Below are 93,682 nucleotides of genomic sequence, written 5' to 3' on the forward strand. Positions count from 1 at the left end.
CGCGGCCGGGTCCCAGCAGGTGCGCGACCTGCTGCCGAGCGGCGTGCGATGCGCCGCCGTCGTCACCAGCCGCACGACCATGGCGGAGCTGGGCTGCCGGCGGCTCCCCCTGGACGTGCTGGACTCCGCGAACGGGCTCGCCCTGCTGCGCGAGATGCTGGGCCCGGAACGGGCCGATGCGGAACCCGACTCGGCCCGCTCCATCGTGGAGACCTGCGGCGGTCTTCCGCTCGCGGTGTGGGTGGCCGGCGCGCGACTGGCCGCACGACCGTACTGGCCCCTGGCCCACGTGGCCCGCGCCCTCGCCGACGAGGAGCGCAAGCTCGACGAGCTGGCCGTCGGCCACATCGCCGTACGAGCCAGCCTCGAACTCACCTACCAGCAGATGGCCGCGCCGACCCAGCACGCGCTGCGCATGCTCGCCCTGCTGCCCGGCCCCGACTTCGCCGCCTGGGCGCTGGCCGCGCTGCTGGACGTGGACCTGTCCGAGGCCGAAGCCGTTCTCGATGATCTGGTCGAGGTGCACCTGGTGCAGACCGGATCGGTCGGCGCCACCGGAATCCGCTATCAACTACACGACTTGGTACGGCTGTTCGGCCGGGAGCGTGTGGAGCGCGCCGTCCAGCACCGGGACCGCTCGGCCGCACTCAACCGCTTGCTCGGGGCCAGCCTCCACCTTGCCGACCTCGCCGCGGACACCCTCAGCGTCGACTTCCAGGGCATCTCGCAGGCGGAGTTGTCCTCGTGGCGGGTTTCCCCGGCGGACACCGGTCATCTGCTCGCCGACCCGCTGGCCTGGTTCACCGACGAGCGTCAGTTCCTCATCGACGTGGCGGAGCAGGCGCTCGACAGGACAAAAGCCGCACCTGCCGCCGGGCTGGCCACCGCTCTCACGACCCTGTTCCAGGTCGGCGGCCACTTCGACGACTGGGAGCGGCTGCAGAACCGGGCGCTCAAAGTGGCGTTGAGCAGCGGCGACCGGCACAGCGCCGCGAAGCTCCACCGCTGCCTCGGCGAACTCACCACCATCCTCGACCGGTATCCGGAGGCGTTGAACCACTTCGAGCAGGCGCTGCTGCTCACCGAGGGACAGGGACCGGCCTACCGGGCGGGGGCGACCGCCGGGTTGGCGTATGTGCACCGGCTCCTCGGCCAGTACTCCTCGGCCGTGTTCCACTTCGAGAAGGCCGCCGAGCTGGCCAGGCAGGCGGGCAACGTCAACTGTCTCGTCTACGCCACCAACGGCCTCGGCGTCATCGACCTCGAGCAAGGCCGTGTCGAGGCCGCCGTGGAACGATTCATGGAGTGCCTGCGGGCCAGTCGGGGCGCGGGCTACCGGCCCGGGGAGGCCCAGGCCCTGCGCTGCCTGGGCCAGAGCCACCGCGCGCTCGGTGCCTACCCGGCCGCCGCCGACGCCTACCGGCAGGCGGTCGCGATCAGTACGGACCTCGGCGACCGTCTCACCGCCACTCACGCCGCCTGCTGGCTCGGGGACATCCTGGTCCGCCAGGGCGAGCATCGGGAAGGGCGCCGTCTGCTTGCCCAGAGTCTGTGGACGTACCGGGAGTTCGGCAACCTCTGGGGAGAAGCGGCCACGCTGTACGCACTCGCGGAGGCACAACTCGCGGCAGACCGCCCGGCACTCGCCCGCAGACGCGCCGAAGCCGCAGTCAGGCTCTGGCGGCAGATAGGCTCCCACACTTGGCTCGCCATAGCCCTCGACTCCCTGGCCACCGCGCACACCCAGGCCGGCGACCACCCGGCCGCGACCCGGGCCCGCGACGAGGCCGCGGAGCTGCGGAGGACCTGAGCGCGCCTCGGAAGTCCAGGAAGCGGGCCAGTCCGGCTGCAGTCTCCCGGCTTCATGTCAGCAGACCTCACCACGACGCGGTGCCCCTTGTACGACGGCGACATGCCCTCCACGGACGACCCCTCCACCGTGATCAGACTCTGCTGCGCAAGGCCCGCGCGTACCGCGAGATCCACGCCGAGCTGCGCCGCCTCGACCAAGGAATGCGCGGCGATGTGCCACCCAAACGGAAGGACCTGGAACGGAAGCCGAGCGACCTGCACGACTGGCCTGCCAGTACGGGCGGCGGCATCCCGATCGGCCCCGACCGTCTTCCAGAGAGAGTTTCCGTGGTCGACGCTGCCCTCGCTCTGGGGCCCTGTGACCACTGGTGGGCAAACGGTATGCGTGGCGCCCGGTTCGCGACAGTGCCTGGCCTGCCAGCGAGCATCATCGCCACCTGGGTATGGGGGATCCGCGGGGAAGTGTGGCAGTTCACCGTCTCAGACTTCTTCGGCATCCCCAACCTCGTGATGACCTTCCTCTACTGGATAGCGACGTGGAGTGCGGCGGGCTTTGTCCTCGGTGTGTTGTGGCGTCGACTCCCCGGCCGCCGCGGCTCAGCCAAGGCCTTGCCCGTCGCGCTGGCCTTCGCACTGCCTGCTGGGCTCAATGCTGTGGTGAACCGCTTCACCAATGAGAGCAACGCCAATCTGGCTCTCTACGTCTCAGCCATGCTGTTCGTGCTCACCGTCACCGGCATCGCGCTTGACCTTGACACCTTCCGCAGCGAGCGCAGGTACTGGCAGAGCCGTCTGGGACTGCTTCTGTCCATCTACCAGATGCGTTACTGCTCATTGCAGATGGCGTACCTCATCGCGCAGATCGTTTCCGTGATCACGATTTGGCAGTTCTTTGCGGAATGGATGTGTCCCCACCAAAGGAACCCAACAGCGCACGGTAGGTGCGAGATGTGGGTCACGGGCCATGATGGTCCGTCAGCATCCCGTCGGGATCACACATTGCCGGCGCCCTGACGTCGAGGCTACCGCAGTGGCCGGGGCCTGGACCGTGCAGTCGTCCAGGCTCTCGCTGCGGCGGTCTCAGGCGACGGTAATACCGCTGCGGGGGTGTATGGGGGCGTTGAGTGAGGGGTCGACCAGTACCGGTGCCTTGGCCCGGGACCTTGCCAGGACCTGCGGATCGAGATAGGCGATGGCCAGACCGGGGTCGGCAGTGCCTCGCGTTGACGAGCAAGGTGCCGTCCGGGTTCCAGACGGCACTGCCGCCACATCCGTGGTACGGGCCGCTGGGCCCGCTGTGGTTGGCGAGGGGGACGTAACTGGTGTTGTCCAGGGCCCGTGCCGGGAAGACCGTGGCACGCTGGTGGGCACCGGCGCCCCGGCCGAACATCGCGCCGACCGGATACGTGTGGCAGCCGTCGAGGGCGGCGACGCGGGCGTGCTCGGGGTAGCCAGAATCCCAGCAGATGCCGAGTCCAAGACGCCAGCCATCGACGGTGAGAGTGCACCCGCTGGTGCCGGGGCTGAAGCCGGCGGCGCGCTCGCTTGGCGTGGGGTGCTGCTTGTCGTAGTGGGCGGCGAATCGACCATTGCGGCCCAGGACCAGGACACGGGTCGGGGCTCCGGCCACCACAGCGGGACGGGTATCGGCGCAGGCCCAAGCCTGGTCGCCGAGTAGGGGCCTGCTCCATGTTGTCGTCCAAGCACGGTTCGGCGTCTGACTGGGTGAGCTGGCTACGGTGAGTGACCTTCTTCAGGGTCTGTGGCCGAGTCCGAACCGGCTTGAGCGTACTTTTCTCGATTCCTCACCCAGCACGAGAATCTCCGGTGCTGGTTCGGTGCTGACTTCGGCGGGTCAGTGGCGGGAAAACAGCAGGTCGCAGCTCTGATCGGATGAGTTGTCGTACCACTCGATGGTGGTGCCGATGAGACTTGCGGCGACGATGCGCTTGAGGTTCGAGGGCGCCGGCAGGGAGGTTGCAGGGGCGGCCATGGGTACCACTTCCGGACGGTGGGCGGGGACGGTTCCGTGTCGCCACACCGTAGGAAGGGGGCCGATCGCCGCACCGGACACGGGCAGCACGCGCGCGGCCGTGCGGCGCACCCCTGACGCACCGGCAGAGCGCCTGCTCAGACGGGGTACGCGTGGGTCTGCGTCGCCTTCACCGTCGCCCAGACCTCCGCACCCGGGTGCAGATCCAGCTCGGCGGCGGCGACCGTGGTGAGATCGGCGGCGAGAGGGAGGACGCCAGTGAGGGCGGCGCGGACCTGGTCGCCGTGGGTCTCCAGCCCGGCGACCTCGCAGCGCCAGACGTTGCGGGCGCTGGAACCGGTGGGGCGGCTGCGGTGGAGGGTGACGGCGCTCGGGGGGAACGCCACGAACACCGGTCCGGACAGGACCTCCGCGGTGGTGATGGCGGGGCCGGTGTCCAGGCGGACGGTGTGGCCTTCCGCGTGTCCTCGGTGGAGGTTGAGGCCGACGAGTTGCGCGATGTAGTCCGTACGGGGGTGGCGGGCGATGTCGGACGGGGTGCCCTCCTGGACGACCTCGCCGTGCTCGACGACGACCAGACGGTCGGCGAGGACCATTGCGTCCAGCGGGTCGTGCGTGACGAGTACGGCCACTGCCTCGAACTCGGCCAGGTGACGCCGGAGTTGGGTCCGTACCTCCAGGCGGGTACGGGCGTCCAGTGCGGCGAGGGGCTCGTCGAGGAGGAGCAGCCGGGGGCGGGTGGCGAGGGCGCGGGCGAGCGCGACGCGCTGCGCCTGGCCGCCGGAGAGCCGCCGAGGCTTGGCGCCGGAGTGATCCGCGAGACCCAGGCGGTCGAGCCACTGCGCGGCCTGCGCCCGTGCCTCCGCCTTGGCCGCCCCCTGACAGCGGGGTCCGAACGCCACATTGTCCAGGGCGGTCAGGTGGGGGAAGAGAAGGTAGTCCTGGAAGACGACACCGACGGGGCGGGACTCCGGCGGCGTACGCTCCAGTGCCGCGCCGTCCAGCCTCAAGTGGCCGCCGGTGAGCGGTGTCAGGCCTGCGAGCGCGCGCAGGGCCGTGGTCTTGCCGGCGCCGTTCGGACCGAGCAGGGCGACCACCTCGCCGGGCGCGACGGTCAGCGTCACGTCGAGGCGGAAGGCTCCGCGGTCCACCACGAGTCGGGCATCGAGCCCGTCCGGGGCAGTGCGGGCAGCGAGGCCGTGGGTCTCGGTCATGCGGCGGTCGTCCAGCTGTCGTGGGCCCCGGTCATCCGGCGGTCATCCAACGGTCGCGCAGCCCGGCCAGCACCGCGACGGACACGGCCAGCAGCACCAGGCTGAGGGCGATGGCAGCCTCCGGATCGCTCTGCAGGGCGAGGTAGACGGCGAGCGGCATGGTCTGCGTACGGCCGGGGAAGTTGCCGGCGAAGGTGATGGTCGCGCCGAACTCGCCGAGCGCGCGGGCCCACGCCAGCACCGCACCGGCCGCGATGCCCGGTGCGATCAGCGGGAGCGTGACCCGGCGGAACGCGGTGAAGCGGGACGCGCCCAGGGTGGTCGCCGCCTCCTCGTACCGCGGGTCGGCGGCCCGCAGGGTGCCCTCGACGCTGATGACGAGGAACGGCATCGCCACGAAGGCCTCCGCTACCACCACCCCAGCCGTCGTGAACGGCAAGGTGATGCCGAACCAGGAGTCCAGCCACTGCCCGACGATGCCGTTGCGGCCCAGCGCCGTCAGCAGCGCCACACCGCCCACGACCGGCGGCAGGACGAGCGGGAGCGTGACGAGCGCGCGCACGATGCCGCGTCCGCGGAACTCGACCCGGGCCAGCAGCCAGGCCAGCGGCACCCCGATGACCAGGCTCACGGCGGTGGCGGCAGTGGCGCAGATCAGGGACAGCCGGAGCGCCTGCCACACCTCCGCGCCGGTCAGCTGCTCGGGCATGCTGCGCCACGGGGCCCGTACGAGCAGGGCGATCAGCGGCACGACCAGGAACGCCAGGCCGATCAGGGCGGGTACGAGCAGCGGCAGCGGTGCGCCGCGGCCGCCACCCTCCCGGACACGCCGACGCCGCGGCCCACCCCGGAGGGTGCCGGACGCGGCGTCGGACTTCGCGGTCGTGGTCAAGGCTTCAGGAACCCGGCCCCGGTCAGGACCTTCTGGCCCTCGGCGGACTGCACCAGCGCGATGAACGCCTTGGAGGCGTCCGCGTTGGGGGCGTCCTTGAGCAGGGCGATCGGATAGTCGTTGACGGCCTTCGCCGATTCGGGGAACTCCACACCCTCCACCTTGTCACCGGCCGCCTTCACATCGGTCCTGTACACGACCGCCGCGTCGGCCTCCTTCAGCTCGACCTTGGTCAGGGCGCCCTTGACGTCCTGCTCGTACGAGATCGGGGTGAGCCCGAGACCGACGGCGTCCAGGGCCTTCTGCGTGGCGGCGCCGCAGGGCACCTCCTTGTCGCAGAGCACGACCTTCAGGCCCGGCCCGGTGAGGTCCTCGAGGGAGGAGATCTTGTCGGGGTTGCCCGGCAGCGTGGCGATCTCCAGCTGGTTGCGCACGAAGGTGGCGGGTGTGCCGGAGGCGTCGCCCGCATCGGTGACGATCTTCATCGTCCTGGGGCTGGCCGCGGCGAACACATCGGCCGGCGCGCCACCGGTGATGCTCGCGGCGAGGGAGTCGCTGCCGCCGAAGCTGAAGGTCACCTTCGTACCCGGGTGCTGCTTCTCGAACTCCTTGCCCAGAGTCGTGAAGCTCTCCTTCAACGAGGCCGCGGCGAACACGGTCACCGTGCCGGACAGCTTGTCCGACGAGGAGCCCGGGGCGGAGGAACCCGACTTCACCGACGAGGAGTCGTCGGACGCGGAACAGGCGCTCAGGGTCAGCAGCGCGGCGGTGCCTGCACCGGCCACCTGCAGGGTCCGGCGGTTCCGGCGCGCGGTACGGGTTGTCACGGGTCCACTCCCTCTGGTCCTGACGGACACATGTGCATGCGCTGATGATACTGCCGCAGATGCAAGCTGAAAGTCCTCTGTTGCTTTGCATGAGCCGGACCACTGATCATTCGGGATTGCATGTGCGTTTCTACGGGACAGGTGCCCGGGTGGGATCCTCGGGGAGGTGGTGACCCGTGAGCCGGTCCCCGCGGCGGCGGACGAGCCCATGCGACACGCCCCCGCCGGTGATCTGTCCCGTCCGGTCCGCCCGACCGTGTCCGATCTGCTCATCCGGCCGGAGCACGAGGCCGACGTCAGCTTCGAGTGCGCCACCAGCGGCTTTCAGTGCCACCGCTTCACCGGGCCGCTCCTGCAACGCGATTCGCGTGGACGGCGGTTACACCTTCGGGGCGCGAGGAGCCCGGCCACGCCCGCCGACCCGTGGCCGCGGCCCCCGCGCCGTCGGGCCCGTTGCCGATGGCGATGCGGATGGCTGCGGTCGGCGCCGCGGCGGATGGCGAATCCACATGCGCCGCACGGCTGTTGGACGTCCAGGCGAAGGCGCGCCGGCCCGCTCAGCGGCTCAGAAGCGGTCGATGTGCACGTTCGTCGACTTCACCCGGGCGGTGGCCTCCATCCCGACCTCCAGCCCCAGCTCCTCCACGGCCTCCCGCGTCAGCAGTGACACCAGCCGGTGCGGGCCGGCCTGGATTTCCACCTGGGCGGCGACGTCACCGAGCTTCACCGCGGTGACGATCCCGGGGAAGGCGTTGCGGACCGAGGTGTACGAGGTGTCCTCCTCGCCGCCACCGCCCTTGGCCAGTTCCACGGAGAACTCGGCGAGGTCCTTCCCCTCGATGAGCCGCCGCCCGCCCTCGTCCCGATGGGTGGCCACCCGGCCCGCGTCGGCCCAGCGACGCGCGGTGTCGGGGCTCACACCGAGGAGCCGGGCGGCCTGGCCGATTGTGTAGAACTGCATACCAGCCAAGATAGGCCCATCCATGGATGCCCATGCCCATGCCCATGCCCACCGCACCACCGGCGCCAGTGCTGCCACCAGCATCACCGGCACCATTGGCGCCACCTCATCGCCGTCGGCCTGCCGGATACAATCCGACAATGTTCACACTTCGCGCCCGCACACTGGTTTTTGACATCGACGGCACGCTCTGCTTCGACGGACGAACGATCGATGACCGTATTTTCGCCGCGATCGGCGAGTGCGAGCGCGCCGGCCACCATGTGGTCTTCGCCTCCGCCCGGCCTGTCCGAGACCTGTTGCCCGTCCTCGACGGTGCCTTCCCGGCCGCCACGTTGATCGGCGGGAACGGGAGCCTCGTCTCGGTCGACAGCCAGGTCCGGGCCCGGGCCGCTTTCGATTCCGCCGGGCTCGGCGCGCTGATGGACGCGGTCGGGCAGTACGAGGCGACGTATCTCGCCGACGGGCTCTGGGACTACGCCTATACCGGACCTGCGGGCCATCCGATCCGGGGCCGCGTCGACCAGGGCGGTCTCGCGAAAATGGTGGACATCGCCGAGCTTCCCGAGGTCGTGAAGTTCCTTGTCGTCGGTGCGTCGGACATGGCGGCACTCGCCGACATCGGCCGCCGGCTGGGGCTGACGGTCAACCACCACCTCGACGAGGCGATCGTCGACTTCGCACCGGGCTCGACGACGAAGTGGGAAGCCCTGAGCTCGCTGGGGGTCGGCGAGTACGTCGCATTCGGCAACGACATCAACGACTTCGATCTCCTGCGGAACGCCGAGCGGGCGGTGCGCGTCGGCTCGCACCCGGGTCTGCACGACGTCGCCCAGGTCACCGTCGCCGCCGACCCGGAAGCAGTCGCGGCCGAGATCTCACTGCTGGCCGAGGCGGCCCGGGCCGTCGTCCGGGTGGTGTGAAGCCCTCGCCGGTCGCCGAACGGAGGATCGTCGAGTGGGCGCGGCTGCCGGCCGCGGGCAGCAGTGTGGCCGAGCACCTCCTGCGCAGCAGATGTCGCGACGACCTCCGGCGTGCGCAGGTCCGGTCCTGCAGGGACAGAACTTCTACGGCCCGGCCTTCGAGCGTCAAGGCGCGTGTCCGACGAGCAGGGACCGGGGACATCGCCCGCGAGGTGGCCCGCCAGTTCCACGCGGCCGGCGCCAACCTGGTCCTCGGTGACCTGAACGCCGGGGCGCTGGAGGAGTTCGCCGCGACGCTCGACCCCACGGGCGCGACCGTGACCACCCGCACCCTGGACGCGGCCTCGCCGGAGAGCAACAACGCGTTCGTCGCCGCGGCGGTCGAGACGTACGGCTCGGTCGACTTCCTCGTCCCGGCCGCCGGGATCTACCCGGAGCAGGCCGTCGCCGAGATGACCGACGAGCAGTGGAACACCGTCATCTCGGTCAACCTCAACGGTGTCTTCTACCTCACCCGCGCCGTCCTGCCCCACCTCAACGAGGGCGGCAGCATCGTCAACCTGACCTCCATGGCCGGTCACCGCGGCAGCATCCGGCACGCGCACTACGCTGCGACGAAGGGGGCGCTGCTCGCCTTCTCCCGCAGCCTCGCCTGGGAGCTCGGCTCCAGGGCGCGGATCAACATGGTCTCGCCCGGCATCATCGAGACCTCCATGACCCGCGACTACGTCGCCGCCCGCGGCGACACCGCGCTCGCCACGACGCCCCTCGGCCGCCTGGGCAGGCCGGAGGAGGTGGCCTCCGTCGTCACCTTCCTGTGCTCGCCCGCGGCGAGTTTCGTGCAGGGCGAGGTCATCCATGTGAACGGCGGAATGCACATGATCTGAGCAGGACCGAGAACACCGGTGGGAAGAGCGGCAGTGTGCGAGCGGGAACGGAACGGAACATGACGACGGAAGCGGCGATCTACCCCGACCTCGGCGGCAGGTCCGTATGCGTCACCGGCGCCGCGCGCGGCCTGGGGCTGGCGATGGCCGACGCGTACGTACGTGCCGGGTGCCATGTGCTGCTGCTCGACATCGACGGCGAGGAACTGGACCGGGTGCGGCCCGCACTGGCAGCGGGCCGCACCGGCCAGGTGATCGCGACGGCCACCGCCCCGGTCGGCGACCAGGACGCGGTGACGGCGGCGCTCACCTCGTTCACCGCCGCAACGGGAGAGCTCTCCGTCATGGTCGCCAATGCCGGTGTGTCCGCCAACGCGCCCTCCCTCGATCTCGAACTGGACCGCTGGAACACTGCGTTGGACGTCAATCTCACCGGAGCCTTCGTCTGCGCACGCGCCGCCGCCCGCATCATGCGCGAGGGCGACGGAGGCGTTGTCCTCACCACCTCGTCGATGTACGGAGTGACCGCCGGGCCCGAACGCGCGGCGTACTGCGCGACGAAGGCCGCCGTCGCCGCCCTCACCAAGGTCCTGGCCGTCGAGTGGGCCCCCTTCGGAATCCGGGTCAACGCGCTCGCGCCCGGGTACGTCGAGACCGACCTGCTGACCCGGCTCTCCGACGCCGGGCGGCTCGACACCCGGGCGCTGCGCCGCCGGACCCCGCGCGGCCGTCTGGGCAGCCCGCAGGACATCGCGCATCTCGCCCTCTTCCTGTCCTCCGGGGTGTCCGCGAACATCACGGGCCAGGTGATGGTCAGCGACGGCGGCTGGACGGCCGACGGTTACGCGGTGGCGCCTGCAGACCCGAGGCCGTAGAAGGGCGGCGCCGCCCCGACGGGTCCGGCTGATCTAGAGTTCTCAGGCCCGATCCCAGACCGCGGACCTGAGAAGGAATCACGGATTATGCCCACTGAGACGTTCGAGTTTCAGGTGGAAGCGCGACAGCTTCTGCAGATGATGATCCACTCGATCTACTCGAACAAGGACGTGTTCCTGCGCGAACTCGTCTCCAACGCCTCCGACGCGCTCGACAAGCTGCGGCTCGAAGCACTGCGCGACGACTCGCTCGACGCGGACGTGTCCGACCTCCACATCGACATCGAGACCGACCGGCAGACCCGCACACTGACTGTGCGGGACAACGGCATCGGAATGTCTCATGACGAAGTGGTCCAGCTCATCGGGACCATCGCCAACTCGGGCACCGCGAAGTTCCTGCGGGAACTCAAGGAGGCCGAGGGAACCACCGCGGCCGAAGGGCTGATCGGTCAGTTCGGCGTCGGTTTCTACTCCAGCTTCATGGTGGCCGACGAAGTCACGCTGCTGACCCGCCGCGCGGGCGAGAGCCAGGGCACCCGGTGGACGTCCTCCGGCGAGGGCACGTACACGATCGAGACCGTCGACAGCGCTCCCCAGGGGACCGCGGTCACGCTCCGGCTCAAGCCGGAGGACGTCGACGACCAGCTCCACGACTACGTCTCCCCGTGGAAGATCAGGGAGATCGTCAAGCGATACTCGGACTTCATCACCTGGCCCGTCCGGATGGTCCCCGAGGCAGCCGACGGTGCCGAAGGGGCCGACGACGCCCCGCGCGAGCCCGAGACGCTCAACTCGATGAAGGCCCTTTGGGCGCGTTCGCGCGACGAGGTCACCGACGACGAGTACCACGAGCTGTACAAGCACATCAGCCACGACTGGAGTGCCCCGCTGGAGACCATCCGCCTCCAGGCGGAAGGCACCTTCGAGTACCAGGCGCTGCTCTTCATCCCGTCGCACGCGCCTCAGGACCTGTTCATGCAGGGGTACCAGCGCGGTGTCCAGCTCTATGTGAAGCGCGTCTTCATCATGGACGACTGCGAAGCGCTGATGCCGCCGTACCTGCGCTTCGTCAAGGGCGTCGTCGACGCGCAGGACCTGTCGCTCAACGTGTCGCGCGAGATCCTCCAGCAGGACCGCCAGATCCAGCTGATGCACCGGCGGCTGGCGAAGAAGGTGCTGTCGACGGTCAAGGACATGATGTCCGCCGAACCGGAGCGGTACGCCACGTTCTGGCGGGAGTTCGGCCGTGTTCTCAAGGAAGGGCTGCTGAGCGACTTCGAGAACCGTGAGGCGATCCTCGGTGTGTCGTCCTTCGCCACGACCCATGACAAGGACGAACCGACCACGCTGCGGCAGTACGTGGAGCGGATGAAGGACGGCCAGGAGCACATCTTCTACCTGACGGGCGAGTCCCGGCAGGCCATCGAGAACTCCCCGCACATGGAGGCGTTCCGCGCCAAGGGCGTCGAGGTGCTGCTGCTCACCGACCCCGTCGACGAGGTGTGGGTCGAGGCGGAACCCGCCTTCGACGGCAAGCAACTGCGGTCCGTCGCCAAGGGCGAGGTCGACTTCGGCACCGAGGAGGAGAAGAAGGAGGCCGCGACCGAGCGCGAGGGCCGGCAGCAGGAGTACGCGGGTCTGCTCGGCTGGATGACGGAGCGGCTGAGCGGGACCGTCAAGGAGGTGCGGCTCTCCTCGCGCCTCACCGTCTCGCCCGCCTGCATCGTCTCGGACACGCACGACGTGACGCCGGCCCTGCAGAACATGTACCGCGCCATGGGCCAGGACATTCCCCAGGTCAAGCGCATCCTCGAACTCAATCCGGAGCACTCGCTGGTCAGCGGCCTCAACCGGGCGCACGCCGAGCGCGGTGAGGAGGACGGCGCCGGTCTCCAGGAGACGGCCGAGCTCCTCCACGATCTGGCGCTGCTCGCCGAGGGCGGCGAACTGGGCGACCCCTCGCGCTTCGTCAGGCTGATGGCCGACCGCCTCGAACGCACCCTGTGAACGCGACCGCTCCCGCACGCCCCGGAGCGGCGCACCGGAGTTGACGGCTCCGATCGCTGTCGGCGCAAGGGCGCCGGCAGCGGCAGGCCGGCGCCCTTGCCGGCCGGGCGTCACGGGGGCGAGCCGGAGCCCGGTGATCGCGTCCGCCGGCCCGGTGCCGTACGCGGGCCGGCCGAAGTGAGTGGCTGCCCGGACGCGGTACCTCCGCCCCTGCTGAGGCCCGGCCCGCGCCGGAGGCAGCCCCCCGCCTCCGGAACCGCCGGGAGCTGATCCGGCGCCGGCACGGTCCCGCCGTCACACGGTGCGGCGGGACCGTGCCGGCGGTGGCGCCGGGCCGATCAGGATGCGAACCGCGCGGTCCGGAGCGAGGATCGAGGTACGGGCAGTGGCCCGGCTGCGCCCCGACTCCCTGAGGGTCGGCCCCTTCCCCGGCGCTCCGGTCCGCTTCCCGGCCGGCCGGGCCCGACAGCCGCACGGCGCACAGACACCAGAAACGCGCCGTAATCAGGCGGAAAGCGGCCCTACAGGCAGAGGGCGGAGATCTCTAGGCTCGGCCCATGCGTGTACTTTTCGCCTCGACCCGCGGCGCGGGCCACTTCCACCCACTCGTTCCTCTCATCGACGCGTGCACGGCGCGGGGCGACGACGTCCTCGTCGTCGCCCCACCGGCACTCGAAGCGTTACTGGCGTCCCGGAAACAGCCGTACCGCATCGGCGGGGAGCCGCCCAAGGAGGAAATCGCGCGGGTCATGGCGCCCGTGCTGGAGCTGCCCCCGGACGACGGCGCCTCCATGATGGTCAAGGAAGTGTTCGGCCGGCTCGGCACCGCCGCGATGCTTCCCGCACTGGAGGAGGCCTGTCGCGACTGGCGCCCCGACCTCGTCCTGCACGAGACGTTCGAGTTCGCTTCGGTGGTGGCCGCCGAGCGCCACGGAATCCCGCATGCCCGGGTCGCGGTCTCCGCCGCGCAGTTCACCGCCGCCACCGACCCGCTTCTGGGCCCCGTGCTCGACGCGTACGGTCCCGGCATCGCCGAGCGGCTCCTCGCCGCCCCGTATCTGACCCGGCTGCCGGCCTCCCTGGACCCGTCTCCGTACGCCGCGACCCACCGCTACCACGAAGACCTCCGGCAGGACGTGCTGCCGGACTGGTGGGGCGGGGCGCGGGATCCGCTGGTCCATGTCACCCTCGGTACCGAGGCGGGCGCCCTGCCGACCGCGATCGGCCTGTACCGAGCGGTTCTGGCGGCGGTGAGCGCGCTGCCGGTGCGCGTACTGCTCACGACCGGGCACCACGTCGACGCGACGGACCTCGGACCGCTCCCGCCCCATGTCCACGTGGAGCAGTGGGTCCCGCAGGCGGACGTCCTGCGCAGTGCTTCGCTCGTGGTCTGCCACGGCGGCTCGGGGACGGTCTTCGGCGCCCTCGCGGTCGGTGTCCCCGTGGTCTGCGTCCCCCTCTTCGCCGACCAGCCGGAGAACGCCCGGCTGGTGGCCGAGGCAGGGGCGGGGAAGGTCGTCACCCCGGCCGGCGCCCCGGCGAACGAGCCGCCGGTGCTGGGCCCCGACGACGTACGGAGCATCCGCGCCGCCGCCGAACTGCTCCTCGAGGAGCCGTCGTACGGTGCGCGGGCCCGGTCCCTGGCCGACGAGGTGCGGACCACCGCCACGGCGGCGGAACTGCTCGCCACCCTCGCACCGTGACCCCGGGCCGCGGCCCGGCCGCCGGCCCGCACGGCCGTACGGTGGGTGTCGCCGTGCCGAGGTGCTTCCATGGAGCGCGGGCGGGCATGGGAAGAAGATGGCCCGAGTATCCGCACCCGTGATCGAGCTCGTCCGGCGTACGACCGAGCCCGCCGGAGCGCAGACCCTGCGCTCCACGGCGGCCGCGGTCATCGCCTACGTCGTGGCGGTGTGGACCCTGCCGCATCCCGCACCGCTCACGGCCCCTCTCACCGCGCTCCTCGTCGTACAGGTCACCCTGTACGCGACCCTCACCACCGGCATCCGCCGGGTGAACTCGGTCGTGGTCGGGGTGCTCATCGCCACCGTGTTCAGCGCGCTGGTGGGCCTCAACTGGTGGAGCCTCGGGCTGACGATCTTCGCCTCGCTGATCATCGGGCGGCTGGTGCGCGTCGGGGAGTTCGTACCCGAGGTGGCGATCAGCGCGATGCTCGTCCTGGGCGTCTCGCAGGTCGCGTCCACCGCCTGGGACCGGGTGCTGGAGACCCTGATCGGCGCCGGAGTGGGGCTGCTGTTCAACCTCCTTCTCGCCCCTCCCGTGTGGGTGCAGCCCGCGGGTGCTTCCATCGACGGCCTGGCCCGCGAGATGGGACGGATGCTCCGCGCGATGGGCCAGGATGTCAGCGGTCACATCACCGTCGAGCAGGCGGCCGGCCGGCTCCACGCCGCCCGTCGCCTCGACCACGACATCGTGGAGGTCGACGCCTCGCTGCGGCAGGCCGAGGACAGCCTCACACTCAATCCGCGCGTCCGGCAGGGCCTGCTGTACCGGGTCGTGCTGCGCACCGGTCTGGACACCCTGGAGATCTGCGCCGTGGTGCTGCGGGTGCTCTCGCGCACCCTGACCGACCTGGCCAAGGCCCGTACCGACGAGACGCTGTTCCCACCGGACGTGGCCGAGTCGCTGATGGAGCTCTTCGGGCAGATGGCCGGTGCCGTCGAGAGCTTCTCGGAACTGATCACCACCCCGCTCGCGGAGAACGCCGAGGAGGCGGAGGACCGCCTGGCACAGGCACTCGCCGTCAGCCGCGCGGCCAGGGACCGGGTAGCCGATCTGCTCCTCGAGGACATCCAGGAACACCCCGGGCAGTGGCAGTTGCACGGCGCGCTGCTCGCCGAGGTCGACCGGATCCTGGACGAGCTCGACATCGACAAGCGCACAGAACGCCTGGGCAAGGAGCTGGACCGGCGCTCCGCGCAACTCCACGAACGCCATCCCTGGCTGCGCGCCGCGTCACGCCGGCTCGGCACCGAGCAGAGCTGACGACGGGGCAGGGGCAGAGCCGGCGAAGGCGCGGGCTTCAGCCGGAGTCCGGCAGGCGCTCGACGGCGACCGCTACGGCATCGTCCCCAGGCCGCCGGCGCCCGTATCCGTAGCGCGGACGCAGCCGGCCGCGTGCTGCCCGCGGCCGACTGCGATCGGTGTCCTACGGAACCAGCAGGGAATCCGACAGGCGGGGCGACGGCGGCTCGGCGCCGTCCAGAGTCGCGGAGTGCAGTGCGGCGTGCGCCTCGCGGGAGACGACCGACCGGCCGCCGCACACCGTGAGCCGGTTCCCCCGCGGGGTCGTCCACCGCACCTCGGCGCGGTCGCCGGCCACGTTCACCTCCACGTCCGGTGCGGGCCGCGCACCCTGCTCCGTACCGGACGGCACGAGGGACAGGGTCCCCGCGGCAAAGGTGTCGCCGAGCTCCGCCCAGTCCAGCTCGGCCGGGGTCGCGCTCTCGAAGAGCACCACTTCGATCCGCACCCCGTCGGCGTGCGGCACCAGCCGGGCGGTCGGTGTACGGCCGCCGAACGCACCGCCGGCCAGGTGGAAGTCCAGCCGCGCCGTCCCCAGGTCGACTTCGATGCCGCCGTCGACCGCGGATGCCTCCGCCACGGGCGGCGCACCGATCAGGTCCACCACCAGACGCAGCGACCGTGCCCGGAACCGGTCGCCCGGCTCGATCATGTCGAGGTGATGGTGCCGGTCGCCCGCCGGGCAGGCGAAGCCCGTCAGCCAGGCCACGTGCGGACCGCTCTGCACCGTGGAGAGCACACCCGAGGCGAAGTCGAAGTCCTCCGCCCCGTCGTCCTTCATCAGATGGACGTGCAGATGTCCGGAGGTCCCGTCCGGGCGTACCCAGTGGCCGAACAGAGCCCGACGCTGGAGCCAGGTGTCCTGGTGGTTCACGCTGCCCAGGGTGGTGACCGGATCCAGCCAGGTGGTGCCGGTCTCCGGGGCCGGGCTCCCGGTGAACAGCTCCCGGTGCTCGTGCGCGCCCTCCAGCTCCAGCAGCCGGGGACGGACCCAGTCGGGCATCCGGTAGTCCACGCAGGATTCCACCCCGGTCGCCATCTCGCCCCGGACCGGGCGGGGTTCCGGCGCGCCGAGCAGCCCCCCGACCGCTTTCGCCAGGAACGGCGGCACACCCAGGTCGTTGCTGTAGCAGCGGGCCATCGGGCCGGAGAGCTGGTGGGTCGGCGGGTGCCAGCGGGCCAGGAAGTGCAGCCAGAGCCGGTCGTGGAGCCGGTCGTTGAGCTCCAGTGTGTCCTCGTCGGTGACGTGCTGCCTGATCAGGGTCAGGGTCTGGAGCACGACGCCCCAGTAGGACGGGCTGTTGAACTCGGTGAAGCTGCCGGTGCTGTCGATGGCCTGCGAGAGCCGCACCATGCGGTCCTTGCCGTACGCGAACAGCTCCTCGTCGTCGAGGAGTTTTCCGGCGGCGAGCGTCACGAACGTGCCCATGACGGCGACGTTCGTGTACGTCAGGTGCACATTCCTGCGGACGATCGACGCGGCCGCGTGCCGCAGCGACTCCCGCAGTTCGTGCCGCACGCCGGCCGGCAGACGGTCGCCGTGGCGGGCGTCCACCAGCAGCAGGGCGATGCCGAGGAAGTCCGCCCAGTTCCAGTCGGCCGGCTCCATCTCCGCCGCCGGTTCCTCGGCGTAGTAGCCCCAGATTCCGTAGGTGGCGTTCTCCGGCGACCGGTCCTGGAGCCCGGCGATCCGCCGGATCACGGCGTGGGCGCGCTCGGCATCGCCCTCGCCGCCGCGTTCGAGCAGCAGAAGGGCGTAGTGCAGGGAGTTGCGCGTGGGGTGTGCGAGACCGCCCTTGATGCGGGTGTGGATGGGGTTGTACGGGGCTTCGACCTGCAACAGGTTCGCCTCGGCGTCCCAGCAGCGATCGCCCTCGGCGAGGGCCGCTCGCAGCAGGGTTCGGTCGTACTCGGCGGCCGACCAGGCAGGGTGCACGGGATGTCCTCCAGCTCGCGATCGTCGGGCCGACGATCTCCGGAAAGCGCTTGGGAAACGTTTTCCAGAGGCTAAGCCGACGTGTGCGCTGCGGCAAGGGGCATTCGTTGGGCTCCGGGGCAGATGCCCGCACCGAACCCATTGACGCGGCGATATCGGGCGGTGCAAGGTGACCCCGGCTGGAAAACGCTTTCCAGCCAGTTCCCGGTCTGCCCTTGAATGGAGTCCCCGATGAGACCCTCCCTGCGCATCGCCCTGACGGGCGTCACCGCGGGTGCGCTCGTCTGCGTGCTTGCCTCGTGTTCCGGTTCCGGCAGTGATGCCGCCGGGGACGGTACGGTGACCATCACGGTCTCCGGGCGCCCGCCGGCGACCAACGCGGCAGCGCTCAAGGTCTTCAACGCGCGGGTGGCGGAGTTCGAGAAGGCCAATCCCAAGATCAAGGTCAAGACGAACGAGTACCAGTACGACCAGCAGAGCTTCCAGACCAAGGTGGGCGGCGGCAGCCTGGAGACGGTCGTACGGGTGCCGCTGACCGAGATGTCGGGCCTGATCAAGCGCAGGCAGATCGCCGACCTCACCTCGGACTTCAAGTCGCTGAAGCACAGCGAGGACTTCAACGAGGTCGCGCTCGGGGCAGCGAAGGGCGTGGACGGCAAGCTCTACGGCATCCCCACCGAGGAGTACGCCCTCGGCCTGGTCTACAACCGCGACCTGTTCGAGAAGGCCGGACTCGACCCGGACAAGCCGCCGGCCACCTGGTCCGAGGTCCGTTCGGCGGCCAAGGCGATCTCCGAGAAGACCGAGGCCACCGGATACGCGCAGATGACCAAGGAGAACACGGGCGGCTGGATGCTGACCGCGATGGCGTACTCCTTCGGCGACAGCATGCAGGAGGAGTCCGGAGGCAAGTGGGCCAACACCTTCGACCGGGCCGGCAGCGGCGCGGAGAAGTCCCTGAAGGTGCTCAAGGACATGCGCTGGTCCGACGACTCGATGGGCAAGAACCAGCTGCGCAACATCACCGACATGGAGAAGGACTTCTCCGCCGGGAAGATCGGCATGACCATCGCCGGCCCGAGCATGGTCGGCCACTACGTCCAGCAGTACAAGGGCGACCCGAAGACCATCGGCCTCGGCGCCATGCCCGTCGGCGGCGGCAGCAAGCGGACCCTGGCCGGCGGCACCATCGCGGTGATCAGCCCCAGGGCCACCGCGCAGCAGCGCGAGGCCGCGACGAAGTTCATCGACTTCTACTACCTCTCCACCAAGTACGACGCAGCGCTCGCCGAGAAGGACGCGGTGTCCAAGAAGAAGGACGGCGCCGTCATCGGCGTGCCGAGCGTCCCGTTCTACAAGCCGACCATCGCGGGCCCGGTCGATGCCGCGGTCAACAAGCAGGCCAATGTGCCGGTCGGGAACTTCGCCCCGTACAGCGGCACGCTCGGCGACTACGAACTGGCCATCGAGCCGCCCGTCGAGGCGCAGAACGTCTACAAGGCCCTCGACAGCGCCGTGCAGGCCGTACTGACCCGCCAGGACGCCGACCCCGCTGAGCAGCTGAAGAAGGCCGCCGCACAGGTCGAGTCCCAGGTGGAGCGGGCGCAGAACTAGGGCGTGTCCGGTGCCGGGGCCCGCGAGCCCCGGCGCGGTCCGGACGAAAGAGCCCAGGACCCTTCCGGCAGGCCGGAGCGTCCGGCACATCAGGCAGTGAGCACAGCACGAGGAGAGGCGAGGAGACGTCGATGAGCAGGTCGCAAGCGCCTGCGGCGCCCGGCGGGAACCGCACCCGGAAGGACCGGACGAGGAAACCACGTTCCGCCGACCCGTCCGCGGCCCGGCCGCGTACCCCCGACGGGCCGCCGCACAACGCCTCCCCGCATCGCGGCGGCGGCCCGGCGGAACGCCTCGTCCGCTGGGTCAGGCGAGGAGGTGTCACCACCATCCTGTTCGGCCTGCCGATGGTGCTGTGCTTCGCCTACTTCTCGTGGTGGCCGATCGTCCAGAGCGTGCAGCTCAGCTTCCAGCAGACCAATCTGGTGGACCCCGCCACCTGGGTGGGCCTGGACAACTTCCGCCATGTGCTGGACGACCCGCTGCTGTGGAAGGCCGTCAAGAACACCGCGCTGTTCGCCGTGCTCGCCCTGGCGATCGGCTTTCCGGTGCCGCTCTTCCTCGCGGTGCTCATCGCCGAACTGCGGCGCGGCGGAACGCTGTTCCGTATCCTCGCCTACCTCCCGGTGGCGATCCCGCCGGTCGTCTCCGTCCTGTTGTGGAAGGTGTTCTACGACCCGGACGCCGGCCTGTTCAACCAGCTGCTGGCCCATGTGGGCCTCGGCCCCTACCCCTGGTTGCAGTCCACCGACACCGCGATGCTGTCGATCGTTCTGGAAGCCACCTGGGCCGGCTTCGGATCCACCGTGATCATCTACCTGGCGGCGCTCGGCTCCGTACCGGGCGAGCTGTACGAGGCCGCCGAGATCGACGCCGCGGGCATCTGGCGCCGGGTCTGGCACATCACTCTGCCGTCACTGCGCGGGGTCGTCCTGATCATGCTGCTGCTCCAGATCATCGGCACCCTGCAGGTCTTCACCGAACCCTTCGTGATGACGGACGGCGGCCCGGAGGACTCCACACTCACCGTCCTGATGCTGATCTACAACTACGCCTTCCAGAACGGCGACTTCGGAGCCGCGACAGCACTCAGCGTCATGCTGGCCCTCGTGCTCGGCGTGCTCTCGGCGATCTATCTGAGGGCGACGAGGAGCTGGAGCAACTGATGGCCGTACAGACCCCCCTTCGCAGCCGCAGGAACCGCCCCGAGCAGAGCGGACGCGGTCTCATATCCAGCGCCGACCGGCGACGCACCTCCGTACGCCTCTCGCTCCGTTCCGTGCAGACCCTCTCGCTCCTGCTGCTGCTCGCCTTCGGAGCGGCGCCCCTCTACTGGACCTTCAAGGGCGCCGTCTCACCGACCCAGGAGCTGCTGCGCGACCCGCTGGCGCTCTGGCCCGGTCACGCGCAGTGGGACAACCTCTCCCGTGCCTGGAGCGAACTCCAGGTCGGCCAGTACCTCTGGAACACCGTGGTCCTGGTCACCGGCTCGGTCGTCGCCCACCTCGTGGTCGCCACCACCGGCGGCTACGTCCTGTCCGTGCTGCGCCCCAAGTGGGCGGCGCCCGTGCGGTGGATGGTGCTCGCCACCCTCTTCATCCCCGGCTCCATCTCCCTGGTGGCGCTCTACCTCACCGTGCTCGACCTGCCCGGCCTCGGCATCTCGCTCGCCAACAGCCCGTGGGGCGTCTGGCTGCCGCACGCGGCCAGCGCCTTCACCGTACTGATCGTGATGAAGTTCTTCGACGGCATTCCGCGCGAACTCTTCGAGGCCGCCAAGGTCGACGGCGCGGGTCCGTTCGTCATCTTCCGCCGGATCGTGCTGCCCATGTCACGGCCGATCCTCGCGGTGGTGACCCTGCTGACGGTCATGAACTCCTGGAAGGACTTCCTCTGGCCACTGATCGTCATCCCGGACACCGAGAAGCAGCCCATCTCCGCCGCACTGCCGCGCCTCGCGGAAACGGCGGAACAGTCGCTGCTCATCGCCGGGATGCTGCTCGCCATCCTGCCCCCGGTCGTGCTGTTCCTGATCTTCCAGCGGCAGATCGTGCGCGGCGGGGGAGGCTTCACCGGCCTCAAGGGATGAGGACCACCCGGGCAGCGGCGCGGAACCCCCGTCCGCGCCGGCCGACGGCGGCAGCGGTGCGCGCCGACGGCACACGGGCCGGTGTGCTCCGCCGGGGTACAGCCGACGGAGCACACCCCCACCCGGGAACCACCGAAACGCACCGCGCCGATCCGATCGAGAGGAAGCCTCGATGGAACAGAACGGCAAGATCCGGCCAGGTCCTCTGGCTCCGGCCAGAGTAATGGGTCGCCCGGGACGGTCCGCCGCATGGGGCGGCGCGGCCGCCCTGCTCGGCTGCCTGCTGGTGGCGGCGCCGTTGCCCGGCACGGCCCCGGCCGCCCACGCGGCCGGCACCCTCACCGTCACCTCGCCCGACCTGATCTTCGTCAAGGGCCAGGCGAAGGTCACCCTCACCTCCGACCAGGCCTCGGTGGCCTGGAAGGCCGTGGACGACCAGGGCCTGACCGTCGCATCGGGCACCGCCCCGGTCTCGGGCGGCACGGCCACCGTCGACGCCACCGGGCTCGGCAGCGGCTACTACACGCTCACGGCGACCGCCGGCACCACCACCCGTAGCGTCAACTTCGGCGTACTGACCGCGCTGACCGGCAAGGAACAGCAGGACACGCGCTTCGGCACCGGCATCCACTACGGATGGAACGGCGGCGACGACCAGAAGCTGCTGCGCTCGGTCAAGCTGATGGGCATGCACGGGATCCGCTCCGACATCAACTGGGGCGCCATCGAGAAGACTGCCGGCGAGTACACCTGGAGCAACTACTCCACCGACCAGCACATCCCGTACGCCAAGTCGCAGGGGCTGACCGCCCTGCCCATCTCCGGGTACCGGAACCCCCTGTACGACAGCAACCGGACCCCGGCCTCCGACGAGGCACTGGAGGCGTACGGGAAGTTCACCGCCGCCGCCGTGGAGAAGTACCAGCGGTCCTCGAAGGAAATCGAGATCTACAACGAGTACAACTCGACCGGCTTCAACAACGGCACCTGCGGCATCAGTGCCGACTGCTACCTCAAGCTGCTCAAGGCGAGCTACGGCAAGGTGCATGCCAAGGTCCCGGACGCCACCGTCGTCGGCGGCGGCCTGGCCGGCCTGCAGACGGACTGGCTGAAGCGGCTGTACGCGATCGGTGGCCTGAACTACATGAACGCGCTCAGCGTTCACCACTACGGCTACCCTCTCCCGCCCGAGACCGCGCTGGAGAAGCTGCCGCAGGTACGCGCCGACCTCGACGCGGCCGGCGGCAAGAACTTCCCGCTCTGGATCACCGAGAACGGCTACCCGACCCACAGCGACGGCGTCACCCCCGCCCAGCAGGCCGCGTACGTGCCGCGCGCCCAGATCTTCTCCTTCGCCTCGGGCGTCAACCGCTACTACTGGTACGACCTCACCAACGACGGCACCGACGCCACCAACAAGGAACACAACTTCGGCGCCTTCAAGCGTCCCACCGCCGAGGTCAAGGCCTGGCAGCCCAAGCCGTCCGTGGTCACCGAGGGCGTGCTGATCCGGCAGCTCGCGGGCCGCGTCTACGCGGGCCGTGACGACGCGGGTTCCGCCGACGTCCGCTCATACCGCTTCGGCACCGGGACCGACACCGTCCGGGCGCTGTACACCACGGCCGCGACACCGGGAACGGCGGAGCTGTCGGCGACCGGCCCGGTCACCGTCACCGACCAGATGGGCCACGACAAGACCTACCTCCCGGTCGGCGGCAAGGTGCAGCTCGGCATCGACGGCAAGGTGCTGTACGTCAAGGGCGCGGTGACCGCGGTCAAGACCGTGAGCGGCCCCGTGTTCTCCCTGCGGCTGCCCCAGCACTCCAACACCGAGGAGACCGTCGACGCGGTGCTCCAGGTGGACGGCACCAAGGGCCGGACGCTGCCGCTGCGCTACGACTTCCGGATCGCCGGCGAGAAGTACCGGGTGACCGCGCAGCCCGGCAAGGTCGTCCGGCAGAACGTGGAACTGCCCACCTCGGCCCTCACCGGCCCGCGCACGGTCAGCGGCACGGTCGGACTCGGGCCGGTGAACCTCGCCCGCCTCACCACCGACACCGAGGTGGTGCCCCCGACCGAGGTCACCTTCGACCCCGTGGTGAAAAAGGCGGCGCCGTTCGCGGCCGGGCTCAAGGTCACCGTCACCAACAACCGCGTCCGCGGCCCGCTCGAACTCACCAGGCTGGACTGGCAGGTGAACGAGGGCACCAGCTACCTGGACCGGGGCACCATCGACGGACCGATCGAGGTCGGCGCCGGTTCCAGCGCCTCGTACACGGTGGACGCGCGCAACATCAAGCAGTGGAAGCGTTACTGGACGGCCGCCTACATCAACACCCCCGACGGAACCAGGACCGCCGTGGGCGCCTGGAACGGCTGGGGTTCCGTCCAGCCGGCCGGCACCGACACCACCACCCCCATCGACGTCATCGCCGACGGCTCCGTCAGCTACAAGGGCGGCTACAACGGCGCCGCCGACCTGTCCGGCGCCGTCCGGCCCCAGTACACCGACGCCGGACTCGTGCTGAAGGGCGAGATCACCGACAACGTCCTGGCCCAGCCCGCCACCACCGCCGAGAACATGTGGCAGGGCGACAGCATCCAGTTCGCCGTCACCCCCGAGCTGCCCGGCCGCAGCCGGCAGTACGTCGAGGTCGGCGCCTCGCTGGTGGGCGGCAAGCCGCAGGTCCACACCTGGCGGGCACCGGCCGGCCAGAGCGCCGGGCCGACCCCGGGGGCCACCGCCCGGATCACCCGGGACGGCACCACCACCAGCTACACGGTGACGGTGCCCTGGGCGTCGCTCGGCCTCAGCGGCAAGCCGACCGCGTCCATCGGACTCGGCATCGCCGTCAATGACATCGACAACGACGGCCGGGCGCGCGGCTGGTCCGAGTGGGGTTCGGGCATCACCAACAACTCCAAGAGCTCCACCGGACTGCGGGCCGTCCAGCTGACCGACTGAACCACCCCCCGACAGGCGGGGCCGGGTGCACCTGACAGCAACCGGCCCCGCCGCTCCATGCCGTACCACCGCACGGCAGACTGTCCGGAATACCACCGTGAGGAGACCAGCTCCATGGCCCTGTTCGACATGCCGCTGCCCGAACTCCGCGCCTACCGGCCGAAGATCGACGAACCGGACGACTTCGACGCCTTCTGGGCGAAGACCCTCGCCGAGACCCGCGCCCACGACCCCGCGGTCTCCTTCGAACCCGTCGAGACCGGGCTGACCGGCCTGCGCACCTGGGACGTCACGTTCGCCGGCTTCGGCGGCCACCCGATCAAGGGCTGGTTCAGTGCACCCGCCCATGCCGAGGGCCCGCTCCCGCTCGTCGTCCAGTTCCACGGCTACAACGGCGGCCGCAGCCTCCCGCACTGCTGGGGCATGTGGCCGCTGGCCGGCTTCGCCCACTTCATCATGGACGTACGCGGCCAGGGCAGCGGCGGCAACGTCGGTGACACCCCCGACCCGGTCGGCTCCGGCCCCTCCCACGCGGGCTTCATGACCCGGGGCATCGACGACCCGGAGAGCTACTACTACCGCCGGGTCCACGCCGATGCCGTACGAGCCGTCGAAGCCGCCCGGTCCCATCCGCTCGCCGACCCCGCCCGCACCGTCGCCCTCGGCGGCAGCCAGGGCGGCGGCATCGCCCTCGCGGTCGGCGCACTCGTCCCCGACCTGGCCGCGATCGCCGCCGACGTCCCGTTCCTCTGCCACTTCGGACGGGCCGTCACGCTCACCGACTCCAACCCGTACGCGGAGATAGCCGGCTACCTCAAGATGCACCGTGGCAAGGAGGAGACCGTCCTGCGCACCCTGTCGTACTTCGACGGGGTGTCCTTCGCCGCCCGGGGAAGTGCCCCCGCGCTCTTCTCCGTCGCGCTGATGGACCAGGTCTGCCCGCCGTCCACGGTCTTCGCCGCCCACAACGCGTACCCGGGCGAGAAGGAGATCGAGGTCTACCCGTTCAACGGACACGAGGGCGGAGCCATGTTCCAGGAGGCCGCCCAGCTCCGCTGGGTACCCAAGGCGCTGAACAGCGTCGTCTGAGCCCTGCCGTGCCGCGGGCGGCGTGGGCTGGGTCACGGACAAGGTGTGGACAGCACGTATATCGTCCACCGGGGCACGTCGATGCCCCGTCACATGGCAAGGACTAGGGCGGACAGTGCGGCAGAAAGCCTATGCGCAGGCGATGCGTGCCATCGCCTGCGCGCTGATGGTGTGGCAGGTCTGGATGATGTGGTACATCGCCAGCCACGAGGCGGTGGGGGTGAAATGGTCCTGCGACCTGGCCGGGGGCTGTGCCAGTGACCAACTCGCGTCGACGTCCCCGATGCTCGGAATCGCCTTCGCCGTCGTCCTCGGCCTGCTCTGTGCCCGGTACCTGCACCGGGCGGCACCGGGCGCGGTGATCGCACTCTCCGCCGTCGCGGCCGCGGCCGGCTGGTACGACGCGCTGGCGGAGGGCCAGGTCGAGCGGAACACCGTCACCAGCTTCCACATCCTCCTTCCGCTCGGAGACTTCTCCGTCTCCCAGTGGCTCACCTTCCTGTGGTCCGTCGCAGGCGTGGGCTGCCTCGCCGCATGGTGGGGCGCGGCGGTCAGCATGCGGCGCGCCGGGGGGCTGCGCAGGCTCAACCGCCGCTACACCACGGCCGACGCCGTGATCGAGGGCTGGCGGTCGGTGGGCCGCAGGTACGGCGAGGTCACCGTGGTGTTCGACGACACGGCCGGGGTGCGCCACGAGGTCCCGGCCGTCGTGGAACGCATCGCCCTCAAGCGGGACCTCCTCGCCCTCTACGACGCCGACCGCCCCGACGACCCGGCACACACCAGGGTCGTCATCCCCCGCCGGAAGGTGCTGCGCCTCTCATGACCGCATCGACCCCCTCCGCGTCCTCCCTGCGCGGCTTCGTCAGGCTGCTCACCGTGGTGTCCGCGCTCGGCACGGGCCTCGCGCTGGCCGCGCTGGTCCAGGGCGCCACGGACGGCCCCCGCTGGCTGCTGGTGCTCGCGCTCCCCGTGACGGCCCTGGCACTGACGGCGTACGGCAAGGCGGCCGAGGACATGAAGTCGGGCGTCGCCGCCCCCGGGCTCCGCTCCGGCGGCCCGCGCGCCTTCGCACCCGCCGTGGTCAACGGGGTGAAGGCGGTGAACAAGGAGAACGGCCGGACGTCCGTTGACGGGCAGGCCGTGAAGTCCGTGTTCGCCTTCGACCTGACCGTGGTGACCGACGAACTGCCCCCTTACCGGATCGAAGTCCGTCACCCCCTCGACCTGCAGGGGCTGCTGCACCGGTCCAGGGCGGTCGTCGAGTACGACCCCGAGCAGCCCTGGCGGGTCGTCGTCCCCGCCAGCCCGCCGCGCGAGTGGCTGGCCCGCGCGGAGCGCCTCGTCCCGCCGGCGGGCGAGGTGAAGCGCCGGGCCGGCGGTGTTCCGGCCGGGTTCCACTCGCTGGTGTCGGGTGTGGTGATCGCGGCCGTGCTGCTGGTGCTGGTACGGGTGCTGGGCTGAGAGGCTGCCGGGCGACCGCTCAGCCGTTGCGTGGGTACTTCTTGAGCACCTTGCCGTTGATGTCGGCCCGGAGGTAGGCGCCGCCGTACTCGTCCGAGACGTAGACGCTGAGCGTCGGCTGGTAGCCGTCGAACGGGGAAGCCGGGTCGATGTCCACGTAGTGGCTGGTGGGCTCGGCGACACCGAGCTCCTTGTCCGCCCGGCGGATCAGCCCCGGCAGGGCGTCCCAGTCGAACTTCTCCAGGTCCACGGACTTGGCGTCCGACATGAGGGTGCCGCCCGCCCGGTCCCGGGCGGCCTTGCCGTCCCGGTAGCTGAAGACGTCGTACAGGCTCTTGTTCTTCGCGACCGGGGCCTCGGCGCTCGCGTGCACGTCGTACAGCGTGAACGATGTGACCCTGGTGCCGCCCATCACCGGCTTGAGCGCCGCGATGACGGACCGTGCGGCGGAGGGCGTCAGCAGATCCCCGGTCGGCGCCGCGGCCTGCTGCGAACTGTCCTTCTTCTTTTTCTGTGCGGGCGAGGGAGCGCCCGGAGTCCGGTCCGGGGCGGACGAGGCGCTGCCGGAGTCCTTCGCCTCCGAGTCGGGCACCAGCGACCAGACCAGGGCGCCGGTCAGGGCGGTCCCGGCGAGCGCGGTGGTGATCGCGACGGCACGGCCCCGCCGGACCCGGCGACGGGCCTCCTGGGTGCCCAGCGTCACGGGCGGGTGGGGCGGGGGAGCGGTGACGGGCGGCCGACCGGGCCCGTACGAGACGGACGGGTGCCGCACGGGGGCGGTGGGCAGGGCGGTGGTCGGGCCGGCCTGGCCGTAGCCGGGCGGCACCACGTCCTGCCGGGTGGGCGGGTCCTGGCGAGGAGGTACGGCGTCCCGCGGCTCCGCCCGGCCCGGTCCGGGCGTCGAGGCCGGCTCGCCCACCGACGCCAGCATCCGATCGAGCTCCTCGGGACCGGGCCGCGCGGCCGTGTCCCGGGTCAGCAGGGCGTTCAGCACCCCGGTCAGCGGACCGGCCTGCCGGGGCGGCGGTATCTCCTCGTCCAGCACGGCCGCCAGCGTCGCCAGCGTGGTGGCCTTGCGCAGCGGATGCCGGCCCTCCACGGCTACGTACAGCATCATGCCGAGCGACCACAGGTCCGAGGAGGGGTCGCCCTCCTCGCCGCGGATGCGCTCGGGCGCCATGTAGTCCGGGGAGCCGATGATCGAGCCGGTCGCCGTCAGACTGGTGGACTCGCGGATCGCCGCGATGCCGAAGTCGGTGAGCACCGGGCTTCCGTCGGCCCGCAGCAGTACGTTGGCGGGCTTGACGTCGCGATGCAGGATTCCGGCGGCATGGGCGGCGCGCAGCGCGGACAGCACCCCGCGGCCCAGCCCGGCGGCCTCGACCGGGGTGAGCGTCCCCTCCGCCAGGCGCTCCGCGAGGGAGGCGCCGGGCACCAGCTCCATCACGATCCACGGGTACGTACCCTCGCCGCCGTCCACGATGTGATGGACCGTGACGACACCCGGGTGGTCGAGCCGGGCCAGCGCACGGGCCTCACGCAGCACCCGCTCGCGCAGCAGCCTGGCCGACTCCGGGTCGTTCTCGGCGAGCGCCGGATCCGGGGGCCGGACCTCCTTGAGCGCCACATCGCGGTGCAGGGCCAGGTCGTGGGCCCGCCACACCATGCCCATACCGCCACTGCCGAGCCTGTTCACCAGCTCGAAACGGTCGTCGATCACACGGCGCACAGGCCCCCCAGCGGTCATGGAAAAAGAGAGTACGGGGCAGGTCCGCGGCAGTGCGCACCCACCCCGTACGCCTCACACGTCGTTGTTCGGTATGAGCCTGAGCGTCACGATCTGGAAGGGCCGCAGCACCAGCCGCACCGCATCGCCGTCCACCTCGGCGCTCCCTTCGGCGAGTGGACGCTCCAGCAGATCGGTGACGCTCGCCCCGGCCAGCGCGAAGCCCGCCGTCAGACGCGCCGAGACCCGCCCGCCGTGCGCCTCGTGGAGCCGGACCACCACGTCGCCGCTGCCGTCGTCGGCGAGCTTCACGGCGGTCACCACCACCGCGTCGTCGTCCACCGAGACCAGCGGCGCCACCGCGGCAATGCCCGGCACCCGGCGCTCGGGAAGACTGAAGCGCCAGCCCTCGCGCACCGCGTCAGCGATCGTCGCCCCGGGCAGCAGCGCGTACCGCAGCCGGTGCACCCCTTGGTCGGTCGCCGGGTCGGGATAGCGGGGCGCCCGCAGCAGCGACAGCCGCACCGTGGTCGTGGTCGAGCCGTCCTCGCGGACCGTACGGGTCACGTCGTGCCCGTACGTCGAATCGTTGATCAGCGCCGCACCCCAGTCCGGCTCGCCGACATGCAGGAAGCGGTGGGCACAGATCTCGAACTTGGCCGCCTCCCAGCTGGTGTTGGTGTGTGTCGGGCGCTGGACGTGCCCGAACTGGGTCTCCGCCGTGGAGTGATCGGCGCGCACATCGATCGGGAACGCCGCCTTGAGGAACTTCTCCTGCTCGTGCCAGTCGACCTCGGTGTCGATGTCCAGGCGCCGGGCACCGGGCCGCAGCGTCAGCAGCTGGGTGACGCGGGACGAACCGAAGGTACGCACCACCTCGACGCCGTCACCGCTGCGGCGCACGACGTCCGCCTCGGTCAGATCGGTCACCGTGTTGCGGTAGAAGGCATCGACGTCCCACGCGTCCCAGCGGTTGGGCAGATCCGGGTGGACCTGGAGCAGATTCGCCGTGCAGCCCGGGGCGACGGTCTCGCGCCCCGCCACCAGGTCGAGGACGGAGACCACGAGCCCCCGCGCGTCCACGGTCACCCGCAGCACACCGTTGTCCAGCCGGAAGCCGGAGCCGAGCTCCTCGACCTCCACCGCCGGCTGCGCATCCCGCGGCGCGAGCGCGGCGCCGCCCGCAGCGATGCCGGCCCGGTCGTGCGGAGCGGCGTTGAACACCACCGCGCAGTCCCCTTCCGGAGAGCCGGCCAGCGCCCGCTGCGCCGCCCCGATCACCGCTTCGAGCTCCGCGGCGATCCGGGCGTACGTCGCCTCCGCCTCCCGGTGCACCCACGCGATCGACGAGCCCGGCAGGATGTCGTGGAACTGGTGCAGCAGCACGCTCTTCCAGATCCGGTCCAACTCCTCGTACGGATAAGGGAATCCGGTCCGCACCGCGGCGGTCGCCGCCCACAGCTCCGCCTCCCGCAGCAGATGCTCGCTGCGCCGGTTGCCCTGCTTGGTCCGCGCCTGCGAGGTGTACGTCCCGCGGTGCAGCTCCAGATACAGCTCGCCCAGCCACACCGGCGGCCGGTCGTACTCCGCCTCGGCGGCGGCGAAGAACTCCGCGGGCCGCTCGATCGTCACCCTGGGCGAACCCTCCAGATCCGCGAGCCGCTCGGCGCGCGCCAGCATCTCGCGGGTGGGGCCGCCACCGCCGTCGCCCCAGCCGAACGGCACCAGTGAGCGGGTGGCATGGCCCTTGTCCCGGAAGTTCGCCTCGGCGTGTGCGAGCTCCGCACCGGACAGCTCGGCCACATAGGTGTCCACCGGCGGGAAGTGCGTGAACACCCGGGTGCCGTCCAGCCCCTCCCACAGGAACGAATGGTGCGGAAACGGGTTCGTCGTGTTCCACGAGATCTTCTGAGTGAGGAACCAGCGAGAACCGGAGAGCTTCACCAGCTGCGGCAGCGCCGCCGAGTAGCCGAAGGAGTCGGGCAGCCAGACCTCCTCGGTCTCGACCCCGAACTCCTCCAGGAAGAACCGCTTGCCGTACACGAACTGCCGGGCCAGTGCCTCCGACCCGGGCATGTTGGTGTCCGACTCCACCCACATCCCGCCCACCGGCACGAACTGCCCGGCGGCGGCCTTCTCCTTCACCCGGGCGTACAGCGCGGGCTGGTGCTCGCGCAGCCAGTCCAGCTGCTGCGCCTGCGACATCGCGAAGACGAACTCCGGGCAGTCGTCCATCAGCGCCACCACGTTGGAGGTGGTGCGGGCGACCTTGCGTACCGTCTCCCGCAACGGCCACAGCCACGCCGAGTCGATGTGCGCGTGACCCACGGCCGAAAGCCGGTGGGCGGAGGCGTGCGCGGGGGAGGAGAGCACGGCGCGCAGCCGCTCCCGGGCGGCGGGCGCGCTCGCCCCCACTGCGTCCAGGTCCAGGGCGTCCAGGCAGCGTTCGACCGCGCGCAGGATCTCCCAGCGTCGTGCCGAGCCGAGCGGCAGCTGCCGCATCAGCTGGTCGAGCACCTCCAGGTCCTGGACCAGCTCCCACACCTGCCGGTCGAAGACCGCGAGGTCCATTCGCTCGACGCGGTACATCGGCTCGCTGCCCGCGGTCTCCCGGTCGCCCAGCGCACTGACACCGTCCAGGATCTCCGGATTGGCGGCGGCCTCCAGGAGGTACGTGAACTCCTCGCCGCCCCCCACCGGTTCGCCCACCCGCAGCCAGGTGTTGCGCGGGTTGAGCGCCTTGACGACGCTGCCGTCCGGCCGGTGGGCCAGCGCCTCCGCGGAGAACCCGGGCCGGTCCTTGGCGAAACCGAGGTCGATCACCGCTTCGACGGTCTCACCGGCCCACTCCGTCGGGACGCGGCCGGTCACCCGGAACCAGCTGGTGCCCCAGGCCGGCCCCCAGTCGTCCCCGACGGCACCGGGCTTGAAGGGCGCGGCCACCGCCTCGGCGAAGGGCACCGGTTCGCCGGGAGCGTGCCAGACCTCGAATTCCAGGGGCGCCGTCCGTGGATGGACGGCGGGGCGGATGCGCTCGCGCAGGGCGCGGTCAAGGCGCTCCTCGGTCAGTGTGCGGTCGTCATGCATGGGTGAAGGGCCCCTCTGAATGAAGTGTGTGCGAAGCGGTGGTGGTTCACGAGAGCTCGTCGAAGCCCACGCAGGGCAGTGACATCCCGTCGGCCACGGCCAGCAGCTTCTCCAGCCGGGCCGGGGTCACGTGGTTGGCCTCGTGGGCGTCGGCGACGCAGTGGGCGTAGAGCGTGGTGGCACCGCCGTGCTCGGCGGTCCGGCGCAGCGCCGCCTCGACGCCGGTCAGATCGTCCCCGTACGCGACGGTCCCGCGCCCGGAGTCCACCGAGCAGCCCAGCAGGACCCGTCGGGAGGAGATGTCGCAGGCCGGGACGTGCAGTTCGGCTGCGAGAGCCGGATCGGCCCGGCGGTCGGCGGGCACTCCGCCGCGCAGCCGCTCGAAGAGCGTGAGGAGCAGCCGGTCGGTGCCCTCGTCGCGGGCGCTGCACGGATACGCGAAGCTGCGCGACGGAAAGCCGTGGCGGCGCAGCCCGTCGAGGGCGGGCACCACCTCACGGTCGAGATAGGCACCCGCGCCGTGCGCGGCGACGAAGTCGGTCGCGCGCTCGTGCCGCAGGCCGTGGCAGCCGATGGTGTGGCCGTCGTCCGCGAGCCGGCGCAGCAAGCGCACCTCGTCCCGGTCGAGCCGGTCCGGCTCGCAGACGAAGAACGTGACACGCGCGCCGTACGAGGTGAACAGCGGTGCGGCCGCGGCCCATTCGCGCACATGCCGGTCGTCGAAGGTGAGCAGCAGGGCACGGTCGGCACCCTTGTCCGGGCTGGCCCCGGGGCGGTCGGTCATCGCCCGGACTCCTGTGGCGCCCAGCCGGGGACGGAGCCGTGCAGTGCCGTGTAGAAGGGGTCGCCCGGGACGATCTCGCCGGCCCCGACCGGGAGGCCGGTGAGCGCTGCCTTGTACATCGCGGTGATCAGTTCCAGGGAGCGGCGGCCGTCCCCGGCGCTCGCCCTGGGCCGCCGGCCCGCCCGCATGTCGGCCAGCAGGGAGCGGAGCTGGGCGCTGTGCGAGCTCGGGACGTCCTCGGCCGGGGAGTTCCAGCCGTCTGCCCGGCCGGGGTCGACACCGGGTGCCGGGGTGTAGGTCCAGTCGCCGTTGCCGTATCCGTAGAGATGGTTCAGCTCGATCGTGGCGTCCCGCAGATCGATCCGCAGATGGCTCAGCTGGCGCGGCGAGAGGGCGCTGTTGACCACGGTGGCCAGCGCGCCCGAGGCGAAGCGCACGGTGGCGGTGGTGACGTCGTCGGTCTCGACGTCACGGGCCAGCCGGCCCGCCATGGCCCTGATCTCCGTCCAGTCACCGAGCAGTTCGAGCAACAGGTCGATCTGGTGGATGCCGAGCCCCATGGCGGGGCCCGCACCCTCGGTGGCCCACCTCCCGCGCCAGGGAACCGCGTAGTAGGCGTCGTCGCGGTACCAGGTGGTCTGGCAGTGGGCGACCAGCGGCGCCCCCAGCTCACCGGAGGCGATGAGCGCCCTGGCGTGCTCGGCCCCCGAGCCGAACCGGTGCTGGAAGACGATCGGGGCGTACGGGCCGTGCTCGCCCTCGGCGGCGGTCATGGCGTCGTACTCCGCCAGACTGAGCGCGGGCGGCTTCTCGCACCACACCCAGGCCCCCGCCGCGAGCGCCGCGACGACCTGTTCCCGGTGGGCGACGGGCGGCGAGGCGATGACGACGAGATCGGGACGGACCTCGCCCAGTGAGGCGGCGAGATCGGTGGAGTGGTGGGGGAGCGCGAAGTCGGTGGCGAAGGAGCGGGCGACTGCGGGATCGGCATCGACGGCGCCCACCACGGTGAAGTCCGCGGGCAGTTCGAGGAACGCCGGCATATGGACGGCGCGGGCGATGTTGCCCGCGCCGACGAGCAGTACACGATAAGGAATCACAGTCACAGGGGGCCGTCCAGGCTGAGGGCGTGAGCGCCGGTATTGGTAAGCGTTTTCCAGCAGGTCGGAAAGGTGCCCTCCCGAAGGGAGGGCAAGGGGTGGGTCAGAGGGTGGCGTACAGCGCCCCGGCACTGGTCACGGGTCCGGTGCGGAGCCGGTCCGGCCAGTCGAGGGTGAGGCCCAGAGAGGTGCTCAACCGGTCCTGGAAGGAGGCGAGCCGGTACTCGCTCCCGCGGACCGCACGCGGCGGCAGCCGGTGTTCCAGGCAGTACGAGACCAGCGCGCCGACGGCCTCACCGATGCTCCACTGGCCCGCGTGCCCGCCGAGCGCGGGTGCGCTGAGATGTGTGGCACCGATGTTCCGCCCGGCCGGGAGCAGATTCTCCACCCGCACGGGCAGCAGCGCGCCCAACGGCAGCTGGAACGGCAGGCACTCCAGATCCAGCCCCGCCCCACCGCGCGTCCCGGGGTGCAGGGTGATCCGGGACCGCAGGGTGCCCACACTGTCGGTGAAGGTCTCGGCACCCGGCGCCCCGCCCCGTGCCGCGACGGTCAGATGGTGCTCCAGCAGGGTGAACTCGGCCCGGATGCGCCGTGATTCGCGTACGTGAGCCGCCTTGGCGAAGCCGTCGTCCGTGCCCGTGACATCGGGCCGCAGCCGCAGCTCCGGATAGCCCTGGCCGCCGTCGTGCCGGGGCGCGCTCGTCTGCATCCAGTACAGGAACGACAGGGCCTGCTCGCGTGCCTCCCGCTCGGCCCCGGCACGTACCTCCTCGCCGCAACCGGTGAGCGGCAGCCGCGCGTAGGCGGTCTGCTCCCAGTCGACCAGGGTGATGTCGCTGTCGAACGTACCGGGCAGACAGCGGCTCCGGGCGAGCGCACGCAGCTGGTGCCAGCGGTCGTTGGGCGGTGCGGCCCAGTGCGGGGCGTCGTCCGGCTCGTGCAGGAACAGCGGCACGGAGCGGGCGGGGCCGCCGCCCGGTTCCGCGGTGTCCCAGGAGAAACCCCCGGACCACCGGGCATAGCCGGTCGGCCGGTCGATGGTGTGGTCCTCGCCGGGGCGGTGGTCCAGGGCGAAGACCCAGGAGACCGGCTGCTGGTCCAGCGGATCGGCGACGGCGGGCGCATGCGGCTCGCCGGTCTCCTCACGGGACTCGGCGCCGATGACGTGCTCGACGCCCGCGAGGTCGAGCAGTTCGCCCAGATCCGTCGCGTCGACGACGTAGGAGGCGCTGACCGTCAGCGGCTCGCCGTCCGCCGCCTCCAGGGCGACCGAGGTCACCCGGTCGCCGTCCGTCCCGGCCGCGACCGGGCGGTGGCCGAGCAGCAGGGTGAGCCTGCCGGAGGCGAGGTGCGGGGTGAGGAGTTCCTGGACGACCGCGAGCGCGGCGCGCGGCTCGTGGCTGAGATGGCCGGTGGTACTGAGGCCGGGGTCGAGCAGCGCATCGGCGAACGGCTCGGGGCACAGCGGGTAGTTGCGTCGGTAGAAGTCACGTATCCGCTCACGCAGATCGCGGTAGCCGGGGGAGACGGGGTCCAGTTCGATCCGGTGGCCGTCGGCGAGCGGTACGGCCTGCGCGGTGAACAGGCCACCGGGCCAGTCGGCCGCCTCGGTGAGCACGACGCGGTGTCCGAACCGGACGGCGGTCAGCGCGGTGGCGAGACCACCGAGACCGGCACCGACCACCAGCACATCGGTCCCGAGTTCGCGGGTACGGGGGGTGGGGGCGGCGAACACAGGAGTCTCCTCCCTCAGGGCCGGCGGGCGGCGACGGTACGGAGCCTGACCGGCACGGACTCGCTCGTCCGGATCCGGACGGGAAGCACGATCTGCTCGGCGCTGCGGTACGGGTCCTCGCCCGCCGCGCGCTCCGCGATCCGGGTGACCAGCTGCTCGACCGCCCGGCCGCCGATCTCCCTGGCGGGCAGCCGGGCGGCGAAGCTGGTGAGCGGCAGCAGATCGTAGGGGCCGGCGTCGTCCATGCCGGCCAGCACGATCTCATCGGGTACGGCGATGCCGAGCGAGGCCAGATCGGCGGCGGCGGTGGCGACCGCGAAACCGTGCGCGCACAGCAGGGCGGTCGGCGGCTCGGTCGAGCCGAGCAGCTCGGTCAGCAGCTGCTTGCGCTCGTCCTCGGGCAGTGCGGTGTACGAGCGCAGCGCGGTCAACTGGGGGAGCAGGGGCCGGTCATGGGCGCGCAGCGCCTGCTTGTGCCCGGTCATCCGGTCGTGGACGCTGGTGCACCGCGTCTCGCCCCAGAGCGTCGCGATCCGCTCGTGGCCGTCGGCCAGCAGATGCTCGGTGAGGCGGTAGCCGACGTCGTAGTTGTCGGCGGTGACCGAGTCGATGGCGTGGTCCGGGAAATACCGGTCGACCAGGACCATCGGGATGCGCAGGCGCCGGATCTCGTCGAGGAGGCCGGCGTCGGGTGCGCTCTCGACGGGGTACAGGATGATGCCCTCGACCCGGTCCTCGACGGCCTGGCGCAGCGCCTGGTCCTGGCGGGCCAGCGACGCGCCGTGATCGGCGTGCCCGGTGTCGGTCATGTGGACGGCGGAGTCCGAGAAGAACAGCCGCAGCCCGCGCTCCGAGCAGCCGGACTCGATCCCGCGCAGCACCTGGGACTGGTACGGTCCCTGACCGCTGATGATGCAGGCGATCACACCGGACCGGTGAGTCGCGACCGGCTCGGCGGTCCGGTCCCCGTGGTCGGCGACAAAGGTCCCCCGGCCCCGGCGGCGTACCAACAGCCCTTCGGTGACAAGGTCGTTGAGGGCCCGGACGGCAGTGGTGGAGCTGACCCCGAACCGCTCGCGCAGCTGGTTCTGCGTGATGAACGGGGCGCCGGCCTCGTACTCGTCACGCGCCACCTCGGCCCGCAACTCGTCCTTGATGCGCTGGTACTTGGGCTCGGACGTACCCATCCAGCCACCACCCTCTCGGATTTGACGCGTCAATCGGCGTTGATCTCAGTGTGGTGGTGGTTAACGCGTTATTTCAAGGGGGTTGCAGCGAAAAGACTCCGTGAATTGGCGCGTCAAGCCAGGGTCGTGTCGCTTTAACGCGTCAATTCGGTGCGCCGGGCGGCCTTCCCGGCCCGGCCGGAACTCAGCCGGTCACGCGGGGTGGCGGTGTCGTGCTGGCCCGGACCACCAGGCGCGAAGGCACGTCGAGGGTGCGCGGCGAAGCCGTGGCGTCACCGAGGGCCAGCAGCAGCGCCCGGCGGCCGATCTCCTCCAGCGGCAGCCGTACGGTGGTCAGTGCGGGCGTGACGTCGCAGGCCACCGGCAGATCGTCGAAACCTACGACGGAGACGTCGGAGGGGACGCCCCTGCCGAGGTCGTCCCGGAGCGCCGCGAGGGCACCCAGCGCCATGGCGTCGTTGAGCGCGAACAGCGCGGTGATCCCCGGCGACCTGCGGAACAGCCGCACCGCTGCGGCCCGCCCGCCGTCCCGGGTGAAGTCGGCCTCGACCCGGTGGTGTTCCGTCACCACGACCCCCAGCTCGGCGGCCCGCTCCAGGAAGCCGTGCAGCCGGTCCTGTACGGAGACCAGTGCCAGCGGTCCGCAGATGACGCCGATCTCGGTGTGCCCCAGCCCGGCCAGGTGCTCGGCGACGGCCCGGCCGCCTTCGCGGTTGCCCGGCACGATGGTGTCCACGGCGAGGCCCTGGTGCGCGACCGCGGCGACCCGGCCGCCCTGTGCCGTGAAGGCATCGAGCTCCTGGGTGAGCGCGGGGCTCCCGCCGGTGAAACCCGATCCCGCGAGGATCACGGCGCGGGCCCGCTGCGCCCGAAGCCGGGCCACGTACTCCACCTGGAGCCCGGGTTCGTGGAAGGTTCCGGCCAGCATCACCAGAAGCTTGTGGTCGCGGGCCACCTCCATGACACCGGCCGCGATGGCGGAGTAGTAGGCGTCGTTCACATCGTGCACGACCAGGCCGACGATCGAGGTCGTGGACTGCACGAGCGCGCGGGCCGGCGCGTTGGACACGTAGCGGAGCCGGGCGGCCGCCTCCAGGACACGTTCCTGGAGCTCCTGGGTGACGTTGCGGTCGCTGTCGCTGAGGACGCGCGAAGCCGTGGCGAGAGAGACCCCGGCGTCCTGCGCGACCTGCTGGAGCGTCACGGCGGACGACGGGCGGGGACGGGCGGAACGTCGATTGACCTGGCTCTGCATAGGGCTACGATAGCCGCACTGAAAGCGTTTTCCCATTGCGCAAGCCATTAGGAAACCAGCCACCGGCACCCGCCCGTCCATGAGATCAGCCCGTGCGCCACCGGCCCGGGACGGCCGGCGGCATCGGGGTCGCACAGCGGTAGACGGCGTCGTCCCGGAAGGCGTACCGACGCTCGGTCTCCGCAGTGAGCCGGATGCCGAGCCCCGGGGCCTGCGGGGGGAGCAGCCGTCCTTCCGCCAGGCGGAACGGCTCGACCAGCAGCTCCGACCGCAGCGGATAGCAGGGCATCGGCCACTCGGCCAGGCGGCCGCCGCCGGCGAAGGCGGCGTGGTAGTTGGCCGCCTGGCACACGGCGCTGCCCCAGCAGTGCACCACCGCGTCGACCCCGTGCTCCGCGGCGCCCGCGAAGACGGCCAGTGTCTGGTGCAGACCTCCGACGACCGTGGCGTCCGGCTGCACCAGGTCGTAGTACCCCGACGCCATGCGCTCCAGCAGCTCCTGTGCGGTGGTGACGGTCTCCCCGCCCGCCACCGGACAGCCAGCCGCCCGTCGCAGGGCGGGGTACTCGGCGGTCCGGGCAGGCCCCAGCGGCTCTTCGAGAAAGCGCACCGGCCACCGGGTAGCGGCCCCGACCGCGCCGAGGAACGCCAGCGTGTCCGCTGCCGACTGGCCCGGATCCGCCAGATTCTGCGCCATGTCGACGGCGATGCCGATGCCCTGCGCAGCCGCGTGCTCCAGCGTCCACGCCGCCTTGTCCGCCTCGTGTCCCCGCGCCCTGATCTTGAAGGTGCCGATGCCGAGGGCCGCCACGTCTGCGATCTCGGCGGCCATCGCCGAGGGGGAGGTCGAGTCGCCCCCGCTGGCGTAGAGCCGGATCGCGTCCGTGCGACGGCCGCCCAGCACCTCGTACGCGGGCACGCCGGCCCGCTTTCCGAGGGCGTCGACCAGGGCCGTCTCCACGGCGGAGACGACATGGCGGGCCGCTCCCCGGAGACTCCAGTAACCCGTCACGAGCACCATGTCCCGGTACCGCTCCGCCAGGTCCCCGGCGGAGCGGCCGACCAGGTAGGGAGCGATCAGATCGACCGTCGACACGAAGACCTGCGGCGCGAAGACGGCGAGATAGCCCTCGCCGAGACCGGTCGTGCCGTCCTCCAGGGTGACCTCGACCAGACCGGTCGTGCGCCACCCCGTGGGCAGCGCCAGGCGCACCTCCAGATTCTCCGGATCCGCGTAGGGGGCGCTGAGCAGCACCGGCCGGATCGCCGCGATGCGCACTCCGTCGCCGGTCGGCGCATCGTTGTGCGGGGAAGGGGGTTCGGACATGATGTCTCGTCCTCAGAATCCTCTGGACCACTGCACGGGGTTGCGCAGCGGTGAACCGTCATGGAAGCGACGCCAGTTGTCAGCGAAGAGGTCGACGACCCGGGCGCTCTCGCCGGTGGAACCACCCGCGGTGTGCTGGGTGAGGACGACACCGGGGCAGGTCCACAGCGGGTGACCGGCGGGCAGCGGTTCCTCCCCGGTGACGTCCAGCACCGCTCCGCCGAGCCGCCCGGAGGCCAGCTCGGACACCAGGGCCTTCTCGTCCACCAGCGATCCCCGCCCGGCGTTCACCACAACGGCCCCCGGCCGAAGCAGGCGCAGACGCCGTGCGTCGAGCAGTCCGCTCGTCTCGGGCGTCCCGGGCAGCAGCCCCACCACCACGTCGAATCGGGGGAGTCGCTCATCGAGCTCGGCCAGGGTACGGATGTCGCCGGATCCGCGTGCGAAGTGCACGACGGGGCAGCCGAACGGGCCGAGCAGCTCGGCGAACCGCCGCGCGATGGACCCCCGGCCCAGCACGAGCACCCGGGCCCCGGTCAGCAGACGAAGCCGGGGCCGCACGGCGGACTTCGCCCAACTGCCTTCGGCGCGCAGCCCGGAGAGCCGGTCGATGCCGCGATGGAGCGCCAGGATTCCCGCCAGGCAGGACTGCGCCACCGGGTCGGCGAAGACATCACCCAGGTTGGTCACGGTCAGCCGGCGGCCGAGGACGGGCCAGTCGAGCCCGAGATATTCGTCGATCCCGACCGAGGCGAGCTGCAGCCACCTCAGCCGGGACGCTCTCGCCACCCAGTCCGCGCGGGGATTGCCCAGCGCCGTACCGGCCTGGGCGAGGGCGCGGGCATCCGTCTGCGAAGCGGTTCCCGGTTCGGCGAACCACACGGGCCCGGGGCCGAGTTCATTCAGCCGGTCGCGCTCGGCATCGGCGAGCGGCAGCTCCACGTACAGGCCGTCACTGTCCTTGTCCGGGGTCACCACGGGTGCTCCGCGAGGTACTCGGTGATCCGCTCCCGGTCCCACTCCCCGTCCGCGACGGTGACCCGGTAGCGGCGGGCGAGGGTGTCGCCCGGGGCGAGCTCCAGCTCCTCGTGGAACGCGTAGGAGGGGGCGACCGCGGCGAAGGGTTCGTTGCGGACGAACCAGTGCGCCGGGTGGGTGCCGCCCGCTCCCGTGTGATCGTTCTCCGGTGCGTGCCGGAAGATCAGTGTGGCGTGCCCGTCGGCGCCGTCGTGCTCGCCGCTGTAGGCCAGCCAGGGTGACTGCGTTCCCATCAGCTCCGGGCCTTCCCCGTCCGGGCCGAGGATCCGGCCACCGCGGAAGGCGCGCGGCCCGCGCCAGAAGAGGCCGGTATAGCCGGCCGCCTCCCGGCCGTGGGTCGTCGGGCTGCCGAAGAGCAGCGGTTCTCCGCGCCGGTTGGTGATCGCGCTGGACCAGGTCAGCGTCCAGCTGCCGCCGTTGTCCGTGCCTGTGGCGGCGGGGCCGGTTCCGGTGTGCTCGACGTCGTGCAGCTCGACGCGGCGCAGCTCGTCCGCCCAGTGCGTGCCGTCGTGGTGGCGCCAGCTCAGCCGCTCCGCGATGACCGCGCGCCCGGCGTCCGCCGCGACCTCGTCGAATGCGATGTGCGCCATCGAGCCGACCCGCTCGGGCAACGGCTGGTAGTCCTGGCCGTGCACATAGGTGTTGCCTCCCCACAGGTTCTGCCCGGAGAGGTGGGAGGCCGTCATCTGGAGTCCCTTGTGCCAGCGGTGATCATTGGGCCGATAGTCTGTGACAACGTTGTCGGTGAGGGTGCGCATGGGGTGGATGTACGGCTTGGGGGCTTCCCAGGCCGCTTCCGGGCGGTAGACGTAGCTGATCAGGTCGATGCCGCCGCGCTCCTCCGTGACCGTGATCCGGTCCCCGTGGGCGTGCGTGATGCGCAGTGGGCTGCTCATGTCCCGAGTCTCCTGAGTGGGGCTGGAAAGCGCTTACCGCAACCTAGGGCCTTCGCCGGAGCCGAGTCAACAAGGACTCTCGGGCGTCCGCGGGGCCGGTGGGTGCGTGCGCCGGAATCAACCGGTGGTCAGGCCGAAGACCGTGATGATCGCCAGGTAGCACACCGCCACGACAGCGGCCCCGGCCACATGGACACGGACGGACCGCGCGCGGCCGGGCAGCAGCCAGAATGCGAGTGCCCGATTGACCAGCGGCATCAGCAGCCAGGTCAGGATGCTGACACTCAGTACGTTGCTGAGGAACAGTGCGATGTATCCCGGCACCCCGAGATCCTTGAACCAGTCGCCGGCCGTCAGCTCCAGAATCATCACCGTCGGATACAGCGCCAGCACCACGGACATGGCCTGTTTCCAGTTGGGCGGCACGCCCTCCTGCGGGCCCGCACCGAAGCGGAACCAGCCGCCGAACGCCGAGCCGATCTTGCGTACGTCGTAGGAGTCGAAATGGCCGCGCCCCTCCTCGATGAGCCGTCGGCGGGCATCGGAGTCGAGCCATTCGTCCAGGTGTTGCCGGGTGTCGAAGCGGAAGGCCACCACCCAGCGGTCCTGGATGCCCTTCACCGGCCTGAACAGCTCGGACCCCATGAAGCCCGGCTGCTTCTCCTGCTCCTTGAGAATCTTGTCCTGCCAGTGCAGGAAGTCCCGCTCGTGCCCCGGCCGTACATCGTGCGAAACGACTGCCGTGACGACGTCGTCGGCCGGCGTCCCGCCGGAAAGCACTTCCTGCGTGGCGGGCCCGTCGAACAACGGACCGCCCTCTTCGAGGAGTTGCCGACGTTCCGCCGATTCCAGCCAGTGCCTGAGTTGCTCGACACGGGAGAAACGGAAGATGACGACCCACTCGTTCTCGGCGCCGGAGGCCGGTGAGTGCATCTCCGTCCCCTGGAACCCCTCGAAGTCCCGCACGACTTCGTTGGTCTTCTCCTGCCAACGTCTGTAGTCGTCGTTCCGGCCGGCCCGGACTCTCTGGGAGATGACGACGGTGGCGCTGCCACCGGGGTCGGGGCTTGCACGGGTACTCATACGGAGTAGTCTAGTTCTAAAGGGAGTTATCGGACAAACAGGGACATTTTTGTCACTGAAAGGTGGTTGTGCCAGGAGGGCGAGCGCCGGACGAAGAAGGGGTTCTGCGATGGGGCACAAGGAATTCATGGCCGAAGCCGTGCGGCTGGCCACCGAGTCCGTCGAGGAGGGCTGGGGCGGGCCGTTCGGCGCGGTGATCACCAAGGAAAACGAGATCGTCGCTCGCGGGCAGAATCGTGTGCTTCTCACCGCCGATCCGACCGCTCACGGCGAGGTCGAAGCCATCCGCAAGGCCGTTCAGCTCTTCAACCCCGAGGCGCCCAGCATCTCCGAAGCGTACCGTGACTGGTACACGCTCAAACTGGTGCCGCGCCCCGAGGGCTCGCACGATGTCGAGCCGGAGCGTGCCCGGATGCTGCAGGGATGCACGATCTACACGAGCGGGGCCCCGTGCCCGATGTGCATGAGCGCCATCTACTGGGCCCGCATCGGCACCGTCTACTACAGCTGTGACTGGAAGGCGACTCAGGAGATCGGTTTCGACGACGCCTTCCAGTACGAGGACTTCGCCAGGCCGCCGGACCGGCGCAGCATCACGCTCGAACAGATCCATCCCGAGCTGGGCACCACGTCCTACCGGGCCTGGGCGGACAGGGCGAACAAGCACCCCTACTGAAGCAGTGACCGAGGACCGGGGGCCGGGGGCCGGGGGTGCGGGGTCGGCTGGGGAGCCGGCCCCGCACGGCGGCCGACGGCTTGCCGCACACTCATGGAAGAGCGGCAAGACGTCGGCCGTCGGCGTGAGCCGGGGTGCTACTTGGGCGGGCGGATGTTTCCGCCGCCCGTGGTGCCCATCTGGTCGCACTGCTCCTGAAGCTTCCGGGCCTTCTCCTGGAGCCGCTGGCGCTGCTCAGGGTCGGTGGTTCGCTCGGCGGCCTCGGTCATGTGCCGGGCCTTGTCGCGCAGCTGCTGCGCACGGTCACCGGATTCACGTGCAACGCTCATCATCGCTCCTTGTGCGGTTGGGAAGAGCGGGCCCCATCAGAGAACCAGCGCCGTCGGGCCGCCGCACCTCGAATCGTCACTCAGAGTAATGGCCTCCAGGGAGGTGCTGCGACGCTGGCATGATCGGGGGCATGAACGAAAGCATCATCGCCGCGTGTGACGGGGCATCCAAGGGCAATCCGGGACCTGCGGCCTGGGCATGGGTCGTGGCCGACGCGCAGGGGCGGCCCGAGCGCTGGGAGGCGGGACCGCTGGGGACCGCCACCAACAATGTCGCCGAACTCACCGCGCTGCGTGAGCTGTTGGAGTCAACGGACCCGTCCGTTCCGATCGAGGTGCGGATGGACTCGCAGTACGCGATGAACGCGGTCACCAAGTGGCTGCCGGGGTGGAAGCGCAACGGCTGGAAGACCTCGGCCGGAAAGCCGGTGGCCAACCGCGAGCTCGTGGTCGACATCGATGCCCGGCTGACCGGCCGGAGCGTGCGCTTCACCTACGTTCCCGCCCACCAGGTGGACGGCGACCCGCTCAACGCGCTCGCCGACCAGGCGGCCAGCGAGGCCGCGGTGGCCCAGCGTCCGGCCGGAACCGTGCACGGTGCCACGCAGTTGCCGACGCCCGCGCCGGCCCGCGCGACCGAGGGCCGGCGGGCCGGCGCGGTGACGAAGAAGGCCGGTGGCACGGCGACGCAGAAATCCGGGGGCGCGTCACGCCCCGCCCGCTCCGGTGGGACCATCCGGGCCAGGTTCGCCGGCCGCTGCCACTGCGGAAAGCCCTATGCGGCCCAGGACATGATCGCCAAGAACCCCAACGGCTGGGGCCACCCGGAGTGCCGCACCGCACCCGCCTGATACGCACCGTCACGGCCGTCGCCGTCGCGATCGCCCTCGCCGACCGGAGCGGCCGAGTGGCCGCGCGGGACCGGGCCCGCGTGCCATGATGCGGCTCCGACGGCAACGGCGGCACGCTGGGGGGCGGATGGGAAGCAGGGGCACGGTTCTGCGTGAGCTGCGCGACGCGCAGAAGACGGCCAAGGGGGTGTCGCTGTACTCGCGGTACGTGAACCGGCCGGCGGGCCGGGTGTTCGCGGCCGGTGCGCACCGGATCGGGCTGACGCCCAATCAAGTAACCTTGATCAGCGCAGCGTTCACCTTTGCTGCCATCGCCTCGGTGGCCCTCGTCCGGCCGTCCTCCGGGCTCGCGGTCGCGGTGTACGCCGGTCTCGCCATCGGCTTCGCCCTCGACTCGGCCGACGGGCAGCTGGCGCGGCTCACCGGCCGCGGCGGTCCGGACGGGGAGTGGCTGGACCATGTCGTGGACTGCGCCAAGATGATCCTCGTGCACACGGCCGTGCTGATCTCGTTCCGGCGGTTCTCCGCACTGCCCGGCGAGGGCTGGCTGCTCCTGCCGCTGGGCTTCCTGTTCACGGCCGTGCTGACCTTCTGCGCGGGGCTGCTGCGCGAACAGCTGGGAAGGGCGGCCGCCCGTACCGCGACGGACACCGGCGCCGCCGCCCCGGTCTCGCGGCTGCGGGCCCTCGCCCTGCTGCCCGCCGATTACGGAGTGTTCTGCCTGGTGTTCCTGCTCCTCGGCGACCGCACCGCGTTCCGCACCGGCTACGCGGCGCTCGCGCTGGTGCACGCGGTGTTCCTGGTGATGTTTCTCGCCAAATGGTTCAGGGAGCTCCGAGCGCTCCGGACCGCGGAGTGACGAGTGTCTCCAGCGCCCGGCGGAGCTGGGTGCTGGACGTGTGCACGGTGTACGGGAAGTAGACGACTTCCACGCCGACCTCGGCGAAGTCGCGTTCCAGCCGTTTTCCCCGCTCCGTGTCCCGCCAGTCGTCCCCCTTGAAGATCACGTCGAACCGGACCTGCTGCCAGGTCTCGACCTTGTCGGGCACCGTCTCGACGAACGCCGCGTCCACGTAGCGCACGCTGCGCACGATCTCCAGCCGCTCCGGCAGCGGAATCACCGGCCGGTGGCCCTTGGCGAGCGCGGCCATCTCGTCCGAGACAACCCCGGCGACGAGGTAGTCGCACTGACTGCGGGCATGCCGCAGGATGTTGAGGTGCCCCACATGGAACAGGTCGTAGACCCCCGGCGCGTAGCCGACCCTGTGTGCCATCCGTTCTCTCCCCCACGGTGAACGCGATGCCGGTCTCCCATGGAAGTTGTCCGGACATGGCATCCGGTGCGGTGGGATATCGGTATCGGTACTGATGGTGCAACGACCTTACTGTGAAGGCCACTTGCGCATCACGTGAACGGATAAGCTCGCTTTTGGGGCTGCTCCTTGGGGGAGGCAGATTGTTCCGGGGGAAGGCGAGCGTCCATGTCCGATGCCGAGTGTCACAAGCCGTTCGAGGACCGCACCCTGCTGCTGGTCTCGACGAACTACGCACCGGAGCTGACGGGCATCGGCCCGTACGCGGCGCAGCTCGCCGAGCACTGGGCCGCGGCCGGGGCCGATACGCACGTACTGACCGGAATGCCGCACTACCCCTCCTGGCGGACGGACCCGGAGTACCGGGGGGTGTGGCGGGTCACCGAGAAGCGGGCCGGGGTCACCGTGCACCGCCGAAGACACTATGTGCCGCCCCGTCAGACCGCCCTGCGCAGAGCCGCGTTCGAGGCGACGGTGCTCGCGCATGGTCTGCTGTCGCCGCCCGCCTCGCGCCCGGACACGGTGGTCTCCCAGATTCCCAGCCTCGCCGGTGGTGTCATCGGTGCCAGGCTCGCCGCCCGCCACCGTGCCCCGTACATACCGGTGGTGCAGGACCTGATGGGTGCTGCCGCCGCGCAGAGCGGCATCCGGGGCGGAGGCAGGGCGGCGGCCGCAGCGTCGGCCGCCGAACGGTACGCGCTGCGTTCCGCGGCCCTCGTCGGTGTCATCCACGAGAGCTTCGTGCCCCGCGTCATCGCGTACGGAGTGGACCCGGCACGCATTCGCACCGTGCCCAACTGGTCGCATGTGCGGGCGCCTTCCGCCGACCGGGCCGGTACCCGAGCGCGCATGGGCTGGAGCGAGGGCACCCCGGTCGTCCTGCACTCCGGGAACATGGGACTCAAGCAGGGGCTGGAGGTCCTCGTCGACGCGGCCCGGCTCGCTCCGGACGTACGCGTGGTGCTCATGGGGGACGGGAATCAGCGCGAGGCGCTGCTGGGGCGCGCCGCGGGCCTGCGCAACCTCGACATCCTGCCGCCGGCCGACGCGGGCGAGTTCACGGACATCCTCGCCGCCGCCGACGTACTCGCGGTGACACAGCGGGCGTCCGTCCTCGACATGAGCGTCCCGTCCAAGCTCACGTCCTACTTCGTCTCGGGCCGGCCCGTCGTCGCCTCGGTCGCCGGTGCGGGAGGCACCGCACAGGAGGTCCAGCGGTCCGGTGCCGGGCTGCTCGTCGCCCCGGAGGACCCCGCGGCCCTGCTGTCGGCCGTACGCAAGCTCATCGAGGCACCGGCCGAAGCGGACGCGCTCGGGGCCAACGGGCCGCAGTACGCCGCACGTCACCTGAGCCGCGAGGCGGGCCTGGCCCGCTTCGACGCCCTGCTCACCGAGGTCCTCGCGGACACACAAGGGAGACCACGTCGATGAACCAGCCGATCCGCGCCCTGGAGGACCAGGACGAACCCGCGCTGCTGAGGGACCAGTTCCGTCAGCTCCTGCGCTACCGGGCCCTGCTCGCCTCCGGCGTGGTCGTCGGGCTCCTCGGCGGCGGCTGGCTCGCCCTGAGCGGCGAGGAGAGCTACACCTCGACGGGCGAGGTCGTCGTACGCTCCGCCGCCTCGGACCCCTTCGCCGCAGGCGCCTCCGCAGACAAGGGCATCAACATCGGCTCGGAGCGGCAGACCGCCGTCAGCGACTCCGTGGGCACCGTGGCCGTCGCCACCCTGGCCAGGCAGGGGGACCGGGTGGAGGTCGGACCGCTGCTGTCCGGTCTCCAGGTCACCAACCCGCCCAACACCCTTGTGCTCCGCTTCTCCTACACCGGCCGCACCCCCGTCCTCGCGAAGGAGCGGGCCCAGGCGCTGGCCGACGCCTATTTGGAGATACGCAAACAGCGCACCGAGAACAGCATCGCCAACATGGTCGAGGGCTACCGAGCCCAGCTGAGCCCGCTCACCGCACAGCGCGACCAGCTGACCGAGCAGGCCACCGGCAGCGACGACGTGGCCGGAGCACGGGCCAACCTCGTGGTCGCGATCTCCGAACTCAGCCGGAAGATCTCCGAGTTGCGCGCCCTGGACACCACGCCCGGATACCTGACGAAGAAACCCGCCGAACCGACCGGGCCCACCGGCGCCGGGCTGCCCCTGCTGCTGGGGCTCGGCGGCGGCATCGGCCTCGCCCTGGGGCTGCTCCTGTCGTGGGTACGCCTGGTCTTCGACCCGGCCGTGCGCTCGACCCGGGAACTGGTCCGTTCGCTCGGCGCACCCCTGCTCGGCACCCTGCCCAGGGAACGGGCGTCCGCCGGAACGCTGCTGGCCATCGGGCGCAGCGGCAGCCGGCTGGCCGAGGAGTACCGCGCGGTGGCCTTCCGGCTCGCCTACGATCCCTCGTTCGCCCAGCGCCGCCGGCTACTGGTCACGGCCCCGCGCGGGGACGGCACGGGGGCGGCTGCCGCCGCGGCCAACCTGGCGGCGGCCTTCGCCGAGATGGGACGTGACGTCATCCTGGTCGAGGCCGATCTGCGGACCCCCGCCCTGGCCAGGGACCTGGGCCCGGCGGTGCAGGCTGCCCCGCCCCGCTGGGTGAACCGGGGTGAACTGGCCTGGCCGTCGGAGAGCCGGAAGAATGTCGACGTACCCGGATCGGGTGCCTTCACCCTGATCGCGGGCCGGCGTACGGACAATGTGGCGCGCGCCCTGACCTCGGCACCCGTCGGGGTGATCCTCGCCGCGGGCGACCGGCCCGGTGCCGTCGTCATCGTGCTCGCCCCGCCCGTGCTGTCGTACGCCGACGCCGTCGCGCTGTTCGACCGGGTGGAGGACGTCGTGGTGGTCTGCGACCCGCGCGAGGTCCACCGCAGTGACCTGGAGCGGATCCGGGAGATCATCCAGGCGGCGGGTGGCTCCGTGCTCGGCGCTCTTCTGCACCCCGGCCGCAGCCGTCACGAGCGCCGCGCCCTCAAGAAGGCGGCCAAGCGCCGCACGGGCGGTGGACGGCCGCGCCGGGGGAGTGCGGACGGAGGTTTGGAGTACGCCGATGACCCCGCCGAGACGCTGGGGCTGCGCCCCTTCGACTCCGCCGCCGGACACAGATGAGGGCACGGACCGCGATCGTCTGCTCGGTCGCGGACCAGGGCGTGGCCGCGCTCACCAACATCCTGGTGCTGGTGACGGCCGCCAGGCTCTCCACGGTGGCCGGCTTCGCCCGTTTCTCCGCGGTCTACCTCGTCTTCACCGTGCTGCTGGGCGTGTCCGGCGCCTACACCGGGCAGCCGCTCGTGCTGCGGCGCGGCGGGAGCGAGGAGGTACGCGGCGCCTGCCGGTCGGCGGTCGCCTTCACCCTGCTCGCGGCGACGGTGCTCGGAGCCCTGCTGGCCGGAGTCTGTCTCATGCTGCCGGGAGGTACCGCGCAGGCCCTGATGGCGCTGGGACTCGTCCTTCCGGTCGTCCTGGGCCAGGACACCATGCGGTACGCCTTCTCCACACTGCACCTGCCACACCTGGCGCTGGCAGGCGACACGCTGCGACTGGTCTGCGTGCTGGGCGCGCTGGCCGCGCAGCCGCACGGTGCCCCGGCCGCCCGGCTGGTCACCGTCTGGGGGCTGTCCGCACTGCCGGCCCTGCTGCTCTCGGCCGCCCTGCTGCACCGACGGGCCGCCGGTACGCCCCTGAGACCGAAGGAGTTGCTGCGGCGAGGCCATCTGGGGCGGCGCTTCGTGGTGGAGTTCGCGGTGGGCAATGCCACCGGCCAGCTCTCCGTGCTCGGACTCGGCGCGGTCGCGGGCCCCTTGGTGGTCGGCGCCCTGCGCGGCGCGACCACCCTCTTCGGACCGCTGAACGTGCTGTTCACCTCGGCCACCGGCTTCGGCCCGCCTCTGCTGGGAAGACTCGACGGCGAACGGCGCAGGGTACGGACCGCCGCGACGCTCGCCGCCGTCCTGGCAGCCACCGCGGCCGCCTGGGCCACCGTACTGGCCCTGCTGCCCGGCCCGGTCGGACGCCATCTGCTCGGCGACACCTGGCCCACGGCGGCCGCCCTGCTCCCGGCGACCGGCAGTCAGTACGCGGCGATGGCCGTCGGCACCTGCGGACTGCTGGCCCTGCGCATCCTCGACCCGCGGACCACCCTCGGCATCCAGGTGGTCTTCTCGTTCGCAGCCGTCGCCTTCCTGACCGGCGGCTACCTGCTCGGAGGGATTCCGGGCGCCGCCTGGGGCCTGTGCCTGGGATCCGTGTGCAAGGCGGTGGCCACCTGGACCAGGGTGGCCGGACTGTTGCGCCGCCCCGCCGCCGAACGTCCGGCGTTCAGCGCGGACGCCGCCCGGCCTGGACCCGGAAGCTTGTGACCAGCAGCAGGCAGAGCGCCGCGACGGCCGGCTTCCCCGCCGCCTGCAAAAGCGGCCCACGAAGCAGAATGAAGGTGTACCCGGCGATCAGCGGCACGGTGACGGCCAGCACACTGCCGGGGCCCGGCCCCTCCCGCGAGACGGCCCGTGCGTACCGCCGGTCGGTACGGGCAGCCACGTACCCGATCAGCGCGAAGGCACCGGCCATGCCCGGCGCGCCGAAGTCCACCCAGAGCTCCGTCCACAACGGCGCCGACAGGTTGGTCATGCTCATCCCCATCCACTGGCCGACGCGCACCCCGGTGTCCTCCGGCTTGCCGTTCCACACCGCCCGGGGCACGAAGAAGAGTGCGGAGCCCGCCAGTTGACGGCCGTAGGTGTGACCGCGGGTGTCGACCCAGGTGATGGTGTTGGCGAACATCACCGTCTGGTCGTAGTCCTTGGTGGCCAGCGGCTCGAACACCGAGGAGGACTCCACCGGCCGGTACCCGGAGCTGTCGTAGCGGAACCGGTCCGCGTACGGGAACAGCACCAGCGCCCCGACCACCCCCGCGGCCAGTACCGAGCGGTACATCGCCGCGCTGCTCGGGAACGCGGTGAACAGCAGCGAGACCAGTACCGTCAGGAACCAGTAACGGGCATTGGAGACGGGGTTGTTGACGATCGCGTTGAGGCCGGCCAGCCCGAGCCAGACCAGCACCGTCGACGGGGAACGCCGGGCCCTGCGCGAGGTCACGAGACGGCGGGTGTACAGGAGTAGCGCGAGCAGCGCGGGCACCGTCCCGAAGCCCTTGAGGAAGGCCGAACCCACCTGGGACCCGCCCGAACCCACCCCGCTGGCCGCGACCGAGGCGCTGATCTCCTGACGGCTGGTGAAGAAGACGGCGGGCCCCCCGAGCTTCAGGATGTAGTAGCCGCTCGCCGCGAAGGCCAGCAGCACCAGCAGCCTGAGCCGTACCCGGTGGGCCACGGCCGGACCGGCCCCGGAGCGCACGGCGGTCCGCCGCCGCAGCGGCCGCCGGGACGCCAGCAGAGCCCCCAGGTCGAACGCGGCACAGCCCACCAGGATCAGCACGACGGCCGTCACCAGATCCGACCGCGGCCCGACCAGCGGCGTGGGTGTCTGCCCGATCACGGCCTGGGCGAACGGCGCCACTCCCATCGCGATGTACACGAACATCCAGAAGACGCCCTGGAGCAGCCGCCGTCGGGTGGAGAGGATCACGGTCGCCAGCCGGGTCCCCGCATAACAGGTCAGCACCAGCTGGAGCCAGTGGGCGGTGTCCCGGACGCCGGTCCCCGGCTGCGCGGCGATCACCGCGGGCAGGAAGCAGACCAGGGCGAGGATCAGGGGTACGGCCAGGGCGCGCGAGAGCATCGCCCACGACATGGGCTTCGCCGGCGGCGCCGCCTCGCGCACGGACGTCATGTGCTCCCCGTTCCCGTGGACCGGTGAACACTCTAACGAATCAGCCCACTTGGGGGGTTTGGATGACTAGATGATCGATTCCAAGGATCGCCTGCGCGTACGAGCGCTCGTCGTTGCCGCAACGCAGCACCAGGCCGCGGCCGGCGAAGCAATTTGGCGTTACAGGCCTCCGGGTGGCCGGTCAAGATGCGTCGCTGGAGATGCCTGGCCGCAGGATCGACCGTCCGGCCGCCAACGCCGCACGGATCGCCGCGAAGTTGGCGCCGTCGTGGTCGAGAAGGTCGGTGGCCAAGACGTCTTCGAGCTCCAGCTCGTCGTCGATATCGCTCGCGAAGTTCTGGCGGTTCGGATGACCCATGACGAACGCCTGGGGATCTTCGGCGAACACCATGTTGAAGCCGGAGGTGTTGATGACTATGCGGGCGGTGGTGCGTCCGCAGACGACCAGGATGCCGTAGTTGTCGTGACCAAAGACGCCGTTCGACGCGGTCAGGTCACCGCGCACCACCACGTTCGGCTCTCCGGCGACGAAGATATTACGTGCCCGCAGGTCTCCAGTCACCAGCAGAAAGCAGCCGCCACCATAGGACGACCACGACAGGTCCCCACCGACGGTCAGGTCCCCCGCCACGATCACGTTGCAGGGATTCCAGTCACCGGGTGGTTGTGAGACAAGGTCGCCGTCAACGGTCAGACCGGTAGCGTACAGGCGAATCTCCTGCTCGCGAGCGAAATCCCGGTACGGATACCCGACGTCGGCCGATACCGCGAACATCCTTTCGGCCTGTTCAGCGTCGAGGATTCGATGTTGTGGCAACAGACTCGCGGACATGCTGCCCAATGTAGGTGATCAATCCCGAGGGGCGCCTGCGGAGACGAGAACGAGGGCGTCCAAAATTGCTTTGTGACGAACAACCTGGACACCCTCGCGACGGCACTCTATGCGACGGCCGACGACCTGCTGAAGGAGCATCCGGACTTGGCACCGTGGCGACCACCGGTCGGCATCGCACCGCGCCTGAGCGATGCCGAACTGGTCACCCTCGCCACGATGCAGGCCATAATCGGCTACACCTCCGAGGCCAAATGGCTCCGCCATGCCCGTGCCCACCTGCGCCACCTCTTCCCCTACCTGCCCCAGCAGCCCGGCTACAACAAGCGGCTGCGCAAGGCCGCCGGTCTGATGCGAAGCGTCAACCGGATCCTGGCCACCACCACCTCGGTGTGGAGGGACGACGTATGGGTCGTGGACTCCACCCCGGTGGAATGCGGCCGCTCCCGCGAGGACCTGGCAGGTTGGGCCGAATACGGCTACTGCGCCAGCCACAGCCGCTTCTTCTGGGGCCTGCGCCTGCACCTGGTCTGCACCCTTCAGGGCCTGCCCATCGCCTTCGCCCTGACCGGGGCCAAGGCCGACGAACGCGAGACCCTCCTTGACCTCCTGGCCGCCGAATGCGAGCTTCTGCGAGAGCGCCCCCGACAGACTCTCATCAGCGACAAGAACTACTTCGGCCGTGGTTTCGAACGCGAACTGTCCGAGCATGGAGTCCAGTTGCTGCGGCCTGCCCGTAAAGGTGAACGGGAACGGCCTGGCGCAGCCTTGTTCAAGCCGCTGCGACAGGTCATCGAATCGATCAACGAGACCTTCAAGGGACAGCTTGACCTCGAACAGCACCGAGGGCGCACACCCGGAGGTGTCATAGCCCGCGTCATGCAACGCATCCTCGCGCTGACCGCCGCGATCTGGCACAACGACGCCACCGGACAAACCGTCCTACGCTCACTGATCGCCTACGATCACTGACCCCTTGGAATAGATCATCTAGTCTGCACAAGGCCGGCCGAGTTCGAGGGGAACCCTGGTGAAGATCCTGCACATCGTCACACTGCACACCCCGGACCATGCGTTCGGCGGCCCCACCAGGGTGGCGCTCAATCTGTCGAAGATCCAGCGGGCCGCCGGCGACGACGCCAGGATCATGGCGCTCGGCGACGGCTTCGAGGGCCTCCTCCCGCGCGAGGTGGAGGGAGTGCCGGCGCATCTCTTCCGGGCACGCCATCTCCTCCCCGCGTTCGAGGTCAGCGGAATCACCTCCGGCGCGCTCCTGCACGCCGCGCGCCGCATGATGCGCGGCGCCGACATCGTCCACATCCACCTGATGCGCGACCTGGTGACACTCCCCGCCGCGCTGCTCGCACTGGCCTGCGGCACACCTCTGGTCGTCCAGACCCACGGCATGGTGGACCCCACCGAGAACCGGGTCGCCCGGCTGACCGACCTGCTGGGGGTACGCAAGGTGCTGCGCGGGGCCGACGCCGTACTGCACCTCACCGAGGCCGAGCGCCTCGATGTGAACGCGGTCGCCGCGCCGGTCCCGCTGACCCGCACCGTACGGCTCGTCAACGGCGTACGCCCGCAGGAGTTCAAGCCCGCCCGGTCCCCGGGGCGGCCGCCGACGGTCCTCTTCCTCGCCCGGATCCAGGAGCGCAAGCGCCCGCAGGACTTCGTCGCCGCGATGCCGACGGTCCTGGCCGAGCACCCGGACGCCCGCTTCGTGCTGGCCGGCCCCGACACCGGTGCCCTGCCCGCGACGCTCGAACTCGCCCGCGAGCTGGGGGTGACGGGCTCGCTCGACCATGTCGGCCCGCTCGGGCACGAAGAGGTCCTGGCGGCGGGGCGGCAGGCCGATGTGTACGTACTGCCGTCGATCGAGGAGCCCCTGGGCGTGTCCGTCCTCGAAGCGATGTCGGTCGGCACCCCCGTGGTCATCACCCGTACCTGCGGACTCGGCCCCGATGTGGCGCGCGCGGGCGCGGGCCGGGTGATCGACAGCCGCGTCGGTGAGGACGGGAAGAACGCGCACAAGGTCGCCACGGCAGTTCTGGAACTTCTCGAACCGGACGCCAACTCCAGGGCAGGCAGGGCTGCTTGGGGCCTGGTCAATGATGACTTCACCATCGAGGCCGTGACCGCGGCCCTCCGGCGGACCTACGAGGACGTGGTCCGCCGCAGAGCCCGCCGGTTCACCTCGTCCTGCCCTCACGGGACTTGAGCGCGATCTGCCAGCGGTAGAAGCTCATCGCCAGCGCGAAGTCGAATCCGGCCCGCCCGTCGAGGAACCCCCGCCGGTACACATACATGTAGGCGAACGACACCAGCGGCTTGAACGGTGCTTTGTGGAACAGCTGCCCCTGGCGCGACTTCACCCTCCGCACCTGCTCCTTGACCTCGGGGTGGTGCTCCAGCCACGCCTCCCAGTCCGAGTAGCGGTTGTGCCGATCGAACCAGGCGGCGACCGGGTCGAGATCCTGGTGCTCGATCGGATTGCGGAGGGAGCGGACCGAATCGGCGACCGGCTGATAGTGGCCCTCGACCTCACCGATTCCCGGCGCGTCGAGATCCCCCACCTCCGGGTACCGGCAGCGGGTCCGGTCGGTCAGCGAACGCTTGCGGATGGTGTACCCGTGCCGCAGCCGCTTCCCGGAGAACCAGTAGCCGAGCGGAATGTCGTACGCGGCGGGTTTCGGTGCGGCGGGGTCGGCGAAGACCTGCCGCAGCTCGGCCAGCAGACCGGGGCCGATCCGCTCGTCCCCGTCGAGCAGCAGGATCCAGTCCAGGTCCGTGCGGACGTGGTCCAGACACCACTGCTTCTTGCGCGGATGACCGCCGTCCCAGGTGTACGTGATCACCTCGGCCCCGCAGTCCTCGGCGATCTTCGCCGTGTCGTCCGTGCTGTGCGAGTCGACGACGACGACCGCCTCGAAGTGGCCGCGTACCGACTTCACCGCCTCGGCGATGTTGAGCCCCTCGTTCTTCGTGGGGATCACCACGGCTATCGGCAGCTTGCTCATCCGAGGTCTCCTTCGGGCAGCCAGGCGTAGCAGCCTGTGGAGGTGAAGGCGCGGGCCTTCCGGGGGACGGTGACCGAGTCCCGCTTCCCGGCGGTGACGGAGCCGGAGGCCAGGGACCTGCCGTCCGCCCCGGTGATCCGCCAGGCGCAGTTTCCGGTGGGGGAGACGACGCGGTAACGGCCCGGCCGGAGCCGCTCGCCCCGGTACGTGCCGTCCGCGTAGCCCCGGCCGGCCTCCCGCAGCAGGTCCCGGTGCTGGGTGCAGAGGTGCTCGACGGCGGGTTCCGCATCGGCGATCTCGCCGGTCACGATCGCGCCGACCGCCACGTCCCGGTCGGCCTTCACCAGGAATCCCAGCCGGTCGCAGGTCTCCTGACCGGTCTGGAGGACAGCCGCCGGGTCCATGCCCCTGGGCACCCGGTCGACCAGGTAGTCCTTCTGCTTCCGGGTGAACGATCCGGTGGCCGGGGTGAGTTGGTCGGAGGGGAGCTTCGGCGGCTCGCTCGTGTGCGGAGTCGGGGAGCCATCGGGCGTGGCGGTGCCGGGCCCGGCCGACGGGGCGGTGAGCGGCGTTCGCGCCGCCGACGGTCCGGCGCTGCCCGCCCCCTTGTCCCCGTCGGAGGGCGAGCCGCAGGCGGCCAGCGCCGCCGTCAGTGCGACGACGGCGGCACCGGCCCGGAACGGATGCCTCATCCGGCTGTCCTCAGCGCGTAGTGGGCACTGACCTGCGAACTGCTCAGCGCGGTCGGGTAGACGGCGGTCTCGTCGATCTGCCCGGCGAAGAAGTTGCTCGTCGGCTTGTTCGGCCAGCCATTCAGGTTGTCCCCGCCCACCCGCCAGTAGCCGTCGTACTTCTCGTTGCCGGTGTACAGGGCGGTCGAGGCGCTGAGCTTCCCGTCGACGTACAGCGCCATGCCACCGGGGCCCTGTGTGGCCACGACGTGATGCCAGGCACCGTTGTTGTAGGCGGTGGGTGTGGTGATGGTCCGGGTGCTGCCGCTCTTCACCCCGAAGACCAGTCGGCCGTCGTCGCGCATGTACACGTGCTTGTCGTACTGGGTGCTGTTCTGCATGGTCAGACTGCCGAAGCCGACGATCTTCCCTCCCTTGGCGGTCGTCGTCCTGATCCAGGTCTCCACCGAGAACCTGGTCGGCTGCGGATGGCGCTTGTTGCTGTAGACGTACTGGTTCGAGCCGTTGAGCCCGATCGCGGTCGACGGACCCGCCACGGCGGCCGGAGTCAGCAGCCGGGTGGGGGAGTTGCGCACGAAGCCGTTGTCCCGCCCGCCGCCGGTGTCACCCGCGAAGGTCGAGGTGTCGTCGTAGCGCCAGTAGAGAGAGGCGCCGTCCGCGAGCACCTTGGCGGGATACTTCTCGGCCGCGGATGCCACGGTCGCGGAGACGGCGGGCGACTTGGCGCTGGTGTTGGTGCCGTCGCTCGCACTGATCCGGTACGAGTGGGTCTCGCCCGCGGCCACGTCCGTGTCGGTCCACCTCAGCTGCGGCCGGTCCCAGAACACTGAGCGGCCTGTCGTGGTGTGTACCGGGGTGCTCGCGCCGTCCCGGTAGATTCGGTAGGTGAGTTCGCCGTCGTCGGTGTCGAAGCTCGCCTGCCAGTTGACCTCCACCTTGCCCGCGGCGACCGTGGACAGGCTGACGTTGGGAACCCACGGAGCCCCGGTGTCGGGGCCGTCGGCGAACCGGGTCAGGCCCTGCTGGGCAGCGCCGTTGACGGTGGTGAACTCGCCGCCGACCCACAGATAGTGATGCCCGTCCTTGTCGGCCTGGGCCATCACTCGGGGCCCGACCGGCTCCCCGATTCCGTCGTTGGTGTCCGGGAACCAGGGGAGCAGTTTCGGATCGTCGACGGACTGGGCCAGCAGATGCTTGCGTGGCTGGTTCGGGAATTCTCCCATGGTGGCGCAGTCATGGGCGTGACTCCCGCTGTACAGCACGCCCTGGTGCACGAGGACGGCCTGGGTGGCACCGAGGCAGGTGTCCCGCCAGCGCTGCTCGAAGGTGCTCAGGTTCAGCGCGATCCGGCCGTCGAAGACGCCCCCTCCGGTGCCCTCGTTGGCGGTGTAGAAGCCGGTGGCGTCCGTGGTCAGGTCCTGCACCGTGGAGGTGTCGGGAATGAATCCGGCCGGATAACTCTTGGTCACGGCGCCGGTAGTGGCGTCCACCACCGCCAGCGCATGCGACGTCTTGCCGTTGACGGTGAAGAAATTGCCGCCGAGCAGTACGTGCTTGCCATCGGGCGTCAGCTCGACGGCCCGGCCCACTTCGTCGGCGTCGGCCTTCCACGCCTTGAGGGCGGCACCGGTGGTGACCGCGGCGAACTTGTTCCTGGTCTGTCCTGCCACCGAGTTGAAGTCACCGCCCAGGTACACGGTATCGGCGGTGACGGCGAGGGCCCGCACCGTCGCGGAGACGGCGACCTTGAAGTCCTGCCGCGGGGTGCAGGTGGCGGTGTCGATCGCGGCGATGTTGCTCACCCCGACACCGCTCACCGAGCCGAACCGCCCACCCACGTAAAGGGTCTTCTGGTCCGGCGAGAGCGCCAGGGCCCGTACGGTCGCCGTGCCGGAGGAGAGTGTGAACGAGAGGCTGCAATCGGTCGGAGTACCGGTCGCGGCGTCGAAGGCGGCGAAGTTCACCGCGGGCCGCTCCGAGGTGCCGGGTGCCGCCTTCGGCGGCCGGACGGTGGAGAAGGTACCGCCGGTATAGACGACTCCGGCGTCCGACCCGGCCATCGACCAGACGATGCCGTTGGTCTGCCAGGTGGTGAGGTCGTCCGCGGTCAGGGAGACCGGCGGGGTGAGGGCCTCGGCCGGGGTGCCCCCGGATGCGGCGGCGGTCAGCGCTCCGGCGAGCAGGCAGAGCGCGGCGGCGGCGGCACGTACCCGGCCGCGTCCGGGGCGTCGGCGCCCCGTGGTTGCGTTCATCATTCGGCTCCGAAGGTGTGAACGAGCCGCGGCCGGGCCGGTCGCGGCGCCCGGCTCCACCGGGAGTGCGGTGGAGCCTTGTGTCGTGTTGGTGCCGGGCGATCTCATCGGTCCACCCGCACGGCCGCACCGGCGAGCTGGTCGGACAGCTGGCGGATGTCCGCATCGACCATGATCCCGGCGAGCTCCCGTGATCTCACCACCGGTTTCCAGCCGAGGAGTTCCTCGGCCTTGGTGGCATCCCCGATCAACGCGTCGACCTCGCTGGGGCGTTCGTACTTGGCGTCGTAGCGGACATGCTCGCGCCAGTCCAGTCCCGCGTGCGCGAAGGAGTACTCCAGGAACTGCCGGACGCTGACCCCCTCGCCGGTGGCGACCACGTAGTCGTCCGGGGCGTCGCACTGGAGCATCCGCCACATCGCCTCGACGTACTCGGGGGCATAGCCCCAGTCGCGTACGGCATCGAGGTTTCCCAGATGGAGATGTGTCTGCAGACCCGCCTTGATCCTGGCCACCCCACGAGTGATCTTCCTGGTCACGAAGGTCTCGCCGCGGCGCGGGGACTCGTGGTTGAAGAGAATCCCGTTGACCGCGAACATGCCATACGCTTCACGGTAGTTGACGGTTGACCAGTACGAGTAGACCTTGGCGACGCTGTACGGGCTCCGCGGATGGAACGGGGTCCGTTCGTTCTGCGGCGGCGGGTTCGCGCCGAACATCTCCGAGGACGACGCCTGATAGACACGCGTGTCGATCCCGCTCGCGCGGACCGCCTCCAGCAGTCGGACGGTGCCGAGCCCGGTGATGTCGCCCGTGTACAGCGGAGCGTCGAACGAGACGCGGACATGGGACTGTGCTCCCAGGTTGTAGACCTCGTCCGGCCGGATGTCGCGCAGCAGATTCACCAGCGCGACACCGTCGGCGAGGTCGGCGTGGTGCAGCAGAAACGAACGGTTCTCCTCCTCCGGTCCCTGGTAAATGTGGTCGATGCGCTCGGTGTTGAAGCTCGACGAGCGCCGTATCAGCCCATGGACCGTGTACCCCTTGTCGAGCAGCAGCTCGGACAGATAGGAACCGTCCTGTCCGGTCACACCGGTGATGAGCGCGGTCTTCGCCACGGCGTCCCCCTTCTCTGGTCGTCTGAGTGGCTGTTGTTCCGCACCGAATACTCCCCGCCGACATACCTGAATCGAGCCGTTCGCGGCAGACCATCACCACGGGCTGCGGCTGCTGGCAGAATCCGGCCCATGACGACTGATCTCCCCGGCCCGCCCCAGGAATCCGTCCGCCCTCTTCTGCGATCCGGTGCCCGTGTCTTCGTCGCGGGCCACCGCGGCCTGGTCGGCTCGGCGCTGGTGCGTCGTCTCGCCGCCGAGGAGTACGAGGTGATCACCCGCGATCGCGCAGACCTCGATCTCCGCGACGCCGCGCGGACCGAGGCGTTTCTCCGCGAGATCCGACCGGACGCCGTGGTGCTGGCCGCCGCCAAGGTCGGCGGGATCATGGCCAACAGCACCCACCCGGTGCAGTTCCTCGAGGACAATCTGCGCATCCAGCTGAGCGTCGTCGCCGGGGCGCACGCGGCCGGGGTCGAGCGGCTGCTCTTCCTCGGCTCGTCCTGCATCTACCCCCGGCTCGCCCCGCAGCCGATCCCCGAAAGCGCCCTGTTCACCGGCGCGTTGGAGCCGACCAATGAGGCGTACGCGCTGGCCAAGATCGCCGGGATCGTGCAGACCCGGTCGTATCGCCGGCAGTACGGAGCCTCGTACATCAGCGCCATGCCCACCAACCTCTACGGTCCGGGCGACAACTTCGACCTGGAGACCTCGCACGTGCTGCCCGCGCTGATCCGCCGCTTCCACGAGGCACGCCGGGACGGCTCGTCCGCGGTGACGCTCTGGGGCTCCGGGAGCCCGCGCCGGGAATTCCTGCACGTCGACGATCTGGCCGCGGCGTGCCTCCTGCTGCTGGAGCGCTACGACGGTGACGATCCGGTCAACATCGGCTGCGGCTCCGACCTGGCGATCAGTGAACTTGCCGAGATCGTGCGGAATGTGACGGGGTTTCGAGGAGCGATCCAGTGGGACACGACGAAGCCGGACGGCACCCCTCGCAAGCTGCTCGACGTCTCCCGGCTCACCGCGCTCGGCTTCGCGCCGCGGATCGCGCTGCGTGACGGGATCGCCCAGACCTACGCATGGTGGCTGGAGCGGCGGACCGCACCGCTCTGAGCGGGCTCGGTGGACCGGCCGGCACGGCCCGGCCGCACAGGGCGGGAGCCTCGGCACTCCTCGCATCGACGGCCGCCGCTCTCAGTACGCCCCACGGCCGTCGGCGACGGCACGCAGCGTACGGGCCATGAGCCCCATGTCCGTGGCCACCGACCAGTTGTCGACGTACCACAGATCCAGCGAGACCGTCTCCTGCCAGGTGAGGTCCGAGCGGCCGCTGACCTGCCACAGGCCGGTCAGTCCCGGTTTCACCGCGAGCCGCCGGAGCTCGCGCTCGTCGTAGCGGGACACCTCCTCCGGCAGCGGAGGGCGTGGACCGACCAGTGACATCTCGCCACGGAGAACATTGAGCAGCTGCGGGAGCTCGTCCAGGGAGGTCCGGCGCAGCAGCCGGCCGATCGCGGTGACCCGGGGATCGCGGCGCATCTTGAACATCGGGCCGTCGGTCTCGTTCGCGGCGAGGAGCCGTTCCTTGCGGCTCTCGGCGTCGGCCACCATGGTGCGGAACTTCCACATCGTGAATGGCCGGTTGTGCTGCCCGTGGCGGGTCTGGCGGTGGAACACCGGCCCGCCCGAGCCGAGCCGCACCGCCGCCCCGATCAGGAGCAGCAGGGGTGCCAGGGTCAGCAGGCCGAGAGCGGCGCCGGCGCGGTCCACGACGGCCTTCAGGGCCGGCTGCGGCCCCCGGCGCAGCGGTGGCGCGATATGGAGCAGGGTGAGACCGGCCGCGGCGGTGGGGCGTACCCGGCGGGCCGCGATGCCCGAGAGCTCCGACAGCACGGACAGCGGGAGCCCGCCCTCGTGCAGGCCCCAGGAGAGCCGGTGCAGCCGTTCCCCGGAGAGCCGAGGCCCGGGAACCACCAGCGCCAGGTCCGCGTCCTGGGCGAAGGCCCCGCCCAGTACGGTCGACACGTCGTCGGCGGGCGCCGGTGCGAGCCGGCCCGGCACCGGAACCCCGCACTCCAGCGGCCTCGTCCCCACCGGGACGGCGGCCACGACAGCGTAGGGATGGTCCGTACGGGACGCGAGCAACCGCACGGCGCGCTCCACTCCGGGAGCCTCGCCCACCACCAGCACCCGCCGGACCGCCCGCCGCCGGTACCCCCGCCACAGCGCCTGTGCCGCGATCCCCGCGGGCAGGCCGGGCAACAGTGCCGTGACCGCCGTCGCGGGACCGGTCGAATCGCCGGTCACGGTGCACAGCACGGCGAGCACACCCATGAGCAGCAGCCAGTCGGCGATGGTGCTCAGCACCCCCGGCGGTCCGCCCGGACGGCGGTCCGAGTACCGGCCGCGCACGGCCCGCAGGCCGGACCACACCAGTGCGGCCAGGACGACCGCCGCGGCCACCGAGGTCCGGGGCTGTCCGCCGGTGCGCAGCAGGAGCCAGGCCGGAACGCCGAGGCCGAGGAATTCGGCGCCGACGACCACCGGTATGCACCGGGGGGCCGTCCTTCTCTTCGCGGCGGCCGGTCCGCAGCGATCGCGCCGGGCGCTCGGCGTCCTCCACGGTTCGCCGAGTTCGTTGCCGCGAGGCCGGTTCGAGACAGACCGTGGCCGTGGCGCGCCCGCCAGCCCCACGAGCGCTGATGTGTCCGAATCGGGTAGCTCGACATGCCCCATGAACCCCCCAGTCACAGTTGCATCGTCATAAACGGGGCGCATCCGTCGATCCCATGGACCGACGGATGCGCCCTCGCTCGGTGCACGATATCCACACACGTGCCATTTCGCTGGAGTTCTCGTGAAGTTCAGACATGCACACTGACTCAGATCTCGTCCCGTTCCGTGCCGGATCTCTGCGTCTGTGGGTAAGTGTTGGCATTTGGAATGCACCTGAATCGGGTTGTGTGCGGACATGTACGCCAGCAACTGCTCGGCCCGTCCACCAGGTTCATCCGCGACGGCACGCTGTCGGGAGACCTTCCCCGGCCAACAAACGAGCGAGCGGACGAACGGTGACGGCCGGTGGCCGGATCGTTTCGGTGTGATCTGCCGACGCGGAGAGTCGACGAGCGGTGACGGTGGCGGGACGCATGAGGCTCAGCGGCTGCCGAACCCGTTCCCGGGCCGGGTTCAGCGGCGGTCGCAATCGTCCCCGGCCGGGGCTCAGTGGCCGTCCGGTTCGTCCTCGGGCCGGGACGGCCACGCGGTCGCGGCCCTGCCAGGCGCCAGATGGTCCACCACCTCGGCCAGTTCCTCGCAGGCGCGCTCGATCCTCTGCCGGATATTGCTCTGCTCGGTCACGACCGCCGCGAGCAGCAGCGCGGTCAGGGCCACGCAGCCGTTGAACACGGCGAGGTGGACCATCACATGCAGGATGCTCTGGTCCTCGAACGGCCCCACGCCCTGCGTTCCCGCGACCGCGGCCAGGACCGAGACCAGGAGCGCGCAGGGCGCGCTCCCCGCCAGCTGGAAGCGCAGCGCCGCCCAGATGAGCAGCGGAAACGCCAGGTGGATCATCGTCAGTGAGCTCCGGGTGGCCACCAGCGAGACCAGGACGGAGACGATCAGCAGCATGCTCGCCTCGATCCACCGGTCGGTGGCCCGCGGCATCCGCAGCCTGCGCAGCACCAGCAGCAGGGGAGTGACCACGAGCACCCCCATCGCATCCCCCGACCACCATGCCGCCCAGACCGGCCAGAACCCGCTCAGGGGAAGCTTGCCGTCCAACAGCAGCATGCCCGTGCCCACGGTCGCGCTGATGGACATGCCGGCCAGCGCACCGAGGAAGACCAGCAGGACCCCGTCGCGCAGCCGGTCCAGCTCGCTGCGGAACCCGGCCCTGCGGAGTATGAGGTACGCGCAGACGGGGGCCGCTGTGTTGCCCGCCACGACGGCGAAGGTGGAGGGCGAGACCGAACCGCTGAGCGTGGCGACGACGAGCAGGGAGCCCAGCGCGATGCCGGGCCAGGCGGTCAGGCCGAGGTAGATCAGGGCGCCCAGTGCGATGCCCGTCGGCGGCCAGAGCGGTGTGACGACCGCACCGTGGACGGACACCTCCCGGATGAGGCCGAGCCCTCCGGCCGCGTAGTAGGCAGCGGCGACGGCCAGGGCGCGCAGTACGGTCGAGGCCGTACGTCTGGTTCTCTCGCTGCGGATCACACATCTCATCAGACACCGCCCCGGACGGGTGGCGGCTGTTTGACACGCTCGGCACCCGTCCGGCCGGTCAGAAGTGGCCGGCGCCGGTTCCGTGGCGTATCACGAGGACGGCGGCGTCGTCCTGGTGCCCGGTCTGCTCCGCCGCCCGCAGCACCGCGTCGGCCAGCTCGCCCGCGTCGGCACCGACTCGTGCGCGCACCAGTCGGGTCACCGTCTCCAGACCTCGGTCGATCGGGAACGAGGGGCCCTCGACCACCCCGTCCGTGACCAGTACGAACGCCCCCGGGTCCGTCAGCCGCCGCCGGGTGACCGGATACTCCTCGCCCGCCTGGATCCCCAGGGGCAGCCCGCCCTCGTCGCTGGTCACCCCGCAACGCCCGTCGGCCGTGGCCCACACCGCGGCGACGTGCCCGGCGCGGGCACTGTGCAGTTCCCGGGACTCCGGGTCGAGGCGGACGAACGTACAGGTCGCGAAGAGGCCGGAGCCCGCCGAGACCAGCAGGTCGTTGGTACGTCCCACGACCTCGCCGGGGTCCGTGGCGGTGGCGGCGATCGCCCGCATGGCGATGCGGACCTGGCCCATGAACGCGGCGGCCTCGACGTCATGGCCCTGTACGTCCCCGATGGCGAAGGCCAGCGCGCCGTCCGGCAGCACGAATCCGTCGTACCAGTCGCCGCCGATGTCCAGCCCGCTGCGGGCCGGTGTGTACCGGGCGGCGGTCTGGAGCCCGGGGCGGGCGGGCAGCGCCGCGGGGAGCATCTCGCGCTGGATCACCTCGGCCAGTTCCACCCGGGCCTGATGGAGCTCCACCTGGCGGCGGGCCCGGGAGGTGAGCTGCTGCAAGGTGGTCAGCAGCTCCTCGGCGCTCGCCGAACGGGGAGGACGACGCCGGTTCATGGGCCGCTCCGCACTGCGTTCGTCCGAGCGGCGCACCACGGGGCCTGCCGCGGCGGCGCCGGCCGGGGCGCCGACGGACCGGATCCCGGTGCGGCGGCCGGCTGCCGCCCGTCTTCGGTGGAATTCGACACCCCGCATCCTATTTCGGCCGTGTGATCTCCGCAGGACGAGCCGGAGCGCGCGAACCCACGCGGGCGGGTGGATGCTGGTGACAGGACCGCGTCGAAGCGGCGCATCCCGGCCGGACGCGGTCGCAGGAGGTGCGCGATGACCCGCACGCTGGAGTGGAGACTCCGCCTCGGTCTGACCGAGGACGACGGGACGACCAGGGCTGAGGCGGTGCTGGACACCGGCACCGGGCAGCTCACCGGACACGGGATCGCCCGCTGCAACCCGCAGGACGTGGACGTACCGCTCATCGGCGACGAGCTCGCGGCGAGCCGTGCCATGAAGGACATCGCAGCACAGCTGATGAAGGCCGCCGACGAGGAACTGGAGACCGTGGGCGCCGGACCCGCGAGTGGACCCGTGGCCCCGCCCTACGCATGGTCCGACACTACGGCCTGACTTCCCGGGAGCACCTATGACCCGCGTCTCGATGACGGCGGACGGCACGGCGCGCCGACCCCGCACCGCGCGCCACCCAGATGTGCCGGCTGCACCGACTGGCGCACCGCGTGGTCCGGGCCGGCCCCCGCAGGGCGCAGCCCGGTTACGCGCCGCTCGCGGCGGGCATGGCGGCGCTGCCGCATGTGGACGCGTACGTCGAGGGGCACGGCCTGGCAGCCTGGAGCAGCCGGGCGCAGCGGTGCGGGGAGTGGTGGTGTCCGATGCGTGAGATCCTGCCGGTGCTCGACCGCTGGTACGCCGCGGGGGAGCCGTTCGGGCTCGCCACCGTCGTCGCGGTCAGCCGCAGCGCGCCGCGTGGCCCCGGTGCGGCGATGGCGGTGGGACCGGACGACGAGGTCGTGGGCAGCGTCTCCGGCGGCTGCGTCGAGGGTGCGGTCTTCGAACTGGCCAAGGAGGTCGTGGAGACCGGCCGGGCCCGGCTGGAGACCTTCGGATACAGCGACGAGGACGCCTTCGCCGTCGGACTGACCTGCGGCGGCGAGATCACCCTCCTCGTGCGCCGGGTGACGGCGGCGGACGACACCGCCTTCGGCGAGGTCGCCGCGGCGGTCGCCGGGCACCGCCCGGTGGTGGTCGCCACCGTGGCCGACGGCCCCGCCCCGCGCGGCGCCGCCCTCGTGGTCCGGCCGGACACCGTTGCGGGGTCACTGGGCGCGAGCGGCCTCGACGCCGCCGTGACCGCCGATGCGCGCGGGGAACTCGCCCAGGGGGCAACGGGGTTGCGGCACTACGGCCCGAACGGCGAACGGCGCGAGGACGATGTCGCCGTGTTCCTCCAGTCGTTCGCCCCGCCGCCCCGGATGCTGGTCTTCGGCGCGATCGACTTCGCGGCGGCGGTGGCCCGGATCGGCGCGTTCCTCGGATACCGGGTGACCGTCTGCGACGCCCGCCCCGCCTTCGCCGACCCCCGTCGCTTCCCCGACGGAGCGGAGGTCGTCGTCGACTGGCCGCACCGGTACCTGCGCGGCACGGAGACCGACGGGCGGACCGTGATGTGCGTACTCACCCACGACCCCAAGTTCGACGTCCCGCTGCTGGAAGTGGCTTTGCGGACCCCGGCCGCGTACATCGGTGTGATGGGCAGCCGCCGGACCCACGAGGACCGCATGGCCCGGCTGCGCGGGACGGGGCTCGGCGAAGCGGAACTGGCCCGGCTGCGATCCCCCATCGGCCTCGACATCGGGGCGCGCACCCCCGAGGAGGTGGCCGTGTCCATCGCCGCGGAGATCGTGGCGCTGCGCTGGGGCGGCACGGGCAGCCCCCTGACGGACACGGCCGGGGCGATCCACCGCCCGCGGCCCGGAGCCGGGTGACCGCGCCGGCGCCCGTGCTCCCGCGGTCCGGACCCTGCGGCGCGGGACAGCACTCAGGACCGGGGCGGGCCGATCGGGCTGGGGAACGGCAGCGGCTCCGCCCCCAGCACCTGCCGGGCCGGCAGCTCAGGGGCGGCGAGGAGTTCGTCCGCGGCGTTCTCGGCGAGGGGGCGCAGCAGCCGGGCGGCCGGCCGGTCGGTGGTGTCCTCGACGAGCTCCCGCTCCCGGTGACCGATTGGGGTGACACCAGACTCCGCGTCGAGCAGGCCGCGGGAGCGAAGCCGTTCCTCGGCGTCCGCCCATTCCGTCTCGGTCCATCCGCGGCGGCGGCGACGGGCGGACACGAGCCGCCGCGCGACCCGAGCCCGCCCGCACGCCTCACCGACCGGGGAGCGGTGGTGACGGCTCAGCCGCCGGTGCCGAAGTGCCGCTCCACGATCGCCGCGGCGTCGGTGCCGCGCGGCAGGACGCCGTACTGGTGACCGCGGGCCTCGCCGAGCCGGGCGGCCACGAACGCCTCGGCCGAGGCCGCCGGAGCATGACGGAGCATCAGCGAGGCCTGCAGGGCCAGCGCCATGCCCTCGACCGTTGCGCGGGCGCGGGTCTGTGCCGCGAGCGGGTCGCGCAGGTCCTCGGTGAGCTCCCGGCGCACCCGGCGGACATGTGCGTCCAGTACGGAACTGGCACCGGCCGTGGTCTCCAGCTCCGCCCAGAACGCGTCCAGCGACTGCGGTGTCCTTCCGATGGCGCGCAGCACATCGAGGGCGATGACATTGCCGGACCCCTCCCACACCGCCATCACCGGCTGCTCGCGGTAGCGCCGGGCCAGCGGCCAGTCCTCGGTGTAGCCGTTGCCGCCCAGGCACTCCAGCGCCTCGTAGGCGTGGTGCGGGCCGCGCTTGCAGATCCAGTACTTGGACACCGCGGTGGCCAGCCGACGGAACGACCTCTCCGATTCGCCGCTGCCGCTCTCGTACGCGTGGGCCAGACGTAGCGAGGTCCAGGTCGCGGCCTCCGTCTCCAGCGCCAGATCGGCGAGGACCGCCGTCATGGCCGGCTGGTCGGACAGGCGGGCGCCGAAGGCGCTGCGGTGCCGTGCGTGCCAGATCGCCTCCGAGACCGACTGGCGCATGCCGGCGGTGGTGCCGAGCGCACAGTCGAGCCGGGTGTGGTCGACCATCTCGATGATGGTCGGGACGCCCCGGCCGGGTTCGCCGATCCGGACCGCCCAGGTGCCGTCGAACTCCACCTCGGAGGAGGCGTTCGACTTGTTGCCGAGCTTGTTCTTCAGCCGCTGGATGCGGATGGTGTTGCGGGTGCCGTCGGCCAGGACCCGCGGTACCAGGAAACAGGTGAGTCCGGCCTCGGCCTGGGCCAGCACCAGGAAGGCGTCCGACTGCGGGGCGGAGAAGAACCACTTGTGCCCGGTCAGCAGATGGGCCCGGCCCCCTGGGCCGGAGGCCAGCGGGACGGCCCGCGTGGTGTTGGCGCGTACGTCGGAGCCGCCCTGCTTCTCCGTCATCCCCATGCCGAAGGTCAGCCCGGACTTGCTGCCCGGAGCGATCGGGCGGGGGTCGTACGCGCGGCTGAGCAGGCCAGGAAGCCAGTCCTGTCCCACCTCCGGATCGCGCTGCAGGACCGGGACCACGGCATGCGACATGGACATCGGGCAGGCGTGGCCGGCCTCGATCTGGGTGAACAGCATGAACGACGCCGCCCGCGCCACCGCCGCTCCGGGCTTCGGGTCGGCCCAGCCCGCGGTGTGCGTGCCGTGGTGCACGGCCGCACCGATGACCTCGTGGTACGCGGGGTGGAATTCGATCTCGTCGATGCGGTTGCCGTACCGGTCGTGGGTGCGCAGGACGGGAGGCGAGGCGTGGGCGAGCTCCGTGGAGGTCTGGAAGCGCTCGGAGCCGACCAGCGTGCCGATCTCGTGCAGCTCCGGTTCGTGCCAGTCCGCGCCGAAGGCGCGTACGGCCTCGGCGAGCGGCAGGTTGGTGCCGTACTCGTCGAGGTCCTGCCGGGGCGGTGCCTGGTTGGTGACCTCGTGGGTGGGATGCGGTGCGGGGGCCCCGGCCGGCAGGCCGGTTTGGTGCTGAGCGACGGTCATGGCGGGTGGTCCTGTCCTGGTCGGCGGTCGCGGCGGTGGGGGGAATCGGGGCGGACGGCTCGTGTTCAGGCGCTCTTGGCTCCGACTGCTCTGAGGCACAGCTCGGTGATGCTTTCCACGACCGGTTCCGGATCGGTCCGCGCACCGACCGGCGAGAGCGGGCCGAGCAGTGCCTCGCCGACTGCCCCGATCACGGCGGCAGCCGACAACTGGGCGTTCTGCGGGGGCAGTTCACCTGAGGTGATCCCGGCGACGATGACCGTCTCGGCGAGCAGGTGATAGCCGCGCCGGTAGGTGAGCCTTTCCTCCTCGACGAGCGGATCGACCGGTTCGGCCAGCAGCGCCCAGGCCGTACGGGGACTGTGCAGCGCGCGGTACGAGAAGACCTCGACGAGGGCCCGCAGCTGTTCGCCGGCGCTGCTGCGTGCCCGCACCGCCTCCCGCACCGCGTCGAGCTCATGGCCCGCCACATGCCGGAAGACGGCGGCGAGCAGCTCCTGCTTGGAGGCGAAGTGGTTGTACACGCTCCCGGTGGCGACACCGGCCCGCCGGGCGAGCGCGGAGATGCTGGCCGCCTGGTACCCGCCCTCGGCGAGCAGCTGCCGTGCCGCGTCGAGCAGCCGTTCGCGATGGGCGAGCCGGGTCGCCTCCGTGCGGGCGGTGGGCCGGTAGGCCATGATCTGAACCTCGATTCATATCTTCTGTTGTTCAGCCAACCACTGTTGTTCTCCCGGTGCAATGGTCCGTCGCGGAATCGTCCCCCCGGCCGGGCACCGTCGGTGCCGGACCCCGACTCCTGCCCGGTCCGCAGGGACTTGCCGTCGGGGCTGCGTGGCCGGACCCGGCACAGCTCCGCGGGACCCCGCCACCGGAGGGACGCCGGACGGGTGAATCCGCTTCTCCGCGCGGTGGGGGCACGACCGCCGCCCTGTGGAGTGCGCCGGCCCGCGCGTCACCGGCGTGCCCCGGGCGCGACTCCCGTACTTCGTCCCGACTTCACCGGATGGTTCCGCGATCAAGAAATCCTCCTGGTGGCGGCCCGCCGTCCGGCCCCGGACCGTCGCCGCCCCGCACGAAGGAGAACAACGCGTCATGTCACACCCCGTGCCCGAATGGGCCGACCCCCAGGTTCCCGCGGAGTCGCTCGACCCCCAGGGGCTCAGTCGCCGAGGCCTGATGCGCCGCGCCGGGCTGTTCGGTGCGGCCTTCGCCGCCGCCTCGCTGCCGCTGCCCGCGGTGGCCGACAGCGGGGGCAGCCGGTCCCACGGACACGGTCGCGGGCACGCCCCGGAGCTGGTCTATCTCGTCGGCGACCATCACAACCACTCCGTGTACAGCCACGACGCCAAGTACACCTTCTCCCAACTCGCTTCGGCAGGGCAGAAGTTCGGCCTCGACTGGATGGTCTTCACCGAGCACAGCAACATCGGCCACGCCGAGTTCGGTGCCGCGCAGGAGCACCGGGAGATCCTCAGGGCCCGCGCCGACAACAAGCGCATGCTGATCTTCCAGGGGCTGGAGTGGTACATCCCCGGAGCCGAACACTGCACCGTCTTCTCGCCCCCCGGACGGCACGAGGTCGAACTCCTCACCCGCTTCGAGGAGGCCTTCGACGGCAAGCTGCTCGGCTACACGGCCGGCGCCCCGACGCACCCCGACACCCCGCGCAACGAGGCGCACGCGGTCAAGGCCCTCAAATGGCTGGCCGAACAGCGCCGCACCCGCTACGTCGACGACGTGCTCGTCCTCGCCAACCACCCCATGCGCCTCGGCATCGACTCCCCGCACGAGATGCGCGGCTGGCGCGACGCCGCCCCCGAGATCATGATCGGCATGGAGGGCGCTCCCGGCGCCCAGGCCGGCGCGATCCCCGGCTGGCACCCGGACACCAACGTCCGTGGCGAGTACAGCAATTCACCGTCCGCCGACTCCTGGCCCGGCTACCCGCGCGAGGCCTACGTCACCTACGGCGGGTTCGACTGGGCCACCGCGACCGTAGGCGGCCTGTGGGACGCGATGCTGGCGGAGGGCAAGCTCTTCACGATCACCTCCAACTCCGACGTCCACCGCGTCGCCCAGGACACCTGGGTCAACGGAGAGTGGCCGCCCGGACAGAACTTCGACAACACCGGCCACCTCCCCGACCCGTACAACACCGCCGAACCGCAGCCCGGTGGCGACTTCTGGCCCGGCCAGTTCAGCCGCACACACGTCGGCGTCACCCGGTACGGCTACCGGAACGTGATGGAGGGGCTGCGGGCCGGCCGGGTCTGGGTCGACCACGGCCATCTCATCGACGGCATCGACGTCAAGGTGCGCGGCGAGCACGGCAACAGCGCCACGCTCGGCGGCCGGCTGCGCGCCCGGCGCGGCGAACGGCTCACGCTCACCGTCACGATGACGGCCGCGTCCCGCCGCAATCCCTACGGGGTGCTTCCGCGCCTGGAGCACGTCGACGTCATCCGCGGCGCGGTCCGCGGCCCGGCCGCCGACCGCGACGACTGGCGTGCCCCCGACACCCGGCTCGCCCACACCGCCGACGTATCCGGCCGCCGCGGCACGTACACCCTGCGCATCCCGCTCGGACGCGCGGACGAGCCGTTCTACCTGCGGCTGCGCGGCAGCGACGGCAAGCGCCACGGAAAGGGGTTCCTCGGCGCGGCGATCGACCCGCACGGCCCGCTGCCGCACGAGCCCGGCCAGGGAAACCCCTGGCTGGACACCTGGTTCTACACCAACCCGGTCTTCGTGGACATCGTGCGCTGAGCCCGCCGGGCGGCCGGGGCGGCCCGAGGACCGCCCCGGCCGGACCCTCAGGACTCCAGTGCCGCGGAGACCACGGCCCTGGCCTCCTCCTGCACCCGGCCGAGATGGCCGGCGCCCAGGAACGACTCCGCATAGATCTTGTACACGTCCTCGGTGCCCGAGGGGCGCGCGGCGAACCAGGCGTTCTCGGTGGTCACCTTGATGCCGCCGATCGGCGCGCCGTTGCCGGGCGCCTCGGTCAGCACGGCCGTGACCGGCTCACCGGCCAGCGTGTCGGCCGTGACCTGCTCGGGGGAGAGGCGCGCGAGAACCGCCTTCTGCTCTCGGTCGGCGGGAGCGTCGATCCGGGCGTACGCGGGCTCACCGAACCGGGCGGTGAGCGCCGCGTAGTGCTCGGACGGGGACCTGCCCGTCACCGCGAGCATCTCCGAGGCGAGCAGCGCCAGAAGGATGCCGTCCTTGTCGGTCGTCCACACCGATCCGTCGCGGCGCAGGAACGAGGCCCCGGCGGACTCCTCGCCGCCGAACCCGAGCGAGCCGTCGACCAGACCGTCCACGAACCACTTGAAGCCGACCGGCACTTCGACCAGTTCCCGGCCGAGGCCCGCGGCCACCCGGTCGATCATTCCCGACGAGACCAGCGTCTTGCCGACACCCGCGGAGGCCGGCCACTGCTCACGGTGGGAGTACAGGTAGTCGATGGCGACGGCGAGGTAGTGATTGGGATTCATCAGCCCGGCGTCCGGTGTCACGATGCCGTGCCGGTCGGCGTCGGCGTCGTTCCCGGTCGCGATCCGGTAGCGGTCCCGCTGCCCGATCAACGAGGCCATCGCGTACGGCGACGAGCAGTCCATCCGGATCTTTCCGTCCCAGTCCAGCGTCATGAACCGCCAGGTGGGGTCGGTCAGCGGATTGACCACCGTCAGGTCGAGCCGGTGCTGTTCGGCGATCCGGCCCCAGTACGCCACCGACGCGCCGCCCAACGGGTCGGCGCCGATGCGCACTCCGGCCGCGCGGACCGCGTCCAGGTCGAGCACGGAGGGCAGGTCGGACACGTAGGAGCCGAGGAAGTCGTACGTCCCGGTGGTCGACGCCGCCCGTGCGCGGGCATAGGGCAGCCGTCGTACGTCCTTCATCCCGACAGCGATGATCTCGTTGGCCCGCTCCTGGATCCAGCCGGTGGCATCGGACCCGGCCGGACCGCCGTTCGGCGGGTTGTACTTGAACCCGCCGTCGCCGGGCGGGTTGTGGGAGGGAGTGACCACCACACCGTCGGCGAGCTGCGAGGTCCGGCCCCGGTTGTGGGTGAGGACGGCGTGCGAGACCGCCGGGGTCGGCGTGTAGCCGTCGGCCGGATCGATGAGCACCGTCACGTCATTGGCGGCGAACACCTCGACGGCGGTGACCCGGGCCGGCTCCGACAGCGCATGGGTGTCGGCGCCGAGGAAGAGCGGCCCGTCCGTGCCCTGGCGAGCCCGGTACTCGCAGATGGCCTGGCTGGTGGCGGCGATGTGGTCCTCGTTGAACGCGGTGGCCGTGGACGACCCGCGGTGACCGGAGGTACCGAACGCCACCCGCTGGTCCGGCTCGGCCGGGTCCGGGTGCAGCGTGTAGTACGCCGTCACCAGCCGGGCCACATCGATGAGATCCTCCGGCCGGGCCGGCTGTCCAGCTCGTTCGTGCGGCATCTGCCACTCCTCCGTGTCGGTCGCTGCGATCTTCCCCGCCACATTTTCGCCGGTGGCCCGCGCGGCCTCGCGACTGCCCCGCCCGGACGGGCCGAATCCCGCTGGCGGATCCGAGGGGCTCCGGCATAGGTTTCGTCCACGATCACGAGCAGTCCGCCCCGGACCGTGCGAAGCGGCGGGTTTCCGGCCGTACCAGGAGAGACGAGATGGCACCGAAGTCCGCACCGGACGGCCGGATACTGCTGCGCGGCGCCACCGCCGAGGACGCCGGGCCGCTGACCCGGCTCTTCCTCGCCTCGCGCGCAGAGTCCATGCCGTACCTGCCGAAGGTGCACAGCGACGAGGAGACACTGGCCTGGATGACCCATGTGGTCCTGCCCGGAACGACGGTACGGATCGCCGAGACCGGCACCGGGGAACTGCTGGGCTTCGCCTCCCTGGACGGAACCGAGCTGGAACACCTCTATCTGCGCCCCGATGTACGGCGTCGGGGCATCGGCACCCTGCTCCTGGCCGACGTGCGTGAACGCGCGGCCGAGGAACTCACGCTGTACGTCTTCCAGCGCAACACGGACGCCCGGGCCTTCTACGAGCGGCACGGCTTCACCGCGGTCGGGTTCGACGACGGCAGCCGCAACGAGGAGAAGGAACCGGACGTCAGATACCGGTGGACGGCGAACGGCTGACCCGGTCCGCCGGGTACCGCTTCCGCGGGCGGCGCGGGCCCCGCATGCTCCCGCGGGACACCGCGGCCGTCAGGATCGCGGACGGGCGGGCACTGCGGCACAGTGGGCACATGGACGATCTGAATGCCCTCGCCGACGAGCACCTGGCCGCGGCCCGGGCCTCCGCACACGGCCGCAGCGCCCACCGCCTGCTGCACGAGGAACCCCTGAGGCAGACCGTCATCGCGCTGACCTCGGGTTCCGCCCTCGACGAGCACAACGCCCCCGCCGCGGCCTCCCTCCAGGTGCTCCGCGGCAGGGTCCGGCTCACGGCGGCCTCGGGCGATGTGGAGCTCAGCGCCGGAGCGCTCCAGCCCATCCCGCAGGAGCGGCACGGGCTGCTGGCGCTGGAGGACGCCGTGGTGCTGCTGACCGCCGTCAACGACTGACGGCGGCGGCCCCGGGGCGTGCGGTGGAGACCGTCCGGATGCGCTCCAGGACCCACAGCACCAGGCTGCCCGCGGCGAGCGCACCGCCCAGGAGGCAGATGCCGCTCCAGCCCGCCCGGGACCAGACCACCGAAGCGAGCGCGGCTCCGGTCGCCCCGCCCAGGAAGAAGAGCGTCATGAACACGGAGTTGATCCGGTTGCGGGCCTCCGGGCGGAGCGCGTAGATCACGTTCTGACTGCTGTTGAGTCCCGCCTGCTGGGCGATGTTCAGCAGGATCACGCCGACCGTCAGCCACAGCAGCGACGACTCACCGGCCAGCAGCGGCAGCCAGGCGAGCGTGAGGAGCGCGGCCGCCGTTCCCGACACGGCCTGGACCCGGCCGCGGTCGCTCAGCCGGGCCGCGATGTTCATGCCCACCACACCGATGACGCCCACCAGGCCGAAGAGTCCGATGGCGGCCGCGTTCCAGTGGAAGGGCGGCCGGGTCAGCAGGAAGGTCAGCGCGGTCAACTGCACGCTGTACGAGGCCATGGAGAACGCGCCGATGGCCGCCCGCCGGCGCAGCACGGGCTCCTCCCGCAGCAGGACCAGTGTGGAGCGCAGCAGCCCGGTGTACGACATCGTGGCCGTGCCGTGCGGCCGGGGCAGGCGGGGGAGCCGGTTGTGCAGAAGTATCGCCATGACGGCCATGAGCAGCGCGTTCACCCAGTACACGGTCCGCCAGCCGCCGAGCTCGGACAGTGCGCCCGCGGCCAGCCGCCCGAACAGCCCGCCGAGCAGCACACCGGACATGACGACGCCGACGATCCTGCCGCGCTCGGCCGGGGACGCGAGCGCCGCCGCGAACGGCACCACCACCTGGGCCCCGACGGAGGTCAGCGCGGTCAGCAGGGTGCCCGCGATCAGCAGCGGGCCGGTGGGCGCGGCGGCCGTGACCAGGAGGAAGAAGGCGGTGAGCGCGAACAGGCCCACGGCGAGCCGCCGTCGGTCCATGACGTCCCCGAGCGGGACGAGCAGGATCAGCCCCAGCGCGTACCCGGCCTGGGCGGCGGTCACGATCAGCCCCGCCGTGGTGACACCGATGTGCAGATTCACCTCGATGATGTCGAGGAGCGGCTGCGCGAAGTAGTTCCCGGCGCAGGAGAGGGCGGCGGCGAGGGCCATCAGCAGGACCAGCCCGCGCCCGAGCGCGGGCTGGTCGGGCATCGCGCGGGGCACGGCCCGGCTGCGGGTTTCATGAGTGGGGTGAGCCATGCGTCTCAGCGTCCGGGATCGACCATCCATGAGTCCAACACATGTTTTTCATTCCATCGATCGTGGTTCACGATGGATGAATGGAACTTCAGCAGATGCGGTACGTCGTCGCGGTGGCGGAGCTGGGCAGCTTCACGCGCGCCGCGAAGCGGTGCCTGGTCGTGCAGTCGGCCCTGAGCCATCAGATCGCCCGGCTGGAGAAGGAGCTGGGAGCCCGGCTCTTCGACCGCACCAGCCGTCAGGTGCGGCTCACCGCGGCGGGCGAGGTGTTCCTGCCGGAGGCCCGGCAGGCGCTGGACGCGGCGGAGCGGGCCCGTGCCGAGGTCGCCGCGACGGCGGGGGAGGTCCGCGGGCGCCTTGCGGTGGGAGCCATTCCGACCATTGCCGCGGTCGACATCCCGGCAGCGCTGCGGGCGTTCCACCTGCGCTACCCGAAGGTGCACATCGTGCTGCGGGACGGGGCGAGCAAGGACCTGGTCCAGGAGGTACGGGAGGGGACGCTCGACGTGGCGTTCCTGGGGGTGCTGCCCAGCTACCGGCCGAAGGGCGTGGGCGATCACGAGCTCGGCACGGGTGAGCTGGTCGCCGTCGTGGCACCCACCCACCCCCTGGCCGGGCAGGCGGAGGTGGGTCTCGACCGGCTGGCGCGGGAGATGTTCGTCGACTACCCCGACGGCACCGCGGCCCGGGCGCAGTCGGAGGAGGCGTTCGCGGCGATGGGCCTCACCCGCGAGGTGGCCTTCGAGGTCAGCGGCACCGACTTCATCGTCCGGCTGGTACGCAGCGGGCTCGGCATCGCCATGCTGCCGGCCGCCTTCGCGGCGGAACTGACCGGGGTGCATGTGCTTCCCGTCCGCGATGCTCCCGCCCGTACGGAGCGCCTGGTCTGGAGCCGCTTCCGGCCGGCCCCGGCGGCCGCGGCGTTCCTGACGGGACTCGGCGTCGAGCCCGGTGCCGGGGGGCCTCCGGACGCGGGAGCCGGTGAACCAGGGCCGAAAGGGCGGCGGTCGACGCGAGGGTGAGAGCCCTTCTCGGCCCCGGCCACCACTGAGCGCGACATCGCCGGGCCGCCCCTGCGTGCCCGCCGCCCGCCCCGGCCCGCCGATCCGCCCACCGGACCGGCCGGGCGGGTGTCACCCGGGATTGCTGGGCAGGTACTGGTGTACGACCCCGGGGAGCGGGGTGCGGCGAACGGTGGCGAGAGGCGTGTGACGTGAGCGAGCGGACCGTGTGGCAGTTCTCCGACGACCGCGGGCAGTTGTCGACCGCCGGGCGGCGCCCGGCGCGGGTGCTCGCCTATGTCCAGGCCGGGGCGACCCTGTGGGACCACGGGATACGCCCGAGCGCGATATTCGGCTCCGATCACGACGACCGGGCCGTGCCGGACGTGGCGAAGACCGGTTCGCTTCCGTTGGCCGGGGTCGGCTATCCCGGTGCGGGCAGCACGCTGGACGTGGAGACCCTGCTGAGCTGTGAGCCGGACCTCGTCGTGGCGGTCAGCTACGGAGGCGGCCATGTCTACGGGCTTGCCGCGGAGACCGCCAAGCATCTGGAGGAGCACGTCCCGGTCGTGGTCGTCGATGTGGGGCAGGCGCGCACCCTCGCCGAGATCGGTGAGCGGTTCACCCTGCTCGCCCGCTCGCTCGGCGCCGAGGAGCCCGGGGCGGCGGCACAGGACCTGGACGCCGCGCGGCAGCGGCTGCGGGCGCTCGTGGCCGGTGCGGACGGACACCGGGTCCTCGCCCTCTCCCCGGCCGGGCAGGAGCAGGCGCACCTCGCCCGCCCCCGGATGTGGCCCGAGCTGCGGGTGCTGGCCGAGCTCGGTGTCGGCATCGTGGAGCCGGCCGAGGGGCCCGGTCTGAACTGGTCCACGGTCGGTTGGGCGGAGGCGGCGGCCCTGCGCCCCGCGGTGGTCCTCGCCGACGTCCGCGCCAATGCCACGCCGCTGGACGAGCTGCGGGCGCACCCGGACTGGTCGGCGATCGAGGGGGCCGCCCGCGTGGTGCCGTGGAACCCGGAGCCGGTGTGCAGTCCCCAGGCCCACGCGCGCTTCCTGACACTCGTGGCCGACGCCCTGGAGGAGGCCGGGCGCTGAGTACGGAGCGTCATCGACGTGGAGATCTCCGCCGAGAGACACACCTTCTTCACGGGGAAGCCGCGCGTCGGAGACTCTGAAGGACAGGCCGCCGGGTTCGAGCGCAGGCACGGGGGCGGGGACACCTCCTGACCTGTTTCGCGGACCCGAGTCCCCCGCGCCGTCCGAAGGGGCGGGGGACTCGGGCCGTCGTACCGGTACCGCTGCGCGCCACCACCGGCACGGCCCACAGCTGCGCCCTCGTCCTCGACCCGGACCCGCGGACGGCTAGGTTTTTCTGCAGCGACGGGGGCCGACGGCCGAACCCGCCCAGGCACCCCTGCTGATCCGCCACGCACGCGGCAGGACCGGGGCCAACGTGTCCGGAGGCCGCGCCGCCTGCCGGGACACGTTCGTCACCGCACTGGAGGAGAACCCAGTTCCATGCTCGAAAGACTCGACCTGCTCGTCATCGGTGAGTGCGTCGCCGACATCGTCCGGCTGCCGGGTGCGGCCGACCAGGTCCACCCCGGCGGCAGCCCGGCCAACGTCGCGTACGGCCTGGCCCGGCTCGGGCACGGCGCCACCCTGCTCACCCAGCTCGGCCCCGACGACAACGGGCGGCTGATCAGGGACCATCTCGCCGGTGCCGGGGTCGAGGTCCGCACGGACGACGTCACGGCCCCCACTCCGTCCGCCGTCGTCACCCTGGACCGGGCGGGCCGGGCCGCGTACACCTTCGAGATCACCTGGACGCTCGGCCCGGTCTCCCTGGACCGGCCGCCGCAGCACGTGCACACCGGTTCCGTGGCGGCGGTGATGGAACCGGGGGCGGCCACCGTCCTCGGCGCCGTCGAGTCGCTGCGTACGTCGGCGACCGTCAGCTACGACCCCAATGTGCGGCCCGAGCTGATGGGGGACCACGGGTCCGCCGTCCGCAGGGTCGAGCGGTGCGTCGCGCTCAGCGATGTGGTCAAGGCCAGCGACGAGGACCTGGAATGGCTGTACCCGGGCCGGCAGCCGGAACGGGTCGCCGAGCAGTGGCTGGCCACCGGTCCGGCCGTGGTCCTCGTCACCCGGGGCGGCGAAGGCGCGCTGGCCGTACTGCCCGGCGGGCGGGTGACCGTCGACGCGCTGCCCACCGAGGTCGTCGACACGGTGGGGGCGGGTGACGCCTTCATGTCGGGCACCTTGCACGCCCTTGCCGCGCACGGGCTGCTCGGTGCGGAGGGCCGGGAGCGGCTGCGCTCCCTGGACCGGGCCCGGACGGCCGATGTCCTGCGTCATGCGGCGGCCTCCGCGGCGGTGACCGTCGCCCGGGCCGGTGCCAACCCGCCGGACGGGCCGGAGCTGGCGGCGGCCTTCGCGCGGAGCTGAACACGTCCCGGTGTCAGGAGGGTGCGCCCGGGAGCCCCTCCTCACCCGGGCGTCACCAGATGCGGGCTGCTGTCGTCGTCCAGGAATTCGACGACGGCGAGGACGAACAGCGCGCACAACGCGATCCACACCGTGACCATCCCCGTCGGCCGGTCCCACACCACCAGGACGGCGGCGGCCACCGTGACCACCGCCCAGTTCAGCGGGCGCCTGGCGCGGTGCACCCACCGGCCGACCGGGCCGCCGGTGAACCCGGCCGCCTGGCGCACGGCACCGATGCCGGCGCTCCACATAGCCATGACACGCCCGGCGGCGCGGCCCTCACCGGTGAGCCACGCGGCGAGGGCCACCACGATGCCGAGCGTGACGACCAGCCGGACCATGGCACGCATCCGGTCGACCAGGGCGTCGAAGACCGAACCGGCCGCCGGCTGCGACACCCCGGACGGCAGGCTGTCGAGATAGAAACCGCGGCCCACCCACAGGGCCAGGCCGAGCACCGCCGCACCGGCCGCGACCGCGAGCGCCGTCATGATCAGGGCGCGGCGGCGGCACACCGCGAGAAGCACCCCGCCCGCTGCCAGCACCAGAGTGACCAGCGGCAGCCAGAATCCGATGATCTGGAGGGCCCGGAACCACTTCTTGGCCTTGCCCACCGCGTCGGAGGTCAGCACCGTGAAGTCCGTGTGGATCTCGGGGATCTTCGCCGCGACACCCAGCCCCCGGTCGACGAGGCGCTGCTTCACCCGGTCGATGACCGGTGCGAGGTCGATGGTGACGGTGTCGCCCGTGAGCTTCACCGCCCCGCCGCCGCTCCCGGACAGCGCCTTCAGAGTGGCGGACTGGGCGGCCCGGTTGAGGTCGGTCCAGACCGTCGCGAAGGCGTCGCTCGCCACGAACTTCTCCACCGTGCCGTGCACGAAGTTCGAAATGCCGGTGGTGATGGGGCCGTTCAGCGTCACCAGTGCCTTGTCGAGAACCGGCCGGTCGGCGGGGGAGACGTCGGACAGCAGGGTCTTCACGTCCAGGTGCTGCATGACGGCACCGGTGACCCGGTCGGCCACCGCGGACTGCACATCGGGGTCGGAGGCGAGCGGCGCCATCATCGCCACGTAGTTGTCGGTGTTGCCGATCTGGTTCTTCGCCCAGGTGGACACGATGCTCAGCGGAGTGAGGACGGCTGCGACGAGGACGAGCAGCACGGCCAGGAACGAACGGGCCCGCGGCCGGTGCCGCGCCGGGGCACGGGCCTCCAGCACGGCCACCCTGGCGCGGAGAGCCTCCAGGTCGGCACTCTCCTTCGGCTGATCGCGTTCCGGTTCCATCCCCCCAGGGAACGGTCTGCCGCCGCCGACAGCGCGGCGGACTGGTGCGGACGGGTGAACACATCACCGTGGTGTGCGGAACCGTTCGATCCGCCGGAGGTGCTGATGCCCCGTTCGGCTCATTGACCGCATCCTCCCCGGGGCTACTGCCGTTCGACAACCGGTAGGCGTGATCGATTACGGAGGAGGGGGCGGAGATGGCGCGGCTCGACAGGGGCGTCGCGGTGACAGGACTGGGGCTGGTGACTCCGGCGGGCGCGGACGAGCACACCTTCTGGGCGGGGCTGTGCGCCGGTGTGCCGACGGCCCGCCGGTGCGAGGAACTGGCGGGACTGCCGGTCGACTTCGGCTGTCCGGTGGACGGGATCGATCTGGACGGGGCGGTCGGCGGGCGTTCGGTGTGGCGGATGGCGCGGTTCGTGAAGATGGCACTGGTCGCCGCCCGCCAGGCGGTGGCGGACGCCGGTCTGTCACCGCAGCGTTGGGACGGCGACCGGGTCGCGGTGGTGCTCGGCGTCGGCGTGGGCGGGGTGTCCGTGCTCGTCGACAACGTACGCAGGCTCGACGACGGCGGAGCGGACGCGGTGTCACCGCTCCTGGTCCCCATGATGATGCCCAACGCGGCCGCCGGGGAGGTGGCCATCGCCCTGCGGGCGCACGGCCCCAGCCTGGCCCCGGCGACCGCCTGCGCGTCCGGGGCGACGGCCCTCGCCGTCGCCCGCGACCTGCTGCTGGACGACCGGTGCGATGTGGTGGTGGCGGGTGGTGCGGAGGCCGTACTGACCCCGCTGGTGGTGAGCGCCTTCGCCGGAATGGGCGCGCTCTCGCTGCGCGCCGGCGATCCCGCGGGGGCGTCGCGGCCGTTCGCCGCGGACCGGGACGGGTTCGTGATCGGCGAGGGCGCCGCCGTGCTCGTACTGGAGCGGACGGCCGACGCGCTCGCCCGGGGCGGACGGCCGCGGGCCCTGCTGACCGGTGCGGGTTCCGCCACCGATGCCCACCACCCCACCGCCCCGGACCCGGACGGCGGCGGCGCACGCAAGGCCGTCGAGGCCGCGCTGTGCGAGGCGGGCTGGGCGGCCCACGAGGTCGACCACATCAACGCGCACGGCACGTCGACCCGGCTGAACGACGCGATGGAGACCTCGTTGATCTCCGGGCTCTTCCCCCACCGGCCTTCGGTGACGGCCCCGAAGGGGGTCATCGGCCACACCCTCGCGGCGTCCGGGGCGATCGAGGCGGCCGCCACCGTACTGACCCTGGAGCACGGCCTCGTCCCGCCGATCGCCAACCTGGATTCGCTGCCGGACGGGTTCGACCTCGACTGCGTGGTCAAGGAGCCCCGGATCCAGCACGTCGAGCGGGCACTGAGCCACTCCTTCGGCTTCGGCGGGCACAACGTCGTGCTCGCCTTCGCGCGCGTCGAAGCGGACGGACCACGACCCGCCGACCCGGGTGTCCTCGCCGTTGCTTGATCGTTATATTTTCATGACCACAACGATCGACAGCCCCTCCGCCGAACGGTCCACGGACCTCCTCACCGGCGTGCTCCTCGGCGAAAACCACCGCCGGGAGCACGGCTTCTGGCAACGGCTGATCAGTACGGAACCCTTCCGCCGCCCGGAGCACCGCACCGCCGAGGAGCGCCTGACCCTCGCGTACGAGCGGCTGCGCGTCCTCAACGACTGTCTGGACAGCGGCGCCCGGCTCGCCGCCGACCACCGCGCCCTGGCGGCCCTGCACGAATGGCTCGGGCCGGTGGATCCGGCACTCACCACGGTGGCGGGCATCCACTACAACCTCTTCCTCGGCAGCCTCCTCGACCACGGGGACGACGGCCACCGCGACCTGTCGGACTTCCTGGGCCTGCGACGCATCGGCACGTTCCTCTGTACGGAGGTGGCGCACGGCAACGACGCCGCGGCCGTCGAGACCACGGCCGCCTACGACCGCGAGCGCGACGGGTTCGTGCTCTGTACCCCGCACGCCGGGGCGCAGAAATTCATGCCCAACACCAGTCCGGCCGGCGGCCCGAAAACGGGGCTCGTGGCCGCGCGTCTGCTCGTCGACGGTGCCGATCACGGGGTCTTCCTCTTTCTCGTACCGCTCACCGATGCCGAACAGGCGCTGCCCGGCGTACGGATCCGCCTGCTCCCCACCCGCACCGGCAGCCCGGTGGACCACTGCCTCACCTCCTTCGACCAGGTCTTCGTGGGACGCGCGGCGCTGCTCGGCGGGGACCACGGACGGATCGGCGCGGACGGGGAGTTCAGCAGCGCCATCGACAACCGAAGGCGCCGCTTCCTCGCGTCGATCGGGCGTGTCACCTCCGGCAAGATCTCGATGACGGCCTGCGCGGTGGGTTGTGCGCGCGCGACGCTCGCCGTCGCCGTCCGCTACGGCGGCCACCGCCACATCTCGGGGCCCCGGGGCTCGCGGCAGGTGCCGGTGATCGCCCACCGCAGCCACCACGGTCCGCTCGCCTCGGCCACGGCCACCGTCTTCGCGATGAGCCTGCTGCACCGCAGGGCCCTGGACCGCTGGGAGGAGGACGGGCAGCAGGAGGAGGCGGAGCGCCTGGTCGCCGTCGCCAAGGGGTGGATCACCTGGCAGGCCAGGTCCGTGATCGTCGAATGCCGTGAACGCTGCGGTGCGCAGGCGCTCCTGGAGAACAACGGCATGAGCGAACTCCTCACCGGGGTGGAGGGCGCCATCACCGCCGAGGGGGACAATCTGGCGATCCACGCCAAGGCCGCCGCCGAGATGCTCTTCGCCGCCGCACCTGCCGGGCCAGGGCCTTCCCCCGGTGGCGGACCCGGTGATCTCGACGACCCCGGGTTCCTCGGCAGGCTGCTCGGGGAGCTGGAGCGGATCTGGTTCGGCCGGGCCCGTGAGCGGATGGGCCTCGCACCGCACGGCGACCCGCTGGCGCGGTGGAACGCGGCATCCGGGCCCGCCCTGCGCGGCGTCGAGTCCCACGCCCAGCGGCAGGCGGCCGAGGCGTACGCGGAAGCGGTGGCGGCGCTGCCCGAGGGGATGGCCCGAGAACGGCTCGACGAACTGCGGCGCCTCTTCGCGCTCGACCGGATCGCCCGCAGCAGCGGTGATCTGATGGCAGCGGGCCTGCTGACCGCCGATCAGGTCAACGGGCTGCCCGACCGGGTGGAAGAGCTCATCAGCGCGGTCGCCGCCCATCTGCCCGATCTCGTCGACTCCTTCGCGCTGCCGCCGGAACTGCTCGCCGACTGGCCCATCGCCCGAGCCGACTACGTGGCCGCCTACGACGATCCGGGTGCCGCCTGGCAGACGGACGAGGGCGGCGCGACGGTTCCGGACGAGCGGTGAGAGTCATGACGAGAGAGGGAACTGCTGTACGGGGTCACCGGGTCAGGGAAGCTGCCGGGGCTCTCGGCGTCCGCGTTGTCCTGCTGGCCTACTGGGGTACGGCGTCCGTCCTGGCCACGGCGGTGCGGGGAGGAAGGTGCCGAATCGGTTCGGCACAAGGCGTAACTGGAGGCACTTCGCCCAGTTGATTCGGCGTCGGGACGGTTCCACCGCCGGCCCGGCAGCCGGACCGAATGATGGAGAGAAAGCTCATGAGTACGATTCACCCCAAGATCACCGAGGTTCTGACACACACCTTCAAAGTGCCCGTTGCCGAGATCCACCCGGGCTCCACCATGGACAGCCTGGAGATGGACTCCCTCGCCGTCGCCGAGTTCGCTGTCCTGATCAGGGAGACCGCCGGCGGCATCCGGGATTTCGACCAGCTCCCCAAGAACGCCACGCTGGCCGACATCACACGGTTCATCGACCCGGCGGGCGACGGCGGGGCGCGGGTGGGCGGCGGGCCGGCGATGAGCAACGCCCGATGAACAGGCCGGCCGTCGCCGTCACCGGCCTGGGAATGATCACCCCCGTCGGCAATGACACCGAATCCACCTGGGAGGGTGTGTGCGCGGGCGTGTCACCCGCCCGGACCGTCGCCGAACTCGAAGGGTGTGCGATCGACTTCGCGTGCATGGTCGACGGCATCGACCTGGACGCCGCGATCGGCGGCCGTGCGGCCTTCCGTATGGGCAAGTACGTGAAGCTCGCCGTACTCGCAGCCCGGGAGGCGGTCGCCGACGCCGGGCTCGACCCGGCCGGCTGGGAGAGCACCCGGGTCGCGGTGGTCGTCGGCACCAGCAGCGGGGGCTCCGCCTCGCTGACCGAGCAGGCGGTCGTGATGGAGCGGTCCGGGGCCAGGGCCACCTCGCCCGCGGGCATCCTGCTCACCATTCCGAACATGCCCGCCGCCGAGATCGCGATCGAGCTGCGGGCCACCGGCCCCAGCATGGCCCCGTGCACCGCCTGTTCGTCCGGTGTCACCGCGCTGTCCGTCGCCCGCGACCTCCTGGTCACCGGGCAGTGCGACATCGCGATCGCCGGGGCCACCGAGTCGATCGTCTACCCGGTTGCCATGGCCGGGTTCGCCAGGTCCGGCGCCGGGGCTCGGACGGACGACGACCCGGCCAGGCTCTGCCGGCCCTTCGCGGCCGACCGGGCCGGTCTGGTCATGGGCGAGGGTGCGGCCGTCATGGTGCTGGAACGGACGGAGGACGCCCGCTCCCGAGGCGCCGTCCCCCGGGCACTGCTCGCCGGCACCGGCGCCACCACCGACGCCCACCACCCCATCAGCCCGCATCCGTCCGGTGCGGTCGCCCAGGCGGCGGTGGAGGCCGCGCTGCGCGACGCGGGCTGGGCTCCCGAGGACGTCGAGCACGTCAACGCGCACGGCACGGCGACGCCGGTCAACGATGCCGCCGAGGCGGCCCTCATCGCCCGGGTCTACCCGCACCGGCCGCCCGTCACCGCCCCCAAGGGGGTTCTGGGGCACTGCATGGGGGCGGCCGGGGCGATCGAGGCCGGGCTCACGGTCCTCACGCTCCAACGCGGTGTCGTACCACCGATCGCCAACCTGGACGCTCCGGCGCCCGAGTTCGACATCGACTGCGTCACCAAGCAACCGCTGCGGCAGCCCATCCGGCGCGCCGTCAGCCATTCCTTCGGCTTCGGGGGACACAACGCCGTGATCGCTCTTCAGCGTCCGTAGGCCTCCGGCGGGTGGTGCGACGGGAACACCGCCCGGCGTGCCACCGGCCGCACGCCGCACGAGCCCCTGCGGGCTCCGGGCACCGGCGGATGCTGCCGGTCACGGCCCTGGCCGGGGCCGTGGCCCCGATCCGGATCGAGCAATGCGCGAGGCCACCGCACGGCGCCGGAGGCGACGGCGGCCGGGCGGACCCCGGTACCGCACGAGTCCGCCCTCGGTCTCCGGGTGCGGCCGTTCGCCGCAGGGCATGGCAGTGAGTCAGCGCCGGCGTCCCCGGCCGAATTCGCCGCCCGTTTCCTTGCCGCCGATGTTCGTACTGTCCGCGTAGTCGATCTGCTCCTTGCGCAGGTCGGCGGAGATCTCCTGCTGCTCGGTCACCCTCTTGGTCTCCATCCGCACCCGCTCGACGGGCACGGTCTCCTTGCGCGTGGTCGGACGTTCCGCATGCAGGGTGACCTCGACGTCCTGCTCGCGGATTGCGGCACGTTCCGCCGTCTTGTCACCGGGCTCCAGCGGCTCACGGATCAGGCGCACCTCTTCGTGCGTCACGGGCACGGTCCTGGTGACGTGCTCGGTGACGACGTACTTGTGCAACCGCGCCCTTCCGCTCTCGTACTCCTCGGTGCCGACGTGCAGCTGCTCCTCCGAACGGATCATCTCCTCCCTGCCGCCCAGGTCGGCGGAGGACCGCTCGCTGCCCGCCCCGGCACCCACGAGGGGCCGCGCGGTGCCGGCCGCGCCGGTGCCGCGGTGCCTGCCCTGGCCCGTGCCGGTTCCACCGCCGGCGATGCCCGACGGGGTGCTGCGGGCCGTACCCGTACCGGAGGCGGTGGTGCCGGTCATGGCCGGCTTGCCGGACCCGGTGGTGCGTCCGGCTCCGGCCGCTCCGGCGGCTTCCGCCGCTCCCATGTCCGTGGTGCCCGTGTCCGTCCGGCCGCCGAGCTTGGCCGTGGTGTTCCTGGCGAGGCCGTAGTGCTTGTAGAGTTCCTCCTCCTCCGCCACGGACAGATGCGCGTCCGCGTCCACCCGGGGGGCTTCCTTGACACGGTCCTTCGGATGCGAGATATGCAGATCGGATCCCACGCGGCGGGCTCCGGCAAGCGGAACGAAACTCTCTTTCATGCCGAACAGGCCGGTCTTCACCGTGATCCAGTCCGGTCGGCCGGTGTTGTCGTCGACATACACCCGGCCCACACTGCCGACCTTCTCGCCGTCGGTGTCGTACACCGTCAGGCCGTCGAGCTCTCCGGATTCCGTGAAACCGTCAGCGGCTGCCATGACCGATTCCTCCTCGTCCGGGCGCGTCCTGTGGCTGAGGCCATCAGAGGAGGCGCGTCCGCTTTCCATCGCGCCTCACCCGGATGGACGCTGCAACCGCCCGGCCCTCGGCGGTCCGGCCACGGCCGCCTCCCACAGCGGTGTGCGTCTGTTCCCGCGTTAGACCATTCGAGTGACGTGTAGGGGCTGCAGGCCAGGTATTCGGGGCTCTGCCTGCCTTCACGCCATGAAATCGCGGGGTCCGCCCGGTGCTGTACGCGCCATGAAGACCATGCGCGGCACCTTCGACGAAAGCGGAGCTTGACGAACGAGCGGAGCTCGACGAAGACGCGGGGCTCCGTGCGGCTCTTCATGACCTGACGCGCTCGCGGCATCCCTCGGAGCAGGTCGCCGGGATCGTGAATCCGGCCGGGCTCACCCCTCCCGGCAGGGTGCCCTGCCCCACCGACGGCCCCGGCACCGACGGCCGGTCGCATCCGTGCGTCCTGGGGCCCGTACTGCTGCAGGCCCATCGTCATGGCGCGCGGCGAGGTTCAGCCGTCCGTACCGGGGCGGAGCACCTCCGGGAGCGCTCGCCCCCCGGCACCTATGATCGACGGGCCATGTGCCGACCGTCGTCCTGCCGCCCACCGGGGGTGCCCCATCCGTTCCGTACGCAGCCGGCTGCCCGAGCAGCGCGGCGAACTGCTGGCCCGGCACGAGGACGGTGCGGACCTGCACCATCTGGTGTGGCGGCTCGGGCCGGGGTGGCGGGTCTGCTCCAGCGCCGTGCTCGGCGGCGGTATCGGTCCGCGTGAGTGGATCCTCAACGCGCAGGTGCCCGGCGGCTATCCGCGCCTGGACCCCGACCGCCACCTCGCCGAGATCGCGGACGCCGAACAGCTCACCGGCCCCGGCGCAGGGCTGATGACGGCCGCCGACGTCACCGCGTACACGGTCGCGGCCGACGGGGGCGTGACGGCGACCGCCACCTGCGGACTCGGCGTACGCGGCTGGGCCGCCGCCCCGGCGGAGGGCCTGCCGGGGCCACCGCGTCCGGGAACCGTCAATATCGTCGTCACCCTCCCCGTGCCGCTCTCCGACGCCGCACTCGTCAACGCCGTCGCCACGGCCACCGAGGCGAAGGTCCAGGCGCTCGTGGAGGCCGGCCTCGACTGCTCGGGCACCCCCACGGACGCCGTCTGCGTCGCCGCACCCTCCCCGGGACCCGCCCCCGCCGAACCCTTCGCGGGACCGCGCTCCCGCTGGGGTGCGCGACTCGCCAGGGCCGTGCACGCTGCCGTCCTCGAAGGCGCGCTCAGGCAATCCTGAGCATCCACAGCGCCGCGAGCCGACCCCGGAGCGGCCCACGGAGGGAGCCCCCGCATGACATCGAACGCTGCCGATCCCGCCCCGCAGCGGCCGGTCGTCGCCGTGCTCGGCACCGGAATCATGGGATCAGGAATGGCCCGGAGCCTTCTGAGGGCCGGCCTCGACGTCCGCGCCTGGAACCGGACGGCGTCCAAGGCGGCCCCGCTCGCCGCCGACGGCGCCACGGTCGCGGAGTCGGCGGAAGAGGCCGTACGCGGTGCCGATGTCGTCCTCACCATGCTCAACGACGGCCCCTCCGTCGCCGCCGCGCTCGCCGCCGCGGCCGGGGGGCTCCATGCCGGCCAGGTCCTGCTCCAGAGCTCGACGGTCGGGCCCGAAGCCACCTCCGATCTCGCCCGGCGCACCGCGGACCTGGGCCCGGTCTACCTCGACGCTCCGGTATCCGGCACCAAACAGCCCGCGGAACAAGGTGCGTTGACGGTATTCGTCGCCGGTCCCTCCGCCGTCCGTGCGAGGGTCGAGCCAGTGCTGGACGCGATCGGGCAGCGCACGGTCTGGGTCGGTGAGGTTCCGGGAGCGGCCTCGCGACTGAAGCTCGTGGTCAACACCTGGGTGATCACCATGGTCAACAACATCGCGGAATGCCTCAACCTCGCGGAAGGGCTGGGCGTCGACCCGCAGACCTTCCTCGACGTCATGAAGGGCGGCCCGCTGGACTCCGCCTATCTGCAGGGCAAGTCCGCCGCGGTTCTCTCCGGCGACCTCACCCCGAGCTTCACCCTGTCCACCGCGCTCAAGGACACCCGCCTCATCCTGGACGCGGCGCGGTCCTCGGGGGTGCGGCTCGACCTGGTCGCGGCGTCGGCCGACCGTTTCTCACGCGCCGAGGCCACGGGGCACGGCGGCGAGGACATGATCGCCACCTACTACGCGGGCCGCGCCCCGGAGAAGGGCGCCGACTGAGCCCGTCCGAACTGCCGGCCGGTTGTGATCCCGAGGAGAGGCCCCGGGCGGCCGGGTCACTCCTCGACGAGCATTCCGCTGCGGAGCTTCCGCAGGATCCTGCTGATCAGCCGCGACACATGCATCTGGGAGATGCCGAGTTCCGCGCCGATCCGGGACTGTGTCATCTCCTGGCCGAAACGCAGGTCGATGATGCGGCGTTCGCGGGCGTCGAGACAGCCCAGCAGCGGCGCGAGCGCATGCAGATTCTCGACCGTCTCCAGGGCGGGATCCGGCCCGCCCAGGACATCGGCGAAGGTGCGTCCCGAGGCGTGCCGCCGCCCGTCCTGCGAAGCGTCGGCCGGCATGTCCAGCGAGCCCGCCGCATACCCGTTGGCCGCCACGATGCCCTCGGTGACCTCGTCCTCGCTCAGTCCCAGATGTTCGGCCAGCTCCGGGACCGTGGGCTCGCGGTCGAGCTCCGTGACGAGCGACTCCTTGGTCCTGGCGATGTCGACCCGCAACTCCTGGAGCCGGCGAGGGACATGCACGGCCCAGGTGGTGTCGCGGAAGAATCGTTTGATCTCCCCGGTGATGTACGGGACCGCGAAGGAGGTGAACTCGACCTCGCGGGAGAGTTCGAACCGGTCGATGGCCTTGATCAGCCCGATGGTGCCGACCTGGACGATGTCCTCCATGTCGCCGCCGCCCCGGCTGCGGAACCGTCCGGCGGCGAACCGTACGAGGGAGAGATTCATCTCGATGAGGGTGTTCCGCGCGTACTGATGGGCGGGGGTCCCCTCCTCCAGGGCCTGGAGGCGGCCGAAGAACAGCCTGGACAGTTCGCGCGCGTCACCTGGGGCGATCCTTCCCGCGTCCTCGATCCACGGCAGGCCGCCGGTCTCCCCGGCCGCTTCCGTGACCTCTGCGGGTACGCCGGCGGCTGCCGGGTCCGCGCCGGTGCCGGCCGGTCCGTCCGCCGATATCGGGTGGGCTTTCTCCTGTCTCTGCGCACTGGCGGTCCGCGCAGTGTGCGCCGTCATCTCGTCACGCTCCCCTGGTCGTAGCCCGTGAGGTGTATGCACCTGCCCCCGGAGGTGAATCCCATGCGGAAGAGCGGAAGTTGATCAGGTCACACGGTATCTGTGGCCGGGAATCGCTGTGACTCCCCGTCAGGTCCCCGCGGTCGGGCGGGCGGGACGCGCCGGACAGCGGAACCGCCCCACCGGTACGGGGGAGCCCGGTGGGGCGTTCGCTCACCAGACTGCCACAGCCGACGGGGCAATGGTGACCGACCGACGCATATCCAGCGGTAGTTGAGTCGAAATCGACGCTGCCCAGGATTTCGGCGGAGCGCGTTCGGGAGAAGGACGGTATTGCCCGTCGGCGGACGGCACCCGCGCTCCGCCGTGTCGCACCCGGTCCGCCGGACCGGGACGCGTGGCTGCGACGGACCGGCCGTGCGCCGCTGTGACCGTTCTGCGTCACCTTCGCAGGTCCGCCGGGGCAAACCGTCACCGGGTGGGCCATCATGTGGTGGACCAAGGGCACGGCCGAGGGGGGCGCAGGTGATTTCCGAGCCGGAGATGGTGGACGAGTTCGGTGCGGTCGGGGCGGGCGAGGTGGTGGGTGACTTCGGCCAAAGACCCGCAGTGGGACCCCGGCCGCGCCGCCCGTGGCGGTGGGCGGTGGGCGGAGCCGTGCTGGCTTCGGCCCTGTGGGCAGGCGCGTTGTACGTGTACCCCGTCGGCGCCCCGGAGCCGGACCTGCACGGCTACCGGATGGACGGGGACCCGTGCCCGACCGTGCGGCTGAAGGCGATCGGTGCGGCGATAGCGCCGACGGAAAACACGCCCAGGATCGAACCGGAACACCTGAACGACCCGGCGCTGGACCGGGCAAAGTGCTTCATCTCCCTCCGGTCCCCGGCCGCGAAGAAGCCGATCAGGAGCCGGTGGTACACCGAATACTCGGTCGGCGTCACGGTGACACTGCACAAGAGGACCGACCCGGCCGCCGAGTTCGAGGCGATGCGCGGGACGACCGATTCCGGCACCGACGCCGATGCGAAGGTGGAGAAGGTCCCGAACCTCGGCGACAGCGCGTACCTGCTGACGCAGGACGACGGCAATGCGGAGCTGCGGGTGCGGGAGGGCGGAGCGGTCCTCTCGCTGAGCCTGGCCTCCTACGCGCAGTTCGACAGCGAGGACGGCGAGGCCCCGCCCGACGAAGGGCCGGACACATCCGATCTGTCCCCCTACCAGTCCGCGATGATCAGCGACATGCGTGACCTGATGAAAAGCCTCAAGCACTGACCCCGGTCTGCCGGACCCTTGCGTCCCGGTGACCACTCCACCCCGGGGAATACATGCCCGGACGAGGGCCTTCCAGCTGCTGTGGCGATCGGTGACCGGGCCGGCCGCCGGTGCCGTGAACGGAGAGAGGAAGCCCATGCCCAAGGCGTACGTGTTCACCCGCAACGGCGGACCGGAGGTGGAGAGCCTCATCGACCAGGACGTGCCGGTGCCGGGCCCGGGCGAGCTGCTCGTCGCCGTACGGGCCGCCGGAGTCAATCCGGTCGACTGGAAGCTGCGCGACGGCTACGTCAGGCCCGGCAGCGAGCGGCAGTCCTTTCCCACCGTCTTCGGCAGCGAGGCCGCCGGGGTCGTCGAGGGCATCGGCCCGGACGTCGAGGGGTTCGCGATCGGGGACGAGGTCTTCGGCAACCCGGTGACCGGCGGGTACGCCGAGTACACCCTGTTGCCCGTCGCCGTGACCGCGCACAAGCCGGCCGGTCTGTCGTTCACCGACGCGGCGGTCCTGCCCGTCGCTGCCGCCACCGCGTACGACGGCGTGCGCCAGCTCGGCCTGGCTCCCGGCTCGACCCTGCTGATCACCGGGGCCGGAGGCGGTGTGGGGACCGCCGCAGTGCAGCTCGCCCGGCACAGTGGCGTCCATGTCATCGGCGCCGCGGGTGCGGCCAAGAAGGAATTCGTCGAGTCGCTCGGCGCGGTGCACGTCGAATCCGGCCCCGGACTCGCCGACCGGGTGCGGGCAGTCGCACCCGACGGCGTGGACGCGGTCTTCGACCTGGTCGGCGGCGACACCCTGAGGGCCGTGGCCCCGCTGCTCGCGGACCCGGCCGCACTGATCAGCGCCGGGGGCAAGCCGCTGGCCGTGGAGCTCGGCGGGGCGGCCGTCGCGCGGGCCCGCACCGCTGCCGTCCTCGACGAGGTGGCGAAGCTCGTCGTCGGCGGCGTCCTGCGGACCCACGTGAACCGGGCCTACCCGCTCCTCGGGGCGGGAGACGCGCTGCGGGCCGTGGAGAGCGGACACTCGCTCGGCAAGACCGTGATCGAGGTGGTCGCGTGAGCACGGCGTACGCCGCCGGCGACGCGCACCCGCTGGACAGCCCGGTCCACGCCGCACTGACCGGACCGCACGCCCATTTCGCCGAGCGGCGCGGCCGAATCCTGCGCTACCCCGCGGACGTGGCCCCGTGGGTCGCGGTCCCGGACGCCCCTCGGGCCGAGGACTGGGACGACGCGGCGGCGCTCGTCGGACCCGGCGGAGCCGTCACCATCACCGCCGTCCGAGAGCCACCGCCGGACGACTGGGAGATCGTCTTTCGGGCCGACGGTGTCCAGCTCGTCGACGCCGGGGTCGAGACGGCACCCCTCCCCGGGGCCGTACGGCTCGGACCCGCCGATGTGCCCGACATGCTCGCCCTGGTCGAGCGCACCAGGCCGGGGCCGTTCCTGCCCCGCACCGTCGAGCTCGGCACCTACCTCGGGGTGCGGCGCGAGGGGGCGCTCGTCGCCATGGCCGGTGAGCGGATGCACCTGCCGGGCTGGAGCGAGATCAGCGCCGTCTGCACCGACGAGTCCGTACGCGGTCAGGGGCTCGGCACCGGGCTGGTGCGCGCCGTCGCCCACGAGATCCGGCAGCGTGGCGAAACGCCGTTCCTGCACGCCTCCGCCTCCAACACGAACGCCGTCCGGCTCTACGAGTCCCTGGGCTTCGTGCTCCGACGCCGGACGTCGTTCCTCTCGGCGCTCGTCCCGCAACCGCTGCCGACCCGCCTGCCCGCCCCCGGCGGCGTCCGCGGTGAGCGCGAGGCCCGCACGGCAGCCGCGCGCTGACCCGCGATTCGGGACCTTGGTCCCGCCGGCTGCGGGCCGAAGGTCACTGCCGCCTCCCGTCTCGGGACCTTCGGCGAGGCCCGAGAGGCCGTAAGCCTCGTGTGCCGCCCCTCGGGGCCGGGTGCACTGGTACCGAACGCCGGCACCGGGCCGGCAGGTCCCGGGAGGAGCGGCCGTGACGATCGGGCTTCAGCGCCGGCTTGCGACACGTGGAGCGGCGCCTCCCGGCACGGACGCGGGAGAGGCGGTCGTGCACGCGCCACGGGTCGGGAACCTCGCACTGTTCGGCGGGCTGGCCCTGCTGACGGCCCTGGTCGTCCTGCTGGACCTCCGGACCGGTGAGGACCTGCGCCTCGTACCGCTGCTGGTGGTCGTGCCCGCACTCGTCTCGGTCTTCGGAACGATCCGGCAGACGGTGGGGGTGTCCACCCTGATCATGATCGTCGTCGTCGGCTCGCACCTGGCATACGGCGGCACGTTCTGGGACGTCACCACCGGTGTGATCGTCACCGTGCTGGCCTGCTGCCTGGGTGTCGGCGCCTGCGCGCTGCGGATCCGCCACGCCACGCAGATCGCCCGGCTGCGCTCCGCCGCCGGCGCGCTCCAGCGTCAGATCCTGCGCCCGCTGCCCATCCTGACCGACCAGATCCTCGCCCACGGCATCTATACGCCGATCGAGGAGGACCGGCTGGTCGGCGGCGACATCTACGAGGTCGTCCAGTCGCCCTACGGAACCCGGGTGATCATCGGGGATGTCCAGGGCAAGGGCCTCGCCGCGATCGGGGCGGGTTTCGCCGTGCTCGGAGCGTTCCGGGAGGCAGCCATCCGCGAACCTGCCCTGACGGGTGTGGTCGACGCCCTGGAGGACGCGGTCGCCAGGCACAACGTCTTCTCCGCCCAGACGGGGGAGACCGAACGCTTCGTCACCGCCCTGGTGCTCGGCTTCGACGGGAGCGACCAGGTCGAGGCCGTCAACTGCGGTCATCTGTCGCCGCGGCTGCTGCACGACGGCGCGGCCCGTGCCGTTCCGCTGGGCCACACCTCCGTTCCGCTGGGCCTTGCGGAACTCAGCCGGGAGGCGCGGGCCGCCGAGTGGCTGGACTTCCCGCCGGGAGCCACGCTGCTGATCTGCACCGACGGGGTCACCGAGGCGCGCGACGCGTCCGGCGCCTTCTATCCGCTGGATGCCCGGCTGGGCCGCTGGGCGGAGCGGCCTCCGTACGAGGTGCTGGAGGCGCTCAACGCCGATCTCGACTCCTTCTCCGGAGGAGTGCGGCGCGACGACATCGCCGCCCTCGCCCTCCGCCGGACAGCGTCCGGCGGCGCCGGCCGCCCCCTGCACAGCGGCCATGGCGCCCGCCGGGCGGCCGAGACGTTCAGCGGCCGGTAGAGGGGCCCGGAAGAGCCCCATGGCAACCGAATGTCCCGTCGAGACTTATGTCGCGGTGGGACATTTTTGGGTGTAC

80 protein-coding genes (1 of these 80 running past the window's edge) are annotated in these 93,682 nt (G+C 71.3%); 43 read left to right on the forward strand and 37 right to left on the reverse strand.

Annotation, left to right across the window (positions count from 1 at the left end; genetic code table 11):
- Together IE107_RS25295 and IE107_RS25300 are read left to right on the forward strand one after the other, a co-directional pair.
- Positions 1 to 1,810 carry the 3' portion of an AfsR/SARP family transcriptional regulator gene (locus tag IE107_RS25295; RefSeq protein ID WP_189546562.1) on the forward strand. Its footprint begins 1,211 nt before the window's first position, so 1,810 of the gene's 3,021 nt are visible here — the last part of the coding sequence; the start codon falls outside the window, past its left edge; the stop codon is at positions 1,808 to 1,810.
- Positions 1,811 to 1,890: 80 nt separating this feature from the next.
- A complete protein-coding gene (locus IE107_RS25300; protein ID WP_189546564.1) occupies positions 1,891 to 2,826 on the forward strand; it encodes a DUF6185 family protein in 936 nt (311 codons plus the stop codon).
- Here the strand turns inward: IE107_RS25300 and IE107_RS36190 are convergent.
- From IE107_RS36190 to IE107_RS25330, 6 genes are all read right to left on the reverse strand, one after another.
- Entirely contained in the window at positions 2,768 to 3,445 is a 678-nt protein-coding gene (locus IE107_RS36190; protein ID WP_189546565.1) for a carbon-nitrogen hydrolase family protein, read from the reverse strand. The two genes, IE107_RS25300 and IE107_RS36190, sit on opposite strands and share 59 nt — an antisense overlap.
- 222 nt (positions 3,446 to 3,667) lie before the next feature.
- On the reverse strand, positions 3,668 to 3,805 hold the full coding sequence (locus tag IE107_RS25310) for a hypothetical protein (RefSeq protein ID WP_189546567.1): 138 nt from the start codon (positions 3,803 to 3,805) through the stop codon (positions 3,668 to 3,670).
- Between the two features lie 137 nt (positions 3,806 to 3,942).
- Entirely contained in the window at positions 3,943 to 5,019 is a 1,077-nt protein-coding gene (locus IE107_RS25315; RefSeq protein ID WP_189546569.1) for an ABC transporter ATP-binding protein, read from the reverse strand.
- A 31-nt stretch (positions 5,020 to 5,050) separates the two neighbouring features.
- Positions 5,051 to 5,911 (reverse strand): molybdate ABC transporter permease subunit, encoded by an 861-nt coding sequence (gene modB / locus IE107_RS25320; protein WP_189546570.1) that lies wholly within the window; start codon positions 5,909 to 5,911, stop codon positions 5,051 to 5,053.
- The gene (gene modA, locus IE107_RS25325; RefSeq protein ID WP_189546571.1) at positions 5,908 to 6,738 is read right to left on the reverse strand and encodes a molybdate ABC transporter substrate-binding protein; all 831 of its coding nucleotides are present in this window, start codon (positions 6,736 to 6,738) and stop codon (positions 5,908 to 5,910) included. The genes modB and modA overlap by 4 nt, the downstream gene beginning before the upstream one ends.
- 565 nt (positions 6,739 to 7,303) lie before the next feature.
- Positions 7,304 to 7,699 carry a TOBE domain-containing protein gene (locus IE107_RS25330; protein WP_189546572.1) on the reverse strand — a complete coding sequence of 132 codons (396 nt, stop codon included), beginning with the start codon at positions 7,697 to 7,699 and terminating at the stop codon, positions 7,304 to 7,306.
- Between the two features lie 140 nt (positions 7,700 to 7,839).
- Here IE107_RS25330 and IE107_RS25335 point away from each other — a divergent pair, with 140 nt between their 5' ends.
- The 6 genes from IE107_RS25335 to IE107_RS25360 all read left to right on the forward strand — a co-directional run bounded on the left by IE107_RS25335 (position 7,840) and on the right by IE107_RS25360 (position 15,400).
- Positions 7,840 to 8,622 carry an HAD hydrolase family protein gene (locus tag IE107_RS25335; RefSeq protein WP_189546573.1) on the forward strand — a complete coding sequence of 261 codons (783 nt, stop codon included), beginning with the start codon at positions 7,840 to 7,842 and terminating at the stop codon, positions 8,620 to 8,622.
- A 65-nt stretch (positions 8,623 to 8,687) separates the two neighbouring features.
- Positions 8,688 to 9,509 carry an SDR family NAD(P)-dependent oxidoreductase gene (locus tag IE107_RS25340; RefSeq protein ID WP_268246615.1) on the forward strand — a complete coding sequence of 274 codons (822 nt, stop codon included), beginning with the start codon at positions 8,688 to 8,690 and terminating at the stop codon, positions 9,507 to 9,509.
- Positions 9,510 to 9,568: 59 nt separating this feature from the next.
- On the forward strand, positions 9,569 to 10,384 hold the full coding sequence (locus IE107_RS25345; RefSeq protein WP_189546574.1) for an SDR family NAD(P)-dependent oxidoreductase: 816 nt from the start codon (positions 9,569 to 9,571) through the stop codon (positions 10,382 to 10,384).
- 87 nt (positions 10,385 to 10,471) lie between these two features.
- Positions 10,472 to 12,394, forward strand: a complete 1,923-nt coding sequence (htpG, locus tag IE107_RS25350; RefSeq protein WP_189546576.1) for a molecular chaperone HtpG — start codon at positions 10,472 to 10,474, stop codon at positions 12,392 to 12,394.
- Between the two features lie 557 nt (positions 12,395 to 12,951).
- On the forward strand, positions 12,952 to 14,097 hold the full coding sequence (locus tag IE107_RS25355; protein ID WP_189546578.1) for a glycosyltransferase: 1,146 nt from the start codon (positions 12,952 to 12,954) through the stop codon (positions 14,095 to 14,097).
- A 97-nt stretch (positions 14,098 to 14,194) separates the two neighbouring features.
- Positions 14,195 to 15,400: an FUSC family protein gene (locus tag IE107_RS25360; protein WP_189546580.1), complete on the forward strand. Its 1,206-nt coding sequence runs from the start codon at positions 14,195 to 14,197 to the stop codon at positions 15,398 to 15,400.
- Between the two features lie 163 nt (positions 15,401 to 15,563).
- Here the strand turns inward: IE107_RS25360 and IE107_RS25365 are convergent, their stop codons facing one another.
- Positions 15,564 to 17,375, reverse strand: a complete 1,812-nt coding sequence (locus IE107_RS25365; protein WP_189546582.1) for a DUF8769 domain-containing protein — start codon at positions 17,373 to 17,375, stop codon at positions 15,564 to 15,566.
- Between the two features lie 231 nt (positions 17,376 to 17,606).
- Here IE107_RS25365 and IE107_RS25370 point away from each other — a divergent pair, with 231 nt between their 5' ends.
- The 7 genes from IE107_RS25370 to IE107_RS25400 all read left to right on the forward strand — a co-directional run bounded on the left by IE107_RS25370 (position 17,607) and on the right by IE107_RS25400 (position 26,596).
- Complete coding sequence (locus IE107_RS25370; protein ID WP_189546585.1) at positions 17,607 to 18,989, forward strand: extracellular solute-binding protein; 1,383 nt, start codon at positions 17,607 to 17,609, stop codon at positions 18,987 to 18,989.
- Between the two features lie 131 nt (positions 18,990 to 19,120).
- Positions 19,121 to 20,155: a carbohydrate ABC transporter permease gene (locus IE107_RS25375; RefSeq protein WP_189546586.1), complete on the forward strand. Its 1,035-nt coding sequence runs from the start codon at positions 19,121 to 19,123 to the stop codon at positions 20,153 to 20,155.
- On the forward strand, positions 20,155 to 21,078 hold the full coding sequence (locus IE107_RS25380) for a carbohydrate ABC transporter permease (RefSeq protein ID WP_189546588.1): 924 nt from the start codon (positions 20,155 to 20,157) through the stop codon (positions 21,076 to 21,078). Before IE107_RS25375 ends, IE107_RS25380 begins: the two co-directional genes overlap by 1 nt.
- Before the next feature lie 172 nt (positions 21,079 to 21,250).
- Complete coding sequence (locus tag IE107_RS25385; protein ID WP_189546590.1) at positions 21,251 to 24,043, forward strand: DOMON domain-containing protein; 2,793 nt, start codon at positions 21,251 to 21,253, stop codon at positions 24,041 to 24,043.
- Positions 24,044 to 24,157: 114 nt separating this feature from the next.
- Complete coding sequence (locus IE107_RS25390; protein WP_189546592.1) at positions 24,158 to 25,132, forward strand: acetylxylan esterase; 975 nt, start codon at positions 24,158 to 24,160, stop codon at positions 25,130 to 25,132.
- A gap of 115 nt (positions 25,133 to 25,247) precedes the next feature.
- Positions 25,248 to 25,958, forward strand: a complete 711-nt coding sequence (locus IE107_RS25395; protein WP_189546594.1) for a hypothetical protein — start codon at positions 25,248 to 25,250, stop codon at positions 25,956 to 25,958.
- On the forward strand, positions 25,955 to 26,596 hold the full coding sequence (locus tag IE107_RS25400; RefSeq protein ID WP_229867237.1) for a hypothetical protein: 642 nt from the start codon (positions 25,955 to 25,957) through the stop codon (positions 26,594 to 26,596). Before IE107_RS25395 ends, IE107_RS25400 begins: the two co-directional genes overlap by 4 nt.
- A gap of 19 nt (positions 26,597 to 26,615) precedes the next feature.
- Here the strand turns inward: IE107_RS25400 and IE107_RS25405 are convergent, their stop codons facing one another.
- The 11 genes from IE107_RS25405 to IE107_RS25455 all read right to left on the reverse strand — a co-directional run bounded on the left by IE107_RS25405 (position 26,616) and on the right by IE107_RS25455 (position 41,817).
- On the reverse strand, positions 26,616 to 28,343 hold the full coding sequence (locus IE107_RS25405) for a serine/threonine-protein kinase (RefSeq protein ID WP_189546596.1): 1,728 nt from the start codon (positions 28,341 to 28,343) through the stop codon (positions 26,616 to 26,618).
- A gap of 54 nt (positions 28,344 to 28,397) precedes the next feature.
- Positions 28,398 to 31,409 carry an alpha-mannosidase gene (locus IE107_RS25410; protein WP_189546598.1) on the reverse strand — a complete coding sequence of 1,004 codons (3,012 nt, stop codon included), beginning with the start codon at positions 31,407 to 31,409 and terminating at the stop codon, positions 28,398 to 28,400.
- 46 nt (positions 31,410 to 31,455) lie between these two features.
- The gene (locus tag IE107_RS25415; protein ID WP_189546600.1) at positions 31,456 to 32,193 is read right to left on the reverse strand and encodes a polysaccharide deacetylase family protein; all 738 of its coding nucleotides are present in this window, start codon (positions 32,191 to 32,193) and stop codon (positions 31,456 to 31,458) included.
- The gene (locus IE107_RS25420) at positions 32,190 to 33,293 is read right to left on the reverse strand and encodes a Gfo/Idh/MocA family protein (protein ID WP_268246614.1); all 1,104 of its coding nucleotides are present in this window, start codon (positions 33,291 to 33,293) and stop codon (positions 32,190 to 32,192) included. The genes IE107_RS25415 and IE107_RS25420 overlap by 4 nt, the downstream gene beginning before the upstream one ends.
- 103 nt (positions 33,294 to 33,396) lie before the next feature.
- A complete protein-coding gene (locus tag IE107_RS25425; protein ID WP_189546602.1) occupies positions 33,397 to 35,031 on the reverse strand; it encodes an FAD-dependent oxidoreductase in 1,635 nt (544 codons plus the stop codon).
- A 14-nt stretch (positions 35,032 to 35,045) separates the two neighbouring features.
- Positions 35,046 to 36,218, reverse strand: coding sequence for a LacI family DNA-binding transcriptional regulator (locus IE107_RS25430; RefSeq protein ID WP_189546604.1), 1,173 nt, complete (start codon positions 36,216 to 36,218; stop codon positions 35,046 to 35,048).
- A 184-nt stretch (positions 36,219 to 36,402) separates the two neighbouring features.
- Positions 36,403 to 37,473, reverse strand: a complete 1,071-nt coding sequence (locus IE107_RS25435; RefSeq protein ID WP_189546606.1) for a LacI family DNA-binding transcriptional regulator — start codon at positions 37,471 to 37,473, stop codon at positions 36,403 to 36,405.
- Between the two features lie 85 nt (positions 37,474 to 37,558).
- The gene (locus IE107_RS25440; protein ID WP_189546608.1) at positions 37,559 to 38,800 is read right to left on the reverse strand and encodes a mandelate racemase/muconate lactonizing enzyme family protein; all 1,242 of its coding nucleotides are present in this window, start codon (positions 38,798 to 38,800) and stop codon (positions 37,559 to 37,561) included.
- A gap of 12 nt (positions 38,801 to 38,812) precedes the next feature.
- Positions 38,813 to 39,778, reverse strand: coding sequence for a D-2-hydroxyacid dehydrogenase (locus IE107_RS25445; protein WP_189546610.1), 966 nt, complete (start codon positions 39,776 to 39,778; stop codon positions 38,813 to 38,815).
- Positions 39,772 to 40,734, reverse strand: coding sequence for a DUF6807 domain-containing protein (locus IE107_RS25450; protein WP_189546612.1), 963 nt, complete (start codon positions 40,732 to 40,734; stop codon positions 39,772 to 39,774). The genes IE107_RS25445 and IE107_RS25450 overlap by 7 nt, the downstream gene beginning before the upstream one ends.
- 117 nt (positions 40,735 to 40,851) lie before the next feature.
- The gene (locus tag IE107_RS25455) at positions 40,852 to 41,817 is read right to left on the reverse strand and encodes an antibiotic biosynthesis monooxygenase (protein WP_189546614.1); all 966 of its coding nucleotides are present in this window, start codon (positions 41,815 to 41,817) and stop codon (positions 40,852 to 40,854) included.
- A gap of 109 nt (positions 41,818 to 41,926) precedes the next feature.
- On the opposite strand from IE107_RS25455, the gene IE107_RS25460 reads away from it, so the two are divergent.
- Positions 41,927 to 42,493, forward strand: a complete 567-nt coding sequence (locus tag IE107_RS25460) for a nucleoside deaminase (protein ID WP_189546616.1) — start codon at positions 41,927 to 41,929, stop codon at positions 42,491 to 42,493.
- A 137-nt stretch (positions 42,494 to 42,630) separates the two neighbouring features.
- Here the strand turns inward: IE107_RS25460 and IE107_RS25465 are convergent, their stop codons facing one another.
- Complete coding sequence (locus tag IE107_RS25465; RefSeq protein WP_189546618.1) at positions 42,631 to 42,822, reverse strand: DUF6381 family protein; 192 nt, start codon at positions 42,820 to 42,822, stop codon at positions 42,631 to 42,633.
- Positions 42,823 to 42,953: 131 nt separating this feature from the next.
- Between IE107_RS25465 and IE107_RS25470 the strand changes: the two genes are divergently transcribed.
- Both IE107_RS25470 and IE107_RS25475 read left to right on the forward strand, forming a co-directional pair.
- Complete coding sequence (locus IE107_RS25470) at positions 42,954 to 43,673, forward strand: ribonuclease H family protein (RefSeq protein ID WP_189546620.1); 720 nt, start codon at positions 42,954 to 42,956, stop codon at positions 43,671 to 43,673.
- 127 nt (positions 43,674 to 43,800) lie between these two features.
- Positions 43,801 to 44,532, forward strand: a complete 732-nt coding sequence (locus tag IE107_RS25475; protein ID WP_189546621.1) for a CDP-alcohol phosphatidyltransferase family protein — start codon at positions 43,801 to 43,803, stop codon at positions 44,530 to 44,532.
- On the opposite strand, the gene IE107_RS25480 is transcribed toward IE107_RS25475, so the two are convergent.
- Complete coding sequence (locus IE107_RS25480; RefSeq protein WP_189546623.1) at positions 44,498 to 44,947, reverse strand: FAD synthase family protein; 450 nt, start codon at positions 44,945 to 44,947, stop codon at positions 44,498 to 44,500. The genes IE107_RS25475 and IE107_RS25480 overlap by 35 nt on opposite strands.
- Positions 44,948 to 45,154: 207 nt before the next feature.
- On the opposite strand from IE107_RS25480, the gene IE107_RS25485 reads away from it, so the two are divergent.
- From IE107_RS25485 to IE107_RS25495, 3 genes are read left to right on the forward strand one after another with little or no spacing between them, the layout of a single operon-like run.
- Positions 45,155 to 46,417: a glycosyltransferase gene (locus IE107_RS25485; RefSeq protein WP_189546625.1), complete on the forward strand. Its 1,263-nt coding sequence runs from the start codon at positions 45,155 to 45,157 to the stop codon at positions 46,415 to 46,417.
- Entirely contained in the window at positions 46,414 to 48,087 is a 1,674-nt protein-coding gene (locus IE107_RS25490; RefSeq protein ID WP_189546626.1) for a lipopolysaccharide biosynthesis protein, read from the forward strand. The genes IE107_RS25485 and IE107_RS25490 overlap by 4 nt, the downstream gene beginning before the upstream one ends.
- The gene (locus IE107_RS25495; protein ID WP_189546628.1) at positions 48,084 to 49,337 is read left to right on the forward strand and encodes an MATE family efflux transporter; all 1,254 of its coding nucleotides are present in this window, start codon (positions 48,084 to 48,086) and stop codon (positions 49,335 to 49,337) included. The genes IE107_RS25490 and IE107_RS25495 overlap by 4 nt, the downstream gene beginning before the upstream one ends.
- Here the strand turns inward: IE107_RS25495 and IE107_RS25500 are convergent.
- Together IE107_RS25500 and IE107_RS25505 are read right to left on the reverse strand one after the other, a co-directional pair.
- The gene (locus IE107_RS25500) at positions 49,297 to 50,766 is read right to left on the reverse strand and encodes a hypothetical protein (RefSeq protein WP_229867238.1); all 1,470 of its coding nucleotides are present in this window, start codon (positions 50,764 to 50,766) and stop codon (positions 49,297 to 49,299) included. The genes IE107_RS25495 and IE107_RS25500 overlap by 41 nt on opposite strands.
- A gap of 181 nt (positions 50,767 to 50,947) precedes the next feature.
- Positions 50,948 to 51,598 carry a bactofilin family protein gene (locus IE107_RS25505; RefSeq protein ID WP_189546630.1) on the reverse strand — a complete coding sequence of 217 codons (651 nt, stop codon included), beginning with the start codon at positions 51,596 to 51,598 and terminating at the stop codon, positions 50,948 to 50,950.
- A gap of 72 nt (positions 51,599 to 51,670) precedes the next feature.
- Here IE107_RS25505 and IE107_RS25510 point away from each other — a divergent pair, with 72 nt between their 5' ends.
- Both IE107_RS25510 and IE107_RS25515 read left to right on the forward strand, forming a co-directional pair.
- The gene (locus tag IE107_RS25510; RefSeq protein WP_189546631.1) at positions 51,671 to 52,570 is read left to right on the forward strand and encodes an IS982 family transposase; all 900 of its coding nucleotides are present in this window, start codon (positions 51,671 to 51,673) and stop codon (positions 52,568 to 52,570) included.
- A gap of 58 nt (positions 52,571 to 52,628) precedes the next feature.
- On the forward strand, positions 52,629 to 53,819 hold the full coding sequence (locus tag IE107_RS25515) for a glycosyltransferase (RefSeq protein ID WP_189546633.1): 1,191 nt from the start codon (positions 52,629 to 52,631) through the stop codon (positions 53,817 to 53,819).
- On the opposite strand, the gene IE107_RS25520 is transcribed toward IE107_RS25515, so the two are convergent.
- The 4 genes from IE107_RS25520 to gmd all read right to left on the reverse strand — a co-directional run bounded on the left by IE107_RS25520 (position 53,791) and on the right by gmd (position 58,680).
- Complete coding sequence (locus tag IE107_RS25520) at positions 53,791 to 54,618, reverse strand: glycosyltransferase family 2 protein (RefSeq protein ID WP_189546635.1); 828 nt, start codon at positions 54,616 to 54,618, stop codon at positions 53,791 to 53,793. The genes IE107_RS25515 and IE107_RS25520 overlap by 29 nt on opposite strands.
- On the reverse strand, positions 54,615 to 55,310 hold the full coding sequence (locus IE107_RS25525; RefSeq protein WP_189546637.1) for an Rv1352/Rv1906c domain-containing protein: 696 nt from the start codon (positions 55,308 to 55,310) through the stop codon (positions 54,615 to 54,617). The genes IE107_RS25520 and IE107_RS25525 overlap by 4 nt, the downstream gene beginning before the upstream one ends.
- Positions 55,307 to 57,562: a LamG domain-containing protein gene (locus IE107_RS25530; RefSeq protein ID WP_189546639.1), complete on the reverse strand. Its 2,256-nt coding sequence runs from the start codon at positions 57,560 to 57,562 to the stop codon at positions 55,307 to 55,309. Before IE107_RS25530 ends, IE107_RS25525 begins: the two co-directional genes overlap by 4 nt.
- A gap of 104 nt (positions 57,563 to 57,666) precedes the next feature.
- Positions 57,667 to 58,680, reverse strand: coding sequence for a GDP-mannose 4,6-dehydratase (gene gmd / locus IE107_RS25535; RefSeq protein WP_189546641.1), 1,014 nt, complete (start codon positions 58,678 to 58,680; stop codon positions 57,667 to 57,669).
- 129 nt (positions 58,681 to 58,809) lie between these two features.
- Here gmd and IE107_RS25540 point away from each other — a divergent pair, with 129 nt between their 5' ends.
- Positions 58,810 to 59,793 (forward strand): GDP-L-fucose synthase family protein, encoded by a 984-nt coding sequence (locus IE107_RS25540; RefSeq protein ID WP_189546643.1) that lies wholly within the window; start codon positions 58,810 to 58,812, stop codon positions 59,791 to 59,793.
- A gap of 81 nt (positions 59,794 to 59,874) precedes the next feature.
- Here IE107_RS25540 and IE107_RS25545 read toward each other — a convergent pair whose 3' ends face one another.
- The 3 genes from IE107_RS25545 to IE107_RS25555 form a co-directional block, all read right to left on the reverse strand.
- Positions 59,875 to 61,416, reverse strand: a complete 1,542-nt coding sequence (locus tag IE107_RS25545; RefSeq protein ID WP_189546706.1) for an exopolysaccharide biosynthesis polyprenyl glycosylphosphotransferase — start codon at positions 61,414 to 61,416, stop codon at positions 59,875 to 59,877.
- Between the two features lie 486 nt (positions 61,417 to 61,902).
- Positions 61,903 to 62,898, reverse strand: coding sequence for an MASE1 domain-containing protein (locus IE107_RS25550; RefSeq protein WP_189546646.1), 996 nt, complete (start codon positions 62,896 to 62,898; stop codon positions 61,903 to 61,905).
- A gap of 67 nt (positions 62,899 to 62,965) precedes the next feature.
- Positions 62,966 to 63,796, reverse strand: coding sequence for a PP2C family protein-serine/threonine phosphatase (locus IE107_RS25555; RefSeq protein WP_189546648.1), 831 nt, complete (start codon positions 63,794 to 63,796; stop codon positions 62,966 to 62,968).
- 267 nt (positions 63,797 to 64,063) lie between these two features.
- On the opposite strand from IE107_RS25555, the gene IE107_RS25560 reads away from it, so the two are divergent.
- Together IE107_RS25560 and IE107_RS25565 are read left to right on the forward strand one after the other, a co-directional pair.
- Positions 64,064 to 64,363 carry a DUF1876 domain-containing protein gene (locus tag IE107_RS25560; RefSeq protein ID WP_189546649.1) on the forward strand — a complete coding sequence of 100 codons (300 nt, stop codon included), beginning with the start codon at positions 64,064 to 64,066 and terminating at the stop codon, positions 64,361 to 64,363.
- Positions 64,364 to 64,626: 263 nt separating this feature from the next.
- A complete protein-coding gene (locus IE107_RS25565) occupies positions 64,627 to 65,739 on the forward strand; it encodes an XdhC family protein (protein WP_189546707.1) in 1,113 nt (370 codons plus the stop codon).
- Between the two features lie 53 nt (positions 65,740 to 65,792).
- Here IE107_RS25565 and IE107_RS25570 read toward each other — a convergent pair whose 3' ends face one another.
- The 3 genes from IE107_RS25570 to IE107_RS25580 all read right to left on the reverse strand — a co-directional run bounded on the left by IE107_RS25570 (position 65,793) and on the right by IE107_RS25580 (position 68,526).
- A complete protein-coding gene (locus IE107_RS25570; RefSeq protein WP_189546651.1) occupies positions 65,793 to 66,083 on the reverse strand; it encodes a helix-turn-helix domain-containing protein in 291 nt (96 codons plus the stop codon).
- Positions 66,084 to 66,145: 62 nt separating this feature from the next.
- Positions 66,146 to 67,849 carry an acyl-CoA dehydrogenase family protein gene (locus IE107_RS25575; protein WP_189546653.1) on the reverse strand — a complete coding sequence of 568 codons (1,704 nt, stop codon included), beginning with the start codon at positions 67,847 to 67,849 and terminating at the stop codon, positions 66,146 to 66,148.
- A 65-nt stretch (positions 67,850 to 67,914) separates the two neighbouring features.
- Positions 67,915 to 68,526, reverse strand: a complete 612-nt coding sequence (locus tag IE107_RS25580) for a TetR/AcrR family transcriptional regulator (protein ID WP_189546655.1) — start codon at positions 68,524 to 68,526, stop codon at positions 67,915 to 67,917.
- Between the two features lie 415 nt (positions 68,527 to 68,941).
- On the opposite strand from IE107_RS25580, the gene IE107_RS25585 reads away from it, so the two are divergent.
- Complete coding sequence (locus IE107_RS25585) at positions 68,942 to 70,615, forward strand: PHP domain-containing protein (RefSeq protein ID WP_189546658.1); 1,674 nt, start codon at positions 68,942 to 68,944, stop codon at positions 70,613 to 70,615.
- 47 nt (positions 70,616 to 70,662) lie between these two features.
- Here IE107_RS25585 and pgm read toward each other — a convergent pair whose 3' ends face one another.
- Complete coding sequence (gene pgm, locus IE107_RS25590; protein WP_189546659.1) at positions 70,663 to 72,303, reverse strand: phosphoglucomutase (alpha-D-glucose-1,6-bisphosphate-dependent); 1,641 nt, start codon at positions 72,301 to 72,303, stop codon at positions 70,663 to 70,665.
- Positions 72,304 to 72,509: 206 nt separating this feature from the next.
- Between pgm and IE107_RS25595 the strand changes: the two genes are divergently transcribed.
- On the forward strand, positions 72,510 to 72,989 hold the full coding sequence (locus tag IE107_RS25595) for a GNAT family N-acetyltransferase (protein WP_189546661.1): 480 nt from the start codon (positions 72,510 to 72,512) through the stop codon (positions 72,987 to 72,989).
- A gap of 110 nt (positions 72,990 to 73,099) precedes the next feature.
- Positions 73,100 to 73,417, forward strand: coding sequence for a cupin domain-containing protein (locus IE107_RS25600; RefSeq protein ID WP_189546663.1), 318 nt, complete (start codon positions 73,100 to 73,102; stop codon positions 73,415 to 73,417).
- Here the strand turns inward: IE107_RS25600 and IE107_RS25605 are convergent.
- A complete protein-coding gene (locus tag IE107_RS25605) occupies positions 73,407 to 74,672 on the reverse strand; it encodes an MFS transporter (protein ID WP_229867239.1) in 1,266 nt (421 codons plus the stop codon). The genes IE107_RS25600 and IE107_RS25605 overlap by 11 nt on opposite strands.
- Before the next feature lie 80 nt (positions 74,673 to 74,752).
- On the opposite strand from IE107_RS25605, the gene IE107_RS25610 reads away from it, so the two are divergent.
- The 4 genes from IE107_RS25610 to IE107_RS25625 all read left to right on the forward strand — a co-directional run bounded on the left by IE107_RS25610 (position 74,753) and on the right by IE107_RS25625 (position 78,123).
- The gene (locus IE107_RS25610; RefSeq protein WP_189546665.1) at positions 74,753 to 75,694 is read left to right on the forward strand and encodes a LysR family transcriptional regulator; all 942 of its coding nucleotides are present in this window, start codon (positions 74,753 to 74,755) and stop codon (positions 75,692 to 75,694) included.
- 191 nt (positions 75,695 to 75,885) lie between these two features.
- Positions 75,886 to 76,767 carry an ABC transporter substrate-binding protein gene (locus tag IE107_RS25615; RefSeq protein WP_189546666.1) on the forward strand — a complete coding sequence of 294 codons (882 nt, stop codon included), beginning with the start codon at positions 75,886 to 75,888 and terminating at the stop codon, positions 76,765 to 76,767.
- An 18-nt stretch (positions 76,768 to 76,785) separates the two neighbouring features.
- Positions 76,786 to 76,899 carry a hypothetical protein gene (locus IE107_RS25620; protein WP_373302491.1) on the forward strand — a complete coding sequence of 38 codons (114 nt, stop codon included), beginning with the start codon at positions 76,786 to 76,788 and terminating at the stop codon, positions 76,897 to 76,899.
- A gap of 291 nt (positions 76,900 to 77,190) precedes the next feature.
- A complete protein-coding gene (locus IE107_RS25625) occupies positions 77,191 to 78,123 on the forward strand; it encodes a carbohydrate kinase family protein (RefSeq protein ID WP_189546668.1) in 933 nt (310 codons plus the stop codon).
- Positions 78,124 to 78,164: 41 nt separating this feature from the next.
- Here the strand turns inward: IE107_RS25625 and IE107_RS25630 are convergent, their stop codons facing one another.
- Entirely contained in the window at positions 78,165 to 79,448 is a 1,284-nt protein-coding gene (locus IE107_RS25630) for a hypothetical protein (RefSeq protein WP_189546670.1), read from the reverse strand.
- 197 nt (positions 79,449 to 79,645) lie between these two features.
- Here IE107_RS25630 and IE107_RS25635 point away from each other — a divergent pair, with 197 nt between their 5' ends.
- The 4 genes from IE107_RS25635 (at position 79,646) to IE107_RS25650 (ending at position 84,543) form a co-directional block, all read left to right on the forward strand.
- Complete coding sequence (locus tag IE107_RS25635) at positions 79,646 to 80,923, forward strand: beta-ketoacyl-[acyl-carrier-protein] synthase family protein (RefSeq protein WP_189546671.1); 1,278 nt, start codon at positions 79,646 to 79,648, stop codon at positions 80,921 to 80,923.
- Positions 80,924 to 80,936: 13 nt separating this feature from the next.
- Entirely contained in the window at positions 80,937 to 82,793 is a 1,857-nt protein-coding gene (locus IE107_RS25640) for an acyl-CoA dehydrogenase family protein (RefSeq protein WP_189546673.1), read from the forward strand.
- Positions 82,794 to 83,044: 251 nt separating this feature from the next.
- Positions 83,045 to 83,323: an acyl carrier protein gene (locus IE107_RS25645; protein WP_189546675.1), complete on the forward strand. Its 279-nt coding sequence runs from the start codon at positions 83,045 to 83,047 to the stop codon at positions 83,321 to 83,323.
- Positions 83,320 to 84,543: a beta-ketoacyl-[acyl-carrier-protein] synthase family protein gene (locus IE107_RS25650; RefSeq protein WP_189546677.1), complete on the forward strand. Its 1,224-nt coding sequence runs from the start codon at positions 83,320 to 83,322 to the stop codon at positions 84,541 to 84,543. The genes IE107_RS25645 and IE107_RS25650 overlap by 4 nt, the downstream gene beginning before the upstream one ends.
- Before the next feature lie 258 nt (positions 84,544 to 84,801).
- Here the strand turns inward: IE107_RS25650 and IE107_RS25655 are convergent, their stop codons facing one another.
- Positions 84,802 to 85,821 carry a PRC and DUF2382 domain-containing protein gene (locus IE107_RS25655; protein WP_189546678.1) on the reverse strand — a complete coding sequence of 340 codons (1,020 nt, stop codon included), beginning with the start codon at positions 85,819 to 85,821 and terminating at the stop codon, positions 84,802 to 84,804.
- 588 nt (positions 85,822 to 86,409) lie between these two features.
- On the opposite strand from IE107_RS25655, the gene IE107_RS25660 reads away from it, so the two are divergent.
- Both IE107_RS25660 and IE107_RS25665 read left to right on the forward strand, forming a co-directional pair.
- Positions 86,410 to 87,132: an adenosylcobinamide amidohydrolase gene (locus tag IE107_RS25660; protein ID WP_229867240.1), complete on the forward strand. Its 723-nt coding sequence runs from the start codon at positions 86,410 to 86,412 to the stop codon at positions 87,130 to 87,132.
- A 54-nt stretch (positions 87,133 to 87,186) separates the two neighbouring features.
- The gene (locus IE107_RS25665; RefSeq protein ID WP_189546680.1) at positions 87,187 to 88,095 is read left to right on the forward strand and encodes an NAD(P)-dependent oxidoreductase; all 909 of its coding nucleotides are present in this window, start codon (positions 87,187 to 87,189) and stop codon (positions 88,093 to 88,095) included.
- A gap of 56 nt (positions 88,096 to 88,151) precedes the next feature.
- Here IE107_RS25665 and IE107_RS25670 read toward each other — a convergent pair whose 3' ends face one another.
- Positions 88,152 to 89,117: an RNA polymerase sigma factor SigF gene (locus tag IE107_RS25670; protein WP_189546682.1), complete on the reverse strand. Its 966-nt coding sequence runs from the start codon at positions 89,115 to 89,117 to the stop codon at positions 88,152 to 88,154.
- A 525-nt stretch (positions 89,118 to 89,642) separates the two neighbouring features.
- Between IE107_RS25670 and IE107_RS25675 the strand changes: the two genes are divergently transcribed.
- From IE107_RS25675 to IE107_RS25690, 4 genes are all read left to right on the forward strand, one after another.
- Positions 89,643 to 90,389: a hypothetical protein gene (locus IE107_RS25675; RefSeq protein ID WP_189546685.1), complete on the forward strand. Its 747-nt coding sequence runs from the start codon at positions 89,643 to 89,645 to the stop codon at positions 90,387 to 90,389.
- A 136-nt stretch (positions 90,390 to 90,525) separates the two neighbouring features.
- Positions 90,526 to 91,446: an NADP-dependent oxidoreductase gene (locus tag IE107_RS25680; RefSeq protein WP_189546687.1), complete on the forward strand. Its 921-nt coding sequence runs from the start codon at positions 90,526 to 90,528 to the stop codon at positions 91,444 to 91,446.
- On the forward strand, positions 91,443 to 92,216 hold the full coding sequence (locus IE107_RS25685) for a GNAT family N-acetyltransferase (protein WP_189546689.1): 774 nt from the start codon (positions 91,443 to 91,445) through the stop codon (positions 92,214 to 92,216). Before IE107_RS25680 ends, IE107_RS25685 begins: the two co-directional genes overlap by 4 nt.
- Before the next feature lie 175 nt (positions 92,217 to 92,391).
- Positions 92,392 to 93,606, forward strand: a complete 1,215-nt coding sequence (locus IE107_RS25690; RefSeq protein WP_189546690.1) for a PP2C family protein-serine/threonine phosphatase — start codon at positions 92,392 to 92,394, stop codon at positions 93,604 to 93,606.
- Positions 93,607 to 93,682 lie beyond the last annotated feature (76 nt).

The sequence above is a fragment of the Streptomyces gelaticus genome, from assembly GCF_014649535.1.
GTDB lineage: Bacteria > Actinomycetota > Actinomycetes > Streptomycetales > Streptomycetaceae > Streptomyces > Streptomyces gelaticus.

What these genes read in the sequence shown, in the direction of transcription:
- IE107_RS25310 (WP_189546567.1), bottom strand. Translation starts at nt 3,805, where the DNA reads ATGGCCGCCCCTGCAACCTCCCTGCCGGCGCCCTCGAACCTCAAGCGC.
- IE107_RS25315 (WP_189546569.1), bottom strand. Translation starts at nt 5,019, where the DNA reads ATGACCGAGACCCACGGCCTCGCTGCCCGCACTGCCCCGGACGGGCTC.
- IE107_RS25330 (WP_189546572.1), bottom strand. Translation starts at nt 7,699, where the DNA reads ATGCAGTTCTACACAATCGGCCAGGCCGCCCGGCTCCTCGGTGTGAGC.
- IE107_RS25335 (WP_189546573.1), top strand. Translation starts at nt 7,840, where the DNA reads ATGTTCACACTTCGCGCCCGCACACTGGTTTTTGACATCGACGGCACG.
- IE107_RS25345 (WP_189546574.1), top strand. Translation starts at nt 9,569, where the DNA reads ATGACGACGGAAGCGGCGATCTACCCCGACCTCGGCGGCAGGTCCGTA.
- htpG (WP_189546576.1), top strand. Translation starts at nt 10,472, where the DNA reads ATGCCCACTGAGACGTTCGAGTTTCAGGTGGAAGCGCGACAGCTTCTG.
- IE107_RS25355 (WP_189546578.1), top strand. Translation starts at nt 12,952, where the DNA reads ATGCGTGTACTTTTCGCCTCGACCCGCGGCGCGGGCCACTTCCACCCA.
- IE107_RS25360 (WP_189546580.1), top strand. Translation starts at nt 14,195, where the DNA reads ATGGCCCGAGTATCCGCACCCGTGATCGAGCTCGTCCGGCGTACGACC.
- IE107_RS25370 (WP_189546585.1), top strand. Translation starts at nt 17,607, where the DNA reads ATGAGACCCTCCCTGCGCATCGCCCTGACGGGCGTCACCGCGGGTGCG.
- IE107_RS25375 (WP_189546586.1), top strand. Translation starts at nt 19,121, where the DNA reads ATGAGCAGGTCGCAAGCGCCTGCGGCGCCCGGCGGGAACCGCACCCGG.
- IE107_RS25380 (WP_189546588.1), top strand. Translation starts at nt 20,155, where the DNA reads ATGGCCGTACAGACCCCCCTTCGCAGCCGCAGGAACCGCCCCGAGCAG.
- IE107_RS25385 (WP_189546590.1), top strand. Translation starts at nt 21,251, where the DNA reads ATGGAACAGAACGGCAAGATCCGGCCAGGTCCTCTGGCTCCGGCCAGA.
- IE107_RS25390 (WP_189546592.1), top strand. Translation starts at nt 24,158, where the DNA reads ATGGCCCTGTTCGACATGCCGCTGCCCGAACTCCGCGCCTACCGGCCG.
- IE107_RS25400 (WP_229867237.1), top strand. Translation starts at nt 25,955, where the DNA reads ATGACCGCATCGACCCCCTCCGCGTCCTCCCTGCGCGGCTTCGTCAGG.
- IE107_RS25405 (WP_189546596.1), bottom strand. Translation starts at nt 28,343, where the DNA reads ATGACCGCTGGGGGGCCTGTGCGCCGTGTGATCGACGACCGTTTCGAG.
- IE107_RS25410 (WP_189546598.1), bottom strand. Translation starts at nt 31,409, where the DNA reads ATGCATGACGACCGCACACTGACCGAGGAGCGCCTTGACCGCGCCCTG.
- IE107_RS25415 (WP_189546600.1), bottom strand. Translation starts at nt 32,193, where the DNA reads ATGACCGACCGCCCCGGGGCCAGCCCGGACAAGGGTGCCGACCGTGCC.
- IE107_RS25430 (WP_189546604.1), bottom strand. Translation starts at nt 36,218, where the DNA reads ATGGGTACGTCCGAGCCCAAGTACCAGCGCATCAAGGACGAGTTGCGG.
- IE107_RS25435 (WP_189546606.1), bottom strand. Translation starts at nt 37,473, where the DNA reads ATGCAGAGCCAGGTCAATCGACGTTCCGCCCGTCCCCGCCCGTCGTCC.
- IE107_RS25440 (WP_189546608.1), bottom strand. Translation starts at nt 38,800, where the DNA reads ATGTCCGAACCCCCTTCCCCGCACAACGATGCGCCGACCGGCGACGGA.
- IE107_RS25450 (WP_189546612.1), bottom strand. Translation starts at nt 40,734, where the DNA reads ATGAGCAGCCCACTGCGCATCACGCACGCCCACGGGGACCGGATCACG.
- IE107_RS25455 (WP_189546614.1), bottom strand. Translation starts at nt 41,817, where the DNA reads ATGAGTACCCGTGCAAGCCCCGACCCCGGTGGCAGCGCCACCGTCGTC.
- IE107_RS25460 (WP_189546616.1), top strand. Translation starts at nt 41,927, where the DNA reads ATGGGGCACAAGGAATTCATGGCCGAAGCCGTGCGGCTGGCCACCGAG.
- IE107_RS25465 (WP_189546618.1), bottom strand. Translation starts at nt 42,822, where the DNA reads ATGAGCGTTGCACGTGAATCCGGTGACCGTGCGCAGCAGCTGCGCGAC.
- IE107_RS25470 (WP_189546620.1), top strand. Translation starts at nt 42,954, where the DNA reads ATGAACGAAAGCATCATCGCCGCGTGTGACGGGGCATCCAAGGGCAAT.
- IE107_RS25475 (WP_189546621.1), top strand. Translation starts at nt 43,801, where the DNA reads ATGGGAAGCAGGGGCACGGTTCTGCGTGAGCTGCGCGACGCGCAGAAG.
- IE107_RS25480 (WP_189546623.1), bottom strand. Translation starts at nt 44,947, where the DNA reads ATGGCACACAGGGTCGGCTACGCGCCGGGGGTCTACGACCTGTTCCAT.
- IE107_RS25485 (WP_189546625.1), top strand. Translation starts at nt 45,155, where the DNA reads ATGTCCGATGCCGAGTGTCACAAGCCGTTCGAGGACCGCACCCTGCTG.
- IE107_RS25490 (WP_189546626.1), top strand. Translation starts at nt 46,414, where the DNA reads ATGAACCAGCCGATCCGCGCCCTGGAGGACCAGGACGAACCCGCGCTG.
- IE107_RS25495 (WP_189546628.1), top strand. Translation starts at nt 48,084, where the DNA reads ATGAGGGCACGGACCGCGATCGTCTGCTCGGTCGCGGACCAGGGCGTG.
- IE107_RS25500 (WP_229867238.1), bottom strand. Translation starts at nt 50,766, where the DNA reads ATGACGTCCGTGCGCGAGGCGGCGCCGCCGGCGAAGCCCATGTCGTGG.
- IE107_RS25505 (WP_189546630.1), bottom strand. Translation starts at nt 51,598, where the DNA reads ATGTCCGCGAGTCTGTTGCCACAACATCGAATCCTCGACGCTGAACAG.
- IE107_RS25520 (WP_189546635.1), bottom strand. Translation starts at nt 54,618, where the DNA reads ATGAGCAAGCTGCCGATAGCCGTGGTGATCCCCACGAAGAACGAGGGG.
- IE107_RS25525 (WP_189546637.1), bottom strand. Translation starts at nt 55,310, where the DNA reads ATGAGGCATCCGTTCCGGGCCGGTGCCGCCGTCGTCGCACTGACGGCG.
- IE107_RS25530 (WP_189546639.1), bottom strand. Translation starts at nt 57,562, where the DNA reads ATGAACGCAACCACGGGGCGCCGACGCCCCGGACGCGGCCGGGTACGT.
- IE107_RS25540 (WP_189546643.1), top strand. Translation starts at nt 58,810, where the DNA reads ATGACGACTGATCTCCCCGGCCCGCCCCAGGAATCCGTCCGCCCTCTT.
- IE107_RS25545 (WP_189546706.1), bottom strand. Translation starts at nt 61,416, where the DNA reads ATGGGGCATGTCGAGCTACCCGATTCGGACACATCAGCGCTCGTGGGG.
- IE107_RS25555 (WP_189546648.1), bottom strand. Translation starts at nt 63,796, where the DNA reads ATGAACCGGCGTCGTCCTCCCCGTTCGGCGAGCGCCGAGGAGCTGCTG.
- IE107_RS25560 (WP_189546649.1), top strand. Translation starts at nt 64,064, where the DNA reads ATGACCCGCACGCTGGAGTGGAGACTCCGCCTCGGTCTGACCGAGGAC.
- IE107_RS25565 (WP_189546707.1), top strand. Translation starts at nt 64,627, where the DNA reads ATGCGTGAGATCCTGCCGGTGCTCGACCGCTGGTACGCCGCGGGGGAG.
- IE107_RS25575 (WP_189546653.1), bottom strand. Translation starts at nt 67,849, where the DNA reads ATGACCGTCGCTCAGCACCAAACCGGCCTGCCGGCCGGGGCCCCCGCA.
- IE107_RS25580 (WP_189546655.1), bottom strand. Translation starts at nt 68,526, where the DNA reads ATGGCCTACCGGCCCACCGCCCGCACGGAGGCGACCCGGCTCGCCCAT.
- IE107_RS25585 (WP_189546658.1), top strand. Translation starts at nt 68,942, where the DNA reads ATGTCACACCCCGTGCCCGAATGGGCCGACCCCCAGGTTCCCGCGGAG.
- pgm (WP_189546659.1), bottom strand. Translation starts at nt 72,303, where the DNA reads ATGCCGCACGAACGAGCTGGACAGCCGGCCCGGCCGGAGGATCTCATC.
- IE107_RS25595 (WP_189546661.1), top strand. Translation starts at nt 72,510, where the DNA reads ATGGCACCGAAGTCCGCACCGGACGGCCGGATACTGCTGCGCGGCGCC.
- IE107_RS25600 (WP_189546663.1), top strand. Translation starts at nt 73,100, where the DNA reads ATGGACGATCTGAATGCCCTCGCCGACGAGCACCTGGCCGCGGCCCGG.
- IE107_RS25605 (WP_229867239.1), bottom strand. Translation starts at nt 74,672, where the DNA reads ATGGCTCACCCCACTCATGAAACCCGCAGCCGGGCCGTGCCCCGCGCG.
- IE107_RS25610 (WP_189546665.1), top strand. Translation starts at nt 74,753, where the DNA reads ATGGAACTTCAGCAGATGCGGTACGTCGTCGCGGTGGCGGAGCTGGGC.
- IE107_RS25625 (WP_189546668.1), top strand. Translation starts at nt 77,191, where the DNA reads ATGCTCGAAAGACTCGACCTGCTCGTCATCGGTGAGTGCGTCGCCGAC.
- IE107_RS25630 (WP_189546670.1), bottom strand. Translation starts at nt 79,448, where the DNA reads ATGGAACCGGAACGCGATCAGCCGAAGGAGAGTGCCGACCTGGAGGCT.
- IE107_RS25635 (WP_189546671.1), top strand. Translation starts at nt 79,646, where the DNA reads ATGGCGCGGCTCGACAGGGGCGTCGCGGTGACAGGACTGGGGCTGGTG.
- IE107_RS25640 (WP_189546673.1), top strand. Translation starts at nt 80,937, where the DNA reads ATGACCACAACGATCGACAGCCCCTCCGCCGAACGGTCCACGGACCTC.
- IE107_RS25645 (WP_189546675.1), top strand. Translation starts at nt 83,045, where the DNA reads ATGAGTACGATTCACCCCAAGATCACCGAGGTTCTGACACACACCTTC.
- IE107_RS25650 (WP_189546677.1), top strand. Translation starts at nt 83,320, where the DNA reads ATGAACAGGCCGGCCGTCGCCGTCACCGGCCTGGGAATGATCACCCCC.
- IE107_RS25655 (WP_189546678.1), bottom strand. Translation starts at nt 85,821, where the DNA reads ATGGCAGCCGCTGACGGTTTCACGGAATCCGGAGAGCTCGACGGCCTG.
- IE107_RS25660 (WP_229867240.1), top strand. Translation starts at nt 86,410, where the DNA reads ATGATCGACGGGCCATGTGCCGACCGTCGTCCTGCCGCCCACCGGGGG.
- IE107_RS25665 (WP_189546680.1), top strand. Translation starts at nt 87,187, where the DNA reads ATGACATCGAACGCTGCCGATCCCGCCCCGCAGCGGCCGGTCGTCGCC.
- IE107_RS25670 (WP_189546682.1), bottom strand. Translation starts at nt 89,117, where the DNA reads ATGACGGCGCACACTGCGCGGACCGCCAGTGCGCAGAGACAGGAGAAA.
- IE107_RS25680 (WP_189546687.1), top strand. Translation starts at nt 90,526, where the DNA reads ATGCCCAAGGCGTACGTGTTCACCCGCAACGGCGGACCGGAGGTGGAG.